The organism is Corallococcus caeni, from assembly GCF_036245865.1.
GTDB classification, from domain to species: Bacteria; Myxococcota; Myxococcia; order Myxococcales; family Myxococcaceae; genus Corallococcus; species Corallococcus caeni.
Genome location: NZ_BTTW01000001.1, coordinates 1,373,812 through 1,487,215, shown reverse-complemented (window position 1 = coordinate 1,487,215; position 113,404 = coordinate 1,373,812). Strand labels below are relative to the sequence as shown.

Genomic DNA, 113,404 nt, shown 5'->3' with positions numbered 1-113,404 from the left:
GGTCCAGGCGTTCGCCGGCAGCCTTGAAGGACAACGCGCTCGCAAGGGCGTGCTCATCACGACTTCGGACTTCAGCCGCGAGGCTCGCGACTACGTGAAGCACATCGAGAAGAAGATCGTCCTCATCGACGGCGGTGAACTCGCCAAGTTGATGATCGACAGTGGCGTCGGAGTGACCGAGGTCGCCACGTACACGGTGAAGAGGTTGGACCTGGACTACTTCGGCGACGAGGAGTAGCGCCCGCGCTCCGGGCTACATCCGCTCGTCGATGGCGCGGTTGCTCATCTCGTCCGCCTCCGCGTTCTGCGCGCGGGGAACGTGGGCGAGCTTCACCTTGCCGAAGGTCGCGAGCAGCTTCTGCGCCTCCAGGAACAAGGGCTTCAGCGTGGGGCTCTTCACCTGGTAGCGCCCACCCAGCTGACGGATGAGCAGCTCGCTGTCCGCGAACACCTCCACCTCGCGGGCTCCCAGGCTCTTCGCGTGCTGCAGGCCGATGAGCAAGCCCATGTACTCGGCGTAGTTGTTCGTCTGGTGCCCCAGGAACTTGCCCAGGCGCGCCACCACCGCGCCCTCGGTGTTCATCAGCACCGCTCCCGCGCCGGCGGGGCCCGGGTTGCCTCGCGCCGCTCCGTCCGAATAGACGCGCACGCGGTTCAACGCTCCACCCGCCGCCGGGCCCACGGCCTCGATGCTGGGAACAGTGGAGACGGGCTCCGCCATCGGGGCGGGCTCCGAATCGGGAGCCTCGGCCTCGCGCGGACCGCCGCCCAGCTGCTCTGCGGCTTCGTCCAGCAGCTGGCCCAGGTGCTCGCGGGTGAGCCCGCGAAAGGCGCGCACCGTCGCCGTCAGCGGCTCCTCACGGGCGATGTGACGGAGGACGTCGACGAGCGAAGGGGGCGGCATGGGCGAAGGGAGCGAAGCAGGCACCGCCGTTACTTCTCGGCGGGCTTCTCCTGCAGCGCTTCGATGGCGAAGATGATGCGGTTGCACGAGGGGCACACGTCGGTGCCCAGCGAGGTGCGCAGCATGTTGTACATCTGCGGGGGCAGGTTCATGTTGCAGCCCTGGCAGGTGCCGGCCACCACGCCCACCATCGCGGGCAGCTTCTTCTTGCGGATGACCTCGTAGCGGCGGAGCAGGGTGGCATCCACGTTCGCGGCGACTTCCGCGCGGCGCCCCTCCAGCTCCTTCACCTGGGACTCGGACTCGCCCAGCTTCCCGCGCAGGTCCGTCATCCGGCCCGACAGGCCCTGCTGCCTGGTGGCGTAGTCCGCCTCCTTGCCCTTGATGGCCTCGCGAGCCTGGCCCAGCTCCTTCACCTTCTCCGTGAGCGCCTCGGATTGGGTGAGGATGCCCTTCTTCGCGATGTCGATTTCGCGAGCGAGCGCCGAGTACTCACGCGTGGAGCGCTGGTCGGACAGGCGCTGCTCCCACTTCTTCACCTTGTCCTTCTCGTCCGTGATGTTCTGCTCGAGCAGGGCCTTCTGCTTCTCCAGGTCGGCCACGCGTGTCCGCTCGGCTTCGATGCCATTGCGCGCGACCCCCAGCTCCCGCTCCAGCTCGGAAATCTGGCGGGGATGCACGTCCGCCGCCTTCCGGAGCGAGGCGACCTCGAGGTCCACCTTCTGCAGCTCCGCCAAGGCCTTCAGTTTCTCCCGCAAGTTGCTGCCTCCCACACGGCCGCACCGACGCGCGGCTCGGCTCTTGTACCAACAAGGGTGCTGGGGTTCCAACGCGTAAATGGGGAGGCGTCCATCCCTATGTTCCCCGCCTGCCCCTTGAGCGTTTGAATCCGCTTCACGCACCCGTTAGACGAGGCCCCGTGTCCAGCCTCCGCCTCCGCCCCCTCCTGGCCCCCGCGCTCCTCCTCGCCGCGGCCTGCCGCGAAGCGCCACCCCCACCGACTCCCTCGGCCACGCCTCCTCCCACCGCCGTCGCGCCGCGCCCCACCGGGCCGGTGAAGTGGGGCGAAATCGAGGGCCGGGTGCTCCTCACCGGGACCCCTCCCCAGCCCTCCAGCGCACCGACCTCCGCCACCGTCGCCAGCGTGTGCGGCGACCAGGCGGAGGACCGCTCGCTCGTGGTGGGAGGCGAGGGCGCCCTGGCCCACGCCGTCGTCTCACTCCAGGACGGCGCGGGGCTGCCCGCCCCGGAGACGCCCGCGGCCCCGCCGGTGCTGGACCAGAAGCAGTGCCACTACGAGCCCCCCGCGCTCGCGGCGATGGCCGGCGGCGAGCTGCTGCTGCGCAACTCCGACCCGCTGGTGCACAACGTGCGCGCCCAGGCCGGGACGAACCGTTCGGTCTTCAACGTGGCCATGCCCCTGGAGGGCATGACCCTGCGCCGCCCGCTGCCCGCCGAACCGGGCACCGTCCAGGTCCGCTGCGACGTGCACCCGTGGATGCGCGCGGTGGTCCGCACCTTCAACCACCCGTACTTCACCACCACCGCCCCGGACGGGCGCTTCCGGATGCGCGTCCCCGAAGGGGCCCACACGCTCGTCTTCTGGCACGACCGGCTGCCGGAAACCTCCCGCACCGTCACCGTCCGTGCGGGGGAGACCGTGCAGGTCGATCAGACCTGGGGCGTGGAAGCGCTGCGTCAGGTCGGCTCGGGAAGGTAGGGCGCCCCTGACATGACTGTCGCGTGCGGAGCCCATGGAACGAAAGCGTCGGTCCGGGGTTCCGTATAAGTGCCGGGAAGCACGCCCCCTGTTCAGACTTCTGTCTTGGTGGCAAAATTGCTTTCAGGGAAGCCAACACTTCCGCGAGGGGGACTCGTCATGCATCAGGCCAGGAAGCAACCCACGTTGTCCGCAGAGGTTGAGCGCCTGCCGCTGGGAGCCCGCCGCAAGGGCGCCCGTCCGGTGGGCATGCAGGAGATGGGGCCCAACCTCTACGAGAAGATCCAGAGCGCGCTCACCGAGCTGTCGCTGGTGTCGTCGCACGAGCGTCTGAGCGGCACCTGAGGTGACGTCCCGGAGCGGTGCGGGCCCCTTCCAGAGGGGGTCCCCGCTCCGGGGAGGCTGTTCCCGGCCCCGGAGAGCGGGCGGCGGGAAACGGCGAAAGGGCCCGCCCGAGCAGCTCGGGGGGCCCTGAAACCTTCAACCCTGGGTACGACCCTAGATGTCGTCGTCCTCGGCGGCGGGCGCCTCCTCGGCGTCCTCGTCATCGCCGAAGGTCTCGAGGCTCTCCTCGTCGTCCTCGACGGCGGGCGTCTCCTCGGGCTCGGGCTCGATGACCTTCGGAGCCGCGGCCAGGCGGCCACGCCGGCCCTCGGCGGGCTTGGCGACCACGTTCTCCCGCTGATCCGCCCCGCACTTGGGGCAGATGGGGTCCGGCTTCTTCATGTCGTAGAACTTCGTCCCGCACTTGTAGCAGCTGTGCTTGGTCCCGAGATCCTTCGCCGGCATGCGCCACCCTCGTAGAGCCTGGAGTGAAACAGAGGGCGGCTGAATAGATGGGCCGAAGAACAGAGTCAACCGTGTGTTTGCGCGGGAGATTTCTGGCGGTAGCATCCCCGCCGGTTTCCCCCGAGAGCCGGACGCCCCCTTTGAACTTCACCTGCGACAATTGCCAGAAGCGGTACTCCATTGCGGACGAGAAAGTCCGCGGCAAGACGGTCAAGGTCCGTTGCAAGAACTGCCAGAACGTCATCACCGTGGAAGGGCCCGCCGAGGAAGAGAGCACCCGCGTGGTGTCGCTCGCCGACGTGGAGCGCATCCGGGCCCAGGAGCGTTCGTTGGCGGGAGGTGGGGGTGCCGCCGCCGCGCCCGCGCCCGCCCCGGCTCCGGTGGCCGCCGCGGCAGCTCCTGCGCCCCTGGCCAGACCTCCTGCGTCGGCTCCCCAGACGCCCTGGGACGATGAGCCCACGCGCACCGCGCCTCCCCGCCAGACCGCCGGGGCGCCGTGGTTCGTGATGGTGCGCAACAAGCAGGAGGGCCCGCTGGACGAGACGGCCGTGGCCGAGTGGATGGCCGCGGGCACCATCAGCGCGCGCAGCTTCTTCTGGCGCCAGGGCATGCCGGACTGGAAGCGCGGTTCGGACATCCCGGAGCTGGCGGCGCTGCTCGCGCCCGCCGCGCCGCCGGAGCCGCCTCCGCCGCCGCCCGAGCCGCCGCCCGTGGCCGTCGCGCCCCCGCCGCCCGCGCGCGCCGCGCCCGCCCGCCGGGAGCCGGAGCCCCAGCAGCCCTTCTACGCCGAGAACGAGCCCGGTCCCTCCGAGGACGACAACGGTGGGTTCGAGCGCGACGGCGACGAGGAGGAGGGCACGCTCTTCGGCAACAACCGGCAGGCGCCCGCCCCGGTGGCCACGCCCGCTCCGCGCCGTGCGGCGGCGGCGCCCATGGAGGATGCCCCCGCCGCGAGCGGCGCGCCCCTCAACGAGCTGTTCTCCGACCTGGACCTGCCCGGCAACCGGGGCGACGGTTCGGACGAGGAGGACCCCGGTCAGGACGAGACGCGCGAGGATCCGCGCGGCGACGAAGAGGAGGAGGACGCGCGCCAGCTGGACTCGAAGGCCGCGCGCAAGCGTCCGGTGGTGCCCGCGCGCCGTGGCAGCCCGCTGAAGGTGGTGGCGCTGGTGCTGCTGCTGCTCATCGTCCTGCCGGTGGTGGCGCTGTTCGGCCTCTCGGCGGCGGGCATGCTGCCTCCCGCCCTGGCGGACGTGGTCAACAAGGTGACCGGCAAGGCGCCGCCGCCCGTGGCCCCGACTCCGGCGCCGCGTCAGGCCGCTCCCGCGCCGGGGGCCGCCGAGCCCGTGGCGCCTCCGCAGGGCAGCGCGGCGGGTGGTGAGGCCGCGGCTCCGGCGGAAGGTTCCACGCCGTAGTCGATGGATGAGGTGGGCCTGCTTCCGCGTCACGCGGTGAGCAGGCCCTCCCACCGCGTCCTGTTCCGGCCGGCTGACCCGGGACGTCGAGCAGGACGCTTCCGTCTCAGAGGTCGAAGTCACCCGCGGGCGGCTTCTTGCCGCGCATCGCGCGTTCCCTCGCGGCGCGGACGTCGTCGCGCAGGGACTCGGTGGCTTCGGTGTCCACCGTTCCGGTCTCCAGGTCCACGACGTCGCCTTCGCGCACGCCGGACGGCAGGGTGCTCAGGGCGCGGGTCACCTGCTGACCGTCCACCACCAGCACGGCGACGTCATCCTCGATGCGGTCCACCGTGGCCCTGGACCGGGGCTTCGTCTTCTTCGTCACGGGTCACAGTCTCCCGCGGGCTTGCGGCCCGACTTCACCGCCGCATCACGCGTGCTCCACGTGAGCAGGTTCTCCGGATTGATGAGCTTCACGCTCCGGCAGGTTGCCTTGTGGAAGATCTGCTTGTTCTTGCTCGCCATGTAACTGTCCGACATGGAGGCCCTGCTGGACGACGAGCGCACCGCCTTCTCCGGCGCTTCCGTCCGCGTGCCCTTGCGCGCGGTGGGCAGGTCATCCACGTCCATTACGTTGCTGGCGCGGGCCGCGCTGTCCCGCGGCGCCTCGACGACTCGCGCGGGCTCCGTCCGGACGGCGGGAGGCGGCTCGGTGGGCGTCGGCTTCACCGGCGGCGCGGGCTTCACCGTCCGCACCAGTGGGGGGCGCGGATCCAACCCCGGGAAGATGCGCCGCGCGGAGGAGGGCTCCCCCGGTGAGGGACGCTGGAGCGAGAGCTCGAACTGCTTGCCGTCGCTCACCGCGTGCACTTCGCCGTTCAGGTCCGTGCGGAACGTCCGCGCATCCACGCCGCGCAGCCGCGCGAGCAGCTCCTTCACCTTCGGGTTCTTCCCCAGGCCGTCATCCCCGCTCATCACCGCCGCCTGGGGCCGCACCTCCTCCAGGTACGCCTGCGAATTCGCCCCCTCCACGCCGGGCGAGCCGACCTTCAGCAGCGTGGCGGAGGACAGCAGCCCGCGCTCCAGGAGCCGGGCCTCCGTCTCCCCGCGCGCGCCGCCCGCGAAGACGACCGACGTGTCGTCGTACGTCAGGCGCAGCACGATGGAGTTCGCCGCGTTGCGCCCCTCCGCGTCCGCGGCCCCCTTCAGCAGCGGCTCCGCGGGCGCGCGGGGCCAGAGCACCGTGAGGTTCACCCGGTCCTCCAGCGTCAGCCGGACCAGCTCCTTGGGCGCGGACGAGGACGGCGCGGGCGAGAAGATCTGCACCCCTCGCGACCCGACGGCCGTCAGCAGCGCGTCGTAGGCCTTCGACGTGTCGGGCAGCTGCGGCTCCATCAACCGCCGCGCCCCCACGCGCTTGAGCACCGCCTCCAGCGCGCCGTGGTGCCTCGGATCCGGCTGCGTGAGGACCACCAGGTCCAGCTCCCGGCGCAGCAGCTCGGGCAGCCGGTTCACCAGGTGCGACTCGGCGGACGCGGGCCCCGAGTCCACCAGCACCGTGTTGCCTCGCGGCGTGACGATGAGCGCGGCGTCCCCCGCGCCCACGTCGAAGAAGTACACGTGGAGCTTCCCGTCCGGCGCGCCGCCGAAGTAGCGCGACTTCTCCGGGGCGGCCTGCGCGGGCGGCGCGGACGGCTGCTGCTGACAGGCCAGGGAGGCGAGCAGCAGCCCCACTCCCAGCGCGATGCGGGCCTTCATGGATGACAGTCCTCGGCGGGGCGGCGCTCACGCAGGGCGTCGGCGCGGCTGGAGTAGACGGTGCGCTCGTTCTTCGAGCGCTTCAAGGTCGAGCAGCTCTCGCGGTGGAACACCTTGCTGCCCTTCAGGGACACGTAGCGCTCCCCCGTGGCAGCGGCCGTGCCCGTGGGCGCCGAGGGCTCCACCGGCGTCCGGGACCGGGACGTGCCCGGCTCCGGTTCCTTCTCCACGGAGCGGCCAGCGCGGCCGTGCGGCGTGGGTTCGATGGGGCCGAGCGCCACCGGGCTCCCCGCCCGCTGGGTGCCGGACAGGCTCGCGGCCCCGGCACCGCCCTTCGCCGAGCGCAGCGTCACGGTGGTGCCGTCGCTCACCGCCATCACCTCGCCGTCCTGGTCGGTGCGGAAGGTGCGCGCGCGCACGTCTTTCAGCCGGCCCAGGACCTCCGGGCTCGGGTGGCCGTAGTCGTTGCCCACGCCGCAGGAGATGACCGCCGCCTGCGGCTTCACGCGCTCCAGGAAGGCCGCGGTGGAGGAGTGCTTGCCGCCGTGGTGCGCCACCTTCAGCACCGTGGCCGTGAGGTCCACGGGCTTCTGCAGCAGCACCGCCTCCGTGGGCGGCTCCGAGTCCCCCGTGAAGAGGAACGCCGTCTTCCCGTAGGTGAGCTTGGTGACGATGGAGTTCGCGTTCGCGTCCGAGCGCGTGTCCGCGAGGAACGCCTCCTGGGGCACGCGCGGCCAGAGCACCGTGAGCGCCACGCCTTCGCCCAGCCCCACGGTGAGCAGCGTCTGGGGCGAGGCCGGGTTGGGCTCCGGGCTCATCACCTGGCCCACCTCGTTGCCCACGAAGTCCAGCAGGTCGCGGTACGCCTCGCTCGGGTGGTCGAAGCCGGGGTCCATGAAGCGCTTCGCGCCCACAGCCTTCAAGGCCGAGCGCAGCCCGCCCAGGTGGTCCAGGTGCGGGTGGGTGAGGATGACCAGGTCCAGCGGTCCCTTCACCAGCTCCCGCAGCCGCGCCGCCAGCCGCGTGCTGGCCTCCGGAGGCCCGCCGTCGACGAGCACCGTCTTGCCCGTGGGCGACACGATGAGCGCGGCGTCTCCCTGGCCCACGTCGAGGAAGTAGACCGTGAGCCGCCCGGGAGCGGGGGAGGGGAGGGCCGGGGAGGCCGGAGCCGCCGCGTGGCCCGGCAGCGCCGCGAGGAGGAGGACAAGGAGTGCGAGCAGCCGCGCGAAGACCTTCACGGGTTGGAACTCTACAGCCCCGCTCCCCTTCGCGGCACCCCGTGCGTTGACGGACGCGCAGTCCTCCCGCGAGCGCTTCCCCGAGGGCCGGGAGTGGGCTAAGGGGCGCCGCATGCCGTCCGACGCCGAAGCCTTCTTCACCGTCCTGGAAGAGCTGGTCGACCAGGCCCGTCACCGTCTGCACGCCTGGAAGGTCCAGCAGGAAGCGGTGCCGCCCGCGCCCGCCGCCGTGCTGAACGCCGAGCCCCCGCGTCCGCCCGGTGTGAAGACCGCCACCGCGCGCGTGGACCCGGCCACCCTCGGCAAGGCCACGGACCTGGCGCAGTACATCGACCACACGCTGCTCAAGCCCGAGGCGCGCGCCGAGGACGTGGTGCGCGTGGCGGAGGAGGCCCGGCAGTACGGCTTCGCCACCGTGTGCGTGAACAGCTGCCACGTGGCCACCGCCGCGCGTGTGCTGGCCGGTTCGTCCGCCGTGCCCATCGCCGTGGTGGGCTTCCCGCTGGGCGCCGCGCTGTCGTCCGCGAAGGCCTTCGAGGCGCGCGAGGCCATCCGCGCCGGGGCGCGTGAAATCGACATGGTGATCAACCTGGGCGCGCTCAAGGCGCACGACTACCAGCGCGTGCACCAGGACATCGCCGCGGTGGTGGAGGCCAGCCACCCGCTGCCCGTGAAGGTCATCCTGGAGACGGGCCACCTCACGGACGAGGAGAAGGTCGTCGCGTGCGCGCTGTCCAAGGCCGCGGGCGCCGCGTTCGTGAAGACGTCCACCGGCTTCGGGCCCGGCGGCGCCACGGTGAAGGACATCGAGCTGATGCGCGCGGTGGTAGGGGACGAGGTGGGCGTGAAGGCCTCTGGTGGCGTGCGGTCCGCGGAGGACGCCGTGAAGCTCATCCGCGCGGGCGCCAACCGCCTGGGCGCCTCCGCGTCCGTGGCCATCGTCACCGGGCAGCTCTCCACCGCGCAGTACTGACCCCTTCCGGAGACGCGCACCGTGACCCCGAAGCAGCGAGAGGACTTCCTCCAGCAGTTGCTCGCGCTCCACGCGGAGCTGACCGGGAAGGCGCCCATGCGCATCGAGCCCAACCGCACCGACGAGGCGCGCGTGGGCGGCGACGAGGACGAGCAGCCCCTCAACGAGATGATGCAGACCATCGCCTCCAGCCGGAACCGCAACACGGACGGCACGCTGGCGCGCGTGGTGAAGGCGCTGGGCAAGCTGCGCGAGGACGCGGACTCCTTCGGCGAGTGCGAGGAGTGCGGCGAGGAGATTCCCATGGGTCGGCTCAAGGCCATGCCCTACGCGGAGTTCTGCGTCGCGTGTCAGAACAACAAGGATGGCCCCAAGGGGCCGGTGCGCCGCAAGCACCTCACCGACTACAAGGGCTGAAGAGGCCCCTTCTCCAACCACGAGGCAACGCGCGATGGACACCACCGGACTCAGGGAGCGGGCGGAGACCTGGCGCAAGGCGGATCCGGATCCGGAGACCCAGGCGGAGCTGGCCAATGTGCTCGCGAAGTCGGACTGGGCGGACCTGGCGGACCGCTTCGCGCAGGACCTGGAGTTCGGCACCGCGGGCCTGCGCGGCGTGCTGGGCGCCGGCCCCAACCGGATGAACCGCGCCGTCGTGCGCCGCACCACCGCGGGCCTGGCGCGCTACCTCAAGGCCACCGTGCCGGACGTCACCACGCGCGGCGTGGTGGTGGGCCGCGACGCGCGCCGCTTGAGCAAGGAGCTGGCGGAGGACACCGCCGCCGTGTTCGCCGCGGAGGGCATCCCCGCGCACGTCTTCCCGGAGCCGGTGCCCACGCCCGTCACCGCGTTCGCCGTGCTGCACCTCAACGCCGCCGCCGCGGTGATGGTCACGGCCAGCCACAACCCGCCCGAGTACAACGGCTACAAGGTCTACTGGGGCAACGGCGCTCAAATCGTCCCGCCGCAGGACGTGGGCATCGCGGACGCCATCGCGAAGGTGGAGCCCGCCAACAAAGTGCCCCTGCTCACGCCCGCCGAAGGCCGCGCGAAGGGGCTGTGGCGCGACCTGCCGGAGGACGTGGGCAACGCGTACCTGCGCGCCATCCTGGACCTGCGCCTGTTCCGCAAGGGCAGCGACACGCTGTCCATCGTCTACACCGCCATGCACGGCGTGGGCGGCGCGTGGGCGGCGCTCGCGCTCAAGGAGGCGGGCTTCCCGCGCATGACGCCGGTGGCCGAGCAGCAGCAGCCCGACGGCCGCTTCCCCACCGTGCGCTTCCCCAACCCGGAGGAGCCGGGCGCCATGGACCTGTCGCTCGCCACCGCGGAGCGCGTGAAGGCGGACCTGGTGCTCGCCAATGATCCGGACGCGGACCGGCTCGCGGTGATGGCGCGGGATGCCTCCGGGAAGCTGCGCATGCTCACCGGCAACGAGGTGGGCGTGCTGCTGGGCCACTACGTCCTCACGCAGGGCACCAAGCGTGCGCGCCCGCACGTCGTCACCACCATCGTGTCCTCCACGCAGCTGGGGGAGATCGCGCGCGGGCTGGACGCCGCGTACGACGAGGTCCTCACCGGCTTCAAGTGGATCGCCAACCGCGCGCTGGAGCGCACGGCGAAGGAAGGCACGCAGTTCGTCTTCGGCTACGAGGAGGCGCTCGGCTACACCGTGGGCACCGCCACGCGTGACAAGGACGGCGTGGGCGCGGCCCTGGTGATGGCGGACCTGGCCGCGTGGTGCGAGGCCCGTGGCACCACCGTCCTGGGGTACCTGGAGGAGATCCAGCGCCGCTTCGGCCTGCACGTGGGCGCCCAGCGCAACGTGACGCTCCCTGGCGCCGCCGGTGCGCAAACCATCCGCGCCATCATGGAGGCCTTCCGCGCCTCGCCGCCCGCGAACATCGGCGGCACCCGCGTGAGCGCCGTGCGCGACTACCAGAAGGGCGAGGGCGGCCTGCCCCCGTCCAACGTCGTCGCCTTCGCGCTGGAGGGCGGCGGCCGCGTCACCCTGCGCCCCTCCGGCACCGAGCCGAAAATCAAATACTACTTCGAGCACAAGGAGACGCCCGCCCCCGGCGAGCCGCTCCCCCAGGCCCGCCAGCGCGCGGAGGCGAAGCTCGCGGCCCTCATCGATGCCTTCCTGGTGCTGGCCCGCGAGCGTGGCCAACCCGCCTGAGTCCTGAATCACCCTTCAACTCAACCCAACGGGTCGCGTCCCCTGTCGCGGCCCTTCGCAGAAAGGAACCGCGTGAAGCGCTTCATTCCTGGTTTCCTCCTGGCCGTGCTCCTGGCCGTCCCCGGTACCGCGATGGCTCGCGGGCAGGGCTGGTCCCTGCTGGCGGCGGAGACCGTCGGCTCGGGCCGCAACATGTTCAGCGCGCAGATCGGCTTCCCGGGCCTGACGCTGGGCCTGCTGCACGGCGGCTCCGACACCGTGGATATTGGCGGCAAGTTCAGCTTCAACTGGGGCCGTGAGGGCCTGGTGGACGCGTCCGACGCGGGCCTCAAGCTCCAGGGCTGGCTGCGCGTGATGATTGCGCAGACGGACAAGGTGGCCTTCGCCATCACCTTCCAGCCGGGGCCGTTCGTCTACTTCCCCCGGGGCAACACGCTCTTCGGCATGGCGCTGCCGGTGGCGTTCGTGGTGGGCATCCCCGTGGGCAGCGCGCTGATGATCAACGCCGGCATCGACGTGCCGTTCAACGTCTACATCGGCGAGGGCATCGGGCCGGTCATCCCCATCCTCTTCGGAGGCGGCCTGGAGTACTTCGTCAGCAACAACCTCAACGTGAACTTCAACCTGCGGCTGGGGCCCTCCATCGTGCCGCGCTTCGACGACAGCTACTTCACGATGGAAGCGCTGGCGGGCGTGGCCTACCGCTTCTAGCCGGCGTCACGCGGGCGGGGACTGCGTTCCCCGCCCGTGTGGTGGCCTGGCGCGGCTACCAGGACGACGTCTGCTCGGGCAGCTCCACCGTGAAGGTGCTGCCCAGGTTGACGCGGCTCTTCACGGTCAGCTTGCCGCCCATGCTCTCCACCAGGGTGCGCGCCACCGTGAGGCCCAGGCCCACGCTCTTCTCCGGGGTCTTGGTCGTGTAGTACGGCGAGAAGATGGCCTGCAGCTCGTCCTCGAAGATGCCGATGCCGGTGTCCTTCACGAAGAGCTGCGGACCGAAGTCACCGAACATGTCCGGCATCTCCACGCCCACGTGCACCACGCGCGGCCGGTCCTTCACGTCCTCGACGGCGTCCACCGCGTTGCAGACCAGCTCCGTCAGCACCTGCTCCAGCTGACGGCGGTTGAACACCACCGCGATGGGGTCCTCCGGCAGCACCGCGCGCACGTCCGCGCGGCCCAGGCGGCCGGAAGCGCGCAGGCGGGACACCACCTCCGGCACCACCTCCCGCAGGTCGAAGCGCTGGATGTCCTTGGGGGAGGTAGGACCCAGCGACAGCAGGTGCTGGCCGTGCAGGCGCATCTGCTCCCCGGCCACGCCCAGCTTGAGCAACTCCTCCGAGTCCGGCGGCAGCCCCAGGCCCGCGCGGGCGCGCACGTGCTCCAGCGCCCGCTGCAGGCCCACGCCCAGCTGGTCCATCTGCGTCGCCAGGTCCGCGGCGAGCGTGCCCACGCGCGCCAGGCGCTCCATGCGCACCCAGCGCGTGCGCGGGTCCTGGAGCACTTCCCGGACGCCGCCCTGCTCGCGGTGCGCCTTGAGCTCCAGCAGGGTGTGGACGCGCACCTTCAGCTCCAGCGGGTCCAGGGGTTCGGTCGTCAGCAAGTCGTCCACACCTGCCTCCATCACCTCGCGGCGCGTCTGGCGGTCCGCGGAAGGCGTGAGCATGAGGATGGGGAACTGCGGCGGGGCCAGCTCCTCGCGAAGGCGGCGGTACGCGGCCAGGCCCACCGTGCGGGCGCGGTCCACGTCCAGCAGCACCAGGTCCGCGGAGTGGCGGGACACCGCCTCCAGCGCGGCCGTCGTCCCGCTCGCGGGCATCACGTCATAGCCGGCCGGCGTGAGGATGGAGCGCACCCGCTCCACCCCGCCGGACTCCATGTCGATCGCGATCACGCGAGGGCGCTGGGGTGACGTCGAGCCTGTTCCCGTCGTCTGCATGTTCACGCCACCCCAGCCTGGAAACCGGGTCCGCCAACGCCCGGAGGCGCTGTCCCGAACCCGGGGGACCGCGTCCCAGAACCGAACAGGGCCACCTGCTGCGCCTGCTCGCTGTCCGGTACGCAATCCGACATGGGCGTACTCCCTTGCCAGCGCCATGCCGGACGTCCACCCAACGGCAGATCAGCCCACACTGGAAATACTGAAAAACACGGTCCAATAAGGTCAGGGGGTTGGCGGATCGCCCGGGAATGACCAGACGCATCAGGACAGGTGGCCGCTTCAGATTTCGCGGGTCGGACCTGACCAAAAGTAGATTCAGACCCGGGTCCTGGAGTACCCGGTCCCTCTCAAAATGGTCAGCGGGATTCCTGCTCGTAGGGGGTGCCGAGCGCGGCGGGGGCGTGGCCGCGCTGCCCCTGGAGCGCCAGGACGAGGAGGGTCAACAGGTAGGGCAGGGCGAGCAGGAAGCCCTGGGGAACCAGGTCGAGGAGCCAGGGAGCGCTCGAGGCCAGGCCGATCCGCAGCGCGTTGCCGAAGGCGAAGAAGAGCGCGGCGGCGAAGGCCCCCAGCGGGGTCCAGCGGCCGAAGACCATGGCGGCCAGGGCCATGAAGCCCAGGCCCGCGGGGGTGTGCTGTTCGAAGCGGTCCAGGACGGCGGTGGACAGCACCGCGCCGCCCAGGCCCGCCATCAGCCCGCCGCCCAGCACCGCGCCCCAGCGCAGGGCGGGCACGGACAGGCCCAGCGTGGCCACCGCGTGCGGCTTGTCACCCACGGCGCGCAGGCGCAGGCCCAGCGGCGTGCGCGACAGGAGCAGGTGGAAGAGGAAGGGCAGGGTGAGCGCCAGGTACGTGGGCGCCGCGTGGCCGGACAGCGCGCCCAGGAGCGGGACGTGGGACAGGCCCGGGAGGTTCCAGCGGGACAGCTGGGTGATGGCGGGCGTGCCGTTGGGGCCGTAGAGCGACTCCAGGAGGAAGGTGCCTCCCGCCATGGCCACCAGGTTGAGGGCCATGCCGGAGACGACCTGATCCGAGCGCCAGCGGATGCTCAGGAAGCCGTGCACCGCGGCGATGCCCGCGCCCGCGCCCATGCCCACCAGCACCGCGAGCGGCGTGGGCATCACGAGCGCCGCCACGGCCGCGCAGAAGGCGCCGGTGCGCATCATGCCCTCCACGCCCACGCTCACCACGCCGGCGCGCTCGGAGAGCATGGCGCCCAGCGCGGCGAACACCAGCGCGGGGGCCGCGTCCAGGGTGGAGAAGAGGAGCGAGTGGAGCACCTCAAGCACGGGGCACCTCGACTCCCGCCTGCGGGGCCTGGGACTGCCCCTGGGCCTGGGCGCGCTTCTGGCGCCGGTCCAGCAGGGCGAGCCACACCATGCGGCCGGCGACGAAGAGCAGCGCGAAGCCCTGGATGAGCTCCGGGAAGCTCTTGTGCACGCCGAGCAGCTGCATGCGCGTGCCGCCCGCGCGCAGGACGCCGAAGACGGCCGCGGCCAGCGCCGCGCCCAGCGGGTGGTTGTTGCCGATGAGCGCGATGGCGATGCCGTCGAAGCCGTAGGGCGCACCCAGCGAGCCCGGGTAGCGGCCCTCCGTGCCCAGCACCAGCACCGCGCCGGCCAGGCCCGCGAGGGCCCCCGCGAGCGCCATGGCCCCGCCCGCGCGCCACAGCGTGGGGACGCCCGCGGCCCGGGCCGCCTCTGGCGTGAGGCCCACGGCGCGCGTCTCGTAGCCGGAGCGCGTGCGGGACAGCCACACCCAGACGCCCAGCGCGGCGGCGAGTGCCAGCGGGAAGCCCAGGTTCAGGCGCGAGCTGTCGCCCAGCAGCCGGGGCAGCTGCGCGGTGGGGAGGATTTCGGCGGTGCCGGTGATGGACGACGCGCCCTCCGCCACGGCGCGCAGCGGGCCGATGACGAGCCAGTTGTCCACGAGGCTCACCGCCACCCAGTTGAGCATGATGGTGGAGATGACCTCGTGCACGCCGCGCTTGAGCTTCAGCACGCCCGCGATGCTCGCCCACGCCGCGCCCGCGACCGCCGCGGCCAGGAGGGCCAGCGGGACGTGGAGCACGCCCGGCAGCGACACGTGCGCGCCCACGAGCGCCGCGGCCAGCGCGCCCCAGATCATCTGTCCCTGCGCGCCGATGTTGAAGAGGCCCACCTTGAAGGCCACCGCGACGGACAGGCCGGTGAGGGTGAGCAGCGCGGCCTTCATCGCGGCCTCGCCCAGGGGGCGCAGCACGGCGGTGCTGCTGCCTCCGTCCAGGAACGCGGGCCAGTTGCCCACGCCGCCCCAGAGCATCTGGAGGTAGGCGCGCGTGGCGGTGTCCGCGTCGCGCGTGAGGGCGATGGTCAGCCAGCACACCGCGAGCGCCAGCAGCACGGAGAGCACCGACGGCAGCACCTGCCGCGTCCGCTCACCCATGGCTTGCCTCCGCGCCCAGCATGCGGCGGCCCAGCTCGCGCTCGTCCAGGTGCTCGCGCGGGAAGTGCCCCGTCACGCGGCCTTCGTAGAGGACGTAGACGCGGTCGGACAGGGCCAGCACTTCCTCCAGGTCCAGCGACACCATCACCACTCCCGCACCCCGTGCCTTCGCCTCGCGCAGCCGCGCATGCACCTGCGCCACCGCGCCAATGTCCAGCCCGCGCGTGGGCTGCACGACGACGAGCAGCTTCGGATCCGCGTCCAGCTCGCGCGCCACCACGACCTTCTGCTGGTTGCCGCCGGACAGCGCCTGGAGCGCCACCGTCGGGTCGGGCGGGCGCACGTCGTAGGTGGTCAGCAGCTGGTTCGTGCGGTCGCGGCGGCCCTTGAAGTCCACCCAGGGCCCGCGCGCGAACGGCGGCTGCCGGTGCCGTCCCAGGGCCACGTTCTCCTCCACCGTCATCGCCTTCACCACGGCGCGCGCCAGGCGGTCCTCGGGGACGTGGCCCACGCCGCGCGCCTTCGCCAGCGCCGGGGTGAGCCCCGCGAGGGGACCGCCCAGCAGCGTTCCTTCACCGCCGTCCAGCTTGCGCAGGCCCGTGAGGACCTCCGCCAGTTCGCGCTGGCCGTTGCCGTCCACCCCGGCGATGCCGACGATTTCGCCCGCACGCACGGTGAGGCTCACGCCCCGGAGCGCGGGGCGGCCGTTCTCGCCGGTGGCCCGCAGGTCCTTCGCTTCGAGCACGACCGGGCCCGTCGCCGCCGTGAGCGCGTCAGGTTCAACGGGCGCGAGGGGCAGCGACGTCGTCGCACCAGTGGTGCCGGTGCCCGACAGGCCGGTGGTCGCGACAGCCGTCACGGGCACGCCAGTCACCGCGGCACTCCTCGAGCCCTCGCCCACCATCAGCGAGGCGAGCGCGGAGACGGAGGTCTCGCTGGGGCGCACCTCCGCCACGGTGCGGCCCCTGCGCATCACCGCCACGCGGTCCGCCACGCCCAGCACCTCCTTGAGCTTGTGGCTGATGAGCACCACCGTGCGGCCCTGCGCCACCAGCCCGCGCATCACCTGCGACAGTTCGTCGGACTCCTGCGGCGTGAGCACGGCGGTGGGCTCGTCCAGGATGAGCACCTGCGCGCCCCGGTGCAGCGCCTTGACGATTTCGACCTTCTGCTGCGAGCCCACCGTGAGCGTGTCCACCCGGGCCCGCGGATCCAACTGGAAGCCGAAGCGCTTCGCGGTGGCGGCCACCTCGTCACAGGCGCGGTCCAGGTCCAGCAGGCCGTGCTTCGTGGGCTCGCGGCCCAGCACCACGTTCTCCGCCACGGTCAGCGTGGGCACCAACATGAAGTGCTGGTGCACCATGCCGATGCCCCTGGCGATGGCGTCGCGCGGGCTCTTGAAGCGCACCGGCTTGCCCTCCATCAGGAACGCTCCCGCGTCCGGATGGTAGAGCCCGTAGAGCACGTTCATCAGGCTGGACTTGCCCGCGCCGTTCTCGCCCACCACGGCGAGCAGCTCCCCCGGCCGGATGTCCAGCGACGCGTCCTCCAGGGACACGCACGAACCGAAGCGCTTCGCGATGTGCTGGAGGGAGATCAGGGCTGCGCGACCTGGAAGGAGGACAGCTCCGCCTGCGTGCCCGGCACCGTGAGCTTCCCGGCGAGGATCTGCTGCCGCAGCGCCTCCACCTTCTGGAGCGCCTCCGCCTTGCCCGGGAACTCCACGCGCACGTCCGCCATGCCCACGCCGTTCTCCTTGAGGCCCAGCACCTGCTCGCCCGCCGTCAGCTTGCCGTCCACCAGGTCCTTCGCCGCCTGGTACACGGCCAGGTCGCTGTGCTTCACCATGGACGTGAGGATGGCGTCCGGCGCCAGGTGCGACTGATCCGAGTCCACGCCGATGGCGAACACCGTCTTGCCCGCCGCCCGCGCCTCCTTCACCGCCTGGATGACGCCCAGGCCGTCCGTGCCCGCCGCGTGGAAGATGACGTCCGCGCCCTTGGCGATGAGGTCCTGCGCCACTTCCTTGCCCGCGGACACGCTGTTGAAGCTGCCCGTGTACACGGCCATCAGCGCGTCCGCCGCCTTCGGGTTCGTGGTGCGCACGCCCGCGCGGTAGCCCACGTCGAAGCGCTTGATGAGGGGCACTTCGATGCCGCCCACGAAGCCCACCTTGTTCGTCTTCGTCACGAGCCCCGCCAGCGCGCCCACGAGGAAGCTGCCCTCCTGCTCCTTGAAGAGCACCGTGCGCACGTTGGGCAGCGACTTGGGCTTGCCCTGCGCGTCCAGCAGCTGGCTGTCGATGAGCAGGAACTTCGCCTCCGGGTTCTCCGTGGCCACGTCGCGCACCGCGTTGGCCAGCAGGTACCCGTTGCCGATGGTCAGCTTCGCGCCCTGCTCCACCAGCAGCTGGAGGTTGGGGGCGTAGTCCTCCTGCGCCTTGCTCTGGAGCACCAGGGGCTGCACCGGCAGCGGCTTCACTTCCGGTGCGAGCGCCGCGAGGTCGGAGGAGATGGACTGACGCACTTCGCCAGCGGGAGCGTCCACGTACCTGCCGCTCTCGTACTTCTTGTTGGCGGCCCACAGCTCCAGGCCGCGCAGGGCCGCGTCGTTGAACGAGTGGTCACCCCGGCCGCCCACGTCGATGACGAGCCCCACGACCACGGGCTTTCCCTCGGGGGGCTTCGTGGCGGTGGAGGCCTGCGAGGGCGCCTTGGGGGCGTCCTCGGACTTCTTGGAACAGGCGCACAGGAGCGCGGCCAGGGCGAGCACGTGGAGTCGGCGGAGCATCATGGGCCCCGCTATCTACCAGATGCCGCCGGGGCTTTCCCTGCCCGCGAGGGGGTGCATCGGGTGGGGACTTCCTGCTATGGCCTGCCCCCGTGCAACCCTACGAGCTCATCAAGGCCAAGCGCGACGGCGGCAGGCTGGACCCGTCGGACATCCAGGCGTTCATCCAGGCGTACACCGCCGGCACCGTGGCCGACTACCAGATGGCCGCCATGTGCATGGCCATCTTCTTCAAGGGGCTGGACTCGCGGGAGCTGGGGGCGTGGGCCCGCGCCATGCTCCACTCGGGTGAGGTCCTGGACCTCTCCGACACGCCGGCCATCAAGGTGGACAAGCACTCCACCGGCGGCGTGGGCGACAAGGTGTCCCTGAGCCTGGCGCCCCTGGCGGCGGCCTGCGGCGTGCCCGTGCCCATGATCTCCGGCCGCGGCCTGGGCCACACCGGCGGCACCCTGGACAAGCTGGAGTCCATCCCCGGCTTCAACGTGAACCTGTCCACCGCGGACTACCGCCGGCTGGTGCGCGAGGTGGGGTGCTGCCTCATCGGCCAGACGGCCCAGGTGGCCCCCGCGGACAAGAAGCTCTACGCGCTGCGGGACGTGACGGCGACGGTGGACTGCATCCCGCTCATCGCGTCGTCCATCATGAGCAAGAAGCTGGCGGAGGGCATCGACGCGCTGGTGCTCGACGTGAAGGTGGGCAGCGGCGCCTTCATGAAGACGGCGGACGACGCGCGCGTGCTGGCCCGCACCATGATTGGCCTGGGCGCGGAGATGAACCGCAAGGTCGTGGCCCTGCTCACGGACATGGATCAGCCCCTGGGCCGCCAGGTGGGCAACGCCCTGGAGGTCCGCGAGGCCGTGGACATGCTCCGCGGCGACGCGCCCGACGACTACACCGAAATCACCTACGCGCTGACGGCGGAGATGCTGGTGCTGGGCAGGAAGGCCGCCACCGTGGAGGAGGCGCGCGGGATGCTGCGCCGCTCCGTGGAGGACGGCAGCGCCATCAAGAAGCTCAAGGAGATCGTCCAGTCGCAGGGCGGCGACCCGCGCTCCATCGACGACTACTCGCTCCTGCCCACCGCGAAGGCCACGACGGACGTGGTGGCGCCGCGCGACGGCTTCGTCACCGGCATCCACACGGAGGGCGTGGGGCTGGCGGCGGTGGCGCTGGGCGCGGGGCGGCAGCGCGTGGACAGCAAGATCGACCCGGCCGTGGGCTTCACGCTGCTCAAGAAGGTGGGCGACGCGGTGAAGCAGGGCGAGCCCGTGGTGCAGGTGCACTACAACGACGCGAAGCCCGTGGAGGACGTGAAGGCGCGGCTGCTCGCGGCCTACCAGTTTGGCGACCGGGCCCCCGCGGCCCGCCCGCTGGTGCTGGAGCGGCTGGAGTAGTTAGGCAATCGCCATGGCCCCCACGTTCCGCGAGCTGCTGTCGGAGGTGAAGAAGGAGATCCGCGAGGTCTCCCACGAGCACGTCCGCCAGCTCCTGGACTCGGGCGCGAAGGTGAAGCTCGTCGACGTGCGCGAGGCGGACGAGTACGCGGGCGGCCGGCTCCCCGGCGCGGTGCACATCCCCCGGGGCTACCTGGAGCTGCGCATCGAGGAGAAGGCGGACCGCGAGGACGAGGTCGTCCTCTACTGCGCGGGCGGCACCCGGTCCGCGCTCGCGGCCCGCACGCTGCGGGAGATGGGCTACACGCGCGTGTCGTCGCTCGCGGGCGGCTACAACCGCTGGAGCGACGCGGCCCTCCCGGTGGAGAAGCCCGTCGTCCTCTCCGCCGAACAGAAGGAGCGCTACCGCCGCCATCTCATCCTCCCGGAGGTGGGGGAGGAGGGACAGGCGCGGCTGCTCAAGTCCAAGGTGCTGCTGCTGGGCGCGGGCGGGCTGGGCTCTCCCGCGGCGCTGTACCTGGCCGCGGCGGGCGTGGGCACGCTGGGCGTGGTGGACGCGGACGTGGTGGACCTGAGCAACCTCCAGCGGCAGGTGATGCACACGCTGGAGCGCCGGGGCCAGCCCAAGGTCCAGAGCGCGAAGGCCGCCCTGGAGGCGCTCAACCCGGACGTGAAGGTGGTGCCCTTCCAGGAGCGGCTGACCACCGCCAACGTGGAGCGCATCCTCGCGGACTTCGACCTGGTGCTGGACGGCGGGGACAACTTCCCCACGCGCTACCTGCTCAACGACGCGTGCGTGCTGATGGGCAAGCCCAACATCCACGGCTCCGTGTTCCGCTTCGAGGGACAGGTGACGACCTTCCTGCCCGGCCAGGGGCCCTGCTACCGGTGCCTCTACCCCGCGCCGCCCCCGCCGGAGCTGGCGCCGTCGTGCGCGGAGGCCGGGGTGCTGGGCGTGCTGCCCGGGGTCATCGGGATGCTCCAGGCGACGGAGGCTCTCAAGCTGCTGCTCGGGGTGGGGGAGTCCCTGGTGGGGCGGCTGCTCACCTTCGACGCGCTGGGCACGCGCTTCCAGGAGCTCAAGCTGCGCCGGGACCCGGAGTGTCCGGTGTGCGCGCCGGGAGCGAAGGTGGAGCTCATCGATTACGAGCAGTTCTGCGCCACGGGGGCCTGAAGGGCGCCGTTGGATGCATTTTCAGGGGCAACGGATTCAACCGGCCCGCGTATGATGCCCGCCAGCCTGGATCCGGGGCGGTGGTGGAACGCGACCCGGGTCGGATACGAGAGCGGCAGCGGCAGGGAGACGACGGCGATGTCCGAGCAGAACGAGAACCAGGACACCAGGACGGGGGAGGACCGGCGCGACTCGCCCCGCGTCCCCATGCGTCTGAAGGTCCGGCGGGAGGGGACGGAAGGCTTCCTGGACCGTGCCGGGGACCTGTCCCTGGGCGGCGTGGGATGGGTGGGAGAGGCCCTGGACCCGGGGCAGGTCGTGGAGGTGCGCTTCGCGCTGCCTCCGTCCCTGGAAGAGGTGCAGGTGCGCGGCGAGGTGCTACCCCCCAAGGCCAGCGCGCCGGGCCCGGTGGTGCGCGTTCGCTTCGTGGAGCTGCCGGTGGAGCTGGAGCTCGCCATCGCCCGGCACCTGGACGATCAGGGCAAGGACGAACCCCGGGGTGCCCGCTAGGGCGTCCGTCGGATGGACGGGCGCCGGTGGACGGCGTCCGACGTGAAGGAGGGCGGCATGGCGGAGGAGATTCCCTGGGAGCGGCTGTTCGAGGAGGCCCTGCGGGTGCGTCAGCGCGCGCACGTGCCGTACTCGAAGTTCCCCGTGGGGGCCGCCGTGCTGTACGCGGACGGCTCCATCGTGGCCGGCTGCAACGTGGAGAACGCCACCTACGGCCTCACCGTCTGCGCGGAGCGCAACGCGTTCGTCGCGGGCGTGGCGCAGGGCCGCGAGAAGCCGGTGGCCGTGGCCGTCGTCGTGGACACCCCGGAGCCCTGTCCCCCGTGCGGCATGTGCCGCCAGGTGATGGCGGAGTTCGCCGGGCCTGACCTTCCGGTGCGAAGCCGCACCCTCAACGGGCAGGAGGCGCGCTACCCGCTCAGCGAGCTGCTGCCGCACGCCTTCACCCGTTCCTTCCTCTAGGACCTTCCCCACGTGGACTTGCTTCTCACTGGCGCCACCGTCGTCACCATGAACCGCGACCGCGAGGTACTGCCGCGCGCGGACGTGCTCGTGCAGGACGGGCGCATCGCCAAGGTGGGCCGGGGCCTGAAGGTGAAGGGCGCCCGCCGCGTCCTGGACCTCGCCGGGCAGGTGGTGATGCCCGGCCTCATCCACGGCCACCTGCACGCCTGCCAGACGCTGTTCCGCGGCCACGCGGACAAGCGCGAGCTGCTGGACTGGCTGCGTGAGCGCATCTGGCCCATGGAGGCCGCGCACGACGCGGCGTCCCTGCGCGCCAGCGCGGACCTCACCTTCGCGGAGCTCATCCGCTCCGGCTCCACGGCGGCGCTCGACATGGGCACCGTGCACCACTACGACGCCGTCTTCGAGTCCGCGCGCGACTGCGGCTACCGGCTCGTCGGTGGCAAGGCGATGATGGACTCTGGCGCGGAGGTGCCCCAGGGCCTGCGCGAGACGACGGCGGACTCGCTGTCGGAGAGTCTGGCGCTGATGGAGCGCTGGCACGGCACCCACGACAACCGCCTGCGCTACGCGTTCGCGCCGCGCTTCGCCCTGTCCTGCACGCCGGAGCTGCTGCGGGAGGTGGGCCGGCTGTCGCGGGAGAAGGGCGTGCGGATCCACTCGCACGCCAGCGAGAACCCGAAGGAGACGCAGGTGGTCCGCCAGGTGACGGGGCAGGACAACATCGCCTTCTTCCACGGGCTGGGGCTCACCGGGAACCACGTCACGCTGGCCCACTGCGTCTGGGTGGAGGGCACGGAGCAGCAGCTCTTGCGCGACTCCGGCACCGTGGTGTGCCACTGCCCGGGCTCCAACCTGAAGCTCGCGTCGGGCTACGCGCGCATCCCGGAGCTGCTCCAGGACGGCATCCCCGTGGCGCTGGGGGCGGACGGCGCCCCGTGCAACAACACGTTGGATTTGTTCCACGAGATGCGGCTCGCGTCCGTGCTGCACAACCCGCGCGTGGGCCCGGTGGCGATGACGCCCATGCACGTCCTGGAGATGGCCACGCTGCACGGCGCGCGCGCCCTGGGCCTGGAGGACGAGGTGGGCTCCGTGGAAGTGGGCAAGCGCGCGGACCTCACGGTGGTGGACACGCGCGGCTTCCACTTCTGCCCGCTGCCGGAGGACGTGACGGGGCCGCTGGTGTACTCGGCGCGCTCCACGGACGTGTCGCACGTGCTCATCGACGGCAAGCTGGTGCTGCGCGAGGGCGAATTGACGACGCTGGACGCGAACGCGGTGCTGGCCAACGCCCGCACGCAGGCCACGAAGCTCTTCGCCCGCGCGAAGCTGCAGGCCTCCTAGAAGCGCTGCTGGACGGCCGTCGCGTCCGGGGACGGCTGCGAGGCCGCCTGCGCGCGGGGCAGGCGCAGCACGAAGGACGTGGCCCAGCCCTCCGCGTCCTCCACCGTCAGCTTCCCGCCGTGGGCTTCCGCCGCCAGCCGGGAGAAGTACAGCCCCAGGCCGTAGCCCCGGCGGCCCTCCTTCTCGCGGCTGCCCTGCACGTACTTGTCGAAGAGGGACTCGCGCGCCTCCGGCGGGATGGCGATGCCGTCGTTGCGCACCGCCAGCCACTGCAGGCCCTCCGCCTCGCCCGCCTCCAGGCGCACCCGCCCGCCCGACGGCGCGTAGCGGAGCGCGTTGGTGGCCAGGTTCTCCACCACGCGGATGAGCAGGCCCTGGTCTCCGACGAGTTGGAGGCCCGGCGGCGAGGACAGCTCCAGCTTGATCTTCCGCAGCCGGGCCGCGCCATCCAGCGACCGGCGCACCTCGTCCAGGAGCGGCGCCACGGGGAAGGGCTGCTTGCGCGGCGACAGCCGGCCCTGCTCCAGCCGGGGCACGTCCAGGAGGTCGGAGATCATCCGGTCCAGGCGCGCGGTGACGGCCAGGCCCGTGCGCACGGACTCCACCAGCGGCGTGCCGATGGGCAGCTCCTGCTCCATCCACGACAGCGACAGCGTCACGGCGGACAAGGGTGAGCGCAGGTCGTGCACCAGGAACTGCATCAGCTGCTCCTGGTGGGCCTGGAGCGCCTCCAGCTGGGCGTTGCGCGCGTGGGCCTCGGACAGCATGCGCTCGATGGTGCGGTGGGCGTCCTCCACCTCGGTGGTGCGGCGGGCCTCCAGCTGCCGGGACACCTCCGCGTGCGACAGGTCCATGGCCAGCTGCCGCAGCCGCCCGGTGCCGTAGTGGCTCACCGCCGCCACCAGCACCAGCGTCACCGCGGCCACGACCATGGCCCCCGGCCCCACGCCCGCCTGGTGCATGAGGACGGCCTGGGCCAGCGACGCCAGGCCCGCCGCGCCGTAGACGAGCCAGGGCATCAGCTCCAGGCCGGAGAGCGCCACCACCAGCGCGAACAGCCCCAGGCTGAAGCCCGCCACGCCCGCCGGGAAGGGCGACATGGGCAGGGCCAGCTGCTGGAGCCCGAACACCAGCCCCACGTCCACCAGCGACTGCACGATGCCCAGCTGCTTCGTCACCGGCCTGAAGCGCAGCGCGAACAGCAGCGCCACCACGCCGCCGTAGCAGAGCAGCAGGGGCGGGTAGTGCGCCCAGTCCCGGGCGCCCGTCAGCCACAGCCCCAGGCTGACGGCGAAGAACACGGCCGTGCCCACCAGCCGCACCGCCGCCCCGGCACCCAGGACGCGCCGCCGCTGGGTGGCCACCACCCGCGCAAGCTCATTCTCGAAGGCGACGGGAGGAGTCTTGTCCATGCGACACTCTCGTTTTCCCCGCTTCCTCCCCGCCCGGCAAGTTCATGGCCGCATCGTCTTTCGCGACCCCGGGTGGACCCCTAAGGACAGGGAGTGGCGGACGGGGGCTGTCTGGAGGCCCCGGACCCGGCCGGGCTGGCGGGCGGCGGGTTTCCGGGGGCAATCATCCGTCGGGGGCAGGCGTAGTCACGGTGACACGCGCCTTGCGGCCGGATGCTTGTGGGCGTCGGAGTTCGTGTAAGGTGACTGGGATTACGCACAGGCGGAGGTGAGAGCCGACATGTGGCAGCGATTCAAGAGAGCGATGCGGAGCTTCGCGGGCTTCTTCGTCTCCTCCATCGAGGATCCGGAGTTGATTCTCGAGCAGAACATCCGTGACCTGAACGACCAGGTCCCCAAGATGAACGAGTCCATCGCCATGGTCCGGGCGAATGTGACGCTGCTCGAGAAGGAGAACATGAAGTACCAGCAGGACGTGCGGGAGCTGACCGCCAAGGTGAAGGCCGCCATCCAGGCAGGCCGGGACGACCTGGCCGGCACCTACGCGACCAAGCTGCAGGGGGAGAAGGAAGCCCTCGCGCGCAACCAGCAGCAGCTGGACATCGCGAAGCAGGCCTACGAGAAGGCCCTGAACGTCAAGAAGGCGTTCATGCGCGAGAAGGACCGGAAGACGCAGGAGGCGATGAACGCCGTCCGGGACGCGCGGCGCGCCAAGTGGCAGGCGAAGGTCGCCGACACCATGGAGTCCTTCACCGTCGCGGGCGTGGACTCCACGCACGACGAGATGCTCCGCAAGGTCCAGGAGAAGACGGCCATCAACGAGGCGCGCATGCAGATGGCGCTGGAGTCGGTGGACCACCAGGCCGCGGCCATCGAGGAAGAGGCGGAGAAGATCCAGGGCGACGAACTGGTGAAGCAGTTCAAGATGGAGATGGGCCTGCTGGACAGCCCCGCGCCGGTGTCGGACGTGGGCGCCGGTCCGGAAAAGACCATCGGCAAGAAGGTGGAGATCAAGTAGGTCTCCGCCCATGAAAGGGGCCGGCGCACACGGATGAAGCTGCACCGCGGACCCGGCCTCTTTCTCTTCCTCGCGCTCTGTGTCCTGGGCGCGGGGTACGTCTTCGCCTCGCGGGCGGGCTACCTCGACCGCCTGCAGGCGCGCTTCTTCCCCTCCACCCGTGAGGCGGTGCGGCTGTCCCCGGGCGACTTCCCGGCGGGCGTCGCGGCCCCGGTGGCGGACGTGGCGTCGGTGCCCTTGCGGCCCGTGCTCATCGGCTTCACCCCGCGCGGCTCGGCGGCCGCGCTGCTCGTGGCCACCGGCGGCGCCACCACGCTGGACGCCCCCGCCACGCCCCCCGGCGCGGCGCAGGGGCTGCTCAAGACGGCCTACGCCCTGGACGCCCGCGCGGTGCTCTTCGCGCGCGAGGAGGAGCTGAAGCAGGCCCTGTCCGTGGGCGCGGAGAACGGCGGCGTGGACATGGCGGCCCTGTCGGTGGACCGGCTCGCGTCGTGGGCGCCCACCCTGCGGGACGCGGCGCCGCGCACGGTGCTGCTCGTGGGGAGAAGCCGGGGCCAGGAGGCCATGGCGGCGGTGGGCGTGCCGGACCTGGCCAGCCTGCGGGGCAAGCGGGTGGGCGTGTATCCGGGCGGCTCGTCGCACTACTTCGCCCTGTGGGTGCTGGCGCGCGCGGGGCTGCGCACCTCCGACGTGCGGTGGGTGGACCTGCCGTCCACGCTGGACGCGGGGCGGGCGCTCCGCGAGGGCCGGGCGGACGTGGTGGTGGGGCTGTGGGGCGACGTGGAGCTGGCGGCGCGGGACCGGGGCGGCAAGGTGCTGGCCACCACCGCGGACGCGCCGCACCTGCTGGCCACGGTGCTGGTGGCCCGGGGCGACTTCGCGGCGCGCTACCCGGACGCGGTGCGGCGGGTGCTGCGTGGACTTCTGGACGCGGGGCAGGGCGTGCTGAAGGACCCGGCGGCCGGGGCGCGGCTGTTGGGCGAGGTGGCGCCCTACCTGGGCGACCCCACGGAGGCCATCCGCAGCGCGCCGCCCGCCACGCTGGCGGACAATCGGGCCTTCTTCGGACTTTCCGGCGAGGCGCCGGTTACCTATGACGAGCTCTTCCAGAGCGCCGCGGCGCTCTTCCAGAAGCTCAAGCGTGGAACGGCGCCCCCACCCGCGGAGGACACGCGGGACCTGGGCGCGCTGAAGTACGTCTCCGAGGCGCGGGGGCCCTGACGGGGCCCAAGAGGGAAGGGGAGTCGGACGTGGCGAAGACACCGAACTACATCAAGGCCGCGTTCCTCCTGCCGGCCAACCTGGTGGGGCTGACGACGGCGGCCATGTCCAGCGCCGTGACGCAGGAGCCCCTGCCCATGATGGTGGCGCTGGGCGTGGAGGGCGTCTACCTGGCCGTCCTGTCGTCCATGAAGCGCTTCCAGCGCGCCGTGCGCTCGAAGCAGCCGGACAACCCGGAGGCCGCGAGCGCCGCGGTGGACGCGCTGCTCGCGGACCTGGCGCCTTCGCAGCGCGACCACTACCAGCAGCTGGTGGGGCTGAAGGAGAAGATCCTGGCCAACTACCGCAAGCTGCCCGGCGGGCGCGTGCTGGCGGCGGACAGCGAGCCCAAGCTGGACGCGCTGCTCACGTCCTTCCTGCGGCTCATCTCCGCGCTCAACCAGTACCGCACGTACCTGAGTGGTTCCGACCGCGAGCACCTGACCTCCGAGGTCACGGCGCTGGAGGCGGAGGTCGCGGAGGAGCCCAACCCGCGCCTCAAGGACGTGAAGGGCAAGCGCGTGGAGATTTTGCGCAAGCGCCTGATGCGCTTCGAGCAGGCGGGCGAGAGCCGCGAGGTGGTGAGCCACCAGTTGGCCGGCATCGAGGACCTGATGCGGCTGACGCACGAGCAGTCCATCGCCATCCGCGACCCGGAGAGCGTCAACCGGCAGCTCGACGTGCTCTCCGCGGAGACGGAGGCCACGGACGAGACGGTGCGCCAGATGGAGCGCTTCCTCGACTTCACCGAGGAGACCTCCGCGCCCCTGCCGCACGGCGGCTCCCGCGTGCGGTAGGGCGGGCACGGGCCCGGACGGCGGGCCGCCTTCGGGTGGCGCGGGCTCCCGGCGGGCACCTGTTCACCGTGGCACCTTGCGGGCCTGGCAGGGGCCTGGGACGGCGCACGAATAGATTGACTCTCCGTCGAAGGCATCCTGTCCTGACGCCCATGCTCCGCCGCGTTGGGTTCCTCCCGTTGGTCCTGCTGTTGGTCGTGTTCGCCGGCTGCTCGCGCTGCGGGAAGGAGGCGGCCGGGCCCGCGGACTCGCCCCGGGGCGTGTCGCGCTACCTGCCGCGCACCGCGCAGGCCGCGGTCGTCATCGACGACCTGGGCACGTTGGGCGAGAAGCTCGCGCGCTTCCAGAACCTCAAGGTGGCCTCGTTCGTCGCGCAGCTGCAGAACTTCCCCTCCGCGGAGCGCTACGTGTCCGCGGTGATGCGGCAGGTGGGCGTGGACCTGCGCAGCAGGAAGGCGCTGGAGGACGCGGGCATCGACCCGAAGCGCGGCGCGGGCGCGGCCTTCCTGGGCGGCACGCAGGCGGTGTCCGTCATCGGAGTGAAGGACGCGGACAAGCTGAAGACGACCTTCGCCACCTTCGCCCGCACGCGCCTGGGCGCGACGGAGGAGCAGGACACGAAGGTGGACGCCGGCAGGCTCGTCACGTTCAACCGTCCGGGCTCCACGACGCCCCTGCTGGGCATGCTCTTCCTGAAGCACGACCTGGTGCTCCTGTCCGCGGGCGCGTCGGTGGCGCGGCTGCCGGAGCTGGCGGCGCTGCCGGAGGAGCAGTCGCTCGCGAAGGAGCCGGTGCTGGAGGCGTCGCTCAAGCGGCTCGCCGGCGACCGCGACTTCCACGTGTGGCTGCCGGGCGGCTCAGGCCTGCTGCCCGCGGGCACGGTGCAGGGCATCACCTTCACGGGCCACATCGAGGAGCGCGCGGTGACGCTGCGCGCGGACGCGCCGTGGCCGGACACGCAGGCGTCGCTCGCGGCGCTGGAGTCCAAGGGCGGCGAGTCGCTCACCGGCTGGCTGCCGCAGGACAGCTTCCTCGTGGCGCGCTACCGGGGAGACCCCGCGCAGCTGGACGGCGTGTGGCCGTACCTCGCCGGCTCGCAGGTGACGCGCGCGGTGCAGAACGCGGGCTTCGACGTGAAGACGGAGGTGCTGGACAACCTCAAGCCGGGCATGGTGTTCGCGCTGTCGCTGTCGCCCACCGTCAACCTGTCCTCGGGCATGCCGGACCTGGACCTGCGGCGCACCAACCCCTTCCGCTTCGTCAACCTGGTGGCGCTCGCGGAGGTGAAGGACGTGGCCAAGGGGCAGGCCACGCTGGACAAGGTGCCCGGCTTCGCGGGCGGCTTCGGCGCGAAGGTGGAGCCCACGGACATGAGCGGCCAGAAGGCCTACCTCACGTCCTACCGCGCGGGCGAGGGCGCGCACTTCGCGCTGTCGAAGGACGGCAAGCTGGTGCTCGCGGGCCCCCGCGCGCGCCTGGAGTCCACCCTGGCCTCGCTCGCGCAGCCGGCCGGGGCGGGCCCCGTGTCGGAGGACCTGAAGGCGGTGGGCAAGGACGCCGCGCTGGTGGTGCTGCTGGACCTGCGCCGGCTGTCGGACGCCGTCAAGGCGCTGCCGTCCGCCGCGTGGGGCATTGGCGGCTTCGCCATCAAGGCCACCACGGTGCGCTGGCTGGACGCCACGGACGACCTGCGCGCGGTGACGCTGGCCCTGTCGCGCAAGGACAAGGCGCTGCAGGCGGAGGTCTCCCTGCGCCTGACGCCCGCGCCCGCCGGCACCACGACGACCACCACCCCGGCCACGCCTTGATCCGCGCGCGCGAGGTCGTGAAGGAGTACGAGGACGGCGAGGGCTCGCGCGTGCGCGTGCTCGACGGCGTGTCGCTGGACGTGGAGGCCGGGGACTTCGTCGCGGTGGTGGGCGCGTCCGGCAGCGGCAAGTCCACGCTGCTGCACCTCTTGGGCGGCCTGGACGTGCACTACCAGGGGCAGGTGGAGGTGGGCGGCGTGAAGCTCACCGGCCTGAAGGACAAGGAGCTGGCGCGCTTCCGCAACACGCACGTGGGCTTCGTCTTCCAGTCCTTCCACCTCATCCCCAACCTGTCCGCGCTGGAGAACGTGCTGTTGCCGTCGCACTTCGGTCCGGCCACGGCGGACGGGCGCAAGCGCGCGAGCCAGCTGCTGGAGCGCGTGGGCCTGGGCGCCAAGCAGGACCGCGCGCCGGTGCGCCTCTCCGGCGGCGAGCGCCAGCGCGTGGCCATCGCCCGGGCCCTCTTCGGCGGCCCGAAGCTGCTGCTGTGTGACGAACCCACGGGCAACCTGGACGCGGCCACGGGCGCGGGCGTCATCCAGCTCTTCCAGGAGCTGCACAGGGAAGGGCTCACGGTGCTGACCGTCACCCACGAGGAGCGCATGAGCGCGGTGGCGCGGCGGGTGCTCCGACTCAAGGACGCGCGGCTGGTGGAGGAATCCCCCGCGCCGGAAGCGCTGGCCTCGTCGCGAGGTGCCCCGTGAGGTTCGACGCACTGTCGCGACTGGTGAGGTTGTCCCTCGCGCGCGAGCGCAAGGGCGCGTTCTTCTCCGCCTTCGGCGTGGCCATGGGCGTGGGCGCGCTGGTGTTCTTCGTGGGCCTGGGGCTGGGAGTCGGGCGCGTCATCCGCGAGCGCATCTTCCCCACGGACTCGCGCCTGGTGGACGTGGTGCCCCCGGCGGTGTCGCTGGGCCTCCTGGGCGGCGGCAAGCTGGACGCGGCCGCGGTGGAGCGGCTGGCCGCGCTGCCCGGCGTGGAGACGACGTACCGGAAGATGAACGTCCGGGTGCCGGCGGTGACGCGCTACGACGGCGTCTTCTTCGGCTCGCGCCTGCGCATGGGCATGGAGGTGCTCGCGGTGGGCGTGGATCCCGGCCTCGTGCAGAAGGACGTGGGGCTGCCGGAGGCGAAGGACTTCAAGGACCCGGGGGAGGGCAAGGCCATCCCCGCGCTCATCTCCACGCGCCTCCTGGAGCTGTACAACAAGACGTTCGCGCCCGCGCGCAAGCTGCCGCAGCTGTCCGCGGAGATGCTCATCGGCTTCGGCTTCCCGGTGGAGTTCAACCGCTCCTACGTGGCGGCCACGTCCGGTGGCCCCACCACCACGCAGCAGGCGCAGGTGGTGGGCGCGTCCGACCGGGCCATGCTCGCGGGCATCACCATCCCGCTGGACACGGCGGTGCGCATCAACCGCGCTTCGGGCGCGGACGCGGACAGCTACTCCGGCGTCACGCTGGTGGCGGCGGATCCATCCCGCGTCCCGGAGCTGGTGGAGGCGGTGAAGGGGATGGGCTTCGAAATCGATGATCAGGAGCGCCGGCTGGCGGAGAACGCGGGCGCGGCGGTGGCGCTCACCACGTCCGCGCTGGCGCTGCTCTCCATCCTCATCTGCGTGCTGGCGGCGGTGAACATCGCCCACGCGATGTCCTCGTCCGTGCGTGCGCGGGCCAAGGAGATTGGCGTGATGCAGGCGGTGGGCGCCTCGCGCGCGGACGTGCGCGCCATCGTGCTGGCGGAGGCCGGCGTGGTGGGCGTGCTGGGCGGCGCGGCGGGGACGGCGGCGGCGCTGGTGCTGGCCTTCCTCGTGGACCGGCTCGCGAAGGGCTACCTGCCCAACTTCCCCTTCAAGCCGGAGAGCTTCTTCTCCTTCCCGGTGACGGTGGTGCTGGGCGGGGTGCTGCTGGGGCTCGTGGCCGCGCTCGCCGGGGCCTACTTCCCCAGCCGCCGCGCCGCCGCCACGGACCCGGCCAGGACGCTGGCGGGATGAGCGGCCCTTCGCGCAAGACGCTCCTGGCCAACGTCGTGTGCCTGGGGGCGCTCGGGTGGATCTACGGGGGCGACCTCTCGGATGCCCTGCGCGCCCGGACCGCGGAGGTCTCCGCGCTGCTGGCGCCGCCGTCCGTCGTGCGCACGAGCGTCGTGCTGGGGCTCTCCGGGGTGGGCCTGGCCGTCTTCCTCTCGGGGCTGCTTCGCAAGAAGCCGGAGGGCTTCAAGGGCTACCGGCTCCTGCCCATCCTGCTCGTGGTCGCGCTCTTCCTGGACCTGGTGCTGGCGGAGGGGAAGACGCCGCTGGACTCGCCGGAGCTGGGCGCCGTGGCGCTGCGGCGCTTCCAGGCCGAGGCCCAGAAGCTGGCCACCGTGGAGGCCGTTCCCTCCCGCGAGCAGGTGCTCCAGCCCCTCGTGGACGCGCTGGGCGCGCCGCCCTACCTGGAGCGCGGCGTGCCGGTGCCGGCCTACACACTCCAGGTGCGCACCGGCTGCGAGGGCCCCGCCCGTGACGCCCCCGGCACGCGGCCCGGCACGCTGCTGTACTGTGTGGCCAGGGACGGCAAGCAGGCCTGGGTGACCCTGGTCGGGCTGCCCGCCGAGGTGCGCTTTGGTGCGCCGGCCGTGCTCTCCGTGCGGGGCGAGCCGCGCTCCGCCGCCGTGCGCACCCAGGTCCCAGAGGAGAATGACGTCGTGCCGGGCATCGACCTGGAGATCCCCACGGTGGTGGATGGGGGCGCCGCCACGTCCGCTTCGCCCTGAATCCGGGTTGCCTGGAGAGCAAGCGGGCGGAAATAGGTCCGCGTGCGCGGTTGACCCTTCGGAGCCGCGATCGATAGGCTCCCTGCAAGGACTCGACCCCCACACACAGTGACGACCTCTCAACCGAAGCGGCAACCCATCCCGTTCGGGAAGTATCTCCTCCTGGACCGCGTCAACATCGGCGGCATGGCGGAGGTCTGGCGCGGCAAACAGTTCGGCGCCAGTGGCTTCGAGCGGCTCGTCGCCATCAAACGCATCCTGCCGAACATCGCCGAAGATGAAGAATTCATCTCGATGTTCATCGACGAGGCGAAGATCAGCGTCCAGCTGACCCACGCCAACATCGCGCAGATCTACGAGCTGGGGCAGATCGCCAGCAGCTACTTCATCTCGATGGAGTACATCCCCGGCAAGGACATGCGGGCCATCTTCGACCGCTGCCGGAAGAAGGGTGAGCCGGCGCCGGTGCCGCTCGTCGCCTTCTGCGTGGCGAAGATGTGCGAGGGCCTGGACTACGCCCACCGCAAGAAGGACGGGATGGGGCGCGAGCTCAACATCGTCCACCGCGACATCTCGCCGCAGAACGTGCTCGTGTCCTTCGAGGGCGAGGTCAAGGTCATCGACTTCGGCATCGCGAAGGCGGCGGGCAAGGCGACCAAGACGCAGGCCGGCATCCTCAAGGGCAAGTTCGGCTACATGAGCCCGGAGCAGATCCGCGGCCTGCCGCTGGACCGCCGCTCGGACGTGTTCGCCATTGGCGTGTGCCTCTACGAGATGCTCACCGGCGAGCGCCTCTTCGTGGGCGACAGCGACTTCTCCGTGCTGGAGAAGGTGCGCAAGGCGGAGGTGCCGTCGCCGTCCACGTACAACCGGCGCATCCCGGAGGCGCTGGAGCGCATCGTCCTCAAGTCGCTCGCGAAGGACGTGGAGGAGCGCTACCAGTACGCCAGCGAGCTGGGCGACGACCTGCAGCGCTTCCTGCTGACGAGCGACTCCATCTTCGGCCGCAAGGACCTCATGCAGTACATGAAGTCCACGTTCGCCGAGGAGGTCGAGCGCGAGAAGCAGCGCCTGGCCGAGTACGCGGACATCCGCGCGCCGGACGGCATGCTGGCGGCCATCGAGGCGGGCTACAGCGGCCCGTCCCCGGTGCCCACGCAGAGCATGACCAACATCCCGGCGGTGGCGCCCTCCGCGCCCGCCGTGGAGCCCGTCACCGCGCCGCCGCCGCGCGCCTCCAACTCCGGCGCCAACAACGCGGCGGGGCAGGGTGCGCGCCGCTCGCCCACGCTCGCCGCGCTGCCCAAGCTGACCGCCGCGCCCGCCGCGCCCTCGCCCAAGGAGGACGAGGAGCTGGCGACGCAGATGGTGGACCGCGACGCCGTCTTCAACGACGCGCCGGAGCCCACCACCCAGCCGGGTGCCGCCATCGGCCGCGCCGTCACGCCGCTGGAGTCCCCGGCCGCGCCCGTGGACGACGACGGGGAGGACATGGCGGGCCGCACCGCCGTCATCCCGCCGCCCTCGTCGCTGCCCTCGACTCCCCCGGGGCCGCCGCGCCTGTCGCAGAACAGCGCCCCGGTGCTGACCGCCGCGCCGCCGCGCCCGTCGCTGACCAACGTGCCCACGTTGATGTCCAGCGACGCGCCCGCGCCCCGGAACACGCCCAACCGGGGCAACGACAGCCAGCTGCCGCGCATCCTCCGGCCGGACTCTCCGCCGGAGCCGATGCCGCCCCCGCCGCGTCCGCCCGCGCCCCCCGTCCTGAACGGCGGGAACGCGCCGCGTCCGCCCCCGGGCCGGGAGCCGTCCGCGAGGGACGCCCGTGAGAAGCACGCGCCCGAGGAGGGCGGTGGCCGGGGCCTGGGCATCAAGGGCATGGACAAGCGCCTGCTCTACGGCGCCGTGGGCCTGGCGTCGCTGTTCATGCTGGTGGGCGTGGCGCTGGTCTTCTCCCCGAGCAAGGCCGCGCAGGGCTACGTGATGGTGGAGCTCAAGACGCCGGACGCGAAGGACCGCGCGATGGTGTCCATCAACGCGGGGCCGCCGGAGAAGTTCCCGTCCAACGGCTTCATCCTGAAGCAGCTGCCGGTGGGCAACGTGCTGGTGGTGGTGACCGCGGACGGCTACGACGCCTTCAACAAGTCCGTCATGGTGGCCGAGGGCGCCAACGCCACGCAGGTGCCGGTGCAGCTCAAGCAGCAGTCGCGCTCGGTGCTCGTGGTCTTCAAGACCCAGCCGGATGACGCCGAGGTGAAGATCGACGGCCAGGTGGCCCGCAAGCAGGGCGTGCGGGATCCGGTGCTGCGCGACTTCTCCCTCAGCGCCGACACCCCACTGGTGGAGGTGTCCGCGCCGGGCTACGTGACGTTCATCAAGAAGCTGGCCGTGAACAACAACGGCCTGGACGTGGCGGCGACGCTGGAGCGCGCTCCGGTGGACGTGCGCATCGAGTCCGAGCCCGAGGGCGCGGCTGTCTTCCTGGGCAACAAGGACCTGGGCGTCGTCACCCCGACGAACGTCCGGGTGCCGTGGGGCACGCGGGAGCTGACGCTGAAGGCGAAGTGCTACTCGGACGCGGACGTCTCCGTGGGGTCGCCGTCCCCGGCGGGCTCCACGGTCAAGGTGGAAGCAGCCCTGAAGAAGCAGGCGCGCTGCCGCGATTAGCGGCCCCGCGGCCCTGACGCTTAAGGTAGGCCTGGGGGTCCTCCCCCCGGATGTCCCCGGGGGGAGTGACGCCGGAGGGATGTCCGTGACCAAGGTGCGCAAGGTGAACAAGGCGGATCCGCTGGCGGATCTGCCCCGGTGGGCGCAGCAGCTGGCGCGCAAGTACTACACGAAGACGGTCAGCACCTTCCTGCTGTACGGGGCCGTGCGCGATTTGCAGCCCCTGCAGCTGGAAGACGGCGGACGCGGCTTCGGGACGCTCAAGACGTTCCTGTCCGAGGAGCTGTTCGGCGGGCGGGACCACGTCCTCTTCTACGACCGCTCGTCCGGCATCCGCTCGGCGACGCCGGAGACGCAGAAGGACCTGGCGCGGGCCATGACGGGCTACGACGCCATGTACGGCACGGACTTCTCCAAGGTCATGCCGCGCGACCCGGGCCGTGCGCTGCAGATCCTGGAGAACTTCCTGCGCATGCGCCTGAGCGAGGGCCGCTCGATGGCGCTCATCATCGACTACGCGGAGACGCTGGTGCCCGGCGGGGAGATGAGCCACCTGTCCGCGGAGGACCGCTTCGTCGTGGCCACGCTGGACAAGTGGGCGCACGACCCGCAGTTCCTGGCGGGCGACGTGTCGGTGGTGCTGCTGGCGGAGAACCTGTCGGACGTGTCGCCGCGCATCAGCCGCAACCCCTACGTGGCGCCCATCGAGCTGCCGCTGCCCACGGAGGAGGAGCGCCTGGAGTACGTGCGCTCCAAGCTGGAGGGCAAGAAGCTCCAGTCGGTGTCGGAGGTTCCGCTGGCGGGCCTGGCGAAGATGACCGCGGGCCTGTCGCGCATCAACCTGGACCGCGTGCTCACGGAGGCGCTGGAGCGGGAGGTGCGCATCACGCCGGAGCTGCTCAAGGAGAAGAAGAAGGAGCTCATCCAGGCGGAGTGCCACGGCCTCCTGGAGTTCATCGAACCCGCGCACACGCTGGACGCGGTGGCCGGGCACGCGCCCGCCAAGCAGATGCTGCGGCAGGCGGCCTCCGCGCTGAAGAAGGGCCGCATCGAGGTCATGCCCATGGGCTACCTGGTGAGCGGGCCGGTGGGCACGGGCAAGACGTTCATGGTGAGCTGCTTCGCCGGGGAGATTGGCATCCCGGTGGTGAAGTTCCTGAACTTCCGCAGCCAGTGGCAGGGCGTGACGGAGTCGAACCTGGAGAAGATCTTCAACCTGCTGAAGGCCCTGTGGCCGGTGGCGGTGATGGTCGACGAGGCGGACACCTTCCTCGGCAACCGCGACTCCGGCGGGGACTCCGGCACGAGCAGCCGCATCTTCGGCTCCATCGCGTCCTTCATGGGCAACACGCAGTACCGCGGCAAGATCGTCTGGTTCCTGCTGACGGCGCGCCCGGACCTCTTGCCCATCGACCTGAAGCGCCAGGGCCGCGCGGAGGAGCACCTCGCGCTCTTCTATCCGCAGACGGACGAGGAGCGGAACGAGTTGTTCCAGGCGATGAGCAAGAAGACCGGCGTGTCGGTGGAGGGCGTGGACTCCTTCGCCGCGCTCATCCCCGGCGGCGTGCGCGCCTTCAGCGGCGCGGACATCGAGGCGGTGATGGTGCGCTCGAAGTTCCGCGCGCTGGCGGAGGGGCGCGACCAGGTGACGAAGGACGACCTGGCCGCGGTGCTGGCGGACTTCGTTCCGCCCAGCTACCCGCTGGAGATTGAAATGCAGAACCTGGTGGCGGTGCAGGAGTGCACCAGCCGGGCGCTGCTGCCGGAGAACTTCCGCAAGCTGGACCGGGACTACATCAGCAAGCGCGTGCGCGAGCTGAAGATGTTGCTGGAAGAGCAGTAGAGCTTCAGCCCACGGTGACGGGGATGCCCAGGTGCGGGTCCTGGAGCGTCTCCACCACCGCGATGCGGTCGCCCACGGCGAGCGCGTCATGCAGCACGAGGATGTCCTCGTTCGCGTGACGGATGCAGCCGTGGGACACGTCGCCCCCGAGCAGGGCGGGGGCGCTGGTGCCGTGCAGCTCCTCGCCGCTGCGGTGGCCATCCGCCCAGGAGAGGTCCAGCAGCCGCGCTCCGAACACGTGCCGGTCGTTCCACAGCCGTGCGCCCGCGTCCTCCGTGGCCACCTGATCCAGCTTCGCCCTGACGACCTTGAGGCCCGGGTGCGTGGGCGTGGCGGCGGTGCCCACGGCGTTGGGGAAGATGTCGACGAGCTGGCCCAGCGGGTCGAAGAGGAACGTGCGGTGCTCGCGCAGGGCGATGACCACGCGCACCGGCTGGCCCGCGTAGAACGGGGAGGGCAGGGCGCGCGACTGTCCCCGTGAGCCCGGCGCGGGGGCCAGCGCCTCCAGGGCCCGCAGCGTGGCGGCATCCAGCACGCCGCTGGAGCGCAGGCCCGCATGCACCTGGAAGTTGCGGAGCGCGCGGGCCGTGTCCGGGCCGTAGCGTCCGTCCGCGCCGCCATCCAGCGCGAACCCCATGTCCAGCAGCGCGCCCTGCACCGCGACGAGCCCGTCCCCACGTGAGCCCACGCCCAGCACCGCCGCGCCGGACCTCACGTCCGCGAGCTGCTGCGAACCGGTGAAGCGCGGATGCTCCAGCGGGGGCGCTGACGGAGTGACCGCGCGTGCCGCATCCGCCGGTGCGGTCATGGCCCCTGTCACGCTGTCGCGTGCGCGCTCCACGGAGGCGGACACCCCGTCCGACGGGGACGCGAGGGACAGCCCCCGCGGCGCCGGGCTGACGGTCGGAGCAGGCCCGCTGAAGCGCGTGAGCGAGTTGCCCCCGGAGACCGTCCTGTCCCCCGGACGTTCGACTCCACGGGGCAGGACGGCCAGGACAGGCGCGGGCTCGCGCGTGTCGGTCGGTTCACGGAGAAGAAGCGAAGAATCTCGAAGCAGTGCGGATGCGAGCATGGCGCCGGGGACTGCAAGGTCCCGGCCGCCGCATCACACCGTCACGGCGCGCTCAGCGACAGCAGCTTGCCGGTGGGGACCGTGCGGTGGTCCTTGATGTGGTTCCACTTCATGATGTCCTCGACGGACACGTTGTAGCGCTGCGACACCGACCAGAGCGTCTCGCCCTCGGCCAGCGTGTGCACCCTGGCGCCCTTGGGGCCCACGGGCGCCTGGCCCGCGACGGCGTTCGCCACCACGATGGTGCCGCCGCGCTCCTCCACCTTCGCGGGCGCCGCGCCCTTGGCGTCCGGCGGCCACACCGCGAGCAGCGTGCCCAGCGACAGCGTGCGGTTGCGCTTGGGCAGGTTGTTCCACTTCTTCAGGTCGTCCACCGACACCTGGAAGCGGTTGGCGATGAGCCACAGGCTGTCGCCCTCCTGCACGCCGTAGGTGATGCGCGTCTTGCCATCCACCTTCTCCGTCTTCACCGGACCGGCGGCCACGGGCCCACGGGGCGTGCCGGCGGGGACCTCGTCCTCCGGCCGCGTCGCCACCATGCCGCTGCGCCGCGCCTGCGCCACCTTCGTCGCGATGGCGCCGCCCGCGTCACCACTGCCACCCCGGCCGTTGGCCGGCACCGGAATCACCAGCTCCGCGCGCACCTTCAGCACCCGCGCGCTCTTCATCCGGTTCATCTGGAGGATGGCCTCCGGCGCCGTGCCGTACTTCTGGGCGATCTGCGACAGCGTGTCGCCGCGCTTCACGGTGTGCACCCGGAACGTCAGCCGCTCCGCGGGCGACAGCTTCTGGAGGTTCTCCGCGAACAGCGTCGTCGTGCCGCGCGGCAGCTTCAGCACGTAGGGCTTCGCGGCCGTCGCCGGGGGCGTGCACCAGCGCTTGAGCTCCGGGTTCAGCTCCTGCACGTCCGTCACGCTCACCCCGGCCGCGCGCGCCACCACGTCCAGGTCCGTGGCGTCCGTGAGCTTCACCTCGTCGTACTCGAGCGTGGACTCGTACTGGAACTCCTCCTCGGAGAAGCCGAACGCGGTGGGGTTCTTCGCCACCAGCGCCGCGGCGATGAGCTTGGGCACGTAGTGCTTCGTCTCCTTCGCCAGCCCGCGCTCCTCCGCCAGCACCCAGAAGTCGTTCGTCCCGTAGCGCTCCACCATCTTGCGCACCCGGTACGAGCCCGTGTTGTAGCCCGCCCACGCCAGGTACCAGTGGCCCAGCTCGCCGTAGAGGTCCTTCAGGTACGCCGCCGCCGCGTGCGTGGCCTTGATGGGGTCGCGCCGCTCGTCCACCCAGAAGTCCTGCTTGAGGCCGTACTGCTTGCCCGTGCTGGAGATGAACTGCCACGGCCCGGCCGCGTGCGCCCACGAGTACGCGTTCGCGGAGAAGCCGCTCTCAATCATCGCCAGGTACACCGTGTCCCGGGGCAGGCCCTTCGCCTCCAGGATGGGCTGCATCACCGGCAGGTAGCGCGTGGAGCGCGCCATCCACTTGCGGAACCACTTGCGGCCGGGGCCCTGGAAGAACTGGATGTACTCGGCCACCCGCGGCTGCATGTCCACCGGGATGTCGTAGCGGTCCTTCACCTGCGAAATATCGAAGTTCGCCAGGTCGGTGATGCGCGCCAGCGGCGGGGCCGTGTCGTCCTCGCGGAAGGTGGGCTCCTCCAGCGCGTCCAGCATTCGCAGCCGCAGCGGGTTCGTCAGGCCCAGCCGCCGCAGCGACTGCATCATCTCCGCGTTCGGCTTCGCCTCCGGGTCCAGCGTCGCGCCCTCCAGCGCGCGCAGCTCCTCCAGCTCGGCGGACTCGGACTCCACCTCTTCCGTCTCCTCGCCTTCCTCCATGGGAACCGGAGGCGTCGCCCGGCTGCCGTTCGCCGTCAGCAGGGCGGCTTCCTTGGGAGGAACCGCATGCACGCCGGGCGGCGACACCGGTGACGGCGCCACGCCCTGCGAGGAGGGAACCGAGGCCAGGGCTAGCAGGAGCAGAGAGAGCGGCATGGGAACGCCAGGCGAGGTCGCCCAGAAGCAGGCGAAGGCCGCAGTATTCGCCAGCTTTCTTGACAGTCAAACAACAAGTCGCGCGGTATGCCCCCGGGAAGGACCCCAAGTAGGAGCAGGCGACCCTATTTCGCCGGGGGCTCTCCTGCCTGCCCGCTCTTCCCCGTTCCGCCATGGCCGGGACCGAGGATGCGAGGCAGGTAGGTGGCGAAGTCGAAGTGCGGGGAGTTCTCCGCGTTGTGGCAGGTGACGCACACGGCCTGCCCCGGCTTGCCCACGATGGTGGCCGGGCTCGGCGCGTCGACGTGCTTGGAGCCGGGGCCGTGGCAGCTCTCGCAGCCCACGTCCTCGCGGCCCGCCACCTTGTCCAGCCGGCACACGCCGCCGGGCTTCTGCCAGCCGGTGACGTGACAGCCCACGCAGTTGAGGTGGTGCTGCTTGCCCACTTCCTCCAGCGTCTCCGACGCGTGGTGGTGCTTCGTGCCCTCCCACACCGCGGTCGCGTCCGGGTGGCAGTCCGCGCACACCGCGCTGCCGACGAAGCCCGCCTTGCCCTTCTCCGGCAACGGGCAGTCCTGGCCGTGCGCCTTCGCCCACTCGAGGTTCAGCTGTCCCACGTTCGCGTCGTACGCCTTCACCAGCGCCTGCGTGTCCGGCGCGGTGGGCAGGTTCGACTCCAGCGGCAGGAAGCGCGTCGCGAAGCCGTTGACGTCGTCGGCGGGCGCGGGCGGCGCGGTGAGCAGGCCCTGCTTGCGCGCGGACAGTTCGTCGCGCTTGCCCTGCTTCAGCGCCTTCAGCTTCGGGTCGATGCCGGGCCGGGAAATCTCCTTGTCCAGGAGCGCCATGCGCTGCTCCAGCGCCGTCACCTCGCGCTCCACGTCCCCCTGCGAGCGCTGGAGCGTGAAGGGCCCCTTCGCCGGCGCGTACGTCAGGTCCACGCGCAGCAGCGAGCGCCCCTTGCTCTGCATCGCCACCACCGGCACGTCGGAGCGCACCAGCCGGTTCTCCTCCGCGGAGAACTCCCCGGCGCTGTGCGTGGCCACCACCAGGTTCGCGGCCAGCCCCGGCAGCGCGGCGGCGGCCTGCGCGGCCTCCAGCGGCTGGTCCAACAGGCCCACCACGAAGTCCGCGCCCTGCTCGCGCGCCTGCTGGCTCGCCTTCACCAGCGCTTCACCGGAAGCCGCCGCGACGACGCCCACCTTGCGAGCCCCCGCGTCCAGCACCTTCACGCCACCGGACGGCACCTCCGGCAGCCCCAGCCCCTGGCGGAACGCCGCGCCGCGCGTGTCGTCCAGTTCGCCCGTGGCGCGCACCGCGAGGCCCATGGTGCGGAACGCGTCCGCGAGCGCCTTCGCCTTGAGCTCCTCCTGCGGCACCTGCTCGTCCTTGAGGTGCGTCTCCCCGAAGAGGCTGTTGCCCCCGTCGATGTAGAGCACCGGCTGGCCGCCCTTGCGCGCCTGCTGCACCTGGAACGCCGCCCGGCCAATGCCGCCGCGCATGTTCTCGCTGCAGCCGCAGGGGCCCAGGTAGCCACGCGTGTCCGCGGAGATGAACAGCACCGCGCCCGGCGGCGCGGCGGTCGCGGTGGCGGAGGGGGCCTGCTGCCCGGAGCCGCTGCCCTCGGGAGGGCGCGCTTCCTGGCGTCTGCATCCAGCGAGGAGCGCGCTCACGAGCACCGCGAGGACGGCCGCGCGCATCGCCATCACCAGAGGATGCTCTGCACCAGTTCGTCGATCTTCTCGCCCATCGCCTCCAGGCCGTTCACCTTGGAGAGCGAGCCGTCCGCGCCCACCTGCTCGGCGAGCTTCGACAGCTCGTCGTCCGGCAGGCTGGAGAACAACACGATGGGGATGTCCTGCGTGTTGTACTCGTTCTTCAGCGTGCGGCAGATGTCCGTGCCCTTCGCCTCGGGCATGTGGATGTCCGTGAGGATGAGGTCCGGCCGCCAGCTCTGAAGCGTTTTCTCAAACTCCATGAGCGTGGAGGTGGCCACGACCTCATAGCCCCGCGCCTCCAGGACGGCCTTCTCCATGGCGAGGGTGATCTCGCTGTCGTCAATGAGGAGGATTCTTCGCTTCTCTTCGGACACGGCGACCTTCCTTGGGGGTCGGTTCTAGCCCACCACCCAGCGGCGCACCAATGCTTTCCCGTGTCGCGTTCCGACAGGGGTTTTCTGTTCTCGACCCCGGGCTTCCTGGCCGCCGGGCGGGCGCGGAAGCACCCACCGTCTTTCCCGGACAACCGACCGCACACGGAGTATGGAGGCGCCCATGAAGCGCCATGCCTCCCGGGTCCTGGTGGCCCTCCTTCTCCTGGGGTGCGTCCTCGGTAGCGTCCCCGCCCTCGCTCTCAATGGGGGACTGGGGGAGGTCCCCCAGGACCTCGACCGCACGTCGCCGCGCGCCACCGCGCAGGGCTTCCTGGACGCGGTGCATCGCGGGGACTACCGCCGTGCGGCCCACTACCTCTACCTGGACCACCTCCCGGCCTCCGAGCAGCCCGCGCAGGGCGCCCAGCTGGCGCGCAAGCTGAAGTTCGTCCTGGACCGTGAGCTGTCGGTGGACACGTCCGTGCTGCCGAAGGCGCCGGAAGGCGATTCCGCCAGCTCGCGCTTCGTGTCGCTGGGGGGCATCCCGCTCAAGGGCGACACCATCCCCATCCGGCTGCAGCGCCTCTCCGTGGACGGCACGTTCGTCTGGGTGGTGTCGGAGCCCACCGTGAAGATGGTGGACCCGCTCTTCGAGGAGTACGGCCCGCTGCTGACGGAGACGCTCCCGTCCGTCTTCTTCGACCGCACGGTGCTGGGGCTGGAGCTGTGGCAGTGGCTGGGGCTCGCGGTGACGCTGCTGGGCGCGTGGCTGCTCTCCTACGTCCTGGAGAAGGTGCTGCTGGCCGCCGCGCTGCGGGTGGCGCGCTGGACGCGCATCTCCTGGGACGACCAGGTCGTCAACGCGGGCCGGGGCCCCCTGCGGCTGCCCTTCTTCGCCATCCTGCTGGCGCTGGGCACCTCGTTCCTGCTCCTGCCTCCCAAGCTGAAGCTCCTGAGCGACCGGGTGAGCTACTCGCTCACCATCATCGCGGTGGCGTGGTTCATCCTGCGCTTCCTCCGCGTGTCGGAGGCCTACGTCCAGAGCCGCGTCACCTCCGAGACGGGGGGCCACCCCCGCGCCCGCTCGCTGCGCACGCAGCTGGCCGTGCTGCGCGCGGTGTTCGAGGTCGCCACCTACGTCATCGCCGCCGCGCTGCTGCTCATGCAGTTCGAGGTGGTCCGCAACGTCGGCGTGTCGCTGCTCGCCTCCGCCGGCATCGCCGGCCTCGCCGTCGGTCTCGCCGCGCAGAAGTCGCTCGCGACGCTGCTCGCCGGCATCCAGCTGTCCATCACCCAGCCCGTCAGCATCGGCGACAACGTGCTGGTGGAGGGTGAGTTCGGCACGGTGGAGGAGATCACCCTCACCTATGTCGTGCTGCGCATCTGGGACCAGCGGCGCATGGTCATCCCCATCCAGCAGTTCCTGGACAAGCCGTTCCAGAACTGGAGCAAGGGCTCTCCGGAGATGATGGGCACGGTCATCCTCCAGGTGGACTACATGGCGGACATCGACGCGCTGCGCGCGGAGCTGGACCGCATCCTCACCAACGAGGGCAAGCACCTGTGGGACGGCCGGGTGAAGACGCTGGTCGTCTTCGACGTGATGGACAAGACGCTCACCCTGCGGGCGCTGGTGAGCGCGGCGGACTCCGGCAAGCTGGGGGACCTGCGCTTCCTGGTGCGTGAGCGGCTGGTGCTCTTCATCCGCGCCCGGCCCCAGTGGCTGCCCACGGTGCGCAGCGAGTCCCGCGCCGCCGTGCCCCCGCCCTCCAAGGACGGCCAGGACGCCGCCCAGGGCGCCCCGGAGCCGCGGGCCTGAAGGGGACGGGCGCAGGCAGAACAGCCGCTTGCACGGACGCTCGCCGCACGATGAATATGGCGCCCGTCGCGACGTATGACGCGCGTAAGAGCAGTCGCACCCACGCTGGGGAGTCCAATCAGATGAAGCGTCCTGTCACCTTGTGCGGAGCCCTGGCGCTCCTGGCCGTCGCCGCGCCGCTCACCGCGAGCGCCCAGGAGCGGGGCCGCACCGACGGGCCCGAGGAGTCGGAGTACGGTACGGGGGGCTACTACGGCGAGAACCGCCGGGGCGTGTCGCTCCAGTTCGACTGGGGCGCGGCCATCAACTCCGGGGAGAACCCCCCGGGCGCGCCGGAGGGCCCGCCGCTGTTCGTGGGCGCCACCGTGTCCCTCTGGGGCGATGACTGGTACCGCCTGGACGTCAGCGGTGGCTACGTCTTCGACGGTGGGCGCTTCATCGGCAACGTGGGCCCCACCTTCCGCAGCTGGGGCTGGCCGGTGTCCTTCACGCTCGGCCTCAAGGCGGGCGCCATCGTCATCCCGGAGGGCGAGGGTCTGCGGTTCGCCCTGTCGCCGCAGGTGGGCGCGGAGCTCTACCTGGACCGCCGCGACCGCGTGCTCATGGGCCTGCACTACTCGCCGGACATCCCCATCGGGGGAGGAGGAGTCACGAACCGGTTGTTCATGAACGTCGGATACCGGTTCTGACCGCACGCCATGATCGCTCAACTGCTCGCCGCCGCTGTCGCGTTGACCACGGCCCAGGCGCCTCGCGCCGCCGCGCCGTCCGTGTCACTGCCGTTCCCGTCCGGGGACGTGCAGACCTACAACATCATCCAGTGGGACCCGAACCAGCTGCCGCGCATCTATGAGCGGTCGGACCAGCTCCCGCTCACCGACGAGGAGCTGACCAAGCTGTCGCAGGCCGGCTTCGAGCCCGCGCAGCTGGTGAAGATGATTGAAGAGCGCCGCTGCGCCTGCGACGCGAGCGCGGACGGCCTCATCCGCCTGAAGAAGGCGGGCGTGGACAAGACGGTGCTGGCGGCGGTGTCGCGCCATGGCCTGGCGCCCAACCGGCAGCTGGACATCCTGGTGACGCTGGACTTCACCGGCGAGAGCCGCACCGCGCGCGAGGCCTTCCTCTACTTCTTCGTGGACGACGGGGACATCACCCGCGTGTTCTCCGCGAACCTCCCGGAGCTGCTGCAGCGCCGCAACAGCCACGAGACGATGGTGGACCGCAGCGACATCATGGTGGCGCGCACGGTGCGCCGCATCCAGCTGGCGGGCCACGTCCCGCTCAAGACCTACGGCGCGCACCGCGTGATGGTGGCCGCCAGCGCCAGCCCCACGCTCACGCACCCCTCGCAGCTCACCCCGCAGGAGCGCGCGAAGGCGCAGACGTACACCTTCGACTATCCGCGCGCCTCGCTGCAGAGCCTCTGCCGGCTGACGGCCGGCTACCGCCGCGACGCGGTGCTTGCCTACAAGTGGAACTTCGAAGGCAGCCGCTTCGAATGCGAATGGAACTAGGAGTCGACCCGACCATGAACACCCGCCGCCTGTTGCTCTCCGCCCTCGTCGCCGTGTCGCTCGCCGGCTGCGGAGGCCCCCGCGCCTTCACGCGCGGCACCTACGAGGACCCCAACACCATCGAGATGCTGGGGGACCGCTTCAACGAGAACGACCTGCAGCTCATCGCGAAGAAGATGGCTGAGTCGCTCGCCAGCTCCCCGCGCTTCGTGCAGCCGCCGCCGCAGGGCCAGCCCCTGCCCATCGTCCTCGTGGGCAAGCTGCGCAACAGCACCAGTGAGCACATCGACATGCGCTCGCTGGCGGACAAGATCCAGACGGCGCTCGCGCAGACGGGCCGCTTCGCCCTGGTGGACCAGGCCGCGCGCCAGGACATCGCGGAGGAGTACGAGTACCAGCAGTCCGGCTACGTGAACCCCAACGCCGCCAAGGCCCCGGGCCAGCAGGCGTCGGTGGACTTCCTGATGACGGGCGACCTCGCCTCCATCATCCAGGAGGTCGGCCGCGACAAGCTCGTCTATTACAAGATGACGGCGAAGCTGAACGACGTGCGCACCGGGACGCTGGCGTGGACGGACGAGAAGCAGATCCGCAAGAAGTTCGAGAAGCAGGGCGTGAGCTGGTAGCCGTCCGCCGTGTCCAACCTCCCCGACATCGCATCCCAGGCCCCGCGTGTCTCCGCCTCCCCGGCGGCGGCGCGTTGGGGCCTGCTGTTCATGCTGGCCTGCTGCGTCCTGGGCACCGGCTGCGCCAGCGACTACGTGGCGCGCACCGCCTCCGCGCGCTCCGCGTACCAGGCGTCTGACTATCCGCGCGCCCTGGCGGAGCTGGACGGCGAGCAGAAGGAGGCCCCCGAGCGCGACCAGCTCCTGTTGCTGCTGGACAAGGGCATGGTGCTGCACGCCGCCGGGCAGTGGGAGGAGAGCACGAAGGTGCTGGCCCAGGCGGATGACCTCAGCTCGCAGCTGGACATCACCTCCGTGAGCGAAGAGGCCGGCGTGCTGCTCAGCAACGAGCGGCGCCGCGCCTACCGGGGCGAGGACTTCGAGAAGCTGATGATCTCCGTCCTCCAGGCGCTCAACTACGCGGAGCTGGGCCGCGACGAGGACGCGCTCGTGGAGGTCCGCCGCGTCAACGAGCGCCTCGAGAAGATGATCACGGAGGAGAAGAAGCCGTACGAACAGCTCGCCATCGCGCGCTACCTGGGCGGCGTGCTGTACGAGGACCAGCACGAATGGGACTCGGCCTTCATCGACTACATGAAGGCGTACGAGCTGGAGCCCCGGCTGGAGGGGCTGGTGGAGCCGCTCTTGCGGCTGGCGAAGAAGACCGGCCGCGATGACGCCTACGAATCCCTGTCCCAGAAGTTCCCGGACGTGGCGCACGACGCGCTCTCCCCCGGCGACGGCCAGCTCGTCGTGGTGGTGGAGGCGGGCCTGTCGCCGCAGAAGGAGCGCGCGTCGCGCGACTACGGAGACTCCGGGGACCTGATTGAAGTGCCCGTGTACCGGGACCGCGGGGGCACACCGCCGGTGCGCGTGTCGGTGGATGGGCAGGCGAACCGGGCGGTGACGGTGACGTCGCTGTCGCGCGTGGCCCAGGTGCACCTGAACGACCGCATCGGCCGCATGCTGGCGAAGCAGCTCGCGGGCGCGGTGGCCAAGGCGGGCGTGGCCGCGGGCGTGGGCGCGCTGACGAAGAGCAAGGAGCTGGGCGTGCTCGCCTTCCTGGTGCTCAACGCGGGCAACCAGGCCGACCTGCGCTCCTGGCTTTCACTGCCGGCGGAGTTCCAGGTGGCGCGCTTCCGGCTTCCTCCGGGAAAACACACCGTCCAGGTGGACGCCCCGGGCCGGCCCACCACGCACGAGGTGGAGGTGAAGCCGGGGCGGGTGGAGGTGCTCGTGGTGCGAAGTTACTGACGGCGTCGTTTTGGGAGTAGGGTGCGCGCCCCATGTCGCCGGTCGTGGCCGAAGTCCTCCTGTACTCCTTCATCGTCGTGTTGAGCGCGCTGGCCGGCGCGGGGGTGGTCATCTTCAATGACCGCTCCACGCGGCTCGTGACGTTCCTGGCCTTCGCGGCGGGCGTGATGTTCGGCGCGGCCTTCTTCCACATGCTCCCGGAGGCGTACGAGGGCGGCGGCTGGTGGGCCTTCGCGCTCGTGCCCATGGGGTTTCTCTTCGTGCTGGTGCTGGAGCGCTACCTCGTCGCCCACACCTGCGAGGAGCCGCCGGACTGCGCGGAGCACGTGCACGGCCACGCGCTGGGCCTCAGCGCGTTCCTGGGCCTGTCCACGCACACGCTCTTCGACGGCATCGCGCTGGGCTCCTCGGTGAAGGAGGGCGTGGGCGCCATGGCGCTGCTGGCCATCACCGCGCACAAGGTGCCTTCGTCGCTGTCGCTCGCGTCCATCCTCCAGGCGGAGGGGAAGAAGCGCGGCACCATCCTGGCGTACACCGCGCTGTACGGCCTGATGGTGCCGGTGGGCGCGGTGCTCTACTTCGGCTTCGACGCGGTGCTGAGCTTCGAATCGCTGGCGCCCAAGGCCCTGGCCTTCTCCGCCGGCACCTTCCTCTACATCGCCGTGTCGGACCTGCTGCCGCACGTGAACAAGCACGGGCGGGACAAGCCTGGCCGCAACCTGGTGGCATTGGCAGCCGGGTTGCTGGTGATGTTCGTGCTCGCGCGCGTCCTGGGGCACACGGAGCACTGAAGGCACCATGGAACGACGCAAGGACTGGTACGAGCACCCGGAGTACTACGAGGCCATCTTCGGCACGGACACCGTGCGGGAGGCGGACTTCCTCCAGGCGCTGAGCCGGCGCTACGGCACCGGCGGCAACCAGTGGCTGGAGCCCGCGTGCGGCGCGGGCCGGCTGGTGGCGGAGGCCGCGGGCCGGGGCCTGAAGGTCGCGGGCTATGACTTGTCGGAGGCCATGCTCGCGCACGCGCGCAAGCGGCTGTCCCCCGCCGAGCGCCGCCGCGTGAAGCTGTCCCAGGCGCGCATGGAGGACTTCTTCGACCCGGCGCTGGAGGGCCGCGTGGACCTGGCGCACACGCTGGTCTCCACCTTCCGCTACCTGGACAGCGAGAAGGCCGCGGTAGAGCACCTCACGGGCACCCGGCGCCTGCTCAAGCCGGACGGCATCTACGTGCTGGGCTTCCACCTCACGGACTACGCGCGCTCCGGGCCGGAGCACGAGCGCTGGGTGGGGCAGGTGGGCGCGGACAGGGTCGTGTGCAACACGCACGAGGGCCTGCCGGAGAAGCGCCTGCGCCGCTCGCCCATGCGCAACCGGCTGCGCGTCACCGGCCCTGGCAAGGACTGGCTCATCGAGACGACGTGGTACTTCCGCACGTACGACGAGGCCCAGGTGAAGCGCCTGTTCCGCAAGTCCGGGCTGCGCGTCGCGGCCACGTTCGACTTCGACTACGACCTGGACTCGCCCGTGGGGCGCGGCAGCCCGCGCCTGGACCGCGTCTTCGTCCTCGGCCCGGACGCGGCTTCCGGAGCCTGACACGCGCGCTGCCTTCGTGGGCGGCGCGGTGTCGTTCGGTGGATGGAGCGCCCGCGCCGTGACGTGGGCCCCTGGAGCACGGGTGCTAGCGTCGACCGCATGGACCCCTCCGCGGTGGCAGGGACGCAGGCGGGCACCAACGGCCGCGAGGCGCGGCTGCTGCGGGGGCTCGACTTCGCCGGCACCTACGTCTTCGCGGTGGAGGGCGCCATCGCGGCCATCGCGGGCGGGTTGGATCCGCTGGGCGTCCTGGTCCTGTCGTTCGCCACGGCGCTGGGTGGCGGCATCCTCCGCGACCTGCTCATCGGCGCGACGCCGCCCAACTCCATCCGGGATGAGCGCTATGCGCTGGTCGCCTTCGCGGGCGGCGCGACGGTGCTCTTCCTCCACCGCTTCGTGACGGACGTGCCGCCCCTGCTGCTCGTCACGCTGGACGCCGCGGGGCTGTCCCTTTTCGCCATCGCCGGGGCCCGGAAGGCGCTGGACTTCGGCCTGCGTCCGCTGATGGCCGTGCTCATGGCCGCCATCACCGGCTCCGGCGGCGGCACCCTGCGCGACCTCTTCCTTACCCACGTGCCCACCGTGCTGCGCGCGGACATCTACGCCGTGGCGGCGATGGCCGGGGCCTTCGTCATGGTGGGGGGCCAGCGTCTGGGGTTGCCCTCCCGCACCATGGCCCTGGTGGGCGGCGCGTCCTGCTTCGCGCTGCGCATGGTCAGCGTCTGGCGCGGCTGGAACCTGCCCCACTTTCCCTGACTGGTCTGGAATGACCCCGCAGCCTGCCTGTTCGGGCGGCGCGGTGTGACAGGCCTTGGAACGCGAAACGGCGCGGGCGCTGCGTTCCGTCAGGACGCGTCTGCGTTCCAGTGGGACGCAGCCGTGGTGGTGGCATGCGCGGGAGTCTTTGAAATCATTGGGTTTCTTCCTTGGCACGGCAGCCGCAATAGGGGCGGGCCATACGCCGGCAACGGCGTGTACCGCATCCAGATGCACCCGGAGCGCGGAAGGAGGGGCCGCTCCTTCCGCGCTCTCCATCTGAATCCGCACCTCCCCGCCATCTCCGATAGAGTCCGCGTCTGTTTTCTGGACGGCTTCGCCGGTCTGCGGTGGCGCGGCTTCCGCAAGGGAGGCGAGGGGATGCAAGACGAGTTGGCGCAGCTCATGGCTGCGCTCAGGGATTCCAGGGATTTCGAGACCGCGGCGGCGGCGACGTTACGTCGGATGCTGGCCGTGGCGGACGCCGCGGTGGCGTCCAGCCGTTACGCGGGGCGGGCCCGGGTCCTGCGTGGCATCGTCCACCTGCGCCCCGGAGAGGCGTACCGGCGGCTGGCGGCGCTGGACGTGGGCGCGCGCGAAGTCACGGACGCGGGCGTCGGGACGCCCTTCTTCACCTCCGCCACGGCGTGGCGCGCGGTGGTGGAGCACCGGTGCGCGGTGTCCATCGACGTGAACATCGGCACGGTGCAGCCGCACGCGCCGGACGCGCCGGTGACGGGCGACCCGGGCCTCGCGGGCTTCCACAGCAACGAGAGCAAGCAGCGCTTCCTGGGCCGTCACGCGACGCACGTGTGCGTGCTGCCCCTGCGCACGCCCTCGGGCATGGAGGGGATGATCTCCCTGGAGGCGGACTGCCTGGCCGCCATGGGCCAGGAGTTCGTCTGGCGCGACGCCGGGGACCTGCTCCAGCTGCTCACGGACATCGCCGCGCCGTACCTCACCGCGCTGCCGCAGCGGCCGGTGGCCACGCCGGAGGTGGACGAGTTCCTCCCTGTGGTGGGCCGCTCGATGGCGGAGCTCCTGCCCATCCTCCGGACCTTCGCGCTCCAGGACGAGACCATCCTCGTGAGCGGCGCCACGGGCGCGGGCAAGTCGCGTCTGGCGCGCTGGTGCCATGAGCGCTCCGGCCGCCGGGGCAAGCCCTTCGAGACGCTGGACCTGGTGACGGTGCCGGAGGACCTCCAGATGGCGGAGCTCTTCGGCTGGAAGAAGGGCGCCTTCACCGGCGCGGTGCGCGACGCGCCGGGCGTGGTGGCCCGCTCGGACGGCGGCACGCTGTTCATCGACGAAATCGACAAGCTGTCGCTGAAGGCGCAGGCGGGCCTGCTGCACCTCCTGGAGTCGCGCAGCTACCGGCCGCTGGGCGAGGGCACCGGCGAGAAGCTCGCGGACGTGCGCTTCATCATCGGCACCAACGCGGACCTGCACGCGCAGGTGCGCGCCGGACGCTTCCGCGAGGACCTGTACTACCGCGTGAACGTGCTGCCGGTGCGCATGCCGCCCCTGCAGGACCGGCAGGACGAGATTCCCCTCTGGGCGCGGTACATGGTGAACCGCCGTCACCGCGAGCGGCTGCCGGACGGCTCCGCGCGGCTGGCGCCGGAGGCGGAGGTCCTGCTGACCACCAGCACCTGGCCGGGCAACCTGCGGCAGCTCGACAACATCGTGCGGCGTGCGTACACGCTGGCGATGGTGGAGCACGCGGGCAGCACGGGCGACCTCGTGTTGCAGGAGAAGCACGTGGCCCGCGCCCTGGACTACGAGCAGTCGCCCGGGGGCCGGCCGCTTCCGGAGGCGCTGCGGGCCGCGGCGCAGGCCTTCGTCGGCGAGGCGCGCAGGCGCGGAGCGCCGCTGGACCTGGACTACGCGGACGGCTTCCGCGGGCTGGTGCTGGGCATGGCCATCCGCCAGGTGGGCCGCGACGAGGCCTTCCGCCTGCTGGGCCGCGAGAGCCTGGTGAAGAACCGCAACCACCACAAGGCGCTCAAGCGCGAGCTGGAGAAGGTGGACGTCCTCTACAAGGCGCTGGGCGAGGACGGCTCGCCCTTCTCCGACCTGCTGGAGAACGAGGACGCGGACTGACGCGACGGCGCGCCCCGGTCTCCCGGGGCGCGCGTGCGGCCTTCAGCGGATGGCGCTGCCCAGCGGCTGGTAGTTCTCGTCGCGCAGGCCCACGAGCACGCTGGTGCCGTTGTCCATCACGCGCAGCTCGCCGTAGCGCGCGTTCGCGTAGCGCTCCGCGTGGCCCTCCTGGAAGAAGAAGGCCTCCGCACCCAGGCGCATCTGGGAGTTGCGGATGCGGAAGCGCACGCGCACCTCGCCGGGCGCGAGCGTGGAGGCCGGCGGCTCGTAGCGCACGAACTCGCCCACGTTGTGCTCGTCCAGGCGCACCACCACGTTGCCGTCCTCCTGGGGCTGGTCGCGGCCCTCGCGCCAGCCCTGGTTGATGGCGTAGTCCAGCACCATGTAGTCGCCCTGGATGAGCGAGCGCGGATCCACCGGGGCCAGCCGCAACAGCACCGGCTGCCCCTTGGCCAGCACGGTCTCCTTCTGCACGACGAGGAAGGCGAGCGCGACGAACACCAGCCCAAGCCCTCCGAAGATGACGGCGCCGCGTTTCATCGGGCCTCCGCGAGCACGGCGGCTTCACGCCGCAGGAAGAACTGCCGCACCCCCAGCAGCACCAGCCCGCTGCCCACCAGCGCGAGCGCCTTGGCCAGCAGCGTGATGCGCAGGTCGTAGTAGTAGTACGCGCCGAACGTCAGCAGGAACGCCACCGCCAGCCCCAGCATCACGCGGCTGCGCCGGTGGAAGCCGAGCGTCAGCATCAGCACCGCCACCAGCACGCCCGGCGTGTTCAGCGTCATCACCGTGAGCAGCACGAGCGCGCAGACCGCCGGAATCCAGACGCGCTTCTCGCGCTCCAGGCCCAGCTCGCGCAGCACCCGCCAGCCCGTCACCCCCGCGAGGAGCGCGAGCAGGATGGAGAGGTACGCGCTCGGCACGAACTCGCTCTCGAAGCGGAAGATGTAGTGGAAGCCCTCCTGCGAGTTCTCGAAGCTGCGGAACAGCAGCCACCCCGGGACCGCGCACGCGAGCGCGAAGGCGATGGGCCCCACGCGGGCGCCCAGTTGCCCGCGCCGCAGCCGGGGCTCGAAGAGCAGGAGCCCCGCGAGCGCCGCGGCGCACACGAGCATCCACGCGTCCACGCCCGCGCCACCGACCAGCTCGAGCGCCATCGCGCCGACGGACACGCAGAGCCCCACGGTCGCCAGGAAGTAGAGGATGAGGTCCGGGAACACAACGAGCAGCGCGAGGGACGCCACCATCCCCGCGAACTCGATGGTGAGGGTGGACTGATCCATCTGCCCCAGCCCCATCAGGAACGAGCCCACGCCCGCCAGGCAGAAGGCCAGGGCGAGCTGCTCCATGAAGGCCCCCTGCGTGTTGCGGCGCAGGAACACCGACGCCACCGCCAGCACGAGCCCCAGGCCGGTGAGCGCCACCTCCTCCTTCCACAGGCCCACGCACGCGAAGAAGCTGAGCAGGAAGGCGGCGGACATCCACGCGCCAGCGCCCGCCAGCGCCTTCACGAACCAGGGCGATGCGCCCAGCGTCTTCTGACGGATCTCCAGGGCGGTGCGGGCGCGGGCATCCACCTCCGCGTCCACGTGGCCCTCGGCCTTGAGCCCCGCCAGCACGTCTTGAATCGTCGGTCGCAGGGCCATGGTCAGGTCTCCTCCGAAACGCCCGTGGCCTGCGACTCGTGGCGCAGCCAGTACACCGCCAGCCCCACCTCGCCAATGAGCACCAGGGGCAGGATGAAGAGGGTCAGCTCCTCGGCGTGCGTCACCTTGACGAGGAAGTAGCCCACCGCCGTGGTGACGAGCGTGATGACGCACACAGCGCCCACGGTGAGCAGGAACAGCTCGCCATGCAGGTGCCGGTGCAGGGCGTAGATGGCGACCAGCCCCCCGAGCACCAGCGGCAGCGACACGCCGACGACGAGCGTGCGGTCGTACTCACTGACGATGAACAGGATGCCCAGGCCCACCAGCGGCCCCAGCGCCATGAGCGACAGGACCCGGGGCATCCACCGCCCCCGGAGCCAGGACACCTTCTGGTTGGCGAAGTGCTCGTAAGTGGCCCAGGCGAACCCGTTGAGCAGCCCCAGCACCAGCGCCAGCCCCTCCTCATGCGAGCCGAGGCGCGCCATGCGCTGGCCCCAGAAGAGGATGACGCCCGTGTTCACGAGCACGAGCTGGAGCATCCACAGCGGCGTGAAGCGCGCCAGCGCCACCCACGGCAGGATGAGCACGCCCCAGCCGATGAACAGCTCATACGGATCCGCGCCCGTCTGGTACGCCTGCCCGTACACGGCGAGCAGCGGGCCTACCAGCACCGCGGCCGCGAGCAGCGAGAACTGTCCCGCGGGCCGGTCCCCCAGCCGCCATGCGCCCACGGCCGCACCGGCGATGCCCAGGCAGACGAGGCCCAGCTTCGCGAAGCGCCCCAGCTCCGCCCAGTTGAAGGCGAAGAAGTACACCACGCCCGCCAGCACCAGCAGCGAGCCCAGCGCCATCAGCGTCGTGGACAGGAACGCGCGCCACGCGGGCCTCGCGGGCGTGGCGACCGCCAGGTGCAGCGCGCGCCCGTACGCGTCCGGGGCCAGGATTCCGGCGTCCGCCAGCGCGTGCAGCCGCTCCGGCGTCGCCTCCAAGTCGAGGAAGTCTTTCGGCACGGCGGAGGACTGTACCCGGTTCAGGTGACGCGGGGGACGCCGCGCCCGCTCAATGGCCGGGGGGCTCCTCGCCCAGGAAGGTCTTCAGCTCGGGGAGCACGCGCTCGGGGTGCTCCAACTGCGGACTGTGTCCGCAGTCCACGCGCAGCACGCGGGCCCGGGGAAACTCCCGCGCGGCGTCGTCCGCCAGGGAGACGGGCAGCGTCTCGTCGCGCTCACCCCAGACGAGCAGCACGGGGGCCTTCACCTCGCCCAGCCGTTCGCGGCGGTGGAACACCGGGCCCGTCAGCGGCACCAGCGCGTTGAAGGCCTGCGTGGCTTCGGGCCTCCCGCCGGGCACGCTCAGCAGCTCGTAGCCCAGCGCGCCCAGCTTCTCTCCCAGCGGCGTCGGCGGAGGCGGCAGCATCCGCGCCATCGCCCACGGCCCCAGGTTGCGCGCCAGCCGCTCCGGCCCCGCGCGGAAGAAGAGGCGCGACGGCCCGGGCATCTCCGGCCCCAGCCCCATCGCGTCCACCAGCACCAGCCGCTCCACCGGCACCGTGCCGCGCAGCGCCAGCTCCAGCGCCACCAGTCCGCCCAGCGAGTGGCCGACCACGGACACCGGCCCCGGCGCCAGCATCCCCAGGGCCTCCTCCACAGGCCCGGTGAAGAAGCGCACCGCGTCCTCCGCCGACCGCACGCGCACGTCCGCCGGGGTGGACTGTCCAAAGCCGGGCAGGTCCAGGGCCAGCACCCGGTGGTGCCGGGCCAGCACCGTCAGGTACGGGAACCAGTGGGTCGCCGCGTTCCCACGCCCGTGGAGGAAGACGACCGTGGACCGCGCGCCATCGGGAGGACCCCCCTCCAGGATCCGCACCGCGCCGCCTCCGGGGAGCCAGTGCACCTGGGGCACCACGGCCGGGGCCAGCTGGGCCAGGAGCCCCGTCTCCACCGGGCCCACGGGGGGCGTGGCGCCCGGGGCGCCGGGGCGGCCGGCGGCGTCCCAGCGAGGGGGGAGGGCGGAGCGGCGGGGCGGGGGCGGGCGGGACATGGGAGATGACCCTTTACGGGACGGGGCGGCTTGACGGAATGTCCGGCTTACAGCGGTGTTGAGCCGGACGCCCGGGAACCCTAGGCTGCCCGCCGCCCAGGCCGACAGAGGGGACATGAACACCGACATCCGCGCGCTCACTGAACGCGTGCAGCAGGAAAGCAGCTTCGTCGAGGTCCTCAACCAGGAGACCGGCAAGGTCATCGTCGGGCAGCGGTACATGCTCGAACGCATCCTCATCGGCCTCTTGTGCAACGGCCACGTCCTCCTGGAGGGCGTGCCCGGACTCGCCAAGACGCTGACCGTGCGCACCGTGGCGGACTCGCTCAGCGCCACCTTCATGCGCGTGCAGTTCACCCCCGACCTCCTGCCGGCGGACCTCGTCGGCACGATGATCTACAACCAGCAGACGGCCGCCTTCACCGTCCGCAAGGGGCCCATCTTCGCGAACATCGTCCTCGCGGACGAAATCAACCGCGCCCCCGCCAAGGTCCAGTCCGCCCTCCTGGAGGCCATGGCCGAGCGCCAGGTCACCATCGGCGACCAGACCTTCGGCCTGCCCTCGCCGTTCCTGGTGCTGGCCACCCAGAACCCCATCGAGCAGGAGGGCACCTACCCCCTCCCCGAAGCGCAGGTGGACCGCTTCATGCTCAAGGTGAAGGTGGGCTACCCGACCCGTGATGAGGAGAAGGTCATCATGGACCGGATGTCCGGCGGCTCGTCGCCCAAGGCCCAGCGGGTCATCGCGCTGGAGCACCTGGTGCGCGCGCGCGAGCTCGTCCACAGCATCTACATGGACGAGAAGGTGAAGGAGTACATCCTCAACGTGGTGTTCGCCACGCGTGAGCCCGCGCGCTACGGCCTCAAGGACCTGGCGGACTACATCCAGTTCGGCGCCTCGCCGCGCGCCACCATCTCGCTGGCCCAGGCGGCCCGCGCGCACGCGTTCCTGCGCCACCGCGGCTTCGTCACCCCGGAGGACGTGAAGGCCATCGCCTTCGACGTGCTCCGCCACCGCATCGCGATGACCTACGAGGCGGAGGCCGAGGAGCTCACTCAGGAGAAGATCATCCAGCGCGTCTTCGACCGCGTGGAAGTCCCCTGAGAAGGCCCCGGTAAGAGCGCGCCCGTGCTGCCCAAGGACCTCATCCGCCGCATCCGCAAGCTGGAGATCCGCACCCGCAAGGTGGTCTCCGACATGCTGGCCGGCCAGTACCACTCGGTGTTCAAGGGCCGCGGCATGGCCTTCTCCGAGGTGCGGCAGTACCAGCCCGGCGATGAGATCCGCTTCATCGACTGGAACGTCACGGCGCGCATGAACGAGGCCTTCATCAAGGTCTTCACCGAGGAGCGCGAGCTCACGGTGATGCTCCTGGTGGACGTGTCCGCCTCCAACGAGTTCGGCTCCAAGGACCGCACCAAGGCGGAGGTCGCCGCGGAGGTCGCCGCGCAGATCGCCTTCAGCGCCATCGCGAACAACGACCGCGTGGGGCTCATCCTCTTCTCGGACCGGGTGGAGAAGGTCGTCCCGCCGCGCAAGGGCCGCATGCACGTCTTGCGGCTGGTGAGCGACATCCTCACCTTCAAGCCGAAGGGCCACGGCACGGACCTGTCCGCGGGGCTCACGTACCTGACGCAGGTGTCCAAGCGGAAGGCCGTGACGTTCCTCGTGTCGGACTTCATGGCCACGGGCTACGAGAAGCCACTGCGCCTGGTGGGCCGCAGGCACGACCTGGTGCCGGTGGTCATCGAGGATCCGCTGGAGCAGCGCTTCCCCAGCCACGGCCTGGTGGAGATGGAGGACCCGGAGACGGGCGAGCGCTTCGTCGTGGACACCAGCTCCACCGCCGTGCGCGGGAAGTTCATGCGCGCCATGCAGGCCCAGCGCGACGAGCGCCGCAAGCTGTTCAAGAAGCTGGAGCTGGACCACGTGGAGCTGCGCGCCGGGGATGACCACGGCAAGGCGCTGGCGAACTTCTTCCGCGCGCGGGCCCGGAGGATGGCGGCATGAGACGCGCGCTCGTCCTCGCGGCCGTCCTCCTCGTCAGCGCTCCGGCCGCGTGGGCCCAGGCCCCGGTCCCGGCTCCCGGTGCACCCAAGGCCCCCGTCGCGCTGGAGCCGGTGTCGCCCACGGGCGCGTCCGCGCGGGTGGAGCCGGAAGAGGTGCGCATCGGCGAGCCCTTCACCTACCAGGTGACGCTCACGCACCCGAAGGACCAGCGCTACGAACTGGTGGCGCCCACGGGTGAGAGCGCCGTGGAGCTGCTCCAGCAGACGCGCCAGCGCCAGGACAACGCGAACGACGCGACCACGACGTTCGGCCTGCGCTTCTCCGCGTTCGAGCTGGGCAGCGTGCAATTGCCCGACCTGACCTTCGACGTGGCGACGCCGGAGGGGCCCCGCCGGTTCGTGCTCAAGGGCAAGGCGGTGGAGGTGGCCTCCTCGCTGCCGCCGGACGCGCAGGGGCAGGGCGCGGAGCTGTTCGACTACCAGCCTCCGCAGGAGGTGCCCATCCGTTCGTGGACGCTGCTCTACGCGCTCGCGGCGGCGCTGGCGGTGGGGCTCGCGGCCTGGATGCTGGTGCGCTGGTGGCAGCGCCGTCCGAAGCGCGACAAGGTCGTTCCGCTGCTGCCCCTGGACGTGCGCGTGCGTCAGTCGTTGGACGCGCTCAAGCGCGAGGACCTGCCCGGCCGCGGCCACGTGAAGGACTTCTATTTCCGCCTCTCCGAAATCGTGCGCGGCTACCTGGGCGAGCGCTACGGCTTCGAGGCCCTGGAGTGCACGTCGTCCGAACTGATGGCGTCCCTGCGCCGGCTGCCCACCCCGGGCCTGCCGGAGGACGCGCTGATGCGCTTCGTCTCCGAGTCGGACCTGGTGAAGTACGCCCGCGCCGACGCGTCCCCCGAGTCCTGCAACCAGGCGCTGGCCTTCGGCTACGACCTGCTCGCCAGAACGTACGTTCCTCCCGCTCCCCCCAAGCCCGATGCTGCCCCCGGACCTCGCGTTCAATAACCCGGAGGCGCTCTGGGCCCTGCTGCTGGCGCCGCTGCTGCTCGTGCTCGCCTACTGGGAGCGCAAGCGCCGCGCCACGCTGCGCTTCTCCGCCGCGCACGTCTTCGCGAAGGGCGGCCGGGGCTTTCGCACGTACCTCCTGCCGCTGCTCCCCGTCCTGCGCGCCGCGGCGGTGATTGCCGCGGTGGTGGCCATCGCCCGGCCCCAGTCGCGCGACTCGCGCGTGCGGGATTTGTCGGTGGAGGGCATCGACATCGTGGTGGCGCTGGACCTGTCCACGTCCATGGAGGCCGGCGACTTCCGTCCGCAGAACCGCCTCAACGTGGCGAAGGAGGTGCTGTCCGACTTCATCACCGGCCGCGTGAACGACCGGATGGGCCTGGTGGTGTTCTCCGGCGCCGCGTACACGCAGTCGCCGCTGACGCTGGACTACGGCGTGCTCAAGGAGGTGCTCAAGCAGCTGCGCACCCGTGTGCTGGAGGACGGCACGGCCATCGGTGACGCCATCGCCACGTCGCTCAACCGCCTGCGCGACTCGGACGCGAAGAGCCGGGTGGTGGTGCTCATCACCGACGGCGACAACAACGCCGGCAAGATCTCCCCGCTGGACGCGGCGAACATGGCCGCGTCGCTCCACATCCCCATCTACACCATCCTCGTGGGCAAGGGCGGCAAGGTGCCCTTCCCGCAGGGCACGGACCTGTTCGGCAACACCGTGTGGCGTGAGACGGAGATCCCCATCAACCCGGAGCTGATGCAGGACATCGCGGACCGCACCGGCGGCGAGTACTACCGCGCCACCGACCCCGAAGGCCTCAAGCAGGGCCTGCAGAAGGTGCTGGACGCGCTGGAGCGCTCGAAGCTGATGGAGGGCGGCGCCAGCGCCACGTACAAGGAGAACTTCCACCCGTTCCTGCTGGTGGCCTTCGGGCTGGCCGCGCTGGAGCTGCTGCTGCGCGCCACCTTCCTGCGGGTGTTCCCATGATGCCCACGCTGGAGGCATGGCGCTTCACGCTGCTGGGCTACCAGGTGGGCCTGGCGCAGCCGCTGTTCCTGGGGCTGGCGCTGGTGGGCGTGCTGCTGGGGGTGCTCGCGCTGCTCAAGGCGATGGGCCGCAGGACGCGGCTGTCGGCGCTCATCGCGGAGCGCCACGTGGCGACGCTCGCGCCCGGCGTGTCCGTGTGGCGGCCGGCGGTGCAGGGCGGCCTGTATGGGCTGGGCCTGATGCTGTTCGGGCTCGCGCTCGCGCAGCCCCAGTGCGGCACGAAGAGCGAATTGACGAAGCGCCGGGGCATCGACGTGGTGGTGGCGCTGGACGCGTCCAAGTCCATGCTCGCGCGCGACGTGCAGCCCAGCCGGCTGGACCGCGCGCGGCTGGAGCTCAACACGCTGCTGGACGAGCTGAAGGGCGACCGCGCGGGCTTGGTGGTGTTCGCCGGGGATGCGTTCGTGCAGTCGCCGCTCACGTCGGACTACTCGGCGGTGAAGCTGTTCCTGCGCGCGGTGGATCCGGACGTGATGCCCCAGGGCGGCACCAACGTGGGCGCGGCGCTGAAGCTGGCCAAGCAGGTGCTGGACAACGCGGACCGGGGCTCCAAGGAGCGCGTGGTGGTGCTGCTGTCGGACGGCGAGGACCTCACGGGCGAGGTGCGCGAGGCCACCGACGCGCTCAAGGACGCGCACGTCCAGGTGCTCGCGGTGGGCGTGGGCTCGGATGCCGGTGAGCCCATCCCCGTCTACGACCGGCGCGGCGAGTTCGTGGACTACAAGAAGGACTCCAACGGCGACACCGTCATCACGCGCCTTGACCGGGCGGGGCTCACGGCCATCGCGGACGCCACGGGCGGCGCCTTCTTCTACCAGCCCAACGGCGTGGCGATGGGGCAGGTGGTGGAGCGCATCGATCAGCTCCAGAAGAGCGAGCTGGAGAGCCGCGTGACGGTCCGCTACGACGAGCGCTTCCAGCTGTTCGCCATCCCCGGGCTGGCGCTGCTGGTGCTGGGCATGGCGCTCATCCCTTCGCGCCGGAGGGCCGCATGAGCGCGCGTTCGATGCGGCGGCGCGCGGCGCGCGCGATGGCGGTGGGCCTGGCGGGACTGCTGGCGCTGCCGGGGCCCGCGTGGGCGGTGGGGCCGCTGGAGAAGGACCACCCGCTGGTGCAGCGCGGGCGCGAGGCCTACGCGGCGGGGCGCTACGAGGACGCGCTCCGCGACTTCGAGGCCGCGAAGAAGGAGCGGCCGAATGATCCGACGGTGGAGTTCAACCGCGCGGACGCGCTGGCGAAGCTGGGCCGCTCGGCGGAAGCGCGCGAGGCGTTCAAGCAGGTGGCGGAGTCCTCGCGCCAGCCCGACCTGGCGCAGAAGAGCTGGTACAACCTGGGCAACCTCGCGGCCACGGCGGGCGACCGCGCGGAGGCGCTCAAGTCCTACCGCAAGGCGCTCACGCTGGACCCCACGGATCCGCAGGCCCGGCACAACTACGAGGTCGTGCTGCGCGACCTGCCGCCGCCCCAGAACGGCCCGGATGGTGGCACCGACGGAGGCCAGGACGGCGGCAACGACGGCGGACGTCCGGACGCGGGCGAGGACGGCGGCCAGAAGGGCGACGGCGGCACCCCGCAGGACGGAGGCCAGGACGGCGGTCCGGATGGCGGCGCTGACGGAGGCGCGGACGGCGGTGCGCCGGATGGCGGTCAGGACGGCGGCGCGGATGGTGGCGGCGGTGACGCCGGGCCCGGTGATGGTGGGGCGGATGGCGGCTCGGATGGCGGGCAGCAGGATCCGAACCAGAAGGGCGACGGCGGCGCGGATGGCGGCGCCGACGGAGGCCAGGACGAGGGCGAGGGCGACTCGCGCGACGGCGGCGCGGACGGCGGCAGCGAGGGTGAAGAGGACACGGAGTCGAACCCGCGCGACGGCGGAAGTTCGCCGGGCGACGTCGACCGGCAGGAAGCCGAGCGGCTGCTGGATGCGATGAAGCAGAACGAGAAGAATCTCCAGCTCTGGCGTTTCCAGCAGAAGAAGAAGCAGAGGAAGCCCAATGAGAAGGACTGGTAGCGGGCGCACGGCGCTGCTCGCCGTGCTCGCCCTCCTGGCCACGGCGCCGGCGTGGGCGGCGGACATCGAGTTCTACCAGACGGTGGACCGCACCGAGGTGGGCACCGACGACACCTTCAAGCTCACCGTGGTGGTGGTGGACGCGCCGTCCAACGCCCAGGTGCGCCTGCCCGAGTCCAACGACTTCGAGGTGCTCTCCTCGTCGCGCGGCAGCCAGCGCTCCATCTCGCTGTCCGGCGGTGGCCCCGCCGTCATCCAGGACATCACCCGCCACGAGCTGCTCATGCGCCCGCTGCGCGCGGGCAAGCTCACCCTTCCGCCCTCGACGCTGACGGCGGGCGGCCGCACGTACCGCACGGACGCCGTGCAGCTCACCGTGCGCGAAGGCCACTCGGGCAACGCGCCCCAGGCGCAGCAGGGCGGCCGGAACGCGTTGCCGGATCCGTTCCGCAACTTCCGCAACATGCCGGATCCGTTCGGGGACGACGACTCGGACCTCAACGACGACGAGCCGGTGATTCCGCGCGGGGACTCGGACCTGTTCCTGCGCGCGAGCCTGGACCGGGACGACCTCTACGTGGGCGAGCAGGCCACGCTGTCGCTCTACATCTACTCGCGCGTGGACCTGTCCAGCGTGGACGCGGTGACGATGCCCAAGCTGGAGGGCTTCTGGACTGAGGAGGTGGAGAGCCCCACGCAGCTCACGGGCGAGCAGAAGGTGGTGGATGGCATCCCGTATCGCGCGTACCTGCTGCGCCGCCGCGCGCTGTTCCCGGTGAAGTCCGGCACGCTGCTCATCACCCCCGCGGAGGCGGACATCACCACGGGCTTCCTCTTCGCGGGCCACCGCGTGCACCGCGTCTCCAACGGCCTGAAGGTGAAGGTGCGGCCGCTGCCGTCCGGTGCGCCGCCGAACATGTCCAACGCGAACGTGGGCTCGTGGCGCATGTCGCTGGATGTGTCGCAGACGCGCGTGGAGCTGGGGCAGCCCATCACGGTGAAGGTCATCCTGGAGGGGCAGGGCAACGTGAAGAACGTCACCCCGCCGAAGCTCACCGGCCCGGCCGCGCTGAAAATCTACGAGCCGACGACGACGGACCGGCTCACGCCCAACCGCAACCGCATCCAGGGCCGCCGCGTGGTGGAGTACCTGGTGATGCCGCAGCGCACGGGCACCTTCACGCTGCCGGAGCTGCGCTTCCCCTACTTTGATCCGTCGCGGCGCCAGTACGAGACGGCGCGCACGGACCCCGTCACCATCACCGTGGAGGCGGGGGCGGGCGGCGTGTCCTCGCTGCCGTCGGCGATGACGCCCGCACAGGTGGCGGACGCGGCCAACGAGCAGAAGAACGTGCTCACCACGGGAGGGCTGCGCCCGGTGCGCGCCCAGGCCCGGTTCGTGGGGCCGTCGCAGCCCGTGTGGATGCGGCCCTTCTTCATCGCGGGCGTGCTGACCCCGCTGGGCCTGCTCGCGGGCGTGGCGTTCATCGGCGGCCTGCGCGGCCGGCTGGCCACCCGCTCCGAGGCGGGCCGGGGCCGTCAGCAGGCGAAGGCCGCGCGCAAGCGGCTGGCGGAGGCGGAGAAGCTCAAGGCGGGCGCGGACGCGGGGGCCTTCTACGTGGAGGTGGAGAAGGCGATGGTGGTCTTCCTGGAGGCGCAGCTCGGCTTCCCCGTGGGCGGGCTGACGCGCGAGGCGCTCGGGGAGAAGCTGGCGGCGGCGGGCGTGGACGCGGAGCGGCGCGCGCGCGTGCTCTTCGTGCTGGAGGCGTGCGACCTGGGCCGCTACGGCGGCGGGGTGGAGCCGGGCGAGCGGCGCAAGGTGCTGGCGACCGCGGCGGCGGTGATGGAAGGCTGGGCCGGATGAGCGACGCGGCGACGCAGGGCTACTACACCGCCGAGGAAGCGGAGGCCGTCTTCCAGCAGGCCAACGACGCGTACGGGCGCGAGGACTACGCCACCGCGCAGGCCCACTACGAGAAGCTCATCGCCCACGGCTTCGGCGGGCCGGACGTGCTCTACAACCTGGGCACCACGCACCTGGCCCGGGGCGACCTGGGCCGCGCGGTGCTGGCGCTGGAGCAGGCCCGGAAGCAGGGGGGACGCGCCGCGGACCTGGAAGCCAACCTGGCCCTGGCGCGAGCGCGGCAGGTGGACAAGGTGGTGGGTGCCGCCGCGGACGAGGCCTTCCTCCCCCGGCTGGCGGCGGCCACGGACGGCGCGGCGGTGGCCTGGGTCTTCTTCGTCGCGTGGCTGGTGGGCTTCGCGCTGCTGCTCTTCCGTCGCGTCTTCCCCTCGCTGCGGCGCACGGCGGTGGCCGTGGTCGCGGGCCTCTGCCTCACCGCGGCGGTGCCAGCGGCGATGCTCCTGGCGGCGCACATCTGGGTGCACCAGAACGTGCATGAGGCCGTCGTGCTGTCGCCCACGCTGGTGGCGCGGGAGCTGCCCCGCTCGGAAGGACGCTCCCTCTTCGAGGTGCACGCCGGCCTGAAGGTGCAGCTCCTGGAGGAGACGGGGAAGTACGTGCGCATCCGCCTGCCCAACGGCCTGGAGGGCTGGGCCGAGCGCGACGGCGTCGCCGAAATCTAGGCGGGGCCGGAGCGACCCCTGCCGGCGGGAAAACCGGCGGTGGACCGCTTTCGTACAGAGGGGCTGCCGGCAGGCGTCGCATCGCTGGACGTCGCCAGGGCAATGGCCTACGAGGGGCCCCGAGGAACCATGGCTGGCAACGCGCAGGCACCCTTCCACATCCTCCTCGTCGAGGACGAGCCCGTCATCCGCGAGCTGGTGCGCTCCATGTTGAGCGACGGCGCGGTGGACGTGGTCTGCGCGGCCAACGGCATCGAGGGCCTGAAGCTGGCCCGCGACCGGACCTTCCACCTCATCCTGATGGACGTGGTGCTGCCGCAGCTGGACGGCGTCTCCGTGTGCCGCATCCTGAAGAGCGATCCCATCACCGCGAAGGTGCCGCTCTACATGCTCACCGCGAAGGCGAAGAAGGCGGACGTGGAGAGCGCGACGCAGGCGGGCGCGGACGGCTACATCCACAAGCCCTTCCGCGGCGCGGAGCTGATGGACCTGGTGGAGCGCTTGCGCGCGGCCCGCACGGCCGCGGACTGACGCCCCACCGGAAGGCCTTACGGCAGGTGCGGATGGAGGAAGCGGGCCAGGGCGATGAGGTCGTCCCAGTCCAGCTCGCCGAACTCCAGCGCGACGCCGTCCACTTCCCGGCGGCGGATGGTGCACATGGTGACGAGCTCGCGGTCGCCCGGCAGCGGCAGGGCGATGGTGAGCGCGCGCTGCGAGTCCGCCGGGTGCGCCTGGAGGAACAGGCCGTTCATGGAGATGTCGCGCGCCTGCGCCGTCACGGTGCGGCCCGACAGGAGCACCTTCACCTGGAGACGCGCTTCGACGCGCGGGTGGTAGCGCTCGCGCTCGTTCGGACGGGGGCCGTTGGAGGGGGTCATCATCGGGTGCTCACCTTCAAGTGCGACAGGACGCGACAACTGTGAAGCAGGTTGGCGCGGAGGCAAGTTTTCGAGTCTTGCCCTGCCGTCCCGCGCCGTGGACCCGGCGCGAGCGCGCCAGAGACGCCTGACGCGGATGCAACGGAGCGCGCCCCTGTCGTTTCAGGGGGTTGGGTCCTGGCATGGACGGTGGAGGGCAGCCCCGGCGAATCCCTGCCGGAGGCACCCCTTGGAAGACCGTCGCATCCCGTCGTTGAGCATCGCCCCCTCCATCGAGCGCCAGACGCCGAAGACGGAGTTCGGCCCCACGTTGGCGCGAGCGGCGCGCGAGGTGGTGCGCACGGGCGCGGGGCTCGTGGGCGGCATGCTGCCGTCGGGCGCCATCTCCAGCGCGGTGGTGTCCACGCTGGCCGGCACGGTGTCCGCGGCGGTGCCGGCCGAAGCGGTGTCGTCGGTGCCCGCGACGGGAGGTGCCTCCGCGATGTCGGCGCGCGCGAGCGCGGCGGGGCCGACGGCCGGGACAGGCGCCGCGACGACGGGGCAGGGGGACGCGTGGGACCTGCTGGAGGCGCAGAAGCTGATGGCCGCGGACGGCCAGAAGTTCAACATGGCCTACATCTCGCTCCAGAACGCGATGCAGAAGGAGAGCCGCGAGCACAACGCCCTCTCCAACATCATGAAGGTCCGCCACGACTCGGCGAAGGCCGCCATCAACAACATCCGCTGAGGCGCGTTCGCGATGGCCATCGACAAGTTGGGAGCCGTGGGTGGTGCGGGCCCTTCGCCCGCGGTGGAGTCCGGCAGGGAGACCTTCGGCAAGGTGCTGGAGGGCGTGCGCGAGCCCGCGTCGCGCCCCGTGCCGGTGACGACGGAGGGGCCGCCGAAGCCGGTGCGGACGCCCACCGAGGCCACCGCCGGCACGGCGCGGGCGGACGGCGTGGAGAGGGCGAAGGCGGGCTGCGCGGAGGTGAAGCCGGGCGCCCGCGTGGATTCAGTCCAGGCGGCGCGGAGCCAGCAGGCGGTGGAGGTGCTGGACCGGGTGGGGCAGGCGCAGCAGCGGCTGGACCACATCCTGAAGCTCGCCGAGTCCGGCCGCACGTTCAGTCCCTCGGAGTTGCTCGCGCTCCAGGCCCACGTCTACCGCGCCAGCCAGGAGCTCGATCTCGCCGGCAAGGTCGTCGAGAAGGCCACCGGCGGCGTCAAGCAGGTCCTCCAGACCCAGGTGTGAGGAGTTCGTCCTTCCATGCGTTCCGCTCCCCTTCGTTGTCTCTGTTTCCTCCTGCTCCTGGGCGCCTCCGCGTGCCGGGAGCGCATCCAGCACGGCCTCGACGAGCGTCAGGCCAACGAACTGCAGACGGTGCTCGTCGAGCGGGGGCTCGACGCGCGCAAGGTGCCCGAGCCGGGCAAGAAACCCACCTGGGCCATCGAGGTGTCGGACGCGCAGTCCTCGGACGCCGTGCGCATCCTGGCGGAGCTGGGACTGCCCCGGCTCGCCGCGGAGACGGGCTGCGACGTGTTCGGGGGGAGCGGGCTCGTGCGCTCGCCGCTGGAGGAGCAGGTCTGCCGCGTCCGGGGGATGGAGCGCGAGCTGGAGAAGACGCTCCAGACGGTGGACGGCGTGCTGCTTGCACGGGTGCACCTGGTGGTCCCACCTCCTCCGAGGCCCGGTCAGGCTCCGACGCCATCGAAGGCCTCGGCCATGCTGCGCGCGGCGCCCGGCGGCGCGACGCGCGTGCGCAAGTCGGCGGACACGCTGCGTGAGCTCATCGCGGGAGGCGTGGAAGGGCTGTCACCGGAGGCGGTGTCGCTGCTGGTGGATGAGGTGACGACGCACGTGGAGTCGCCGTCCCCGAAGGGGGGACCCGTGCCGCTGCGGCTGCGGGTGGTGCTCGCCCTGCTGGGAGTGCTGGTGACGGGGCTGTCCGGCGCGCTCGTCTGGACGACGCTGCGCTGGAGGCACTTCCAGACGCTGGCGGAGCAGCCCCCGGCGGCACCGCCGGCTCCGCCCACGCCCGCGCGGCCGGTGGTGACACCGGGTTCCACGCGCAAGCTGGCCTGAGCGCGCCATGGAAGCGACACGCGTGGGACGGGCGATGCGCATGGCCCGGAAGCTCCTGCCATCGCGCAAGGAAGCACCCCAGGCCACGGTGGCGGACGTCACGCTGCCCGCGCTGTCCCTGCCCCTGGAGCGCATCGCGCTGGTCGTCTGTGTCCTGGCGCGGGAGCGTGCCGCGGAGCTGCTGGGCGGCCTGGTGGACGCGGAGGCGGGGAGGGCGCTGCGCCACCTGGAGCGCTTCGCAGCCATGCCCTCCGCACAGCGGCAGGCCAAGGTGTCGGTGGAGTTCGGCGAGCGGACGGACGCCGCGAACAGGTTGGCCCTCTTCCTGGAGGCGGCGCCCGAAGCCCTGCGCCAGGAAGCCCTGCGCGGGCTTCCGCCGTATCACCGCAGCCGGTTTCCCCAATGGGAACCGAGCACATCGCAGTCGGAGGTCACACCGGCCCTGACCGCCCTGGCGGAGCGGCGCATCCGTGAAGCCCTGCGCTGAGTGTCCCTGGGCGTGGAGGGCCATCCCGACGACGGACCTCCACCTCCCGCCAACAGCCTGATTCCACGAGCGGTCCCCCTGGCCACGGCCATGCACAGGGGACGTGTGTCCATCGCCGTCTCGGAGTTCCGGATGCAAACGACGAATCCAGTCAGAGCCCACAGCGCCGCGAAGAAGCCCACGCGGCCTTTCCGCCCGGGGACACGCCGGCTGACGCGTGCGCATCTGATGCTGGGACAGCGGCCCCAGGTGGGACGTTGGGGCGCCGAGCTCCTGCGTGACGTGGGCGCGGCGCTGTCGCGGGACCTGGGCGCGGCGGTCAAGGTGGAGGGGCATCTGGTGCAGGCGGCGGTCCTGCCGGAGCGCGAGCTGGCGGTGGGAATGGTGTTCGCGCTGGTGGAGCTGTCTGCGGTGGGTGGCACCGCCATCGTGGAGCTGGAGGTGCCCTGGGTCTTCTCGGCGCTGGCGAGGCTGGCGGGGACGGGACTGCGGCCAGCTCCCGTGGCGGAGCTGACGCGGTTGGAAGAGTCCACGCTGGTGTACCTGTTGCTGTCCGCCCTGGCCGCGATGCGCGGGCAGGGCGAATGGGTGCGAAGGCTGGGGCCTCGTCTGTCCGCGGTGTCGATGCGGCGCGCCGACGTGGTCACGCGAGTCGACCCGAGACAGCCCTATGTGGCGGTGTTGCTGACGGCAACAGTGGAGGGCGCGACGGTGGGGGGCCGGGTGCTCCTGCCCGCCCGTGCCCTGCAGACCGCGTTTCAGGAGCTGCCCACGGAGCCAGGAGGCGCGCTCGTGCCCCAGGTGCTGGCGGCATCGGTGCCCGCGCGCTGCCTCGTGGGACGCAGTCCCTTGCAGGCCTCGGCGGTGGATGCGTTGGCCGCGGGAGACGTCGTGCTCTTCGAGGGCGTGCGTCTCCGCGACGGCCGCGTGGAGGGAATGGGACAGCTGATCACCCGGGGCTTCGCGCTCCGGGGCGAGTTTCTCGCGGACGGTTTTTCGACAGGGAGCGTGCACTCGCACGCGGCCCGACTGGAGTCGGACATGGCGACGAACAAGCGGAGCGAGGCGATGCCTCCGCTCCCGGTGGATGTGGAAATCGAGCTGACGCGGTTGCTGTTGCCCTTGTCGGAGCTGGCGGCGCTGAAGCCGGGGACGTTGCTGCCCCTGCACGTGAATGCGAGCAGTCCCGTGCTGCTGCGCGTGGGCGACCGAGTGGTCGCGCGTGCGGAGTTGGTGGAGATCGAAGGCGAAGTGGGCGCCCGCATCCTGGCGTTGCTGCCGTGATCGCACCGGTGAACACGTTGCTGTCCTCCTTCTCTCCCCGCGGCCGACTGCTGCTCGCGTCGGCCCTGCTGGTCGGGTTGGCGACGCTCGCGCCCCTGGGTGAGCTGTCGCTGGTGGGCACCTCGCGCCTGCTCGTCGGCTCGATGGCCCTGGCCGGGCTGGGCTGGGTGTTGCTCCGCAAGGGATGCGCGGCGGGGAGCGGCGATGCCACCGCTCCGGCGCCCCTGAGCATCGTCTCCCGGACGGGGCTTTCGCAGCGCTGCGGCCTCGCGCTCGTGGAGGCGGAGGGACGGCGTTACCTCGTGGCCTACGGCGACACCTTCGCGCAGATCCATGAGACCCGCGCCATGGCGGTCCTGCCCGGGGCCATGCCCAGGGCCACGGTGAAGCCTCGGGTGGACCTGGAGCCGACGGTGCTCTTTCCCCGTGCGCGACAGGCCCAGGTCGCGTGTGGCGCTTCCCGGAAGCGGGGTGGGGGATGAAGGCCCTCGGATTGGGATGCGGTGTGTTCGTTCCCGCGATCGCGTCCGCCGCGGAGCCCTCCCTGGCGCAGGCCTCCTATGCCGGCAGCCCGCTGGCGATGATGGGGATGCTCGCGCTCCTGTCGCTGCTGCCGTTCGCGGTGCTGATGCTGACGAGCTTCTCGAAGATCGCCGTGGTGCTCTCCCTGGCCCGCTCGGCGATGGGCACGCAGCAGGCACCGCCGACGGTGGTGCTGACGGGGCTCGCGGTGGTGCTGACGGGGCACATCATGGCGCCGGTGATGGAGCGCATGTACGACGCGGGACAGGCGGCGTACGACGAGGTGCACTCCGGAGCGCAGGTCCTCTCCGCCGCGAGGCAGGTGACGGAGCCCCTGCGCGGCTTCCTCACGAAGCACGGCAGCCCCGAGGAACGGGCCCGCTTCGTGGACCTGGCCCGCGAGCTGCGTCCTCCGGAGGAGGCGGAGCAGGTGCATGAGACGGACCTGTTCGTCGTCATCCCGGCCTTCGTCATCACCGAGCTGAAGGAGGCCTTCCAGATTGGCTTCATCGTCTTCCTGCCCTTCCTGGTGCTCGACATGGTCGTCGCCAACGTGTTGCTCGCGCTGGGCATGCAGACGTTGTCGCCGGGGCAGGTGAGCCTGCCCTTCAAGATCCTCCTCTTCGTCGCCGTGGATGGTTGGGCCCTGCTCGCGCGGGGCCTCATCCTTGGTTACCGGTGACACCGTGACCCAGGACGTCCTGCTCACCCTGGGGCGTGAAGCCCTGCTGTTGATGGTGGTCGCCTCGTTGCCGCCCATCGGCGCGAGCTTGCTGGTGGGCTTCTTCATGAGCCTCTTCCAGGCGACGACGCAGTTGCAGGAGAGCACGCTGTCGGTGGTGCCCAAGTTGTGCGCGGCGGTGCTGTCCCTGGTGCTCGCGGGCCCGTGGATCGCCGGTCAGCTCACGCGCTTCACCCAGCAGGTCCTCATGCTCATCGCTGAGGTGGCGCTGTGAACCCGGACGCACTGGGTGAACAGTTCATCCTCCTGGGGCCGCACGTTGTCGCGGTGGCGCTGTGCGCGGCCCGGCTCGTGCCCATCGCGTTCCTCTGCCCATTGCTGGGAGGCCAGGCCGCGCCCACGACGGTCCGCCTGGGCTTAGTGCTCGCGCTGTCGCTCTTCCTGCACGTCGAAGCAGGCGTGGAGTTCAGCGGCACGGTGGAGACGCCGGTGGTGATGGCGGCACTCGTGGTGCGCGAGCTGGCCTACGGTGTCTCCGTGGGGCTCGTATCCGCGCTGCCCTTCGATGCGGCGAGGATGGGAGGCCGTTTCATCGACCTGTTCCGGGGATCCTCCGCGGAGGCGAACCTGCCGCTGGCGGGAAGCCGCGAGTCCGCCACGGGAGACGCGCTGTACCACCTGCTGGTGGCGAGAGTGGTCTCGGGAGCGCTGTTCCCGGTGGTCATCTCGGCCCTGCTGCGAGGCTTCGGGGTGGTTCGGCTGGGGGCCTTCGTTCCCACGGAAGCAGCCACCCTGCACGTGGTGGTGATGGTGGGCGGCGCCATGGCCACGGGGCTCGCGGTGGGGGCCCCGGTGGCCGCCGCGTCGCTCGCGGTGGATTGCTTCCTGGGCATGGCCTCCCGGGCCGCGGCACAGGTGAACCTCCAGGAGCTGGGCGCCCCCCTGCGCATCCTCGGGGGCGGCGCGTTGCTCTGGCTGGGCGTGGGGCTGTTGTGTGAGCGGCTGCTCGCGGGCGTGGCTTCGACCGAGGGTGCGCTGGCGCTGCTGGGCGAGGTCTCGCGATGAGCGGCGAGAAGACGGAACAGCCCACCGCGAAGCGACTGCGGGAGGCGCGGCGCAAAGGCCAGCTTCCTCGCAGCCGGATGTTGTCCTCCAGCGCGACGACGCTGGGCGGACTGTTGGGCTTCATCGCCTTCGCACCCGAAGGCTTCGCGCGGCTGAGGGACTGGACCGCGCGGTTGATGCTGGAGCAGACCCTCGCGGGTGCCTGGGAAGAGGGGGCCTGGGTCGCCGCGCGGCTGTGCGGCCCCGCGTTGGGCGGTGCCCTCATGGCCTCGCTGGTGGTCTCCGTGGCCACCGTGGGCTTCGAACTCGACGCGCGCCATGCCGCGCCGAAGCTCGAGCGGATCAATCCCGCCGCGGGCCTCAAACGCCTCTTCAGCGTCCAGCCACTGGTCGAGCTGGGCAAGGCGCTGCTCGTAGCGGCGCTGCTGGCCCTCATCGTCTGGGATGAAGTGGAGACGGTCGGCCCTGATGCCCTGCGGGCCGCGTGGCTCGATGGCACCCGGGGACTGGAGTTCCTCGTCGGCCGGCTGGCCCTGCTGGTGACGCGACTGGCGTGGGTGGTGCTGGGGTGCGGCGCCGTGGACTACGCGCTCGCCCGGCGCAGGCACCGGCGCGAGCTGATGATGACCCGCGAGGAAATCAAGCGGGAGCACAAGGAGAGCGAGGGCGACCCGCGCCACAAGGGGCAGCGGAAGGCCCTGCATCGCCAACTGGCGCAGGGCGGTCCGGCACGCGGAGTGCAAAAGGCCACCGCCGTGATCGTCAACCCCACGCACATCGCGGTCGCGCTCCGCTACGACGCGGGCGAATGCGACGCGCCCTACCTCGTGGCCAAGGGCCGCGAACAGGACGCGCTCGCGCTCAAGGAGGAGGCGCGCCAGCAGGGCATCCCCGTGGTCCGGGACGTGCCGCTGGCCCGCAGCCTCATCCACTTCGACGTCGGAGAGTCCATCCCCGAGGAGCTGTACCAGGCGGCGGCCGTCGTGTTGCGGACCGCGATGGAGCTGCGCGAGCCGGACGACCGTCCACGGAGACAGACGTGATGCACCCACTCATGAAGGTCCTGCTGAAGGCCCGTCAGTCCTCGGACGTCGTGCTCGCGGTGGCGATGGCGGCGGTCCTGGGAGCGCTCATCATCCCGCTGCCGGCGTGGCTCCTCGACGTGGGGCTCGCGGTGAACCTGGCCGCGGCGGTGGCGCTGCTGGTCGCGGCGTTGAACGCGAAGGACGCGCTGCGGGTGACGTCGTTCCCCACGTTGCTGCTCTTCACCACGCTGTTCCGGCTGTCGCTCAACGTGTCGTCCACGCGGCTGGCGCTCTCGGAGGGCCACGCGGGTGAGGTCATCCAGGCCTTCGGCGAGTTCGTGGTGCGAGGCGACTACGTGGTGGGCGCGGTGGTGTTCGCCATCCTCACGCTGGTGCAGCTGCTGGTGGTGACCAAGGGCGCCGAGCGCGTCGCGGAGGTGTCCGCCCGCTTCACGCTGGACGCGATGCCCGGCAAGCAGATGTCCATCGACGCGGACCTGCGCGCGGGCGCCATCGACCAGACGGTGGCCCGGCGGCGACGTCGCGACCTGGAGCGCGAGTCCCAGATGTTCGGCGCCATGGACGGCGCGATGAAGTTCGTGAAGGGCGACGTCGTCGCGGGCCTCGTCATCGTCGCGGTAAACCTGCTGGGCGGCACCCTCATCGGCGTGTTGCAGAACGGCCAGTCCTTCTCGGAGGCCGCCGCCACCTTCGCCCTCATCGCCATTGGTGACGGGCTCGTGTCCCAGGTGCCTTCGCTGTGCATCGCGGTGGCCGCGGGCCTCGTCGTCACGCGGGTGGCGTCGGAGAAGGAGGAGGACTCGCTCGGGGCGGAGATCGGCTCCCAGTTCTTCGGTGACTTCCGCACGCTGGCCACCGTCGCGGGCCTGTGCGTCGCGCTGGCCTTGATGCCGGGCATGCCGCACATGACCTTCCTCGTCCTGGCTGCGGGCCTCGGAGGGCTCGCTTATGCGCTGCGGCGCAAGGGCCAGGCGCCGGAGAAGGCGCAGTCGAAGGACGGGGCTTCCACCGGGGCGGCGGTGCCGGCCGGAGCCGCGGGCAAGCCTCCCGAAAGCGCGAAGGCACCGGTCGGGGTGACGCCGCTCACGCTGGACCTGTCCGCGCAGCTGACGCCGCTCGCGGAGGCCGACGGAGGCGCCTTCGTGCACACGGTGCTGAACGCCGTGCGCGACGAGCTGTTCTTCGAGCTGGGCGTGCGCATCCCCGGCATCCGGGTGCGGACCCACGCCGCCTACCTGGGGCCCGGCGAGTACCGCATCCTCCTGGACGAAGTGCCCGCCGGTGGCGGCGTGGTGCAGCCTGGAGCCCTGTACGCGCTCGTCCCTCCCGGCGAGCTGGCCTTCCTGGAGGTCCAGGCGGAGGCGGCCGTGGAGCCCGCCAGCGGACGTCCCATCAGCCGCGTGGGGGAGGGGGCCCGCTCCCGGCTGGAGCTGGCCCAGGTGCCGCTGCGCAAGCCGTCGGAGCTCATCGCGGACCACCTGCGGGCCGTGCTGCGCCTGCGCGCCTCCGCGCTGCTGGGGCTCCAGGAGGTGCAGGGGCTGCTGGAAGGGCTGGAGGCCCAGGCTCCCGTGCTGGTGAAGGAGGCGCTGCAGAAGGTGCCGCTGCCGCTGCTGGTGGATGTGCTGCGGCGGCTCGTGCAGGAGCAGGTGAGCATCCGCGACCTGCGCGCCATCCTGGAGGCGCTCGTGGCGCCCACCACCGAAGGGGATGCCACCGCCCTGGCCGAGCGCTGCCGTCAGGCCCTGCACCGCTACCTGAGCCACCAGTTCGCGCCCACGGGCCCGCTGTACGCGTACCTGGTGGATCCGGAAGTGGAGGAGGTGCTGCGCGCCAGCGGCCCCCGGGGGCCCACGCCGGATCCGGAGCGCATCATGGAGATTCTGGAAGGGGTGCGGCACATCGCCAACGGGGGCCGGGCGGTGCTGCTCACGGCCCCGGACATCCGCCGCCCGCTGCGCAAGCTGTGCGAAGGCCCGTTCCCGGACGTGGCGGTGCTCACCTACGGCGAGCTGGACGGGGATCTGCAGATTCGCCCCATCGGCCGGCTGGCGCCGGTCGCCGTGGGGCGGTGAGGCCTAGAGGGTGCCGGTGCCGCTGCTGCCCTTGAACTCGGAGGAGGGCGGCAGGTCCGACTGGGCCTGCAGCGGCGCGGGGCGGTTGACCCGGTCGCGCAGCTCCTTGCCGGTGCGGAAGAGCAGGCCGCGCTTGGGCTTCACCGGGATGACCTGGCCCGTCTTCGGGTTGCGGCCCTGGTAGCCCTGGTAGTTCTTCACGTGGAAGGCGCCAAGCCCGCGAATCTCGATGTTCTCCCCGCGGCAGAGGGCGTCCTTCATCGACTCGAAAATCGTCTCGATGGTCGCCTCCGCCTGCTTCTGGGTCACGCCTCGTTTGGCGACGAGGATGTTGATCAGATCGGACTTGAGCATCGGACGCTCCCGCAAACCCCGTGACCCCTTGGTGACAGGGCTCTCTGGCCCGTTGTCGAGTCCCGAATACATAACAGAACACCTCCTCCTTGCAAGCCGGGTAGGCTCCCAACCCTCTAAAAACGTTACGGATTTCCGCCACCGACCGCTGCCTTGGGGGCCTCCGGGGCGGGCGGGGCGAGCAGCCCCGGGCGCAGCGGTGTCACGAGGTCCAACCACCGGGTGCGGCGCAGCAGGTCGACCCCGGCACAGTCGGCCGCCTGGAACAGGGGCTCGAACTGTTCGAAGCCCGGGGCCTTGGGGCCCGTCCAGGTCTCTGGGCCGCCGGTGATCATCACCCCGTGCACCGCGAGCGTGAGGTCCGCGAGCGTGAGCTCCGCGGGGTCCTTCGCCGGGCGCAGGCCGCCCCGTCGCGCGCGCTCCAGCAGGCGGGCTTCCACCATCCGGTCCACCACCTCGTGCACCAGCGACTCCGGCACGCGAAGCCGCGTGGCCAGCTCGCGCGGCAGGGGGGGCGTGAGCCCATCCACCCAGCACAGGGTGACGTCCTGGGCGACGCGTGCGCCCACCAGCTCGTGCGCGCGCGGGTGGCTGCCGAAGGCGAAGAGGGAGCCCCGGAAGGAGACGTGCTCCACCGCGTAGGACAGCCGGGCGCCGAACAGCATCACCAGCCAGCTCACGTACACCCAGGCGAGGAACAGGGGCAGGGCGCCCAGCGACGCGTAGAGCGGGTTGTAGAGGAAGCTGCGCGCGGCGAACTCGGCGTACACCTGCTTCGCCAGCATCCAGCCCAGGCCCGCCACCAGTCCCCCCGCCAGCGCCGAGCGCACGCGCACGTGGGCGTAGGGCGTCCAGAGGTACAGCAGCGTCAGGCTGCCCATGGCGATGAGCGTGGTGCCCACGGCGATGAACAGCGGCGCGGAGGGCGCGTAGGTCTGCAGGAGCACGCGGACCCGGCCCGTGCCCGAGAAGGAGATGGCCAGGAAGATAGGACCCAGCAGCAGCAGCCCCGCGTAGATGGACAGGCGCGTCAGCCACGGGCGCTGGCGCCGGATGCCCCACAGCTCGTTCACCGCGCCGTCGATGTGGCGCAACAGCGAGCCCGCTGACAGCAGCACCGCGAGGAAGCCCACGCTGCCCACCGCGATGGAGTCGCCCGGGTGCAGGAACCGGTCGAGCAGGGCGGCGGACTCCTCGCTGACTCCCGGCGCCAACACCTCGGAGATGACGAAGCGCAGCTTCCGCTGGAACTGCTCCTGGTGGAGCGTGCGCAGCAGCACGATGCCCACGGTCAGCAGCGGCACCAGCGAGAACATGCTGATGTACGTGAGCGCGGCGGCGCGCAGGCGCAGGTTCTCACCCATGAAGCCGCGCGCCACGGTGCGCCCCGCGAAGAAGATGTCCGCCGCGAAGCGGCCTCCCGACGTGGCCCCGATGGGCGCCCACACGCGGGCCGCTGTCTGGAGCGCCCAGGCCCGTGCCCGGACCAGGGGCCGCCGGACGCGCCAGGACAGCTTCCGGACCCTGCTCACGGCTCCCTCCTGGCGTGCTTCCAGCCCGGTGCGGCCAGGGCGCGGGAGTCCAGGAGCGTGCGAGGGCGCGGAGGCGAGCGGTTCATCCCAGGCGATTCAGATGGGCCCAGGGGTGGATGACGCGCCCCCGGTGTGGAAGTGCCACCGTAGCCAAACTCGGCCCCAGGGAACCAGCCCGCCCGCCCCGATGCAGCGGACGTTGTCACCCGCTTCACGACCTCGCCCGCCTGGCTGGTCACCATGCGGGAGACCGGGGAGCGTGAAGTCCTGGGTGCACCTCCGTGCGGACGGGACACCCCTCGGAACGCGCCCACTCCCGCCTCCGCGAGCCTTCACGGACCCACGCGCGAGCCGATGCGGGCTGGTACCCAGGGTCCAATGCAGAAGGCCCGGCGGGGTTCGCACCCACCGGGCCTTCGCTGTCACTCACGAACCGGAATCAAGGGCTTCAGGCTTCGCTGCCCCCGCCGGACGGCTCGGACGAGCCCCCGCCGGATGCCGCGGGAGGCGCGCTGCCACCCCCGCCACCGTTGTTGCCTCCGCCGGAGCCGCCCCCGCGCTCGCCGCGCTCGGACCGCTCTCCACGCTCGCCACCGCGGTTCTCGCCGCCGCGACGCTCGCGGTCTCCACCCCGGTTGCGGTCACCGCCGCGCTCGCCGCCGCGCTCCGGACGCCGGCCCTCGCGACGGTCTCCGCCGCCGCGCTCGCCTCCGCGTTCCCCGCCGCGCTCAGCACCGCCACGGTTCTCGCCACCGCCCCGGTTCTCTCCGCCGCCACGCTCACGGTCGCGGTCCCGGCCGCCGCCACGGCGGCCCTGTTCCTGACGGCCTCCGTAGGTGCTCTCCGGACGGCGCTGCTGCATCGCCAGCTCGCCGTCACCGGAGCCCGGCGACGAGGCCACCTTGTGCTCGGGGCCCGTGGCCGACCGGCCGTAGATGTCGTACTGCTCGCGGTGGTAGTTCTGCTGCGCCTTCACCTGGATGGACTTGTTGTAGCGGTCCATCAGGTGCCGCAGCTCGTTGCGCTCCTCGCCCTGCAGGAGCCGCGCGACCTCCGCGTTGCAGTTGATGACGAGCGTGGAGTCCTTGTAGCCCGGCGCCTCGCGGCGGATCTCCCGGAAGATCTCGTACGCGACCGTGGTCGCCGTCTTCACGAAGCCCTTGCCGTCGCAGTACGGGCAGTCCTCGTGCAGCACGCGGCCAATGGACTCGCGCACGCGCTTGCGCGTCATCTCCACCAGGCCCAGCTCGGAGATGCGCAGCACGTTCGTCTTGGCCTTGTCGCGGCCCAGCGCTTCCTGCAGCGACTTGAAGACCTTGTCGCGGTTCTGCGCCTTCTCCATGTCGATGAAGTCGCAGATGATGATGCCGCCGATGTTGCGCAGCCGGAGCTGGTAGACGATCTCCTTGGCCGCCTCGACGTTGATCTTGGTGATGGTCTCCTCGAGGCTCTTCTTTCCGACGTAGCGGCCCGAGTTGACGTCGATGGCGGTGAGCGCCTCCGCCTGGTCGATGATGAGGTAGCCGCCGCTCTTCAGCCACACCTTGCGCTGGGTGGCGCGCTGCAGCTCCTGCTCGATGCCGTAGGCGTCGAAGACGGGCTCGTCGGTTTCATGCAGCACCACGCGGTCGCGCAGCGCCGGGTCCTGCGCGGTGACGAAGCCCTGGATGCGCTCGTACTCCTCCGCGTCGTCCACGACGAGCTTCTCCACGTCGTGGGCGAACAGGTCGCGCGTGGCGCGCAGGATGAGGTCCAGGTCCGGGTGCAGCAGGCCCGGTCCGCCGCGCTTCTCGTTGCGGCGCACCACCTGGTTCCACACCTCGATGAGGAACCGGATGTCGCTCTCCAGCTTCTCCTGGGGAACGTTCTCCGCCACGGTGCGCACGATGAAGCCCGTGCCGGGCGGCCGCAGCCGGTCCACGATTTCACGCAGCCGGCGGCGCTCCTTCTCGTTGGAGATGCGGCGGCTGATGCCCACGTGGTCCACCGTGGGCATGAACACCAGGTGACGGCCGGGGATGGAGATGTGCGACGTGAGCCGCGCGCCCTTCGTGCCGATGGGGTCCTTGGAAATCTGGACCACCACCTCCTGGCCCACCTTCAGCAGGTCTTCAATCTTGTCCGTCTTGCGCTGCTTGGGCTTCTCCTTCTCCTCGTCGCGCTTCTCGCGGCGGGGCGGCTCCTGGCGGCGCTTGTCCTTGTCCTTCTCGCGGCCCTCCCGGTTGCGCGGCTCGCGGGCCTCCCGCGCCTCGCGCGGCGTGCGGCGCTCGCCGGACACCTCGGCGGGACGGGCGGACTCCGCGGCGGGGGAGGGGATGAGTTCACCCAGGGCGGCCGCGTGCGGCGGCGGCTCGGCGGCGCCGTCCGTCGTGGGCGCCGCGCCGGACTCGGCGAGGGCGGAGGCGGTGGCGTGCTCCGCGGGCGTCTCCTGCACCACCGCGGGGGCTTCCACTTCGGGCGTGCCGTTCTCCGTCAGCGGCACCGCCACGGCGGCGGTGGACACCGCGACCTGGGGCTCTTGCGCGGCGCCTTCGGCCGGGGCCTCCATGGAGACCGTGGGCTCGGTGGGCTCGGACGCGGCCTGGGCCTCCTGCCGCGGCGCCGGGGCGGCTTCCGGGGCCGGCTTCACGGCCTCGTGCGACGCGACCTCCGACGCTTCAGGGGCCCCACCCTGGGGGGCGGCGTGGGCCTGGACGTCCAGGGCCAGCGCGCCGTCATGGGCCAGCACCGGCTCCGGGTGGGCCTGGGGCGCTTCCGTGCCGGCGGGCAGGGCGTGCGTGGCGTCCGGGACCGTGGCGGCGGCGAGCTCCACCGCGTCGGCCTCGGACTCGGTGGGGACCTCCGGGGCGTCCTCGTGCTCGCCCTCGGTCAGCTCGAATTGCGCGCGGGCGAAGTCCGGGTCGTAGACGACGTCGCTGACATACAGGAAGGCGGCCTTCTCCAACCCGATGTCGACAAAGGCCGCCTGCATGCCCGGGAGGACCCGGACGACGCGCCCCTTGTAGATGTTTCCGACGACGCCCTTGTCCTTCTTACGCTCGAGGTAGAACTCCGCGATATGGCCGCCCTCGACGAGGGCTACCCGGGTCTCCCGACCCGCGGCGTTGATGACGAGCACACTGCTCATGGATGAATCCTGGTAGCGCGCGCGGTAGGGGGGACCTCACCGGACGGGAGGCGGCGAGACGCCACACCTCCGAGCACGCCGCGAGGGGAGAGGCGGCCAGTGGCCCTCCGGCGTGTGGACGCCTTCCGGATGACCCGGAGGGAGAACGCATCGCCTGGGTGGGGGCCGAGGACATCGCCGCCTGCTCCTCCGAGTTCACGTCGCCCCGCATTGCGACCGGCACCGTGCCGGGCGGGGCTGCTTCTCTTCACGCGCTCGAGGCTCCCACCACGCCCGTGCCGTCCGCCCCCTCTTCCACACCCGGTCGGTGCCCGTTCGTGGGCCACCTTGGGGGGGCGTCTGGGGGCCCCGGAGCAGCAGGGACGTCCGGAGGAAACCGGAAGCGCAACCCGTCGAAATTCCTGCCTGGGCCTGATGTCCCGCCAACGCGGGGCGTCACACAACCGCCCAGAAACACGGAGAGTTTTCCACGCCCCTCCAGGTGTGTAAAGGCCCGATGCACCCGTTCATCCACTGTCGGGCAGATGGAGGGCGGGCCCGCCCTCCGGGCGTACGGGCGCTCGGAAACGGACGTTCAGGCCTGGGCGGGGGCCTGCTTGCGCCCCTCCGGCTTGTCCAGCTTGCCGCGCGGACGGCGCACCAGCCGCAGGCCGGTCCAGGTCTCGTCGATGATGCAGATCTTGTTGTCCACGAGGCCGATGTCGAGCGCCGCCTGGCGCACGAAGTCCTCGGACAGGCGCGTCTTCACGCCCTCGCCGGCGGGCCAGCAGACCCAGATGCCGCCGTTGAGGGTGGTGGCGCGCGACAGCGCGGGCAGCCGCTGCACCAGCTCCGTGGCGTCGGAGGTGAAGAAGAGGATGACGTCCAGCCCCGTCTGGGCCGTGACGAGGAACTCCACCCCGTCCGGCAGCGGGTTGAGCTTCTGCACGAAGCCCCGCGGGGGGTTGATGACGGAAACCTTGGTGCCGGACCGGATGCCCAGCATGGCCGGCAGGGAAGCCAGGGCGTAGGGCGTCATGATGTGCGCTCCACCGTGAAGGTGCGGAATTCGCCAGTGGCCCCGCCGTCGCTGCGCGCCACGTCCGTGACGCGCGCCAGGCGGGGACCCGAGTGACACCAGCGGATGAAGTCTTCCAGCGCGCCCGGTTCGCCTTCCACCGTGGCCTCCACGGAGCCGTCGCTCCGGTTGCGCACCCAGCCTGAAAGGCCAAGACGCAGCGCCTCCTGGCGGGCGCTCTCCCGGTAGGAGACGCCCTGGACCGTGCCCTGGATGCGCAGGGTCGCCCGGCGCTGCGTGCTCATGCCTCTGGCCTCATGCTCTGACGTCCCCTTCTAGCAGCTTCAGGAACGCCTGCTCATCCAGGATTCTTACCCCGAGTTCCTGCGCCTTCTTCAGCTTGGTGCCCGCGTCCTCGCCGGCGACGACGAAATCGGTCTTGCGCGAGACACTTCCGGAGACCTTACCCCCGCGCCGTTCGATTTCCTCCTTGGCCTGCTCGCGCGCCAGCCCCGCCATGGTGCCGGTGAGCACCACCGTCTTGCCCACGAAGGGGCCGCCCGTGGCGACCGCCGGGGGCGCGGGCCGCACCCCCGCGTCCAGCAGGGCCTGGATGGCGGCCTGGTTCTGGGGCTCCTGGAAGAAGGTGTGGATGACCTGCGCCATCACCGGGCCCACGTCCTTCACCCGGCTGATGTCCTCCAGGCTGGCCGTGAAGAGCGACTTCACGTCCGGGAAGGCCTCCGCCAGCGCGCGCGCCGTGGAGTCGCCCACGTGGCGGATGCCCAGCGAATACAGGAAGCGGCGCTGGGTGGTGTCCTTGCTGCCCTCGATGGAGGCCAGGAGGTTGTCCGCGCTCTTCTCCCCCATGCGCTCCAGCTTGAGCAGCGAGTCCCGGGTGAGCGCGTACACGTCCGCGAACGTCTTCACCTGCCCGGAGGTGACGAGCTGGTTGGCCAGCTTGTCCCCCAGGCCCTCGATGTCCATGGCGATGCGGCTGGCGAAGTGGCGCACCTTCTCCACCAGCTGCGCGGGGCAGGACGCGCCCGTGCAGCGGATGATGGCGCCGTCCTCGTCCTTGGCCGCCACCGCGCCGCACACCGGGCAGTGGGTGGGGAAGGTGAAGGGCTGGGAGTCCTCCGGGCGCTTGGACAGCACCACGGAGACGATCTCCGGAATCACGTCGCCCGCGCGGCGCACGAAGACGGTGTCGCCCTTGCGCACGTTCTTGCGGCGCAGCTCGTCCTCGTTGTGCAGCGTGGCGCGCGACACCGTCACGCCGCCCACCTTCACCGGCTTCAGGTGCGCCACCGGCGTGAGCGCGCCCGTGCGGCCCACCTGGATGCCGATGTCCTCCACCGTGGTGGACTCCTCCTCCGGCGGGAACTTGTAGGCCACGGCCCAGCGCGGGCTCTTGGACACCTGGCCCAGGCGGCGGCGCAGGTCCTCGTCGTCCACCTTCACCACCATGCCGTCCACTTCGAAGGGCAGGGCGTGGCGGCCCTTCAGGGACTCGTCGTAGCGCTGGCGCACCCCGTCGGCCCCTTCCGCGGCCTGGTAGCGGTTGATGGGCAGGCCCAGCGTCTTGAGGTACTCCAGCTTCTCCGTGTGCGACTTGAAGGCGGGCACGCCGTCGCCGGGCACGCATTCGTAGAGGTAGACGGACAGGGGCCGGGCGGCGGTCTCCTTGGGGTCCAGCTGGCGCAGGCTTCCCGCGGCGGCGTTGCGCGGGTTGGCGAAGAGCGACTCGCCCTCCTCCTCGCGCTTCTCGTTGAGCTTGCGGAAGTCCTCCTTGCGGATGAAGACCTCGCCGCGCACCTCCAGCCGCCTGGGCACCTTCACGCCGTCCTGGGGGAACAGCTCCAGGGGCAGGCTCTTGATGGTGCGCAGGTTCGCCGTGACGTCCTCGCCGGTGGTGCCGTCGCCGCGCGTGGCGCCCTGGATGAAGCGGCCGCCCTCGAACCGCAGCGAGATGGCCAGGCCGTCCAGCTTGGGCTCGCACACGTAGCCCACCTGCGTGAGGCCGGTCAGCTTGCGGATGCGCTCGTCGAACTCCACCAGCCCGGCGTCATCGAAGATGTTCGCCAGGGACAGCATCTGCGTGGTGTGCACCACCTGCCCGAAGTCCTCCACCGCCGCGCCGCCCACGCGCTGGGTGGGCGAATCCGGCGTGACGAGCTGGGGGTACTTCTCCTCCAGCGCCTGGAGCTCACGCATCAGCGTGTCGTACTGCGCGTCGCTGATCTCCGGCGCGTCCAGCACGTAGTAGCGGTGGTTGTGGTGGGCCAGCTCCTGGCGGAGCGCTCGGGCGCGGGCTTCGGCTTTCGGGAAGGTGTCCACGGGGTGTGTCCTTACCCCAATTCATGGGCGCGGCCAGTTGCGCACGCCCCGCGTTGGAGGAGCACCACTCTACCGGCCCCACCTGACAGGGCTTACGGGTTCACGGGAAGGGGAGCCCGGGGACGCGTGTTGCACGCCAAGGAGGCGCTTCCGTCGCCCCATTAGGCCCGAATTTCAGATACATAGCGGATTCCCTGTTGGTGGGACCCCCGCCCTCCAGTGCAACCCCCTGAAAAACGGGACAGAGCCAGGCACGGATGCCTTGACAGCTCTGGAGGCGGTCAATAGTTTCCAGCGCGATTCCAGGCGCAGGGGTTCCCCCGGCGCCGTCTCTTCCCAACCACAGGCCCACGCGCCCTCCGGTCCGTTCCCAGGACTTGGGTGGTGCTGCACCCTGGAAGGTGCTTCCGAGCGCCGCGCGGACGGACCGCCGTCCCGCGTACAGCCTGCCCGAGCCTTCGGGCGATTCCCCCCCTTTTCCGTCTGCAGACCGTCATGGCCAAAGCCCGTTCCCCCCGAGAGAAGGTAGTCGAGCCCGCTTTCACCGCGGAGGAGAAGCCCCGCCGCAAGCGCGCGGCCGCGAAGGAGGCGGAGAAGCCCGCGCCCCGCTCGCGCCGTGCGCCCGCCCGTCGGGAAGAGGCTCCCGCCGAGGAGGCCGAGGCCCCCGAGGTCGCCGCGGAGGCGCCCCGTCCGGTGCTCACGCCCATCTCCCGCCCGGTGCGCGACGACGAGCTCCAGGAGCTGCGCGGCACGGAAGAGGAGCCGCACGCCGAGGAGGCCGCTCCGGCCGCCCCGCAGGAGTCCGCGGAAGGCCCCGCCATCACGGAGGTCGAGCGCGACGGCACCCCGATGCAGGTCATCAAGCTCAATGACCTGAAGCGGATGAAGATCGTGGACCTGGCGAAGATGGCCCACGACACGGGCATCGAGGGCTACCAGGGACTCAAGAAGCAGGACCTCATCTTCGCGCTCCTGGGCGGCATCGCCGACAAGCGCTTCGAGGTCCACGCGGAGGGCGTGCTGGAGCTGTTGAGCGACGGCTTCGGCTTCCTGCGCAGCGCGGACAGCGACTACCAGCCGTCCCCGGACGACATCTACGTGTCGCCGTCGCAGGTGCGCCGCTTCAACCTGCGGCCCGGCGACACGGTGACGGGCCCCATCCGCCAGCCCCGCGAGGGCGAGCGCTTCTTCGCGCTGCAGAAGGTGGACAAGGTCAACTTCGCGGACCCCATGTCGGACGCGGCGCGCGAGCGCATCCTGTTCGACAACCTCACGCCGCTCTATCCGACGCGCAAGCTCAAGCTGGAGCACGAGTCGTCGGAGATGACGACGCGCATCATCGACATGTTCTGCCCCATCGGCCTGGGCCAGCGCTGCCTCATCGTGGCGCCCCCGAAGGCCGGCAAGACGGTGCTGCTGCAGAACATCGCGCACGCCATCAGCCGCAACCACCCGGACGTCTACCTCATCGTTCTGCTCGTGGACGAGCGCCCGGAGGAGGTGACGGACATGGAGCGCAGCGTGCGAGGCGAGGTGGTGTCCTCCACCTTCGACGAGCCCGCCACGCGCCACGTGCAGGTGGCGGAGATGGTCATCGACAAGGCCAAGCGCCTGGTCGAGCAGAAGTACGACGTCTGCATCCTGCTGGACTCCATCACCCGTCTGGCGCGCGCCTACAACACGGTGGTGCCGGCGTCCGGAAAGATCCTCTCCGGCGGCGTGGACGCCAACGCGCTCCACAAGCCCAAGCGCTTCTTCGGCGCGGCCCGCAACATCGAGGAGGGCGGCAGCCTCACCATCATCGGCACGGCGCTCATCGACACCGGCAGCCGCATGGATGAAGTGATTTTCGAGGAGTTCAAGGGCACGGGTAACTCCGAAATCGTCCTGGACCGGAAGTTGATGGAGAAGCGCATCTTCCCAACGCTCGACATCAACAAATCCGGCACCCGCAAGGAGGAACTCCTCTTGTCTCAGGCGGACCTGGTGCGCATTACGGCGTTGCGCCAGGTGCTCCACCCGTTCACCCCCATCGACGCGATGGAGTTCGTGCTCAAGCACATGCGTCCGACGGCGGCGAACGCGGAGTTCCTGGGCTCGATGAACCGGTAGTCACCTCCGGCCCAAGGAGCCCCATATGCGTCGTGCCCGCCTCCTGTGTCATGTCGCCCGCGCTGTCGCGGGCCTCGCCCTGGGATTCCTGGCCGGGTGCGACATCGGGGTGGAGGACCTGCCGCTGGAGGACACCCCGCCGGTGCTCTCCAGCCAGGTCTGCTACGACGACTCGGACTGCGTGGCGAACGCGTGCTGCGGCGAGGGCACCGCCATCACCCACCGCGACGAGGGGCCGAACTGCTCCGGCGTGCGGTGTGACGGCACGTGTCCCCCCAACAGCGTGGACTGCGGCCGCTGCATCCCGACGTGCCGCAACGCGCGCTGCGCCGCCGCCTGCCAGTAGCGCGCGGCGCGGTTCAGCTGGGCAGGCCGCCGGTCGCGTCCACCGGCGGGTCCCTCAACGGCAGCGTCACGCGGAAGGTGGTGCCGCCGCCCGGCGTGTCCTCCACGTCGATGCGGCCCTGGTGCGCCTCCACCACCTGGCGCGACACCCAGAGCCCCAGGCCCAGGCCGCCGTAGTGGTGCGAGGACACGGCGCGCTCGAAGCGCTCGAAGATGCGCTCGCGGTCCTCCGGCTTGATGCCGATGCCGTGGTCCACCACGGACAGGCGCACCACCTCTCCGTCCGGCTGCAGCGTCACGTCCACCGGGCGCCCCCGGCCGAACTTCAGCGCGTTGGCGACCAGGTTGTGCACCACCTGCGAGATGCGTGACGGGTCGAAGGTGCCCAGCACCGGGCCCTTCACGTCCACGGTGAGCGGCGTGCCGTCGCGGCGGGCTTCTTCTTCCGCGAAGCGCGTCACCTCCACCAGCAGGTCGCCCAGGTCCACGTCCGTGCGGGTGAGCTTCAGCCGGCCGCTGGTGATCTGCGACACGTCCATCAGCACGTCCACGAGCATGGCCAGCCGCCGGATGAAGGACCGGGCCTGCTTCAGGCGCTCCAGCGCCTTGGGCGGCGCGTCCCGGCCCAGGCCGCGCTCCACCAGCTCCAGGTTCAGCTGGAAGGCCGCCAGCGGCGTGCGCAGCTCGTGCGCCGCCACGGAGAGGAAGTCATCCCGGGCGCGCAGCGCCTGGGCCAGCCCTTCCGCGCGGGCGCGCTCGTCGGCCATCTCCCCGCGCATCCGCGCGAGCTTCAGGTTGGACGCGATGCGCGCGAGCAGCTCGCCCGCGGAGAAGGGCTTCACCAGGTAGTCATCCGCGCCGGACGTCAGGCCCTGCACCGTGGCCTCTTCACCGGCCTTCGCGGACAGCAGCAGGATGGGCAGCTCGCGCGTGGTGGGCGCGGCGCGCAGGGCCTTCAGCAGGCCCATGCCGTCCAGCTTCGGCATCATCACGTCCGACAGCACCAGGTCCGGGGGCCGGGCCAGCGCGGACTCCAGGCCCTTCAGGCCATCCGTCACCGCCTCCACCTCGTATTCGGGGGAGAGCACGCGCTGGATGTAGTCGCGCATGTCCCGGTTGTCGTCCACGAGCAGGATTCGCGCGCGTGGCGGCGACGGGGCCGCGTCGTGGCCGTTCGCGGACGGCGGGTGCTGGTGCGAGGACTGCGTGCGGTCCTTGGGCTTGGTGGCGCTCCACAGCAGCGCTTCCTCCACGTAGGCCGACGTGGCCTCGCGCGCCGCGGAGCGCGGCCGGGCGGTGGTGCGGATGCGCTCCGGGGGCAGGTGCGCGTGGCCCAGGGGCAGCTCCACGGTGAAGACGCTGCCTTCGCCCTCCGTGCTGCGCGCGGACACGGCGCCGCCGTGCAGCCGGGCGAACTCCTGCACCAGCGCGAGCCCGATGCCGCTGCCCTCCACCGTGCGCGACGGCGAGCCCGGCACGCGGTGGAAGCGCTCGAAGAGGCGGGGCAGTTCGTGCGCGGGGATGCCCGCGCCGGTGTCCTCCACCTCCAGCGTCACCCGCTGACCGGACTCGCGCAGGCGCAGCGTGACGCCGCCCTGGAGCGTGAACTTGAACGCGTTGGAGATGAGGTTGAGGACGATCTGCTCCCACAGGTCCGGCGCCACGTAGACGGGCTGGGACAGGGGCGGGCAGTCCACCGTGAGCTTCAGGCCCGCGCGCTCCATGGCGGAGCGGAAGCTGGCGGCCGCGTCCTTCGTCAGCGCGGACAGGTCCGCGGGCACGAAGCGCTCCTCCTTGGGGCCCGCCTCCAGCTTGGACAGGTCCAGGAGCGCGTTCACCAGCTTGAGCAGGCGCCCGGCGTTGCGGTGCACCCGCTCCATCTCCTTGCGGACCTCGTCCGACAGCGGGCCCGCGCGGCCCGCGAGCAGGTCCTCCGTGGGGCCCAGCATCAGCGTCAGCGGCGTGCGGAACTCGTGGCTGACGTTGGCGAAGAACTCCGACTTGAGCCGGTCCAGCTCCCCCAGTTGCTCGTTCGCCACGCGCAGCTGCTGGTTGGCCTCTTGAATCTGCTGGGCGCGCCGGAAGATTTCCCCCTCCATCTCATCCGCGCGGGCGCGGAGCGCGGCGTGCTGGCGGCTCTGCTCGTCATCCGGGTGCTTCCGGTGGATGAAGTCGGTGACGTCCTCCACGCGGTGGATGATGTGGCGCAGCGTGCCGTCCTCGCCGAACACCGGGGTGTTCAGCGGGCTCCAGTAGCGCAGCTCGAAGCTTCCGTCGGCCTGCTGGCGCCGGGGGATGTCGTACTTCTGGACCGCCATCGCGTCCGGGGCGCCCGTCTTCACCACGCGCTCCAGCGACGCGCGCAGGTTGGTCACTCCGCTGGCCCCCACCTCCTGGGGATTGTCCGGGAAGACGTCGAAGATGTGGCGGCCCAGGATGTCCTCGCGCCGCGTCCCCGTGGCGCGCAGGTACGAATCCGTCACCGCGACGATGACGAACCCCGGCGTCAGCACCAGGTACGGGTTGGGCGAGGCTTCGAACAGGCTCCGGTAATCCGGGGCCGGTGAGGGGCTGGGGGTCATCACACGTCCTCAGATGCGGAGGAGTGCGTGGAATTAGTCACTCACCCCCGGGATGGCCAGGGGGGAAAGTGGGAGACGGCCCCCGGTTTTCACCCGTGGACGCTTCAGGCCGCGGGGGCCGCGTCCGTGGAGGCGACCGCCTGCTGGGCGGGCGCGGCCAGCAGCGGGGGCGGCTGCGCCTTGAGGCGCGCGTAGTCGAAGCAGGCCACCGCGATGGAGGCCACCGGCACCGCGAACAGCGCGCCCCAGAGGCCGAAGAGCTTCTCGCCCGCGATGAGGGAGAAGGCCACCACCACGGGGTGGATGCGCGCGGCCTCGCCCATGATCTTCGGGTTGAGGAAGTACGCCTCCAGCGCGTGGATGCCGATGATCCACAAGAGGAGCGCGAAGCCCTTCTGGACGCCGTCCGCCAGCGCGATGAGGACGATGGGCACGGAGCTGATGATGGTGCCGAAGATGGGGATGAGGCTGAAGAGCGTGGCGATGGTGGCCAGCAGGAAGGCGAACTTCACGCCGAACAGGAGCAGGCCCACCAGCGTGAGGCCGCCGTTCACCACGCAGATGGTGAACTGGCCGCGCACCACGCCGGACAGCGACTTGTCGATGCGCGCCACCAGCGTCTTCGCGTCCGGCAGGAACTCCGCCGGGATGAGCGTGCCGAAGTAGCGGCGGATGGCCTGCGCGTCGATGGAGAAGAACGCGGCGACCATCAGGATGAAGAACAGCATGAAGACGCCGGCCAGCACCTCCGTGACGATGCGGCGTGACACGTTGACGATGTCCGCCAGGTTCTCCCTCACGAGCGACGTCGCGCGCGCCACCGCGTCGGTGAGCATCTGCTCCAGGTCCAGCGCCAGGCTGAAGCCTCCGGAGGAGCCCGCCGCGCCCTCCATGGCCCGGTCCGACAGGGCCACGGGGATGCCGTACACGTTGAGCCACGCTTCCGCGCGCTGCGCGAGCGTCTGCACGTGCTCCGGCGTGAGCGCGCTGGCGAAGCCGGCCATCTCGCGGCTGATGCGCACCACCTCGCGGTAGAGCTGCGGCACCAGCGCGACGAAGAAGAGGTACACCGCCAGGAAGAACCCCGCGTAGATGAGCAGGATGGCCACCCAGCGCGGCACGTAGCGGCCGGCCACCTTCAGCCGCGTGATGCGCGCCACCAGCGGCTGCACCAGGTACGCGATGAGCGCGGCGCCCGCGAAGGGCATCACCACCGAGCGCAGGGCGAAGAGCGTCACCGCGAGGGCCACCCACAACCCCGCGAGGAGGAGCAGGCGCTTGCGGCGTTCGTCGGGGGCGGTGGCTTCCACGGGCTGCGACATGCACCCGGGCTTAGGGCAGCAGCCTCCCTCCTGACAAGCTCCCCCGGGAAAGCTTCCGGCCAGCCCCGGCTCCTATGCCCCCAAAGGGTCGGAATGCCTCCAGGGACGGAGCAGGCGGCCGGGCTTCAGGCCTGGGGCAGCCGGGCCCTGTCGGAGAGCCGGGCCTCCAGCCGGTCCAGGCAGTCGCGCATCAGGGGGCGCTTGATGCGGCCCTGGGTGGCCTCTCCCAGGCCCAGCATCTGTTCGGTGAGCCAGCGGGTGAGGAAGAGCAGGGGGACGCGGTCCTCGGCGGTGAGGCCGCGCTCCAGGTAGCGCTTGTTGCGGACGTAGTCGTCGAAGGCGTCGAACTCGCGGGCCAGGTCCCACTTCGCCAGGCGCAGGGCCTCCGTGTAGACGGCCGCGTCCGGGCGCCGGGTGGCCTCCTGGAACAGCGGGGCGAACTCGCCCAGGGTCGCGGGGTCCAGGTCCTGCACGGGTGGGGGCCAGGACTCCAGGTCCTTGGCGAGCAGCCGCGCCACCTCCTCCAGCAGGTGGTCCACGAGGGTGACGGGCTTGAGGTCGAAGAGGTGGTCCCAGCGCGAGGGCATGTGTCAGGGGCTGGCGGCGGCGGCGGGCAGGGCCACCGGAAGGGGAGGGGACGCAAGCGCGGTGACGTGGGTGACGGGCGCGAGCGCCGGGGCATCAGCATAGCCCAGGGCCAGCTCGCGCTGGATGACCTCCCACACGGCCCGGCGCGTGAGCAGCTCGCCGTGGGGCACCTCGCCGGGCAGCTCCACGTTGAAGACGTTGGGCTGGCCGTCCACGTCCAGCACGGAGGAGGGGTAGCGCGCGATGACGTCGTCGCGCGAGTAGATGGACGTGAGCCGCACGTGGCGCGGGAAGGCGCCCACGCCCAGGTCCTTGATGAAGCGCGACGTCGGCGTGAGCTGCCACATGCTGCGGCTGAACCAGCCCAGCGTCGCGCAGCCCAGGTAGGCCATGCGCGTGCCCCGGTGCGGCGTGCCCAGCGTGATGAGGCTCCTCACGCGCGCGTCCCCGCCCAGCCGCTTCACGTAGTACGTGCCGATGAGGCCGCCCTTGGAGTGGCCGATGATGGTGAGCGGCCCCATGCCCGGGTGGCGCTCGTAGAGCCGGTCCACCTTGCCGCGCACCTTCTGGGCCAGCTCGTCGATGCGGTGCGTGTTGAAGCGGTCCATCGTGCCGCCCAGGTGGATGGACCAGACGCAGTAGCCCTCGCGGCGCAGGCGGTGCTCCAGCACCTCCAGGACGCGGCGCGTGCTGAAGAAGCCGTGCAGGAGGAGCACCGGCTTCTGGCAGTGCTTGAAGTCCGTGCGGCGCACGACCTGGTTGCCGCGTGGATCCAGATCCACGTAGCTGGCCAGGTACTTCAGGTGGCACTTCAGCTTCCGGTACTGCATCACGAACGGATTCATCCCCAGCCCCCGTCCCTCCCGGACGGTGCGTGGACCGCCGCCCTGGAACACGGGGCAAAGCTAGGGAGCGCGGCACACCTCGGCCCGGATCCGCGCGCGGCCTCTGTCCGCTTTCACGCGTCCGGCGGCCCGAATCCGGAAGGTCCGGTCAGGTGAAGTGTTGGAGGAAGTTCATCAACACCCGGTGCGCGTACGGCGTCGGGGTGATGCCGGACATGAGCCGCGGGACGTACTCGCCCTCGGGGATGCCCTGCTCGTGCGCGAGCGCCTCCAGCTTGTCCTCGCGGGCGAGGATGACCGCGCGCATGGCGTCCGTGGGCATCTCCGGGTGGAACTGCACGCCGCGCACGTTGGGGCGGAAGGCGAGCGCCTGGTTCGCCGTGTTGGCGTTGCCCGCGAGCACCGTGGCGCCCTCCGGCAGACGCGCGACGATGTCCTCGTGGGTCGCCTGCACGGCGAAGCGCTCCGGCAGGCCGGTGAACAGCGGATCCGCGCGCCCTTCGGGTGAGAGCGTCACCTCCACGGTGCCCGTCTCGCGGCCGTTGGGGTTGCGCGCCACCTTGCCGCCGTAGGCTTCAGCGAGCAGCTGTTGGCCAAAGCACACGCCGAGCACGGGGACGCCCTGCTCGCCCGCCTCCACCATGAAGGCGCCCGCGCGCTCCATCCACGGCTCGCGCTGCGTCACCGACAGGGGGGAGCCCGTCATCATCACCGCGTCGTAGCCCTTCGCGTCCTTGGGCAGGGGCGCGCCCTTGTGCACATGCAAGATGTCGAAGCGCTGACCGGACAGTCCAATGGTTTGCAGAAACCACCGCTCGTAGTCGCCCACGGAGAGCTGGACGGACGTCGCCGCGTCACCGGCTTTCAGCAGGAGGACGTTCTTCATGGGGGCAGCTTGCCGCGTCATGCCCTCATTCCTACCGTGTCGTGCCGTCCGTGTCCGGTGCCCGCCACTTCCAGGTCGCTCGCGCGCCGTGCCCACCCGAGGCTTCGCCATGACCGACGCTCGTTCGCTCACTCCCAAGCTCCCTGTGCTCAAGCTGCTCATCGACGGGCAGCAGGTGGACCCCATCGAAGGGGGCACCTTCGCGGTGACGAACCCCGCCACCGGTCAGAAGATCGCGGACGTGCCCGCGGGCACCGCCGCGGACGTGGACCGCGCGGTGAAGGCCGCGCGCCGCGCCTTCGAATCCGGCCCGTGGGGGAAGATGACCGGCCGCGAGCGCGGCAAGCTCATCCGCAAGCTGGCGGACCTGCTCTACGAGCGCCGCGAGGAGTTCGCGCTCGTCGAGTCGATGAACAACGGCAAGACGTTCAAGGACGCCATCCGGGGCGACGTGGCACCGGGCGCCGCGACGCTCGCGAACTTCGCGGACCTGGCCAGCACCATCACGGGCGAGGTGCTGCCCGTGGACGGCCCCTTCCACACCTACGCGCTCAAGGAGCCGGTGGGCGTGGTGGGCATTATCGTCCCGTGGAACTACCCCACGTGCATGCTGGGCTGGAAGCTGGGGCCCGCGCTGGCCTCCGGCTGCACGGTGGTGGTGAAGCCGTCCGAGTACACGCCGCTCACCGCGCTGAAGCTGGGCGCGCTGGCGCTGGAGGCGGGCTTCCCGCCCGGCGTCATCAACGTCGTCACCGGCCTGGGCGACCCCGCGGGCGAGGCGATTGCCCGGCACCCGGACGTGGACAAGATCTCCTTCACCGGCTCCGGCCGCACCGCGCGCCGGCTGCTCCAGGCGTCCGCCGCGAGCAACCTGAAGAAGCTGACGCTGGAGCTGGGCGGCAAGAGCCCGCAGATCATCTTCCCGGACGCGGACTTCGACCGCGCGGTGGAGGCGTGCTTCTGGGGCATCTTCGGCAACAAGGGTGAGACGTGCAACGCGGGCAGCCGCGTGCTGGTGCACGAGAAGGCCTACGAGGCGTTCGTCGCGAAGCTGGCCCAGAAGGCCGGCACCATGAAGGTGGGCGACCCGCTGGACGCGACCACGGAGATGGGCGCGCTGGTGAGCCAGAAGCAGATGGACGTGGTGCTGGGCTACATCGAGAGCGGCAAGCAGCAGGGCGCGAAGCTGCTCGCGGGCGGTGGCCGCGACACGGAAGGCTTCAAGGCGAAGGGCTGCTTCGTGAAGCCCACCATCTTCGGCGACGTGAAGCCGGACATGAAGATCGCCCAGGAGGAGATCTTCGGCCCGGTGCTCAGCTGCCTGCGCTTCCGCGACGACGCGGAGGCCATCGCGCTGGCCAACAGCACGCAGTACGGCCTGGCCGCGTCCATCTGGACGGGCGACGTCGCGAAGGCGCACGCGCTGGCGAAGCAGGTGAAGAGCGGCGTGGTGTGGATCAACTGCTTCAACGAGTTCGACGACGCGGCGCCCTTCGGTGGCTACAAGGAATCCGGCTGGGGCAAGGACCTGGGCCACCACGCGCTGGACGGCTACCTCCAGACCAAGGCCGTGTGGACGAAGCTGCCGTCCCCCTGACGCGCAAAGCCCACGCGCTCCATTCCATTCCACTGCTCCACCGCCGCATGACGAAGAAAAGGAAGGTCCCGATGGCGTCGCGTCCCAAGGCCAAGGTGCTCACCCATCCGGCGATGGCCCGCCGGGCTCGCGCGAAGGAGCGCGGCGAGGGCACGCCGCGCGCGGTGCCCGGACAGCAGGGGGACATGGACTCCCTGCGCAGTTGGATGGACGAGAAGGGCGTCCGCAAGGTGAAGCTGGGCGCCATCGACGTGGATGGCGTCTTCCGCGGCAAGTACGTCTCGCTGGAGAAGTTCTACAGCGCCGCGAAGAGCAACATGGGCTTCTGCGACGTCGTCTTCGGCTGGGACCTGGGCGACGAGCTCCTGGACAACACCAAGGTCACGGGCTGGCACACGGGCTACCCGGACACGCCCGCGAAGGTGGACCTGTCCACCGCGCGCATCATCCCGTGGGAGCCGGACACCGCGGCGTTCCTCCTGGACTTCGTGAACCCGGACGGCACGCCCTTCGAGGCGAGCCCCCGCCAGCTGCTCCAGAAGATGGGCCAGCGCGCGCGCAAGCTGGGCTTCCTGCCCAAGTTCGGCGCCGAGTATGAGTTCTTCCTCTTCAAGGAGGGCCCGCAGAGCCTGCATGAGAAGGGCTTCAAGGACCTCACGCCGCTGACGCCGGGCATGTTCGGCTACTCGTGGCTGCGCACGTCCATGAACGCGCCGCTGGTGCACGCGCTCATCGACGGGTGCAACGCTTACGGGCTCAACATCGAGGGCTTCCACACGGAGACGGGCCCCGGCGTCTTCGAGGCCGCCATCCGCTACGACACGCTGGAGCTGGCGGCGGACCGCGCGGCGCTGTTCAAGACGGTGGTGAAGGAGATCTGCGCGAAGCACGGCGTGTCCGCGTGCTTCATGGCGAAGGTGGACCCGAAGCTGCCCGGCTGCTCCGGCCACGTGCACCAGTCGCTGTGGAACCTGAAGGGCGAGGACAACCTCTTCCACGACCCGTCGCAGAAGCACGGGATGAGCAAGCTGATGCGGCACTACATCGGCGGGCAGGTGGCGCTGATGCCGGAGCTGACGGCGCTCTACTGGCCCACCATCAACAGCTACAAGCGCAGCGTGGAGAACACCTGGGCGCCCACCACCGCGACGTGGGGCCTGGAGAACCGCACCTGCGCCATCCGCGTCATCGGCGACAGCGGCAAGTCCATGCGCATCGAGTACCGCCAGCTGGGCGCGGACATGAACGCGTACATCGGCATGGCGGTGAGCCTGGCCGCGGGCCTGTGGGGCATCGAGAACGAAATCGAGCCGCCCGCGCCCGTGCTGTCCAACGCCTACGAGGCGAAGAACACGAAGCCGCTGCCCCGCAACCTGAAGGACGCGGTGGCGCTGCTCAAGAACAGCGAGCGCGCCCGCGAAATCCTGGGCGAGGGCTTCGTCGACCATTTCGTGCGCACCCGCGAGTGGGAGGTGCGCCAGTACGAGCGGGCGGTCACCTCCTGGGAGCTGGAGCGCTACCTGGAACTCATCTGATTCGGAGGAGGACGCTTCCATGAAGCCTTTCGATATTCCCTCGGAGCCACGCGTCACGGAGATGTCCTGGCCCACGCGCATCGTGTTCGGCGCGGGCGCGCTGCAGCGGCTGCCCGCGCACGCATCGCGGTTGAACATGAAGCGCCCGCTGCTGGTGACGGACGCGGGCGTGGTGAAGGCGGGCCTCGCCACCCGCGTGACGGACGTGCTCAAGGCCGCGGGCATGGACTGCGCGGTGTTCGACCGCGTGGAGCCCAACCCCACGGAGAAGGACGTGTTCGCGGGCCTGGAGGCGTACCGCGCGCACAAGGCGGACGGCATCGTCGCCCTGGGCGGCGGCAGCGCGCTGGACGCGGGCAAGCTGGTGCAGTTGCTCACCACGCACGAGCCGCCGCTCAGCCGCTACGACGACGCGAAGGGCGGCGACCAGTACGTGCGCGACGACCTGCCCCCGCTCATCGCCATCCCGACGACGGCGGGCACGGGTTCCGAAGTGGGGCGCTCCGGCGTGGTGACGCTGGCGGACACGGGCCGCAAGACGGTCATCTTCAGCCCGCACCTGCTGCCCAGGGCGGCGGTCATCGATCCGGAGCTGACGCTGGGCCTGCCCCCGTCCGTCACGGCGGCCACGGGCATGGACGCGCTCACCCACTGCATCGAGGCGTACGTCGCCAACGGCTTCCATCCGCTCGCGGACGCGGTGGCCATCGACGGGGTGATGCGCGTGGGGCGCTCGCTGGTGACGGCGGTGAAGGAGGGCAAGGACCTGGCGGCGCGCACGGACATGATGGTGGCCGCGATGGAGGGCGCCATGGCCTTCCAGAAGGGCCTGGGCGCCAGCCACGCCCTGGCGCACGCGCTCACGCCCATCTCCAACGTGCCGCACGGCCTGGCGAACGCCATCGTGTTGCCTGCGGTGATGGAGTTCAACCGCGCGTCGTGCACGGCTCGGCTGGCGCGCATCTCCACGGCGCTGGGGGACACGTCCAACGCGCGCGAGGAGGTGCTCGCCGCGAACGCCATCGACCGCGTGCGCAAGCTGGCGGCGGCCGTCGGGATTCCCACGCGGCTGCGCGAAGCGGGCGTGCAGGAGAAGGACCTGGAGCACATCGCGCAGAAGGCCTTCCAGGACGCGTCCCACCAGGGCAACCCGCGCACCGTCACGCAGGCGGACCTGCTGGCCATGGCCCGCGAGGCGTTCTGAGCAGCGGCTTCACGCAGGCTTGATTTCAGAGTGTTTCAGCGGGGCCTCTTCCGAGGGAAACGGGAGGGGCCCCGTGCCTTTGGAGCGGTGAATCAACCCGCGCCGGTCCCGTCAGAAGGTTCAGAACGCAGCACAACGCGGCTCACGGAGGCAGGTCATGAAGGCGATGCTCAAGAAGATGGTGGTGGCTGTGGCGCTCGTCGCGAGCTCCCCGGTGATGGCGGCGGACTTCCACGTCGCCACCCCCCTCGTGAGCCGCCAGGACCAGCGCCGCATGGAGCGCGAGCGGCAGGAGCGCGAGCGTCAGGCGCGGCTGGAGCGCGAACGGCAGGAGCGGATGCGGCAGGAGCGCGAGCGTCAGGCCCGGCTGGAGCGCGAGCGGCAGGAGCGGGAGCGCAGGGAGCGCGAGCGGCTGGCGAAGCTGGAGCGCGAGCGGCAGGAGCGCGAACGGCTGGCCCGCATGGAGCGTGAGCGGCAGGAGCGGGCGCGGCTGGCCCGGCTGGAGCGCGAGCGGCTGGCGCGGCGTGACCGGGCCCCGACGTACAACGGTGGCTGGCTGAACTAGTCCGCGTCACCGCCTGAAGCAGCACGGAGGCCCGGGGGTGGACATCACCCTCGGGCTTCTTCGCGTCTGGAGGTCAGTGGGACGTGGACTTCGCGGACAGCGCGCGGGCGCCCGCGTCTGGAGCGGCGCCGCCGTCGGACGCCACCGCGACGCCCGTTGCTTCCCGCGGGCTCTTCTCCGGTGTGAACTCCAGCGTCTCCACGGAGATGCGCCCCGGCAGCCGCAGGTCCATGGCGGTAATGCGCTCGCGGTCGCGCAACTCATAGAGCTGCTGCGCCACCCAGCCCGCTGGCACGGGCTCATCCGAGAAGAAGACATAGACGCGCACCTTCCCCTCCTGCACGGGCACGCGGAAGCGGGTGTCGGCGATGGGCTTGTTCGCGTCGCAGCGGATGGAGCGCTTCTCCCGCGTGAGCGTGAGCTGCCGGATGACGCCCTTCTCGGACGTCGTGAAGAGCAGGCAGTAGGGGAGCTGTCCCTCGACGGGGATGACCTCCATCGTCGCGGGGCCGGTCCGCTTCACCCGCGCGCGCGTCACCTTCGCGGGCGGCTGCGCGCTGTCACAGCTCACGACGCTCGCACCCAGCGCCATCACTGTCAGCAAGCCCGTCCAGCGCGTCACGTGTTTCTCCCCCGGGATGGTCGAATGGTGGCCGATACCGAGAGCCTTCCCTACAGAAAAGCGGCTTCGTCTGGAGGTCAGTTGGCCGCGGGCTCCACGGACAGCGTGCCCGTGCCCGTGCCCGCATCCGGGGCCGTGCCGCCATCGGACGTCACCACGCCGCCCGCGCCCACGACGACGCCCGTGGCTTCCGGCTCGCCCGTCTCCGGCGTGAACTCCAGCGTCTCCACGAAGATGCGCCCCGGCAGCCGCAGGTCCATGGCGGTGACGCGCTCGCGGTCGCGCAGGTCGTAGAGCTGCTGCGCCACGGAGCCCGCCGGCACGCGCTCGTCGGAGAAGAAGATGTAGACGCGCACCTTCCCCTCCTGCACCGGCACCCGGAAGCTGGTGTTGGCGACGGGGCGGTTCGGGTCGCAGCGGATGGAGCGGTTCTCCCGCGTGAGCGTCAGCTGCCGGATGACGCCCTTCTCCGACATCGTGAAGAGCATGCAGTAGGGGAGCTGTCCCTCGACGGGGATGATCTCCATCGTCGCGGGGCCCGTCCGCTTCACCTGCGCCCGTGCCACCTTCGCGGGTGGCGTCGCGTCGGTGCAGCCCACCAGGCCCGCACCCAGCACCATCACCGTCAGCAAGCCCGTCCAGCGCGTCATGTGTTCCTCCCCGGGAAGGTGGAATGGCCGACACCGCGAGCCTACCCCGGCGCCATGCCTTTCAGTCCTGTCCGGTCTTCAAGCCTGCCCATGAGGCCGCCGAGTGAACGGTCGTACACATGGCCTGCTGCGTCATCCCGGGCCGGGACTACTCCGGGCGCTGGTAGACGATGACCTGCGGCGTTTCGTCCAGGTACAGCCCGGTGACGGGCGTGCGCGTGCCGAAGGCCTGCCACGTGAGGAACTCGTGCTCGCGGAACTCCTGGTGGTACTGGTACGCGACGATGTCCGCGTCGAACGGGCTGTTCACCGGCCGCACGTCCTCGCGCAGCATCCCGTTGCGCTGGTAGTCGCGGAACGAGAAGCCGTTCACCTCGTGCAGGTAGATGCGCGCGCCCGGCTTCGCGTGTTCGTTGATCCACGGCAGCACGCCGGTGACGTGGCTGGACCAGAACTGGCGTTGCATCCCCAGCGTCGCCGCGCCCGGCAGCCCGCCCGCCAGCTCCGAGTACGCGGCCGTGCCGTACGGGAACACGCGCACCAGCGCAATCAGCGCGGGCACCAGCAGCAGCGCGAACACCGGCACCGTCACGGCGAGCGGTGACACCGACGGCCGCCGCGCCTTCAGCACCTCCCACAGCGCGAAGCACCCGCGCGCCACCGCCGCGCCCGCGAGGATGCCCAGGAAGGGCATGGACGGGAACCAGTGCTTCACGCCGCCGAAGTGCGGCACCTGCGGGTGGCTGATGATGAGGATGGACGTCACCGCGTTGACGCCCACCAGCGCCTCTGACGCCGTGGGCATCCGCACCCACTCGCGCGTACGGGCGCCCAGGCTGAGCAGCGCCCGCCCCACGAGCGCGAGGAAGCCCGTCACCATGGGCGCGAAGAGACTGCCAGGCACCGTGAGCGCCGTCTTCACGACGACGTAGGTGAGCGGGAAGGGCGGCCCGCGCATCAGCGTGCCCAGGTAGAACCAGGCGTAGTGGTTGTGCGTGGCGTGGAAGGCCAGGTACCACGCGGTGCGGTCCACCGGCGCGTGCCACAGGTAGGGCCAGTGCAGGTAGAAGAGGACGGGGCCCAGCACCGCCATCGCCGCCAGCGGCACCAGCGCGCGCGTCACCGGCAGGCTCACGTGCCTCAGGTCCCGCAGCAGCACCCCGCTGCCCACCGCGAGCCCCACGAAGAACAGCGTGTGCGGGCTCAGGAGCAGGAACTTCTTCTGGAACGCGGCCGGCCCGCCCAGGAACACGACGAGCAGGCCGTAGAGCACCGCCACCGCCGCGAACAGCCCCACGAAGCGGCCCAGCCGCACGCGGGCCTCAGGGTTGCCTTCGCTCGCCCGCCACGCGCGCCACAGCGCGAACGGTGACAGCACGAACGGCATGAAGAGGGCGTTGTGCTTCGTGGCGATGGCCAGGCCGAACGCCACCCCGCACGCGATGCCCCAGCGGGTGCTCTCCAGCGCGCGCCAGAAGCAGTACACGACGAGCAGCCACATCGCGGCCACCGGCATGTCGAAGCACGCCAGCTCCGCGTTGAAGTACTGGCGGGGCACCAGCAGGAAGGAGAGGGCGGCGAACCACCCCGCGGTGCGGCCGTACAGCGCGCTGCCCAGCAGGAAGCACAGCGCGGGCACCAGCGCCGCCATCGCGAACGCGGGCAGCCGGAACGCCGTCGCGTCGCGCATCACGCCCAGCGTGTCGTGGAAGAGCAGGTGGCTCAACCCGAACAGCGTCTTCATCAGCGCCGGGTGCTCGTGGTTGTAGTCCCACGCGCGCACGATGGCGCTGTCCGTGAACGCCTGCGCGGGCGAGTGCAGGAGCAGCCGGAACCACTGCGAATAGCCCTCCGCCGCGGCGAAGTAGACGCTCTCGTCGCGCGTGAAGCCCACCGCCGCTTCCGTGCTCCACAGCGCCGCGAACGCCAGCACCCACAGCGCCAGGGCCGTGAGCTTCTCCTCGCGCGTGGCGGGGCGCCCCGTCAGCTGGAGCGAATCCGGAGCCGTCACCGGAGTCGTCATGGCTTCACCCCCACCGCGGGCTCCAGCGCCATCACGTCCAGGCACACCTGCCGCGACTCCGCGTTGTCCGCCTGCACCCAGACCTTCACCGTGCGCGGCGGCCCGGGCGGCAGCACCACCTCCGCCTTCTGCACGCCCTCGCGGCCCGGGGGGATGGGCACGTCCAGCAGCCGCTCGCCCGTGGCCGCGTCATCCACGCCCAGGTGCGCGGTGGAGAGGCGCGGGTCCTTGGAGTGCGCGAACTCGAAGATGATGCCGCCCTCCAGCCGCAGGCCCATGCCGGACGGCACGTTGGAGAACTCCGCCACCAGCCGCTGCGGCCCTCCCGGCGCGTGCATCCACAGGCAGTGCCGGGGCTCGTAGAAGATCTCGTGCCACTCCGGCGCGACGTACAGGTGCGGCGGGCCGGGGCAGCGGTGCGCCCGCCCGTCGAAGGGGCAGTCGCGGCGCGAGCCATCCGGCTGCTCCAGGTACACGCGCGCCGCGCTCGCGGACTCGCTCGCCACCCAGTGGCGGGGGCGGTAGCGGCCGTTCTCGTAGAGGCGCAGCGACAGCGGGCCCAGGCGCGACTCCGGGCCCAGCGCCTTGCGTCCGGGGAGGAAGGCCGCGTCGAACGCGGCGGGGTCCGAGCGGGGCAGCTCCGGCTGGCCCAGCACCCAGATGCGCGGGTGCGCGCTCAGGTCCGCGCCGTCCGACTCCAGCCACCCGTACACGGGCACGGAGGGAGGCACGAAGAGGCGGGCGCGCTCGGTCCACCAGGGGAACAGCAGCACCGCGTCCCCGGGCCGCGCGTCGCGGGCCAGCACGTCCGCCATGGCGCGCTCGTCCGCGTCCGTGGGCAGCCGGCCCGGAAGCCTCAGCTGGAAGACGAGGCACAGCAGCGCGACGAGCAGCAGCGCCCCCAGTTCCACCAGGGGCAGGGCGCGCAGGGCCTTAGGACTTGGCAAGACGGATCTTCTGCTCGCTCTTTTCGCGGCAGAAGGTGCAGAAGATGTGGTCGCCCTGGTTGAAGGACGGCGTCCAGGGTGGGTACATCGAGCAGCGCGGATCCAGGCAGTGGTGCAGCTCCCAGAGCGTGCCCAGCTGGTGCAGCGCGTGGCGCGCGATGGGCTTGAAGTCCTTCTCCAGGTCCTTGAACGGCGCGATGGAGAGCACCGCCCGGTCCTTGCCGTACCGCGCGAAGCCGGACGTGGGCGCCTTGCCGCTGGGCAGGTCCCGGTCCTTCAGCTTGCGCGAGGTGAGCAGCAGCACCTTGTCGTCCTTGTAGGCCCGGATGCCCTTCACCTCATCCAGCAGCTTCTCCGCGTCCAGGGGCTCGGACATGCCCGCGGGGACTTCCGCGGAGCCGCTGTGCTCGCTGCCCACGCCGAAGGCCGTGTAGAGCGTGCGGTTGAACTTGGCGAGCTGCTTGTCGTCGAAGGGGTCCAGCGTCACGACGCGAATCACGGGGCGTCACCTCGGCGGGAGGGCCCTCGCGGTGCCGGGCGCGCGCTTGGGGCGCGACGCGGGCGGCCGGAGGGCCGTGGAGTCCTGCGGTTCACTCGTCCTCGGCGGGCTTCGCCTTGGGCGGACGGCCGCGCTTCTTCGGGGCGGCGGGCTCCGCGGGCGCGGCGCCCTCCGGCGGCTTGGCCTTGGGCGGACGGCCGCGCTTCTTGGGAGCGGCGGGTTCAGCGCTCTCCGCCGTCACCTCGGGCTTCGGCTTGGGCGGACGGCCGCGCTTCTTCGGAGCGGCGGGTTCGGCGCCTTCGGCCGGCTTGGCCTTGGGCGGACGGCCGCGCTTCTTGGGGGCGTCCTCGGCCCCTTCCTCGCCGCCTTCCTCCTCGCCACCCTCCTCGGAGGTCTCCTCCTCGGATTCGGACTCGGCCTGCGGCTCCTCGTCCGAGGGCAGGTCCAGCTCTCCGCCCTCCAGACCCATGAGGTCGCCGTCGAGGTCCATGTCGTCCTCGTCGCCACCGGGCCGCGCGAACTCCGCGGCGGTGCGCTTGGGACGCTCCTTCCCGGGCGGGAAGAGGACGATGTCGATGGAGTCCTCGGCGTTGGCCTCGGCGGTGCCCAGCGCGGCGGCGACCTCCGACACCAGCAGGTGCCGGGCGTTGTCGTAGAGCTCGCGCTCCTTGGTGGGCAGCGGCCGCAGCTCGCTCAGGACCTGGAGGCCCTTGACGACCTCCGCCAGCCCCAGGATGCCGCCCTGGGTCATGCGGTCCAGGTTGGTGCGCGCGCGCTGCTTCCAGTCCAGGTCCGCCTTGTCGCTGTCCGAGCGGAGGAACGCGTAGATCTCCTCCACGTCCGCCGGGCTGGCGACCTTGCGCACGCCGATGGAGATGATTTTTCCCTGCGGCACCATCACGACCGCGCCGTCTTCCTCGCGGCGCATGGTGACGAAGGTGAGGCTCTGTCCGGCCACCTCTTTCACATCGATGGCGGCGACGCGACAGACCCCCTGGTTGGGGTAGACGACCCGGTCTCCAACCTGGAGCTGGAGTGCAGCGGACCCTTCTGGCATGGCCCCCTCGTGAGCGGGTGGATGAGCACTGAAGCGAGCGCCCGGTCGTAGCACCGTGCCCCGCCGGATGCCACGAGATTACCGGGGAAGCATTGTCATCCGGTCGGCATTGCGCTGCGCTTCCAGCAGCCGGGCCATGACCTCGTGAGCCTGCGCGTCCAGGACAGCGTCGATCTGGGCATCGGTCGGCCCCTCGTCCGCCGTGCTTCCGGGCCGCGCGTCCACGCGGGTGGAAAGTCCCACCGTGGCCATCACCGCGATCCCCAAGCCCAGCACCGCCAGCAGCTTCTTCATGAGCGTCCTCCGTGGCGGCCCAGGGTAGGGGCGCGTCCCGGATGATCAATTTTTCGGCTACAGGCTGGCGGCGCCCTGTAGCGGCCCGTCGCGCGCGCTACTGGTGCAGCGGCGCCACCGGCGTCACCTCCAGCGTGAGGCCGCCGGCGTTGTCGTTCACGTCGTCGTCCGGGAACGCGAGCCGCAGCCAGCTCGCGCCGCGCAGCACCGTGGGCTGGTTGACCTCCAGCACCTCCAGCGTGCCCGGCGCCGTGGCCGGAGACGGTCCCGCGCCGTGCAGCGCGAGCACGGCGCCCACCTCTCCGCCGCCAAAGCCCCGCGTGCGCGCCGGTTCCTGCGCCGCGCGCACGACGACGCGGTAGGTGGTGGACGGGTCCAGCTCCCGGAGCGTGAAGCCGTCCAGGGGCGACAGCGAGACGGCGTGCCGGCGCGCGTCCAAAAGCAGGGTGGTGATGGCGCCGCTCGCCTGTTCGCGCACGTGCACCTGGAGGGCGCCGCGGTTGTCGTCGGGGCGGTCGTCCCAGAGGAACACGTAGAGGACGGAGGCGTCGCGCACCAGCACCTCGTCCGCGCCCACCAGGCCGAAGCTGTCGCGCGCGGCCAGGGCCGTGCCGCCCTCCAGGAAGTAGACCGCCTGCGCCACCGGCAGCGGCCCTCCCACCGACACGCGGCCCTCCACGCGCAGGCCGTAGGCGCGGGAAGGATCCAACCGCATGCGCGCCGCCTGGGTCGGGGGCACGCGCAGGGCGTGCGCGACCGCGCTGAGCGCGAACGGGCCTCCCGAGGAGTAGCGCGCGAAGAAGGGGGGCACGTCGCCCGGGCCCGCTCGGGGCGGGGCGCGCGCCAGGGCCGGATGCTTCGGCGTGAGCCGCGCGTGGACCGCCAGCGTGGTGCCGCGCTCGGCGTGCACGCGCTGGCTGAAGGGCAACATGCCCGGCAGCAGCACCTCCAGCACGTGCTCGCGGTCCGACGGCAACTGGGTGACGAGCGTGGGCGTCGTCTCCCGCAGCATCCGGCCGTCCACGCGGATGGTGGCGCCCGCGGGGGAGGAGCTGAGCTCCACCGCGAACGTGTTGGAGCCGCCCATCACCAGGCCCAGCCAGGTGGCCACCAGCGCGGCCACCACCACCGGCGCGCCGCGCATCGCCCAGCCGCGCACGGAGCGGTGCCACGCGGGCGGCGGTGCCGGCGGCATCGCCTGCGGGGGCAGGGGCTGCGTCGTCAGGTCACCCCGGGGTTCGCCGCGAGGCTCGGGCACGTGGCGGGGCAGCTCCGGCGGCGTCGGCACGGGCGGCGGCTCCGCGATGCCGCTCCAGCGGCCCACCCGCGCGACGAACTCGCGCGGCAACTGCACCGGGCGGCCGGCCTCCACGAGCTCCGGCTCGAAGAGGTAGCCCATGAAGTGGCCCAGGTCGCTGGCGGACACGTCCGGCGCGGTGATGTGGAGCTGCCGCGCCAGCGCCTCCGCGAACGCCTGCGCGGTGGCGTAGCGCTGCTCCGGGCTCGTGGCCATCGCGGTGAGCAGGATGCGCTCCAGCGCGGCCGGGATGCCCGGCACCCACTCGCGCGGGCGGGGGAAGTCGCCCTGGGCGATCTTGCGCAGCACGTCCTGGAGCGAGCCCTCGAAGGGGCGGCGTCCGCAGAGCATCTCGTAGAGGACCGTGCCCGCGGCGAACACGTCCGTGCGCGCGTCCAGCGCCTCGCCGCGCGCCTGCTCCGGCGCGAAGTAGACGTACTTGCCCTTCGCCACGTCCACGTTCGTGTCGCTGCGTCCGGCGAGCCGCGCCCGCGCGATGCCGAAGTCCACCAGCTTCACCTGCCCCTCGAAGGAGAGGAGCACGTTCTGCGGGCTCACGTCCCGGTGGACGATGTGCAGCGGTCGGCCGTTGTCGTCCAGCCGCGTGTGCGCGTACGCCAGCCCCCGCAGCATGTCGATGGCCACCAGCACCGCCAGGGGCGGCGGCAGCGCGGGCAGCCCCTTCTCCCGGGCCCGGCGCAGCACGTGCGAGAGCGGATGGCCGTCCACCCACTCCATCGCGAGGAAGTACTCGCCCTCCACCTCCCCGAAGTCGAAGATCTGCGCGATGTTGCCGTGCGACAGCCCCAGCGCGATGCGCGCCTCGTTGATGAACATGGACACGAACGCGCTGTCGTCCGCGTAGCCAGGGAGGATCTTCTTGATGACCACCGGCTTCGTGACGCCCGCCACCGCCGTCATCCGCGCGCGGTAGATCTCCGCCATGCCGCCCGTCGCGATGCGCTCGAGCAGCTTGTACTTTCCGAATTGGGAGCCGGCGGAAGGCTGCGGCACGTTCGAATCGGCTCCTGTGGGGGGAGTCCTTCGGAAAAACCGCGAGACGCTATCATGAGGCCATTCAGACGCTCCGGGTGGAATATTCCGCTACGCTCGCCAGCCTGTTTTCGTAACCCTGCATTCTTCCTCCTGTTCGTGGGCAGCCTGGCGTCAGGCGGCTGCCGCGAATCCACGCCCGCCGGGCCGGTGCCAGCGGCGTCCTCCGCGACCCCCCTCCGCGCGGAAGCGGGGGCCTCTTCGCGGGCCCCTGCCGACGCGGGCACCTGGGCGGACGCGACCGTCACTCCGGTGTCCGCGCCCGTGTACGGAGAGCCCCTCCCGGACGACGTCCTCCGGCTGGAGCTGTCGGGGGACCGGGCGCGGCTGGGGGCGGAGGCCCTCGTGCCTGCCCGGGGACCGGACGCGGCCAGGCTGGCAGAGCGGGTGCGGGGTCGGGACGTGCTCGTGGCGGTGGAGGACGCGGACACGTTTCTCGCACAGGTGTCTGACACGCTGGCGGTGCTGCGCACGCAGGCGCGGGCCGTGTGGCTCCAGCACCCGGACGCGCCCGTGGCCTACCGGCTGGTGCTGCGCGACGAGCAGGGCTTCCGCGCGTGGCTGGAGGAGGTGGCGCCCGGCAAGCTGCGCATCATCCAGCGCGCGGACGGGTTCGAGCTGACCACCAGCGTAGGCAAGCTGCCGGGGCCGGACCGCAACGGCCCGTCCGTGCCCGTGCGCGGCGGACGCCAGGACATCGCGACGCTGCGGCGGGAGCTGGCCCGGCTCAAGGGGCGCTTCACCACGTCGGACGACCTGTGCCTCGTCCCGTCATTCGGCACGGAGGTGGCGCAGGTGGCGCGAGCGCTCGGCGGCACGTACGTCGCGCCGGAGGAGGGGCTCTTCGACACGCTCTGCCTCGTGTACCCCACGCCGCGGCCCGCGCCGGACGCGGGTTCCCCGTAATCAGGGGCAAGGGAACCCTCCCGCCTGGCGGCCGGGCACGCACCCCCCGTGGAGTCCGCATCCCATTGAGGTGGTGGGGACTCGCCGCTACTACCCCTGTCGTTCCGCGCGCCGTAAGGTGCCGCGCGCCTTTTTCCTGAAGGCTTCGGAGGGCAGTGCTCCCTCCCCGGAGGTCGTCGATGGTCGCCGTAACCGAGCCCGCTTCCCGTCCCCAGGATGTACTCGCTGGGGCGACGTTCCTCTTCCAGGAGGTGGGCGCCACCCGCATCCTCACGCCGGAGGGGTTCTCCGAGGAGCAGCGGCTCTTCTTCAAGACGGCGCTCCAGTTCTGCCGGGAGCAGGTGCTGCCCCAGGCCGCGCGCATCGAGGGCAAGGACAACGCGCTCCTGCGCGACCTCCTGCGCCGCGCGGGTGAGCTGGGCCTGTTGAGCGTGGACATCGCGGAGACGTACGGCGGCACGGGCCTGGACAAGACGACGTCGCTCCTGCTCGCGGAGGCCATGAGCCTGCTGGGCTCCTGGTCGGTGACGTCCAGCGCGCACACCGGCATCGGGTCGCTGCCCATCGTGTGGTTCGGCAACGAGGCGCAGAAGGCGAAGTACCTGCCCAAGCTCGCCACGGGCGAGTGGGTGGCGGCGTACGCGCTGACGGAGCAGGGCAGCGGCAGCGACGCGCGCGGCGCGAAGACGAAGGCCGTGAAGTCCGCTGACGGCAAGCACTACGTGCTCAACGGCTCCAAGCTCTACATCACCAACGCGGCCTTCGCGGACGTGTTCGTCGTCTTCGCGCAGGTGGACGGTGACAAGTTCACCGGCTTCATCGTGGAGAAGGACACCCCGGGCCTCACCGTGGGCCCGGAGGAGCACAAGATGGGCATCCGCGGCTCGTCCACGTGTCCGCTCTACTTCGAGGACGCGCGGGTGCCCGCGGAGAACCTGCTGGGCGAGCTGGGCAAGGGCCACCGCATCGCCTTCAACATCCTCAACTACGGCCGGCTGAAGCTGGGCGCGGGCGTCATCGGGAGCATGAAGCTGCAGCTGCAGAACGCGCTCAAGTTCGCGCAGGAGCGCAAGCAGTTCAAGGCGCCCATCGCCACCTTCCCGCTCATCCGCGAGAAGCTCGCGCGCATGGCCACGCTCGTCTACGCGGTGGAGAGCATGACGTACCGCACGGCGGGCCTGGTGGACGGGCGGCTCGCGTCGAAGGAGCGCTCGGACGCGGACTACGACGCGCACGTCATCGCCGCGATGGAGGAGTTCGCCACGGAGGCCTCCATCATGAAGGTCTTCGGCTCGGAGGCCCTCAACCTCCTGGTGGACGACGCGGTGCAGGTGCACGGCGGCGCCGGCTACATCGAGGAGTACCCGGTGGAGCGCGCCTACCGCGACGCGCGCATCAACCGCATCTTCGAGGGCACCAACGAAATCAACCGCATGCTGATCACCGGCATGCTGCTCAAGCGCGCCGTGAAGGGCGACCTGCCGCTGTTCGCGCAGGCGCGCTCCGTGGCGGAGGAGCTGGGCCGCGGCGAGCGTCCCCGCGCGGGCCGCCAGGACGCGCTGGCCCACGAGGAGATCGCCGCCGAGTGCGCCAAGCACCTGGCCATCCACGGCATGCGCCTGGCCGCGGAGACCTTCGGCACGGAGCTGGACAAGCACCAGGAGGTCATGGCCGCGCTGGCGGACGTGGTGATGGACGCGTACGCCCTGGACTCCATGGTGACGCGCACCCGCCAGGCCGCCACCGGCGGCGTGCTGGACCCCGTGCGCGTGGCGCTGGTGCGGCTGTACGCGATGGAGTCCACCACGCGCGCCTTCGAGCGCACCCGCCGCGCGCTCTGCGCCACGCTCAAGGGCGACGCGCTCGCGCTGGAGCTCAAGCGCCTGTCCGCGCTGGACGCCTTCACGGCGTACGACCCGGCGGAGCTGCGCGAGACGCTGGTCACCGGCCTGGAGGAGGCCGGCGGTTACCCGTACAACCCGCTGTAGTCCGCGGAGTCGGATCGCGCGGGGGGCCCTGACAGGGGACATCAGGGCATCCGCGACACGGCATCCAGGCCGAAGCTGACCCGGGCCCGCCAGGGCGCGGGCGGCAGGTGCTCCAGCACCATCAGGGCCTCCAGCCGCTGGAGCATGTCCGGCCGCAGCCGGCCGAACGTCGCGCCGAAGCCCGGCGTCATCGCCTGCGCCGCGCCCTTGCGCGGCACCGACGACGTCCACGCCACCTCGCCGTGGAGCAGGAGCGGGCCCTCCGTCATGTCCATCTCCATGAGGAAGGGCGCGCCCACCTGCACCTCGCGGGGCAGGGTGGGGGCCTCCACCTCCAGGCCCACGCCGCCCCGGGAGATGTCGCGCACGTAGAAGAACGGCGCCCGGGGGTCGGCCTCCCTCGCGCGCAGGTGCAGCGGCATGCGCGGGAAGCGGCGCAGGCCGTTCTGCTCCTCCTGGGCGAAGATGAATTGGAGCACCGCGTCCAGCGCGCTGCGATCCTCCGCGCCGTCGTAGCGCACGGTGAGCAGGAAGCGCTCGCCGGGGCGCGGCTCCACCTTGACGACCTCGCCCAGCACCTCCACCGGACGCGGCATGCCACCCGCGTGCAGCTCGAAGGTGAAGCGGGTGCCCAGCGGCAGGGCCTTGCGCGTCTCCAGGGTGACGCCGCCCTGACCCACGCTGCGGGTGTACTCACCGACCAGCGACTGCGGGGTCTTGTAGGCCACCTTCAGTCGAACGTTCGTGCTCACGGGCCAGGGACTCTCAGCCTGGGAGCGGAAAAACTCAAGTTTGCCCCATCCTCGAAGGTAGGCCGTCCCGCGCGTGCCCTGGGGGATGTCCGGCGCCGGGCTCGCGGTGTTCCAGCCTGTTGCGCGCTTTCTTGACCCCCCTGGGGGGGGCGCGTATGTATGCCGGCCGCAGAGGGGTAAGAAGTGGGAAGGAGTGGTGGTCCGTCCCGTGCTGGGCTGAAAAGGTGGATCGTCCCGCGTGTTCCGAGGCGTCTATGAGCACCAGATCGACGCGAAGGGGCGCACCAGCCTCCCGGCCAAGCTGCGGGAGACGTTGGTGGGCGCCTACGACGAGCGGCTCATCGTCACCACGGCCCTGGACCCCTGCCTCCACGCCTATCCGGTGCGGGAGTGGGAGGCGTTGGAGACCGCGCTCGCCCGGCGCAACCCCATGGAGCCGGGGGTCAAGACGTTGATGCGGCTGTACGTGGCCAGCGCGCAGGAGTGCCCGCTGGACAAGCTGGGCCGGTTGCTCATCCCGCCGTCGCTCAGGGCGTACGCGAAGCTGGAGAAGGACGTGGTGTGGGCGGGGATGGTGAAGGTGATTGAGCTTTGGAGCCAGGAAGGCTGGGCGAAGGCGCAGGAGGACGCGCGCCAGGAAGCCACCTCCCCGGACGTGTTGCGGGTGCTGGGCGAGCTGCGCCAGCCGTAGCCAGGAAGTCGACAGCCTCAAGTTCGCAGGGAAGAAGGGTGGGCAGGCGCATGGACCAGGTGCAGGAGGTTCGTCGGAACAGGGCGGTGGTGGCGGCGTCCGAGCGCGTGGAGACGCTGATGCTGGAGGGCGAGCTGGAGGAGGCGGACCTGCTCAAGCTGTGCGAGGACCTGATGCACCGGCTGCACCGGGGCACGCGCCAGGTCGTCCTGGACTTCGCGGACGTGGCGCACCTGAACTACCGCGGCGTGCGCCCGCTGATGGCCCGCACGGAGCAGTTCCGCCGCGCCGGTGGCGACGTGAAGCTGTCCGGGCTGTCGCCGTACCTGGCCGCCATCTTCCGCGCGGCCGGCGCCCACGACACCTTCGAGCTGTACCCGCACATGAACGATGCCCGGGCCGCCTTCCAGCTCGCGCGCGCTCCCTTCGTCTGACCCGCACCCAAGGCCCCCCTCCCGTGGACTTCCAGCACCAGACCGTCCTGCTCCACGAGACGGTGGAGCTGCTGAACCCGGCGGAGGGCAAGGTGATCATCGACGGCACGCTCGGCGGCGGCGGCCACACCCAGGCGCTGCTCGCCCGGGGCGCCACCGTGGTGGGCGTGGACCGGGACCCCGTGGCGCTGGCGGCGGCCACCGCCCGAATGGGCGGCAACGCGCGCTTCCAGGCGCGGCAGGGCAACTTCGCGGACCTTTCCCGTGTCGCGCACGACCTCTTGCCCGTGGACGGCGTGCTGGTGGACCTGGGCGTGTCCTCGCCCCAGCTGGACGTGGCCGAGCGCGGCTTCTCCTTCATGAAGGACGGCCCGCTGGACATGCGCATGGGCGACACCGGCGTCACCGCCGCGGAGCTCATCGCGGAGACGGACGAGCGCGACCTGGCGCGGCTGCTCAAGGATTATGGAGAAGAGCCCTTCGCGCGGCCCATCGCCCGGGAGCTGAAGAAGGCGCTGCCCCAGCGCACGCTGGAGGCCGTGGAGGTGGTGAAGCGCGCCGTGCCTCGCAAGGCGTGGCCGGACCGCATCAACGTGGCCACCCGCACGTTCCAGGCGCTGCGCATGGCGGTGAACGGGGAGCTGGAGGCGCTGGACGCGCTGCTCGCCGCGCTGCCCTCGCTCCTCAAGGTGGGCGGCCGCGCCGCCGTCATCTCCTTCCACTCCCTGGAGGACCGGAAGGTGAAGGAAGCCTTCCGCGCCCTGGTGGGCGGGTGCACCTGTCCGCCGGGCTTCCCGGTGTGCGTGTGCAACAGCCAGGGTGATTTCGCCCTCGTGTCCAAGAAGGCCGTCGCGGCTTCCGAAGCGGAAGTCGAGGCCAACCCCCGCTCTCGCAGCGCGCACCTGCGCGCGGTGGAGAAAATCCGATGAGCAAGGCCCTCTCGCGTCCCTCCGTGTCCGTGGCCGGCGTGCTGATGCACCTGTTGCCCGCCGTCATGCTCTTCACCCTCTTCGCCGGCGTGGGCATCCTCCACGTCACCAGCCGCGTGCTGGTGGTGGACATGGGCTACCGCCTGTCCAACGCGGAGGGCGAGAGCCGCTCGCTCACCCGGGAGAACGACCGGCTGAAGCTGGAGCTGGCCACGCTCAAGGCCCCGGGCCGCCTGGAGCGCGTGGCGCGTGAGCAGCTGGGCATGGCCATGCCCAAGGGCGGCGCGGTGGTGTCCCTGGCGGACGAGCGCGTGAAGGGCTCCGGCACCGCGCAGGCCCGCTCCGCGGCGCCGGCCGTCCGCGTGGCGGAGCGGGGGACCGGGCGGTGAGGGACCTCAAGAGCGCGCGGATTCCAGAGTCGAACACGAAGGGGCTCCGGCTGCGGGTCCAGCTCTTGTTCGGGCTGTTCCTCACGCTCCTGGGCACGGCGTTCGGCCGCGCGGTCTACCTCCAGGTCTTCCAGCAGGAGAAGCTGCGCGGCCTGGCGCAGGACCAGTACGTCCGGCAGATCGACATCCCGGCCCGGCGCGGAGACATCTTCGACCGGCGCGGCACGCCGCTGGCGCAGAGCGTGGAGGTGGACTCCATCTGGGTGGACCCGTCCATGCTCCCCGACGTGCCGCAGGCGGCCCGGCAGCTCGCGCGCGCCGTGCACCTGGACGGCAACGACGTGGCCGCGCGCCTGTCCCGCGCCAAGCGCTTCGCGTGGGTGAAGCGCCAGGCGAAGCCCCAGGAGGTGGAGGCGGTGAAGGCGCTGGGCCTGCCCGGCCTGGGCTTCACCAAGGAGCCCAAGCGCTTCTATCCCCAGCGCGAACTGGGCGCGCACATCGTCGGCATGGTGGGCACCGACGGCCACGGCCTGGAGGGCCTGGAGCTGGCCTTCGAGGACGAGCTGTCCGGGCAGAACTCGCGCACCTCCGGCTTCCGGGACGCCAAGGGCCGCAAGCTGATGGTCCAGGGCGCCATGGATCCGCTGGAGCGCCAGGGCGCCGCGGTGACGCTCACGCTGGACCGCCACCTCCAGTACGTCGCGGAGAAGGCGCTGGCCAAGGCCGTGGAGGACGCCAAGGCCGTCGCGGGCATGGCGGTGGTGCTGGACCCTCGCACCGGGGAACTGCTGGCGCTGGCCAACAACCCGCGCTTCAACCCCAACACGCCGGAGGACGGCGTGAAGAACGCCATCCGCAACCGCGCCGCGCTGGACGCCTTCGAGCCCGGCTCCACGATGAAGGCCTTCGTGGTGGCCGCCGCGCTGGAGCAGAAGGCCATCACCCCGGACCAGCTGTTCTTCTGTGAGAACGGCGCCTTCCGCATTGGCCGCCACACCATCAACGACACCCACCCGCACGGCTGGCTCAACGCGCAGGGCATCCTCCAGGTGTCCTCCAACATCTGCGCCGCCAAGGTCGCGGAGGCCCTGGGCCGGGAGAAGATGGTGGCCGCCTACCACGCCTTCGGCTTCGCGGAGCGCACCGGCCTGGCGCTCACCGGCGAGAGCCGCGGCGTCATCCCGTTTCCAAAATCGGACATCTCCCTGGCCACCCAATCCTTCGGCCAGGGCATGACCTCCACCGCCGTCCAGCTGGCGGCGGCCTACGGCGCGCTGGCCAACGACGGCGTGCTGATGCGCCCGTACCTCGTCTCCAAGGTCGTGGACCCGGACGGCGTGGTGCTGCTGGAGAACCAGCCCACGGAGCTGCGCCGGGTCGTTTCCCAGAGGGTGGCGCGCCAGGTCGTGGGCATGCTCGAGAGCGTGGTGGTCAAGGGAGGGACCGCGCCCAAGGCCGCCATGGACGACTACCGGGTGGCCGGCAAGACGGGCACGGCGCAGAAGGCGGACCCCGTCGCCCGGGGGTATTCCGACAAACGCATCGCGTCGTTCGCGGGCATGGTGCCAGCCGAGGCACCGCGTGCCGTGATTCTCGTGGTGGTGGACGAACCCAAGACAGACGTATACGGGGGGAACGTGGCTGCCCCTGCCTTCAAGGAAATCGCTACCGCTGCCATGGCCCACCTGGCCGTGCCCCCGTCCCGGACGGTGGCACCCGCCGAGGTGGCCGCGGCCGCCGTGCCCGTGGTGCCCCCTCCGGCACCGAAGGCGCTGGCGAAGGCCGTGCCCGTCCGGGCCGGCCTGGAGGATGCGGTGACCGAGACCCCGGAAGCCGGCACGGTGCGTGTGCCGGACGTCCAGGGTCAGGCAGGAAGAGAGGCCGTGGTGAAGTTGCTCGCCGCGGCGTTGGAGCCACAGCTGCAAGGCAGTGGACGAGTCGTATCTCAGACCCCCCCCGCCGGTGCGCTGGTGGAGAAGGGGGCCCGGGTGACGCTGGAACTGGCGACGCGGCAATGAGGCCGTGTCCTTTCCAGGCCCCGCATCAGCAATGCGTGTGAAGGGGAAGAGATGAAGCTGACGGATGTCCTCGCAGGGTGTGGAGCCGAGCAGACCTCGGGCGGCCGTTCCGCGGTCGACGTCACGGGAGTGACGCAGGATTCGCGGCGCGTGAAGCCGGGGGATCTCTTCATCGCCGTGCCGGGCCTGAAGGAAGACGGGGCCCAGTTCATTGGCGAAGCCGTGTCGCGCGGTGCCGTGGCCGTGGTGTCGGAGAAGCAGGGGCAGTCCTCGCAGGTGCCGTTCTTCAAGGTGAGCAGCGCGCGCAAGGCGCTGGCCCTCATCGCGGCCAACTTCCACGGCCGCCCCGCCGACAAGCTCACGCTCCTGGGCGTCACCGGCACCAACGGGAAGACGACGACCACCTACCTGCTGGAGGCCATCCTCGCGACGGCCGCCATGTACACGGGTGCCAACCCGCCGGGCGTCATCGGCACGCTGGGCTACAAGTTCAACGGCAAGACGACGGAGCTGGCCAACACCACGCCGGACCCGCTGGAGCTGCACCGCATCTTCCGTGAGATGGTGGACGCGGGCGTGGAGACGGTGGTCATGGAGGTCTCCAGCCACGCGCTCGCGCAGGAGCGCGTGCACGGGCTTACCTTCAAGGCCGCGGGCTTCAGCAACCTGTCCCGCGACCACCTGGACTACCACAAGGACCTGGAGGAGTACTTCCAGGTGAAGCGCAAGCTCTTCGTGGAGAACCTGGGCGCCTCCGGCACCGCCGTGGTCAACGGCGACGACACCTTCGCCAGCCGCATCTACAACGAGCTGCGCGGCCAGAAGCGCATGGCGTGGAAGTTCAGCCGCACGGGCGCGGGGGAGATTTCCGCCGCGGACGCCGCCTACTCGCTCAAGGGCATCGAGGCCACCCTGAAGACGCCCGCGGGCGACATCAAGGTGAAGAGCAAGCTCTTGGGGCCCCACAACCTGGAGAACATCATGCTCGCCGCCGGCATCGCGCTGGGCGCGGGCATCAGCCGCTCGGACGTGAAGAGCGGCATCGAGCTGGTCTCCCAGGTGGCCGGCCG

Annotated in this window: 106 protein-coding genes and 1 pseudogene (2 of these 107 running past the window's edge); 65 read left to right on the top strand and 42 right to left on the bottom strand. The window is 71.2% G+C overall.

The features are described from left to right. Positions 1–238, top strand: the 3' end of a protein-coding gene (locus tag AABA78_RS05960) for a restriction endonuclease (RefSeq protein WP_338262009.1). 680 nt of this gene lie to the left of the window's left edge; only the last 238 of its 918 coding nucleotides appear in the window; its start codon lies beyond the left edge, outside the window; the stop codon is at positions 236–238. Between the two features lie 15 nt (positions 239–253). Here the strand turns inward: AABA78_RS05960 and AABA78_RS05955 are convergent, their stop codons facing one another. After that, positions 254–904 (bottom strand): ribonuclease HI family protein, encoded by a 651-nt coding sequence (locus tag AABA78_RS05955; protein WP_338262379.1) that lies wholly within the window; start codon positions 902–904, stop codon positions 254–256. Between the two features lie 29 nt (positions 905–933). Further along, complete coding sequence (locus AABA78_RS05950; RefSeq protein WP_338262008.1) at positions 934–1,662, bottom strand: zinc ribbon domain-containing protein; 729 nt, start codon at positions 1,660–1,662, stop codon at positions 934–936. 161 nt (positions 1,663–1,823) lie between these two features. On the opposite strand from AABA78_RS05950, the gene AABA78_RS05945 reads away from it, so the two are divergent. Both AABA78_RS05945 and AABA78_RS05940 read left to right on the top strand, forming a co-directional pair. After that, on the top strand, positions 1,824–2,624 hold the full coding sequence (locus AABA78_RS05945) for a carboxypeptidase regulatory-like domain-containing protein (RefSeq protein ID WP_338262007.1): 801 nt from the start codon (positions 1,824–1,826) through the stop codon (positions 2,622–2,624). A gap of 186 nt (positions 2,625–2,810) precedes the next feature. Then, the gene (locus AABA78_RS05940) at positions 2,811–2,969 is read left to right on the top strand and encodes a hypothetical protein (RefSeq protein ID WP_158617183.1); all 159 of its coding nucleotides are present in this window, start codon (positions 2,811–2,813) and stop codon (positions 2,967–2,969) included. 153 nt (positions 2,970–3,122) lie between these two features. Here AABA78_RS05940 and AABA78_RS05935 read toward each other — a convergent pair whose 3' ends face one another. Then, a complete protein-coding gene (locus AABA78_RS05935; RefSeq protein ID WP_338262006.1) occupies positions 3,123–3,413 on the bottom strand; it encodes a TIGR02300 family protein in 291 nt (96 codons plus the stop codon). A 140-nt stretch (positions 3,414–3,553) separates the two neighbouring features. Here AABA78_RS05935 and AABA78_RS05930 point away from each other — a divergent pair, with 140 nt between their 5' ends. Then, entirely contained in the window at positions 3,554–4,828 is a 1,275-nt protein-coding gene (locus AABA78_RS05930) for a GYF domain-containing protein (protein ID WP_338262005.1), read from the top strand. Between the two features lie 106 nt (positions 4,829–4,934). Here the strand turns inward: AABA78_RS05930 and AABA78_RS05925 are convergent, their stop codons facing one another. Genes AABA78_RS05925 through AABA78_RS05915 form a run of 3 tightly spaced genes read right to left on the bottom strand, consistent with a single transcriptional unit; the run spans position 4,935 to position 7,806 of the window. Then, a complete protein-coding gene (locus tag AABA78_RS05925; protein ID WP_338262004.1) occupies positions 4,935–5,195 on the bottom strand; it encodes a DUF3006 domain-containing protein in 261 nt (86 codons plus the stop codon). After that, positions 5,192–6,568: a ComEC/Rec2 family competence protein gene (locus AABA78_RS05920; protein WP_338262003.1), complete on the bottom strand. Its 1,377-nt coding sequence runs from the start codon at positions 6,566–6,568 to the stop codon at positions 5,192–5,194. The genes AABA78_RS05925 and AABA78_RS05920 overlap by 4 nt, the downstream gene beginning before the upstream one ends. Continuing rightward, positions 6,565–7,806 (bottom strand): ComEC/Rec2 family competence protein, encoded by a 1,242-nt coding sequence (locus AABA78_RS05915; protein WP_338262002.1) that lies wholly within the window; start codon positions 7,804–7,806, stop codon positions 6,565–6,567. Before AABA78_RS05915 ends, AABA78_RS05920 begins: the two co-directional genes overlap by 4 nt. A gap of 112 nt (positions 7,807–7,918) precedes the next feature. Between AABA78_RS05915 and deoC the strand changes: the two genes are divergently transcribed. The 4 genes from deoC to AABA78_RS05895 all read left to right on the top strand — a co-directional run bounded on the left by deoC (position 7,919) and on the right by AABA78_RS05895 (position 11,669). Next, a complete protein-coding gene (deoC, locus tag AABA78_RS05910) occupies positions 7,919–8,779 on the top strand; it encodes a deoxyribose-phosphate aldolase (protein ID WP_338262001.1) in 861 nt (286 codons plus the stop codon). Positions 8,780–8,800: 21 nt separating this feature from the next. After that, positions 8,801–9,196 carry a TraR/DksA C4-type zinc finger protein gene (locus AABA78_RS05905; RefSeq protein ID WP_171416631.1) on the top strand — a complete coding sequence of 132 codons (396 nt, stop codon included), beginning with the start codon at positions 8,801–8,803 and terminating at the stop codon, positions 9,194–9,196. Positions 9,197–9,230: 34 nt separating this feature from the next. Continuing rightward, positions 9,231–10,958 (top strand): phospho-sugar mutase, encoded by a 1,728-nt coding sequence (locus tag AABA78_RS05900; RefSeq protein WP_338262000.1) that lies wholly within the window; start codon positions 9,231–9,233, stop codon positions 10,956–10,958. Between the two features lie 72 nt (positions 10,959–11,030). After that, entirely contained in the window at positions 11,031–11,669 is a 639-nt protein-coding gene (locus AABA78_RS05895) for a hypothetical protein (protein WP_338261999.1), read from the top strand. 55 nt (positions 11,670–11,724) lie between these two features. On the opposite strand, the gene AABA78_RS05890 is transcribed toward AABA78_RS05895, so the two are convergent. The 6 genes and pseudogenes from AABA78_RS05890 to AABA78_RS05870 all read right to left on the bottom strand — a co-directional run bounded on the left by AABA78_RS05890 (position 11,725) and on the right by AABA78_RS05870 (position 18,111). Continuing rightward, a complete protein-coding gene (locus AABA78_RS05890; RefSeq protein ID WP_338261998.1) occupies positions 11,725–12,852 on the bottom strand; it encodes a sensor histidine kinase in 1,128 nt (375 codons plus the stop codon). A 404-nt stretch (positions 12,853–13,256) separates the two neighbouring features. Next, positions 13,257–14,186 carry an ABC transporter permease gene (locus AABA78_RS05885; protein WP_338261997.1) on the bottom strand — a complete coding sequence of 310 codons (930 nt, stop codon included), beginning with the start codon at positions 14,184–14,186 and terminating at the stop codon, positions 13,257–13,259. Then, positions 14,179–15,321, bottom strand: coding sequence for an ABC transporter permease (locus tag AABA78_RS05880; RefSeq protein WP_338261996.1), 1,143 nt, complete (start codon positions 15,319–15,321; stop codon positions 14,179–14,181). The genes AABA78_RS05885 and AABA78_RS05880 overlap by 8 nt, the downstream gene beginning before the upstream one ends. Further along, positions 15,314–16,450: an ABC transporter ATP-binding protein gene (locus AABA78_RS05875; RefSeq protein WP_440588503.1), complete on the bottom strand. Its 1,137-nt coding sequence runs from the start codon at positions 16,448–16,450 to the stop codon at positions 15,314–15,316. The genes AABA78_RS05880 and AABA78_RS05875 overlap by 8 nt, the downstream gene beginning before the upstream one ends. Beyond that, positions 16,436–16,861, bottom strand: a pseudogene (locus AABA78_RS39265) (ATP-binding cassette domain-containing protein); the annotation flags it as partial. The gene AABA78_RS05875 and the pseudogene AABA78_RS39265, both read right to left, overlap by 15 nt. Positions 16,862–16,917: 56 nt before the next feature. Further along, positions 16,918–18,111 (bottom strand): BMP family lipoprotein, encoded by a 1,194-nt coding sequence (locus tag AABA78_RS05870; protein ID WP_338262378.1) that lies wholly within the window; start codon positions 18,109–18,111, stop codon positions 16,918–16,920. Between the two features lie 92 nt (positions 18,112–18,203). Between AABA78_RS05870 and AABA78_RS05865 the strand changes: the two genes are divergently transcribed. The 5 genes from AABA78_RS05865 to AABA78_RS05845 are packed head-to-tail and all read left to right on the top strand — an operon-like array spanning position 18,204 to position 23,004. Beyond that, positions 18,204–19,508, top strand: a complete 1,305-nt coding sequence (locus tag AABA78_RS05865) for a thymidine phosphorylase (protein ID WP_338261994.1) — start codon at positions 18,204–18,206, stop codon at positions 19,506–19,508. A 13-nt stretch (positions 19,509–19,521) separates the two neighbouring features. Next, complete coding sequence (gene moeB / locus AABA78_RS05860; protein WP_338261993.1) at positions 19,522–20,682, top strand: molybdopterin-synthase adenylyltransferase MoeB; 1,161 nt, start codon at positions 19,522–19,524, stop codon at positions 20,680–20,682. A gap of 51 nt (positions 20,683–20,733) precedes the next feature. After that, a complete protein-coding gene (locus AABA78_RS05855; protein WP_338261992.1) occupies positions 20,734–21,192 on the top strand; it encodes a PilZ domain-containing protein in 459 nt (152 codons plus the stop codon). A 57-nt stretch (positions 21,193–21,249) separates the two neighbouring features. Continuing rightward, the gene (locus AABA78_RS05850; protein WP_120528060.1) at positions 21,250–21,654 is read left to right on the top strand and encodes a cytidine deaminase; all 405 of its coding nucleotides are present in this window, start codon (positions 21,250–21,252) and stop codon (positions 21,652–21,654) included. Positions 21,655–21,666: 12 nt separating this feature from the next. Further along, entirely contained in the window at positions 21,667–23,004 is a 1,338-nt protein-coding gene (locus AABA78_RS05845; RefSeq protein ID WP_338261991.1) for a 5'-deoxyadenosine deaminase, read from the top strand. On the opposite strand, the gene AABA78_RS05840 is transcribed toward AABA78_RS05845, so the two are convergent. After that, positions 23,001–24,416: a sensor histidine kinase gene (locus AABA78_RS05840; RefSeq protein ID WP_338261990.1), complete on the bottom strand. Its 1,416-nt coding sequence runs from the start codon at positions 24,414–24,416 to the stop codon at positions 23,001–23,003. The two genes, AABA78_RS05845 and AABA78_RS05840, sit on opposite strands and share 4 nt — an antisense overlap. A gap of 280 nt (positions 24,417–24,696) precedes the next feature. Between AABA78_RS05840 and AABA78_RS05835 the strand changes: the two genes are divergently transcribed. The 9 genes from AABA78_RS05835 (at position 24,697) to AABA78_RS05795 (ending at position 36,557) form a co-directional block, all read left to right on the top strand. Then, positions 24,697–25,434 carry a PspA/IM30 family protein gene (locus AABA78_RS05835; protein WP_120528049.1) on the top strand — a complete coding sequence of 246 codons (738 nt, stop codon included), beginning with the start codon at positions 24,697–24,699 and terminating at the stop codon, positions 25,432–25,434. A 33-nt stretch (positions 25,435–25,467) separates the two neighbouring features. Then, positions 25,468–26,655: an ABC transporter substrate-binding protein gene (locus AABA78_RS05830; protein ID WP_338261989.1), complete on the top strand. Its 1,188-nt coding sequence runs from the start codon at positions 25,468–25,470 to the stop codon at positions 26,653–26,655. 29 nt (positions 26,656–26,684) lie between these two features. Then, a complete protein-coding gene (locus tag AABA78_RS05825; RefSeq protein ID WP_338261988.1) occupies positions 26,685–27,491 on the top strand; it encodes a hypothetical protein in 807 nt (268 codons plus the stop codon). 152 nt (positions 27,492–27,643) lie between these two features. Then, on the top strand, positions 27,644–29,299 hold the full coding sequence (locus tag AABA78_RS05820) for a hypothetical protein (RefSeq protein ID WP_338261987.1): 1,656 nt from the start codon (positions 27,644–27,646) through the stop codon (positions 29,297–29,299). Beyond that, on the top strand, positions 29,296–30,003 hold the full coding sequence (locus AABA78_RS05815; protein WP_338261986.1) for an ABC transporter ATP-binding protein: 708 nt from the start codon (positions 29,296–29,298) through the stop codon (positions 30,001–30,003). The genes AABA78_RS05820 and AABA78_RS05815 overlap by 4 nt, the downstream gene beginning before the upstream one ends. Beyond that, a complete protein-coding gene (locus tag AABA78_RS05810) occupies positions 30,000–31,286 on the top strand; it encodes an ABC transporter permease (protein ID WP_338261985.1) in 1,287 nt (428 codons plus the stop codon). Before AABA78_RS05815 ends, AABA78_RS05810 begins: the two co-directional genes overlap by 4 nt. Beyond that, positions 31,283–32,047, top strand: coding sequence for a hypothetical protein (locus AABA78_RS05805; protein WP_338261984.1), 765 nt, complete (start codon positions 31,283–31,285; stop codon positions 32,045–32,047). The genes AABA78_RS05810 and AABA78_RS05805 overlap by 4 nt, the downstream gene beginning before the upstream one ends. A gap of 108 nt (positions 32,048–32,155) precedes the next feature. Next, on the top strand, positions 32,156–34,714 hold the full coding sequence (locus AABA78_RS05800) for a protein kinase domain-containing protein (RefSeq protein WP_338261983.1): 2,559 nt from the start codon (positions 32,156–32,158) through the stop codon (positions 34,712–34,714). Between the two features lie 85 nt (positions 34,715–34,799). After that, positions 34,800–36,557: an ATP-binding protein gene (locus tag AABA78_RS05795; RefSeq protein ID WP_338262377.1), complete on the top strand. Its 1,758-nt coding sequence runs from the start codon at positions 34,800–34,802 to the stop codon at positions 36,555–36,557. 4 nt (positions 36,558–36,561) lie between these two features. Here the strand turns inward: AABA78_RS05795 and AABA78_RS05790 are convergent, their stop codons facing one another. From AABA78_RS05790 to AABA78_RS05775, 4 genes are all read right to left on the bottom strand, one after another. Then, entirely contained in the window at positions 36,562–37,365 is an 804-nt protein-coding gene (locus AABA78_RS05790) for a L,D-transpeptidase family protein (RefSeq protein WP_338261982.1), read from the bottom strand. Between the two features lie 305 nt (positions 37,366–37,670). Continuing rightward, complete coding sequence (locus AABA78_RS05785) at positions 37,671–39,620, bottom strand: LysM peptidoglycan-binding domain-containing protein (RefSeq protein WP_338261981.1); 1,950 nt, start codon at positions 39,618–39,620, stop codon at positions 37,671–37,673. Positions 39,621–39,745: 125 nt separating this feature from the next. Beyond that, positions 39,746–41,323, bottom strand: coding sequence for a multiheme c-type cytochrome (locus AABA78_RS05780; protein WP_370469440.1), 1,578 nt, complete (start codon positions 41,321–41,323; stop codon positions 39,746–39,748). Further along, a complete protein-coding gene (locus AABA78_RS05775; RefSeq protein ID WP_014398957.1) occupies positions 41,323–41,709 on the bottom strand; it encodes a response regulator in 387 nt (128 codons plus the stop codon). The genes AABA78_RS05780 and AABA78_RS05775 overlap by 1 nt, the downstream gene beginning before the upstream one ends. Before the next feature lie 181 nt (positions 41,710–41,890). Between AABA78_RS05775 and AABA78_RS05770 the strand changes: the two genes are divergently transcribed. From AABA78_RS05770 to AABA78_RS05730, 9 genes are all read left to right on the top strand, one after another. Beyond that, positions 41,891–43,528, top strand: coding sequence for a mechanosensitive ion channel family protein (locus tag AABA78_RS05770; protein WP_338261980.1), 1,638 nt, complete (start codon positions 41,891–41,893; stop codon positions 43,526–43,528). Positions 43,529–43,650: 122 nt separating this feature from the next. Beyond that, on the top strand, positions 43,651–44,217 hold the full coding sequence (locus AABA78_RS05765) for a hypothetical protein (protein WP_338261979.1): 567 nt from the start codon (positions 43,651–43,653) through the stop codon (positions 44,215–44,217). A 9-nt stretch (positions 44,218–44,226) separates the two neighbouring features. Further along, a complete protein-coding gene (locus tag AABA78_RS05760) occupies positions 44,227–45,042 on the top strand; it encodes a hypothetical protein (RefSeq protein ID WP_120528883.1) in 816 nt (271 codons plus the stop codon). Positions 45,043–45,056: 14 nt separating this feature from the next. After that, positions 45,057–45,668 carry a penicillin-binding protein activator LpoB gene (lpoB, locus tag AABA78_RS05755; RefSeq protein ID WP_338261978.1) on the top strand — a complete coding sequence of 204 codons (612 nt, stop codon included), beginning with the start codon at positions 45,057–45,059 and terminating at the stop codon, positions 45,666–45,668. A gap of 9 nt (positions 45,669–45,677) precedes the next feature. Next, positions 45,678–46,961: a COG3014 family protein gene (locus AABA78_RS05750; RefSeq protein ID WP_338261977.1), complete on the top strand. Its 1,284-nt coding sequence runs from the start codon at positions 45,678–45,680 to the stop codon at positions 46,959–46,961. Between the two features lie 32 nt (positions 46,962–46,993). Then, a complete protein-coding gene (locus AABA78_RS05745) occupies positions 46,994–47,752 on the top strand; it encodes a ZIP family metal transporter (RefSeq protein WP_338261976.1) in 759 nt (252 codons plus the stop codon). A gap of 7 nt (positions 47,753–47,759) precedes the next feature. Then, entirely contained in the window at positions 47,760–48,557 is a 798-nt protein-coding gene (locus tag AABA78_RS05740) for a class I SAM-dependent methyltransferase (RefSeq protein ID WP_338261975.1), read from the top strand. Positions 48,558–48,656: 99 nt separating this feature from the next. After that, complete coding sequence (locus tag AABA78_RS05735) at positions 48,657–49,313, top strand: trimeric intracellular cation channel family protein (RefSeq protein WP_338261974.1); 657 nt, start codon at positions 48,657–48,659, stop codon at positions 49,311–49,313. 381 nt (positions 49,314–49,694) lie between these two features. Continuing rightward, the gene (locus AABA78_RS05730; protein ID WP_171414134.1) at positions 49,695–51,416 is read left to right on the top strand and encodes a sigma-54-dependent transcriptional regulator; all 1,722 of its coding nucleotides are present in this window, start codon (positions 49,695–49,697) and stop codon (positions 51,414–51,416) included. 42 nt (positions 51,417–51,458) lie between these two features. Here the strand turns inward: AABA78_RS05730 and AABA78_RS05725 are convergent, their stop codons facing one another. The 4 genes from AABA78_RS05725 to AABA78_RS05710 are packed head-to-tail and all read right to left on the bottom strand — an operon-like array spanning position 51,459 to position 55,105. Beyond that, positions 51,459–51,956, bottom strand: a complete 498-nt coding sequence (locus AABA78_RS05725) for a GDYXXLXY domain-containing protein (RefSeq protein WP_338261973.1) — start codon at positions 51,954–51,956, stop codon at positions 51,459–51,461. Continuing rightward, a complete protein-coding gene (locus AABA78_RS05720; RefSeq protein ID WP_338261972.1) occupies positions 51,953–53,062 on the bottom strand; it encodes a DUF4401 domain-containing protein in 1,110 nt (369 codons plus the stop codon). The genes AABA78_RS05725 and AABA78_RS05720 overlap by 4 nt, the downstream gene beginning before the upstream one ends. Positions 53,063–53,064: 2 nt before the next feature. Then, entirely contained in the window at positions 53,065–54,075 is a 1,011-nt protein-coding gene (locus tag AABA78_RS05715) for a DUF2157 domain-containing protein (protein WP_338261971.1), read from the bottom strand. Between the two features lie 49 nt (positions 54,076–54,124). Then, on the bottom strand, positions 54,125–55,105 hold the full coding sequence (locus tag AABA78_RS05710) for an alpha/beta fold hydrolase (RefSeq protein WP_338261970.1): 981 nt from the start codon (positions 55,103–55,105) through the stop codon (positions 54,125–54,127). Positions 55,106–55,220: 115 nt separating this feature from the next. Between AABA78_RS05710 and AABA78_RS05705 the strand changes: the two genes are divergently transcribed. From AABA78_RS05705 to AABA78_RS05665, 9 genes are all read left to right on the top strand, one after another. Next, positions 55,221–56,210 carry an AAA family ATPase gene (locus AABA78_RS05705; protein WP_171417174.1) on the top strand — a complete coding sequence of 330 codons (990 nt, stop codon included), beginning with the start codon at positions 55,221–55,223 and terminating at the stop codon, positions 56,208–56,210. A 24-nt stretch (positions 56,211–56,234) separates the two neighbouring features. Continuing rightward, the gene (locus tag AABA78_RS05700; protein ID WP_171417172.1) at positions 56,235–57,116 is read left to right on the top strand and encodes a DUF58 domain-containing protein; all 882 of its coding nucleotides are present in this window, start codon (positions 56,235–56,237) and stop codon (positions 57,114–57,116) included. Further along, entirely contained in the window at positions 57,113–58,117 is a 1,005-nt protein-coding gene (locus tag AABA78_RS05695; RefSeq protein ID WP_338261969.1) for a hypothetical protein, read from the top strand. Before AABA78_RS05700 ends, AABA78_RS05695 begins: the two co-directional genes overlap by 4 nt. Then, the gene (locus AABA78_RS05690) at positions 58,089–59,102 is read left to right on the top strand and encodes a vWA domain-containing protein (protein ID WP_253895289.1); all 1,014 of its coding nucleotides are present in this window, start codon (positions 58,089–58,091) and stop codon (positions 59,100–59,102) included. Before AABA78_RS05695 ends, AABA78_RS05690 begins: the two co-directional genes overlap by 29 nt. Beyond that, positions 59,102–60,157 (top strand): VWA domain-containing protein, encoded by a 1,056-nt coding sequence (locus AABA78_RS05685; RefSeq protein WP_338262375.1) that lies wholly within the window; start codon positions 59,102–59,104, stop codon positions 60,155–60,157. Before AABA78_RS05690 ends, AABA78_RS05685 begins: the two co-directional genes overlap by 1 nt. Further along, on the top strand, positions 60,154–61,173 hold the full coding sequence (locus AABA78_RS05680; RefSeq protein WP_338261968.1) for a tetratricopeptide repeat protein: 1,020 nt from the start codon (positions 60,154–60,156) through the stop codon (positions 61,171–61,173). The genes AABA78_RS05685 and AABA78_RS05680 overlap by 4 nt, the downstream gene beginning before the upstream one ends. After that, positions 61,157–63,037, top strand: a complete 1,881-nt coding sequence (locus AABA78_RS05675; RefSeq protein WP_338261967.1) for a BatD family protein — start codon at positions 61,157–61,159, stop codon at positions 63,035–63,037. The genes AABA78_RS05680 and AABA78_RS05675 overlap by 17 nt, the downstream gene beginning before the upstream one ends. Beyond that, positions 63,034–63,759: an SH3 domain-containing protein gene (locus tag AABA78_RS05670; protein ID WP_171417163.1), complete on the top strand. Its 726-nt coding sequence runs from the start codon at positions 63,034–63,036 to the stop codon at positions 63,757–63,759. The genes AABA78_RS05675 and AABA78_RS05670 overlap by 4 nt, the downstream gene beginning before the upstream one ends. 129 nt (positions 63,760–63,888) lie before the next feature. Then, on the top strand, positions 63,889–64,290 hold the full coding sequence (locus AABA78_RS05665; protein ID WP_338261966.1) for a response regulator: 402 nt from the start codon (positions 63,889–63,891) through the stop codon (positions 64,288–64,290). A gap of 17 nt (positions 64,291–64,307) precedes the next feature. On the opposite strand, the gene AABA78_RS05660 is transcribed toward AABA78_RS05665, so the two are convergent. Beyond that, a complete protein-coding gene (locus AABA78_RS05660; RefSeq protein WP_120523302.1) occupies positions 64,308–64,640 on the bottom strand; it encodes a PilZ domain-containing protein in 333 nt (110 codons plus the stop codon). A gap of 226 nt (positions 64,641–64,866) precedes the next feature. Between AABA78_RS05660 and AABA78_RS05655 the strand changes: the two genes are divergently transcribed. The 11 genes from AABA78_RS05655 (at position 64,867) to AABA78_RS05605 (ending at position 73,854) form a co-directional block, all read left to right on the top strand. Continuing rightward, a complete protein-coding gene (locus AABA78_RS05655; RefSeq protein ID WP_338261965.1) occupies positions 64,867–65,364 on the top strand; it encodes a hypothetical protein in 498 nt (165 codons plus the stop codon). Positions 65,365–65,376: 12 nt separating this feature from the next. Next, positions 65,377–65,865: an ATP-dependent helicase HrpB gene (locus AABA78_RS05650; protein ID WP_338261964.1), complete on the top strand. Its 489-nt coding sequence runs from the start codon at positions 65,377–65,379 to the stop codon at positions 65,863–65,865. 15 nt (positions 65,866–65,880) lie between these two features. Then, positions 65,881–66,696, top strand: a complete 816-nt coding sequence (locus AABA78_RS05645) for a flagellar M-ring protein FliF (protein ID WP_338261963.1) — start codon at positions 65,881–65,883, stop codon at positions 66,694–66,696. A 7-nt stretch (positions 66,697–66,703) separates the two neighbouring features. Then, positions 66,704–67,183 carry a hypothetical protein gene (locus AABA78_RS05640; protein ID WP_338261962.1) on the top strand — a complete coding sequence of 160 codons (480 nt, stop codon included), beginning with the start codon at positions 66,704–66,706 and terminating at the stop codon, positions 67,181–67,183. Between the two features lie 228 nt (positions 67,184–67,411). Continuing rightward, entirely contained in the window at positions 67,412–68,467 is a 1,056-nt protein-coding gene (sctQ, locus tag AABA78_RS05635; protein ID WP_338261961.1) for a type III secretion system cytoplasmic ring protein SctQ, read from the top strand. Beyond that, the gene (locus AABA78_RS05630) at positions 68,464–68,949 is read left to right on the top strand and encodes a flagellar biosynthetic protein FliO (RefSeq protein WP_338261960.1); all 486 of its coding nucleotides are present in this window, start codon (positions 68,464–68,466) and stop codon (positions 68,947–68,949) included. The genes sctQ and AABA78_RS05630 overlap by 4 nt, the downstream gene beginning before the upstream one ends. Further along, the gene (sctR, locus tag AABA78_RS05625) at positions 68,946–69,671 is read left to right on the top strand and encodes a type III secretion system export apparatus subunit SctR (RefSeq protein ID WP_338261959.1); all 726 of its coding nucleotides are present in this window, start codon (positions 68,946–68,948) and stop codon (positions 69,669–69,671) included. Before AABA78_RS05630 ends, sctR begins: the two co-directional genes overlap by 4 nt. A 4-nt stretch (positions 69,672–69,675) precedes the next feature. Next, complete coding sequence (locus AABA78_RS05620; protein ID WP_171417147.1) at positions 69,676–69,945, top strand: flagellar biosynthetic protein FliQ; 270 nt, start codon at positions 69,676–69,678, stop codon at positions 69,943–69,945. Continuing rightward, on the top strand, positions 69,942–70,736 hold the full coding sequence (locus AABA78_RS05615; RefSeq protein ID WP_338261958.1) for an EscT/YscT/HrcT family type III secretion system export apparatus protein: 795 nt from the start codon (positions 69,942–69,944) through the stop codon (positions 70,734–70,736). The genes AABA78_RS05620 and AABA78_RS05615 overlap by 4 nt, the downstream gene beginning before the upstream one ends. Then, complete coding sequence (locus AABA78_RS05610) at positions 70,733–71,779, top strand: EscU/YscU/HrcU family type III secretion system export apparatus switch protein (RefSeq protein ID WP_338261957.1); 1,047 nt, start codon at positions 70,733–70,735, stop codon at positions 71,777–71,779. Before AABA78_RS05615 ends, AABA78_RS05610 begins: the two co-directional genes overlap by 4 nt. Continuing rightward, a complete protein-coding gene (locus AABA78_RS05605; protein ID WP_338261956.1) occupies positions 71,779–73,854 on the top strand; it encodes a flagellar biosynthesis protein FlhA in 2,076 nt (691 codons plus the stop codon). Before AABA78_RS05610 ends, AABA78_RS05605 begins: the two co-directional genes overlap by 1 nt. Before the next feature lie 3 nt (positions 73,855–73,857). Here the strand turns inward: AABA78_RS05605 and AABA78_RS05600 are convergent, their stop codons facing one another. The 6 genes from AABA78_RS05600 to ligA form a co-directional block, all read right to left on the bottom strand. After that, on the bottom strand, positions 73,858–74,208 hold the full coding sequence (locus tag AABA78_RS05600) for an HU family DNA-binding protein (RefSeq protein WP_043321998.1): 351 nt from the start codon (positions 74,206–74,208) through the stop codon (positions 73,858–73,860). Positions 74,209–74,333: 125 nt separating this feature from the next. Further along, complete coding sequence (locus AABA78_RS05595) at positions 74,334–75,722, bottom strand: YhjD/YihY/BrkB family envelope integrity protein (protein ID WP_338262374.1); 1,389 nt, start codon at positions 75,720–75,722, stop codon at positions 74,334–74,336. Positions 75,723–76,188: 466 nt separating this feature from the next. After that, positions 76,189–78,867: an Rne/Rng family ribonuclease gene (locus tag AABA78_RS05590; RefSeq protein WP_338261955.1), complete on the bottom strand. Its 2,679-nt coding sequence runs from the start codon at positions 78,865–78,867 to the stop codon at positions 76,189–76,191. Positions 78,868–79,441: 574 nt separating this feature from the next. Beyond that, a complete protein-coding gene (locus tag AABA78_RS05585) occupies positions 79,442–79,885 on the bottom strand; it encodes a DUF3052 family protein (RefSeq protein ID WP_014398919.1) in 444 nt (147 codons plus the stop codon). Then, entirely contained in the window at positions 79,882–80,169 is a 288-nt protein-coding gene (locus AABA78_RS05580) for an acylphosphatase (protein WP_338261954.1), read from the bottom strand. Before AABA78_RS05580 ends, AABA78_RS05585 begins: the two co-directional genes overlap by 4 nt. Positions 80,170–80,179: 10 nt before the next feature. Next, on the bottom strand, positions 80,180–82,204 hold the full coding sequence (ligA, locus tag AABA78_RS05575; RefSeq protein ID WP_338261953.1) for an NAD-dependent DNA ligase LigA: 2,025 nt from the start codon (positions 82,202–82,204) through the stop codon (positions 80,180–80,182). Positions 82,205–82,699: 495 nt separating this feature from the next. On the opposite strand from ligA, the gene rho reads away from it, so the two are divergent. Beyond that, the gene (gene rho, locus AABA78_RS05570) at positions 82,700–84,316 is read left to right on the top strand and encodes a transcription termination factor Rho (RefSeq protein WP_171419968.1); all 1,617 of its coding nucleotides are present in this window, start codon (positions 82,700–82,702) and stop codon (positions 84,314–84,316) included. Between the two features lie 25 nt (positions 84,317–84,341). Then, on the top strand, positions 84,342–84,662 hold the full coding sequence (locus tag AABA78_RS05565) for a hypothetical protein (RefSeq protein ID WP_338261952.1): 321 nt from the start codon (positions 84,342–84,344) through the stop codon (positions 84,660–84,662). A gap of 13 nt (positions 84,663–84,675) precedes the next feature. Here AABA78_RS05565 and AABA78_RS05560 read toward each other — a convergent pair whose 3' ends face one another. The 5 genes from AABA78_RS05560 to AABA78_RS05540 all read right to left on the bottom strand — a co-directional run bounded on the left by AABA78_RS05560 (position 84,676) and on the right by AABA78_RS05540 (position 90,884). Beyond that, positions 84,676–87,243 (bottom strand): ATP-binding protein, encoded by a 2,568-nt coding sequence (locus AABA78_RS05560; RefSeq protein ID WP_338261951.1) that lies wholly within the window; start codon positions 87,241–87,243, stop codon positions 84,676–84,678. Positions 87,244–87,347: 104 nt separating this feature from the next. Continuing rightward, a complete protein-coding gene (locus AABA78_RS05555; RefSeq protein ID WP_338261950.1) occupies positions 87,348–88,565 on the bottom strand; it encodes an AI-2E family transporter in 1,218 nt (405 codons plus the stop codon). A gap of 125 nt (positions 88,566–88,690) precedes the next feature. Then, positions 88,691–89,152, bottom strand: coding sequence for a hypothetical protein (locus AABA78_RS05550; RefSeq protein ID WP_338261949.1), 462 nt, complete (start codon positions 89,150–89,152; stop codon positions 88,691–88,693). Positions 89,153–89,155: 3 nt separating this feature from the next. Then, the gene (locus tag AABA78_RS05545; protein ID WP_338261948.1) at positions 89,156–89,998 is read right to left on the bottom strand and encodes an esterase/lipase family protein; all 843 of its coding nucleotides are present in this window, start codon (positions 89,996–89,998) and stop codon (positions 89,156–89,158) included. Positions 89,999–90,146: 148 nt separating this feature from the next. Then, the gene (locus AABA78_RS05540; RefSeq protein WP_338261947.1) at positions 90,147–90,884 is read right to left on the bottom strand and encodes a glutamine amidotransferase; all 738 of its coding nucleotides are present in this window, start codon (positions 90,882–90,884) and stop codon (positions 90,147–90,149) included. Positions 90,885–90,993: 109 nt separating this feature from the next. Here AABA78_RS05540 and AABA78_RS05535 point away from each other — a divergent pair, with 109 nt between their 5' ends. The 4 genes from AABA78_RS05535 to AABA78_RS05520 all read left to right on the top strand — a co-directional run bounded on the left by AABA78_RS05535 (position 90,994) and on the right by AABA78_RS05520 (position 95,785). Beyond that, a complete protein-coding gene (locus AABA78_RS05535; protein ID WP_338261946.1) occupies positions 90,994–92,481 on the top strand; it encodes an aldehyde dehydrogenase family protein in 1,488 nt (495 codons plus the stop codon). Positions 92,482–92,552: 71 nt separating this feature from the next. Next, the gene (locus AABA78_RS05530) at positions 92,553–94,016 is read left to right on the top strand and encodes a glutamine synthetase family protein (RefSeq protein ID WP_338261945.1); all 1,464 of its coding nucleotides are present in this window, start codon (positions 92,553–92,555) and stop codon (positions 94,014–94,016) included. A gap of 19 nt (positions 94,017–94,035) precedes the next feature. Continuing rightward, a complete protein-coding gene (locus AABA78_RS05525; protein ID WP_338261944.1) occupies positions 94,036–95,220 on the top strand; it encodes an iron-containing alcohol dehydrogenase in 1,185 nt (394 codons plus the stop codon). Between the two features lie 157 nt (positions 95,221–95,377). Further along, on the top strand, positions 95,378–95,785 hold the full coding sequence (locus AABA78_RS05520; protein ID WP_171415271.1) for an ATP-dependent DNA helicase: 408 nt from the start codon (positions 95,378–95,380) through the stop codon (positions 95,783–95,785). A gap of 73 nt (positions 95,786–95,858) precedes the next feature. Here the strand turns inward: AABA78_RS05520 and AABA78_RS05515 are convergent, their stop codons facing one another. The 8 genes from AABA78_RS05515 to AABA78_RS05480 all read right to left on the bottom strand — a co-directional run bounded on the left by AABA78_RS05515 (position 95,859) and on the right by AABA78_RS05480 (position 104,188). After that, complete coding sequence (locus AABA78_RS05515) at positions 95,859–96,407, bottom strand: hypothetical protein (protein ID WP_338261943.1); 549 nt, start codon at positions 96,405–96,407, stop codon at positions 95,859–95,861. A 77-nt stretch (positions 96,408–96,484) separates the two neighbouring features. Continuing rightward, positions 96,485–97,057 (bottom strand): hypothetical protein, encoded by a 573-nt coding sequence (locus AABA78_RS05510; protein ID WP_338261942.1) that lies wholly within the window; start codon positions 97,055–97,057, stop codon positions 96,485–96,487. Positions 97,058–97,205: 148 nt separating this feature from the next. Continuing rightward, on the bottom strand, positions 97,206–99,080 hold the full coding sequence (locus AABA78_RS05505; RefSeq protein ID WP_338261941.1) for an ArnT family glycosyltransferase: 1,875 nt from the start codon (positions 99,078–99,080) through the stop codon (positions 97,206–97,208). Next, positions 99,077–100,027 (bottom strand): hypothetical protein, encoded by a 951-nt coding sequence (locus AABA78_RS05500; RefSeq protein WP_171415280.1) that lies wholly within the window; start codon positions 100,025–100,027, stop codon positions 99,077–99,079. The genes AABA78_RS05505 and AABA78_RS05500 overlap by 4 nt, the downstream gene beginning before the upstream one ends. Further along, the gene (locus AABA78_RS05495; RefSeq protein ID WP_171415282.1) at positions 100,014–100,526 is read right to left on the bottom strand and encodes a hypothetical protein; all 513 of its coding nucleotides are present in this window, start codon (positions 100,524–100,526) and stop codon (positions 100,014–100,016) included. The genes AABA78_RS05500 and AABA78_RS05495 overlap by 14 nt, the downstream gene beginning before the upstream one ends. Positions 100,527–100,617: 91 nt before the next feature. After that, a complete protein-coding gene (locus AABA78_RS05490) occupies positions 100,618–101,583 on the bottom strand; it encodes a CarD family transcriptional regulator (RefSeq protein ID WP_171415284.1) in 966 nt (321 codons plus the stop codon). Positions 101,584–101,661: 78 nt separating this feature from the next. Beyond that, a complete protein-coding gene (locus AABA78_RS05485; RefSeq protein WP_171415286.1) occupies positions 101,662–101,877 on the bottom strand; it encodes a hypothetical protein in 216 nt (71 codons plus the stop codon). Positions 101,878–101,974: 97 nt separating this feature from the next. After that, positions 101,975–104,188 carry a protein kinase domain-containing protein gene (locus AABA78_RS05480; RefSeq protein WP_171415288.1) on the bottom strand — a complete coding sequence of 738 codons (2,214 nt, stop codon included), beginning with the start codon at positions 104,186–104,188 and terminating at the stop codon, positions 101,975–101,977. Between the two features lie 291 nt (positions 104,189–104,479). Between AABA78_RS05480 and AABA78_RS05475 the strand changes: the two genes are divergently transcribed. Together AABA78_RS05475 and AABA78_RS05470 are read left to right on the top strand one after the other, a co-directional pair. Beyond that, positions 104,480–105,133: a hypothetical protein gene (locus tag AABA78_RS05475; RefSeq protein WP_338261940.1), complete on the top strand. Its 654-nt coding sequence runs from the start codon at positions 104,480–104,482 to the stop codon at positions 105,131–105,133. 179 nt (positions 105,134–105,312) lie between these two features. Next, positions 105,313–107,121, top strand: coding sequence for an acyl-CoA dehydrogenase FadE (locus tag AABA78_RS05470; RefSeq protein ID WP_171415291.1), 1,809 nt, complete (start codon positions 105,313–105,315; stop codon positions 107,119–107,121). Positions 107,122–107,162: 41 nt separating this feature from the next. Here AABA78_RS05470 and AABA78_RS05465 read toward each other — a convergent pair whose 3' ends face one another. Then, positions 107,163–107,873, bottom strand: coding sequence for a PilZ domain-containing protein (locus tag AABA78_RS05465; protein ID WP_171415293.1), 711 nt, complete (start codon positions 107,871–107,873; stop codon positions 107,163–107,165). A gap of 238 nt (positions 107,874–108,111) precedes the next feature. On the opposite strand from AABA78_RS05465, the gene mraZ reads away from it, so the two are divergent. The 6 genes in view from mraZ to AABA78_RS05435 are tightly spaced (at most 51 nt apart) and all read left to right on the top strand, a layout consistent with a single transcriptional unit that may run on beyond the window. After that, positions 108,112–108,564 carry a division/cell wall cluster transcriptional repressor MraZ gene (gene mraZ, locus AABA78_RS05460; protein WP_120548791.1) on the top strand — a complete coding sequence of 151 codons (453 nt, stop codon included), beginning with the start codon at positions 108,112–108,114 and terminating at the stop codon, positions 108,562–108,564. A 50-nt stretch (positions 108,565–108,614) separates the two neighbouring features. Next, entirely contained in the window at positions 108,615–108,998 is a 384-nt protein-coding gene (locus tag AABA78_RS05455; protein ID WP_171415295.1) for an STAS domain-containing protein, read from the top strand. Between the two features lie 23 nt (positions 108,999–109,021). After that, positions 109,022–109,927, top strand: coding sequence for a 16S rRNA (cytosine(1402)-N(4))-methyltransferase RsmH (gene rsmH, locus AABA78_RS05450; protein ID WP_338261939.1), 906 nt, complete (start codon positions 109,022–109,024; stop codon positions 109,925–109,927). Then, on the top strand, positions 109,924–110,316 hold the full coding sequence (locus tag AABA78_RS05445; protein WP_171415299.1) for a cell division protein FtsL: 393 nt from the start codon (positions 109,924–109,926) through the stop codon (positions 110,314–110,316). Before rsmH ends, AABA78_RS05445 begins: the two co-directional genes overlap by 4 nt. Further along, positions 110,313–112,334, top strand: a complete 2,022-nt coding sequence (locus AABA78_RS05440) for a penicillin-binding transpeptidase domain-containing protein (protein ID WP_171415302.1) — start codon at positions 110,313–110,315, stop codon at positions 112,332–112,334. The genes AABA78_RS05445 and AABA78_RS05440 overlap by 4 nt, the downstream gene beginning before the upstream one ends. A 51-nt stretch (positions 112,335–112,385) precedes the next feature. Continuing rightward, positions 112,386–113,404, top strand: the 5' portion of a protein-coding gene (locus AABA78_RS05435) for a UDP-N-acetylmuramoyl-L-alanyl-D-glutamate--2,6-diaminopimelate ligase (protein ID WP_171415304.1). Its footprint extends 520 nt past the window's final position; 1,019 of the gene's 1,539 nt are visible here — the first part of the coding sequence; its start codon is at positions 112,386–112,388; its stop codon lies beyond the right edge, outside the window.

Bases quoted from the DNA above. Each gene is read 5' to 3' on its own strand.
- AABA78_RS05670 (WP_171417163.1), top strand. From the start codon at position 63,034: ATGAGCGACGCGGCGACGCAGGGCTACTACACCGCCGAGGAAGCGGAG.
- AABA78_RS05685 (WP_338262375.1), top strand. From the start codon at position 59,102: ATGCCCACGCTGGAGGCATGGCGCTTCACGCTGCTGGGCTACCAGGTG.
- AABA78_RS05735 (WP_338261974.1), top strand. From the start codon at position 48,657: ATGGACCCCTCCGCGGTGGCAGGGACGCAGGCGGGCACCAACGGCCGC.
- AABA78_RS05855 (WP_338261992.1), top strand. From the start codon at position 20,734: ATGATGCCCGCCAGCCTGGATCCGGGGCGGTGGTGGAACGCGACCCGG.
- AABA78_RS05770 (WP_338261980.1), top strand. From the start codon at position 41,891: ATGAAGCGCCATGCCTCCCGGGTCCTGGTGGCCCTCCTTCTCCTGGGG.
- AABA78_RS05760 (WP_120528883.1), top strand. From the start codon at position 44,227: ATGATCGCTCAACTGCTCGCCGCCGCTGTCGCGTTGACCACGGCCCAG.
- AABA78_RS05920 (WP_338262003.1), bottom strand. From the start codon at position 6,568: ATGAAGGCCCGCATCGCGCTGGGAGTGGGGCTGCTGCTCGCCTCCCTG.
- AABA78_RS05510 (WP_338261942.1), bottom strand. From the start codon at position 97,057: ATGACGCGCTGGACGGGCTTGCTGACGGTGATGGTGCTGGGTGCGGGC.
- AABA78_RS05580 (WP_338261954.1), bottom strand. From the start codon at position 80,169: ATGAGCACGCAGCGCCGGGCGACCCTGCGCATCCAGGGCACGGTCCAG.
- AABA78_RS05505 (WP_338261941.1), bottom strand. From the start codon at position 99,080: ATGACGACTCCGGTGACGGCTCCGGATTCGCTCCAGCTGACGGGGCGC.
- AABA78_RS05705 (WP_171417174.1), top strand. From the start codon at position 55,221: ATGAACACCGACATCCGCGCGCTCACTGAACGCGTGCAGCAGGAAAGC.
- AABA78_RS05675 (WP_338261967.1), top strand. From the start codon at position 61,157: ATGAGAAGGACTGGTAGCGGGCGCACGGCGCTGCTCGCCGTGCTCGCC.
- lpoB (WP_338261978.1), top strand. From the start codon at position 45,057: ATGAACACCCGCCGCCTGTTGCTCTCCGCCCTCGTCGCCGTGTCGCTC.
- AABA78_RS05540 (WP_338261947.1), bottom strand. From the start codon at position 90,884: ATGAAGAACGTCCTCCTGCTGAAAGCCGGTGACGCGGCGACGTCCGTC.
- sctQ (WP_338261961.1), top strand. From the start codon at position 67,412: ATGCTGGGACAGCGGCCCCAGGTGGGACGTTGGGGCGCCGAGCTCCTG.
- AABA78_RS05900 (WP_338262000.1), top strand. From the start codon at position 9,231: ATGGACACCACCGGACTCAGGGAGCGGGCGGAGACCTGGCGCAAGGCG.
- AABA78_RS05550 (WP_338261949.1), bottom strand. From the start codon at position 89,152: ATGCCCTCGCGCTGGGACCACCTCTTCGACCTCAAGCCCGTCACCCTC.
- AABA78_RS05765 (WP_338261979.1), top strand. From the start codon at position 43,651: ATGAAGCGTCCTGTCACCTTGTGCGGAGCCCTGGCGCTCCTGGCCGTC.
- AABA78_RS05650 (WP_338261964.1), top strand. From the start codon at position 65,377: ATGGCCATCGACAAGTTGGGAGCCGTGGGTGGTGCGGGCCCTTCGCCC.
- moeB (WP_338261993.1), top strand. From the start codon at position 19,522: ATGGCCCCCACGTTCCGCGAGCTGCTGTCGGAGGTGAAGAAGGAGATC.
- AABA78_RS05455 (WP_171415295.1), top strand. From the start codon at position 108,615: ATGGACCAGGTGCAGGAGGTTCGTCGGAACAGGGCGGTGGTGGCGGCG.
- AABA78_RS05520 (WP_171415271.1), top strand. From the start codon at position 95,378: ATGAAGGCGATGCTCAAGAAGATGGTGGTGGCTGTGGCGCTCGTCGCG.
- AABA78_RS05740 (WP_338261975.1), top strand. From the start codon at position 47,760: ATGGAACGACGCAAGGACTGGTACGAGCACCCGGAGTACTACGAGGCC.
- AABA78_RS05545 (WP_338261948.1), bottom strand. From the start codon at position 89,998: ATGAATCCGTTCGTGATGCAGTACCGGAAGCTGAAGTGCCACCTGAAG.
- AABA78_RS05935 (WP_338262006.1), bottom strand. From the start codon at position 3,413: ATGCCGGCGAAGGATCTCGGGACCAAGCACAGCTGCTACAAGTGCGGG.
- AABA78_RS05530 (WP_338261945.1), top strand. From the start codon at position 92,553: ATGGCGTCGCGTCCCAAGGCCAAGGTGCTCACCCATCCGGCGATGGCC.
- AABA78_RS05745 (WP_338261976.1), top strand. From the start codon at position 46,994: ATGTCGCCGGTCGTGGCCGAAGTCCTCCTGTACTCCTTCATCGTCGTG.
- AABA78_RS05955 (WP_338262379.1), bottom strand. From the start codon at position 904: ATGCCGCCCCCTTCGCTCGTCGACGTCCTCCGTCACATCGCCCGTGAG.
- AABA78_RS05710 (WP_338261970.1), bottom strand. From the start codon at position 55,105: ATGTCCCGCCCGCCCCCGCCCCGCCGCTCCGCCCTCCCCCCTCGCTGG.
- AABA78_RS05535 (WP_338261946.1), top strand. From the start codon at position 90,994: ATGACCGACGCTCGTTCGCTCACTCCCAAGCTCCCTGTGCTCAAGCTG.
- AABA78_RS05780 (WP_370469440.1), bottom strand. From the start codon at position 41,323: ATGGCGATGCGCGCGGCCGTCCTCGCGGTGCTCGTGAGCGCGCTCCTC.
- AABA78_RS05560 (WP_338261951.1), bottom strand. From the start codon at position 87,243: ATGACCCCCAGCCCCTCACCGGCCCCGGATTACCGGAGCCTGTTCGAA.
- AABA78_RS05850 (WP_120528060.1), top strand. From the start codon at position 21,250: ATGGCGGAGGAGATTCCCTGGGAGCGGCTGTTCGAGGAGGCCCTGCGG.
- AABA78_RS05790 (WP_338261982.1), bottom strand. From the start codon at position 37,365: ATGACCGCACCGGCGGATGCGGCACGCGCGGTCACTCCGTCAGCGCCC.
- AABA78_RS05640 (WP_338261962.1), top strand. From the start codon at position 66,704: ATGGAAGCGACACGCGTGGGACGGGCGATGCGCATGGCCCGGAAGCTC.
- deoC (WP_338262001.1), top strand. From the start codon at position 7,919: ATGCCGTCCGACGCCGAAGCCTTCTTCACCGTCCTGGAAGAGCTGGTC.
- AABA78_RS05665 (WP_338261966.1), top strand. From the start codon at position 63,889: ATGGCTGGCAACGCGCAGGCACCCTTCCACATCCTCCTCGTCGAGGAC.
- AABA78_RS05880 (WP_338261996.1), bottom strand. From the start codon at position 15,321: ATGGGTGAGCGGACGCGGCAGGTGCTGCCGTCGGTGCTCTCCGTGCTG.
- AABA78_RS05720 (WP_338261972.1), bottom strand. From the start codon at position 53,062: ATGGCCCTGCGACCGACGATTCAAGACGTGCTGGCGGGGCTCAAGGCC.
- AABA78_RS05490 (WP_171415284.1), bottom strand. From the start codon at position 101,583: ATGCCAGAAGGGTCCGCTGCACTCCAGCTCCAGGTTGGAGACCGGGTC.
- AABA78_RS05645 (WP_338261963.1), top strand. From the start codon at position 65,881: ATGCGTTCCGCTCCCCTTCGTTGTCTCTGTTTCCTCCTGCTCCTGGGC.
- AABA78_RS05680 (WP_338261968.1), top strand. From the start codon at position 60,154: ATGAGCGCGCGTTCGATGCGGCGGCGCGCGGCGCGCGCGATGGCGGTG.
- AABA78_RS05830 (WP_338261989.1), top strand. From the start codon at position 25,468: ATGAAGCTGCACCGCGGACCCGGCCTCTTTCTCTTCCTCGCGCTCTGT.
- AABA78_RS05835 (WP_120528049.1), top strand. From the start codon at position 24,697: ATGTGGCAGCGATTCAAGAGAGCGATGCGGAGCTTCGCGGGCTTCTTC.
- AABA78_RS05565 (WP_338261952.1), top strand. From the start codon at position 84,342: ATGCGTCGTGCCCGCCTCCTGTGTCATGTCGCCCGCGCTGTCGCGGGC.
- AABA78_RS05805 (WP_338261984.1), top strand. From the start codon at position 31,283: ATGAGCGGCCCTTCGCGCAAGACGCTCCTGGCCAACGTCGTGTGCCTG.
- AABA78_RS05660 (WP_120523302.1), bottom strand. From the start codon at position 64,640: ATGATGACCCCCTCCAACGGCCCCCGTCCGAACGAGCGCGAGCGCTAC.
- AABA78_RS05690 (WP_253895289.1), top strand. From the start codon at position 58,089: ATGCTGCCCCCGGACCTCGCGTTCAATAACCCGGAGGCGCTCTGGGCC.
- AABA78_RS05525 (WP_338261944.1), top strand. From the start codon at position 94,036: ATGAAGCCTTTCGATATTCCCTCGGAGCCACGCGTCACGGAGATGTCC.
- AABA78_RS05695 (WP_338261969.1), top strand. From the start codon at position 57,113: ATGAGACGCGCGCTCGTCCTCGCGGCCGTCCTCCTCGTCAGCGCTCCG.
- AABA78_RS05600 (WP_043321998.1), bottom strand. From the start codon at position 74,208: ATGCTCAAGTCCGATCTGATCAACATCCTCGTCGCCAAACGAGGCGTG.
- AABA78_RS05485 (WP_171415286.1), bottom strand. From the start codon at position 101,877: ATGAAGAAGCTGCTGGCGGTGCTGGGCTTGGGGATCGCGGTGATGGCC.
- AABA78_RS05840 (WP_338261990.1), bottom strand. From the start codon at position 24,416: ATGGACAAGACTCCTCCCGTCGCCTTCGAGAATGAGCTTGCGCGGGTG.
- AABA78_RS05785 (WP_338261981.1), bottom strand. From the start codon at position 39,620: ATGCCGCTCTCTCTGCTCCTGCTAGCCCTGGCCTCGGTTCCCTCCTCG.
- sctR (WP_338261959.1), top strand. From the start codon at position 68,946: ATGAAGGCCCTCGGATTGGGATGCGGTGTGTTCGTTCCCGCGATCGCG.
- AABA78_RS05730 (WP_171414134.1), top strand. From the start codon at position 49,695: ATGCAAGACGAGTTGGCGCAGCTCATGGCTGCGCTCAGGGATTCCAGG.
- AABA78_RS05585 (WP_014398919.1), bottom strand. From the start codon at position 79,885: ATGACGCCCTACGCCCTGGCTTCCCTGCCGGCCATGCTGGGCATCCGG.
- AABA78_RS05610 (WP_338261957.1), top strand. From the start codon at position 70,733: ATGAGCGGCGAGAAGACGGAACAGCCCACCGCGAAGCGACTGCGGGAG.
- AABA78_RS05870 (WP_338262378.1), bottom strand. From the start codon at position 18,111: ATGCTCCGCCGACTCCACGTGCTCGCCCTGGCCGCGCTCCTGTGCGCC.
- AABA78_RS05445 (WP_171415299.1), top strand. From the start codon at position 109,924: ATGAGCAAGGCCCTCTCGCGTCCCTCCGTGTCCGTGGCCGGCGTGCTG.
- AABA78_RS05555 (WP_338261950.1), bottom strand. From the start codon at position 88,565: ATGTCGCAGCCCGTGGAAGCCACCGCCCCCGACGAACGCCGCAAGCGC.
- AABA78_RS05590 (WP_338261955.1), bottom strand. From the start codon at position 78,867: ATGAGCAGTGTGCTCGTCATCAACGCCGCGGGTCGGGAGACCCGGGTA.
- AABA78_RS05470 (WP_171415291.1), top strand. From the start codon at position 105,313: ATGGTCGCCGTAACCGAGCCCGCTTCCCGTCCCCAGGATGTACTCGCT.
- AABA78_RS05725 (WP_338261973.1), bottom strand. From the start codon at position 51,956: ATGAAACGCGGCGCCGTCATCTTCGGAGGGCTTGGGCTGGTGTTCGTC.
- AABA78_RS05605 (WP_338261956.1), top strand. From the start codon at position 71,779: ATGCACCCACTCATGAAGGTCCTGCTGAAGGCCCGTCAGTCCTCGGAC.
- rho (WP_171419968.1), top strand. From the start codon at position 82,700: ATGGCCAAAGCCCGTTCCCCCCGAGAGAAGGTAGTCGAGCCCGCTTTC.
- AABA78_RS05820 (WP_338261987.1), top strand. From the start codon at position 27,644: ATGCTCCGCCGCGTTGGGTTCCTCCCGTTGGTCCTGCTGTTGGTCGTG.